Annotated in this window: 90 protein-coding genes and 3 pseudogenes (2 of these 93 cut by a window edge); 47 read left to right on the forward strand and 46 right to left on the reverse strand. The window is 71.1% G+C overall.

All coding sequences use genetic code 11. The features are described 5' to 3' along the window. The 3 genes in view from ACZ58V_RS29170 to ACZ58V_RS29180 are tightly spaced (at most 2 nt apart) and all read left to right on the forward strand, a layout consistent with a single transcriptional unit that may run on beyond the window. Nucleotides 1-1,090 carry the 3' portion of an extracellular solute-binding protein gene (locus ACZ58V_RS29170; RefSeq protein ID WP_471293559.1) on the forward strand. It extends 284 nt beyond the left edge of the window, so 1,090 of the gene's 1,374 nt are visible here — the last part of the coding sequence; the start codon falls outside the window, past its left edge; its stop codon occupies nucleotides 1,088-1,090. Nucleotides 1,091-1,092: 2 nt separating this feature from the next. Next, nucleotides 1,093-2,133, forward strand: coding sequence for a carbohydrate ABC transporter permease (locus ACZ58V_RS29175; protein WP_471293561.1), 1,041 nt, complete (start codon nucleotides 1,093-1,095; stop codon nucleotides 2,131-2,133). Next, nucleotides 2,130-3,008: a carbohydrate ABC transporter permease gene (locus ACZ58V_RS29180; protein WP_468192013.1), complete on the forward strand. Its 879-nt coding sequence runs from the start codon at nucleotides 2,130-2,132 to the stop codon at nucleotides 3,006-3,008. Before ACZ58V_RS29175 ends, ACZ58V_RS29180 begins: the two co-directional genes overlap by 4 nt. Here ACZ58V_RS29180 and ACZ58V_RS29185 read toward each other — a convergent pair. Then, a complete protein-coding gene (locus ACZ58V_RS29185; RefSeq protein WP_471293564.1) occupies nucleotides 2,972-5,278 on the reverse strand; it encodes a glycoside hydrolase family 3 N-terminal domain-containing protein in 2,307 nt (768 codons plus the stop codon). The genes ACZ58V_RS29180 and ACZ58V_RS29185 overlap by 37 nt on opposite strands. Then, a complete protein-coding gene (locus ACZ58V_RS29190) occupies nucleotides 5,275-6,486 on the reverse strand; it encodes an N-acetylglucosamine kinase (RefSeq protein WP_471293567.1) in 1,212 nt (403 codons plus the stop codon). The genes ACZ58V_RS29185 and ACZ58V_RS29190 overlap by 4 nt, the downstream gene beginning before the upstream one ends. A gap of 18 nt (nucleotides 6,487-6,504) precedes the next feature. Here ACZ58V_RS29190 and ACZ58V_RS29195 point away from each other — a divergent pair, with 18 nt between their 5' ends. Further along, entirely contained in the window at nucleotides 6,505-7,773 is a 1,269-nt protein-coding gene (locus ACZ58V_RS29195; RefSeq protein ID WP_471293569.1) for a glycoside hydrolase 5 family protein, read from the forward strand. A gap of 4 nt (nucleotides 7,774-7,777) precedes the next feature. On the opposite strand, the gene nagZ is transcribed toward ACZ58V_RS29195, so the two are convergent. Next, nucleotides 7,778-9,271: a beta-N-acetylhexosaminidase gene (gene nagZ / locus ACZ58V_RS29200; protein ID WP_468192019.1), complete on the reverse strand. Its 1,494-nt coding sequence runs from the start codon at nucleotides 9,269-9,271 to the stop codon at nucleotides 7,778-7,780. A 218-nt stretch (nucleotides 9,272-9,489) separates the two neighbouring features. Between nagZ and ACZ58V_RS29205 the strand changes: the two genes are divergently transcribed. Beyond that, entirely contained in the window at nucleotides 9,490-12,351 is a 2,862-nt protein-coding gene (locus ACZ58V_RS29205) for an ABC transporter substrate-binding protein (RefSeq protein ID WP_468192020.1), read from the forward strand. Nucleotides 12,352-12,359: 8 nt separating this feature from the next. Here the strand turns inward: ACZ58V_RS29205 and msrB are convergent, their stop codons facing one another. The 4 genes from msrB to ACZ58V_RS29225 all read right to left on the reverse strand — a co-directional run bounded on the left by msrB (nucleotide 12,360) and on the right by ACZ58V_RS29225 (nucleotide 15,719). Further along, nucleotides 12,360-12,767 (reverse strand): peptide-methionine (R)-S-oxide reductase MsrB, encoded by a 408-nt coding sequence (msrB, locus tag ACZ58V_RS29210; protein ID WP_189721606.1) that lies wholly within the window; start codon nucleotides 12,765-12,767, stop codon nucleotides 12,360-12,362. A 14-nt stretch (nucleotides 12,768-12,781) separates the two neighbouring features. Further along, entirely contained in the window at nucleotides 12,782-14,173 is a 1,392-nt protein-coding gene (murC, locus tag ACZ58V_RS29215) for a UDP-N-acetylmuramate--L-alanine ligase (protein WP_468192022.1), read from the reverse strand. Between the two features lie 81 nt (nucleotides 14,174-14,254). Beyond that, nucleotides 14,255-14,728 carry an indole-3-glycerol phosphate synthase gene (locus tag ACZ58V_RS29220; protein ID WP_189721608.1) on the reverse strand — a complete coding sequence of 158 codons (474 nt, stop codon included), beginning with the start codon at nucleotides 14,726-14,728 and terminating at the stop codon, nucleotides 14,255-14,257. Nucleotides 14,729-14,912: 184 nt separating this feature from the next. After that, nucleotides 14,913-15,719: a pyrimidine reductase family protein gene (locus tag ACZ58V_RS29225; protein ID WP_471293573.1), complete on the reverse strand. Its 807-nt coding sequence runs from the start codon at nucleotides 15,717-15,719 to the stop codon at nucleotides 14,913-14,915. Nucleotides 15,720-15,756: 37 nt separating this feature from the next. Here ACZ58V_RS29225 and zapE point away from each other — a divergent pair, with 37 nt between their 5' ends. The 7 genes from zapE to ACZ58V_RS29260 all read left to right on the forward strand — a co-directional run bounded on the left by zapE (nucleotide 15,757) and on the right by ACZ58V_RS29260 (nucleotide 23,227). Then, the gene (gene zapE / locus ACZ58V_RS29230; protein ID WP_468192025.1) at nucleotides 15,757-16,857 is read left to right on the forward strand and encodes a cell division protein ZapE; all 1,101 of its coding nucleotides are present in this window, start codon (nucleotides 15,757-15,759) and stop codon (nucleotides 16,855-16,857) included. A 199-nt stretch (nucleotides 16,858-17,056) separates the two neighbouring features. Continuing rightward, a complete protein-coding gene (locus ACZ58V_RS29235) occupies nucleotides 17,057-17,485 on the forward strand; it encodes a hypothetical protein (RefSeq protein ID WP_471293575.1) in 429 nt (142 codons plus the stop codon). Nucleotides 17,486-17,567: 82 nt separating this feature from the next. Beyond that, nucleotides 17,568-18,149, forward strand: coding sequence for a carbonic anhydrase (locus ACZ58V_RS29240; protein WP_471293577.1), 582 nt, complete (start codon nucleotides 17,568-17,570; stop codon nucleotides 18,147-18,149). Nucleotides 18,150-18,157: 8 nt separating this feature from the next. Further along, nucleotides 18,158-19,657, forward strand: coding sequence for a SulP family inorganic anion transporter (locus ACZ58V_RS29245; RefSeq protein WP_471293579.1), 1,500 nt, complete (start codon nucleotides 18,158-18,160; stop codon nucleotides 19,655-19,657). A gap of 196 nt (nucleotides 19,658-19,853) precedes the next feature. Further along, nucleotides 19,854-20,774, forward strand: a complete 921-nt coding sequence (locus tag ACZ58V_RS29250; protein ID WP_468192033.1) for a slipin family protein — start codon at nucleotides 19,854-19,856, stop codon at nucleotides 20,772-20,774. Between the two features lie 90 nt (nucleotides 20,775-20,864). Further along, the gene (locus ACZ58V_RS29255) at nucleotides 20,865-22,247 is read left to right on the forward strand and encodes a PhoX family protein (RefSeq protein WP_468192035.1); all 1,383 of its coding nucleotides are present in this window, start codon (nucleotides 20,865-20,867) and stop codon (nucleotides 22,245-22,247) included. Between the two features lie 92 nt (nucleotides 22,248-22,339). Then, nucleotides 22,340-23,227, forward strand: coding sequence for a PPK2 family polyphosphate kinase (locus ACZ58V_RS29260; protein WP_471293583.1), 888 nt, complete (start codon nucleotides 22,340-22,342; stop codon nucleotides 23,225-23,227). A gap of 12 nt (nucleotides 23,228-23,239) precedes the next feature. Here the strand turns inward: ACZ58V_RS29260 and ACZ58V_RS29265 are convergent, their stop codons facing one another. Beyond that, on the reverse strand, nucleotides 23,240-23,725 hold the full coding sequence (locus ACZ58V_RS29265; protein WP_468192039.1) for an SRPBCC family protein: 486 nt from the start codon (nucleotides 23,723-23,725) through the stop codon (nucleotides 23,240-23,242). Then, nucleotides 23,725-24,105 carry an ArsR/SmtB family transcription factor gene (locus tag ACZ58V_RS29270; RefSeq protein ID WP_471293586.1) on the reverse strand — a complete coding sequence of 127 codons (381 nt, stop codon included), beginning with the start codon at nucleotides 24,103-24,105 and terminating at the stop codon, nucleotides 23,725-23,727. Before ACZ58V_RS29270 ends, ACZ58V_RS29265 begins: the two co-directional genes overlap by 1 nt. Nucleotides 24,106-24,191: 86 nt before the next feature. Between ACZ58V_RS29270 and ACZ58V_RS29275 the strand changes: the two genes are divergently transcribed. Both ACZ58V_RS29275 and ACZ58V_RS29280 read left to right on the forward strand, forming a co-directional pair. Continuing rightward, nucleotides 24,192-25,709: an FAD-dependent oxidoreductase gene (locus ACZ58V_RS29275; RefSeq protein WP_471293588.1), complete on the forward strand. Its 1,518-nt coding sequence runs from the start codon at nucleotides 24,192-24,194 to the stop codon at nucleotides 25,707-25,709. Between the two features lie 98 nt (nucleotides 25,710-25,807). After that, complete coding sequence (locus ACZ58V_RS29280) at nucleotides 25,808-25,987, forward strand: hypothetical protein (protein ID WP_468192045.1); 180 nt, start codon at nucleotides 25,808-25,810, stop codon at nucleotides 25,985-25,987. On the opposite strand, the gene ACZ58V_RS29285 is transcribed toward ACZ58V_RS29280, so the two are convergent. Beyond that, nucleotides 25,979-26,650 carry an ABC transporter gene (locus tag ACZ58V_RS29285; protein WP_471293591.1) on the reverse strand — a complete coding sequence of 224 codons (672 nt, stop codon included), beginning with the start codon at nucleotides 26,648-26,650 and terminating at the stop codon, nucleotides 25,979-25,981. The genes ACZ58V_RS29280 and ACZ58V_RS29285 overlap by 9 nt on opposite strands. Then, nucleotides 26,647-27,513 carry an ABC transporter ATP-binding protein gene (locus ACZ58V_RS29290; protein ID WP_471293594.1) on the reverse strand — a complete coding sequence of 289 codons (867 nt, stop codon included), beginning with the start codon at nucleotides 27,511-27,513 and terminating at the stop codon, nucleotides 26,647-26,649. The genes ACZ58V_RS29285 and ACZ58V_RS29290 overlap by 4 nt, the downstream gene beginning before the upstream one ends. A 43-nt stretch (nucleotides 27,514-27,556) precedes the next feature. Here ACZ58V_RS29290 and ACZ58V_RS29295 point away from each other — a divergent pair, with 43 nt between their 5' ends. Continuing rightward, nucleotides 27,557-28,297 (forward strand): aminoacyl-tRNA hydrolase, encoded by a 741-nt coding sequence (locus ACZ58V_RS29295; protein ID WP_468192051.1) that lies wholly within the window; start codon nucleotides 27,557-27,559, stop codon nucleotides 28,295-28,297. A 134-nt stretch (nucleotides 28,298-28,431) separates the two neighbouring features. Beyond that, nucleotides 28,432-28,884, forward strand: a complete 453-nt coding sequence (locus ACZ58V_RS29300) for a DUF7144 family membrane protein (protein WP_382825524.1) — start codon at nucleotides 28,432-28,434, stop codon at nucleotides 28,882-28,884. 13 nt (nucleotides 28,885-28,897) lie between these two features. Here the strand turns inward: ACZ58V_RS29300 and ACZ58V_RS29305 are convergent, their stop codons facing one another. Further along, entirely contained in the window at nucleotides 28,898-29,473 is a 576-nt protein-coding gene (locus ACZ58V_RS29305) for a potassium channel family protein (RefSeq protein WP_468192053.1), read from the reverse strand. Nucleotides 29,474-29,635: 162 nt separating this feature from the next. On the opposite strand from ACZ58V_RS29305, the gene ACZ58V_RS29310 reads away from it, so the two are divergent. Beyond that, complete coding sequence (locus tag ACZ58V_RS29310; protein WP_471293598.1) at nucleotides 29,636-31,234, forward strand: MbnB/TglH/ChrH family RiPP precursor modification enzyme; 1,599 nt, start codon at nucleotides 29,636-29,638, stop codon at nucleotides 31,232-31,234. 17 nt (nucleotides 31,235-31,251) lie between these two features. On the opposite strand, the gene ACZ58V_RS29315 is transcribed toward ACZ58V_RS29310, so the two are convergent. From ACZ58V_RS29315 to ACZ58V_RS29325, 3 genes are all read right to left on the reverse strand, one after another. Next, a complete protein-coding gene (locus tag ACZ58V_RS29315) occupies nucleotides 31,252-32,721 on the reverse strand; it encodes an APC family permease (protein ID WP_468192056.1) in 1,470 nt (489 codons plus the stop codon). After that, nucleotides 32,718-34,289, reverse strand: a complete 1,572-nt coding sequence (locus tag ACZ58V_RS29320) for a GMC family oxidoreductase (RefSeq protein ID WP_468192058.1) — start codon at nucleotides 34,287-34,289, stop codon at nucleotides 32,718-32,720. The genes ACZ58V_RS29315 and ACZ58V_RS29320 overlap by 4 nt, the downstream gene beginning before the upstream one ends. 97 nt (nucleotides 34,290-34,386) lie before the next feature. Further along, nucleotides 34,387-35,853: an aldehyde dehydrogenase family protein gene (locus ACZ58V_RS29325; protein ID WP_468192060.1), complete on the reverse strand. Its 1,467-nt coding sequence runs from the start codon at nucleotides 35,851-35,853 to the stop codon at nucleotides 34,387-34,389. A gap of 384 nt (nucleotides 35,854-36,237) precedes the next feature. Here ACZ58V_RS29325 and ACZ58V_RS29330 point away from each other — a divergent pair, with 384 nt between their 5' ends. From ACZ58V_RS29330 to ACZ58V_RS29340, 3 genes are all read left to right on the forward strand, one after another. Beyond that, the gene (locus ACZ58V_RS29330; RefSeq protein WP_468192061.1) at nucleotides 36,238-36,960 is read left to right on the forward strand and encodes a DUF4142 domain-containing protein; all 723 of its coding nucleotides are present in this window, start codon (nucleotides 36,238-36,240) and stop codon (nucleotides 36,958-36,960) included. Between the two features lie 86 nt (nucleotides 36,961-37,046). Continuing rightward, nucleotides 37,047-37,817 (forward strand): TIGR04222 domain-containing membrane protein, encoded by a 771-nt coding sequence (locus ACZ58V_RS29335; RefSeq protein ID WP_471293602.1) that lies wholly within the window; start codon nucleotides 37,047-37,049, stop codon nucleotides 37,815-37,817. A gap of 114 nt (nucleotides 37,818-37,931) precedes the next feature. Further along, nucleotides 37,932-39,542 carry an alpha/beta hydrolase gene (locus ACZ58V_RS29340; protein WP_471293605.1) on the forward strand — a complete coding sequence of 537 codons (1,611 nt, stop codon included), beginning with the start codon at nucleotides 37,932-37,934 and terminating at the stop codon, nucleotides 39,540-39,542. On the opposite strand, the gene hemQ is transcribed toward ACZ58V_RS29340, so the two are convergent. Both hemQ and hemG read right to left on the reverse strand, forming a co-directional pair. Beyond that, nucleotides 39,543-40,274 (reverse strand): hydrogen peroxide-dependent heme synthase, encoded by a 732-nt coding sequence (gene hemQ / locus ACZ58V_RS29345; protein ID WP_471293608.1) that lies wholly within the window; start codon nucleotides 40,272-40,274, stop codon nucleotides 39,543-39,545. It abuts the gene before it with no gap. A 4-nt stretch (nucleotides 40,275-40,278) separates the two neighbouring features. After that, nucleotides 40,279-41,742, reverse strand: a complete 1,464-nt coding sequence (hemG, locus tag ACZ58V_RS29350) for a protoporphyrinogen oxidase (protein ID WP_471293611.1) — start codon at nucleotides 41,740-41,742, stop codon at nucleotides 40,279-40,281. A 161-nt stretch (nucleotides 41,743-41,903) separates the two neighbouring features. Here hemG and ACZ58V_RS29355 point away from each other — a divergent pair, with 161 nt between their 5' ends. Then, nucleotides 41,904-42,905 (forward strand): DUF4349 domain-containing protein, encoded by a 1,002-nt coding sequence (locus tag ACZ58V_RS29355; protein ID WP_471293613.1) that lies wholly within the window; start codon nucleotides 41,904-41,906, stop codon nucleotides 42,903-42,905. Between the two features lie 75 nt (nucleotides 42,906-42,980). Here the strand turns inward: ACZ58V_RS29355 and ACZ58V_RS29360 are convergent. Further along, a pseudogene (locus ACZ58V_RS29360) lies at nucleotides 42,981-43,899 on the reverse strand (zinc ribbon domain-containing protein). Between the two features lie 302 nt (nucleotides 43,900-44,201). Between ACZ58V_RS29360 and ACZ58V_RS29365 the strand changes: the two are divergent. Beyond that, nucleotides 44,202-45,599 (forward strand): FAD-dependent oxidoreductase, encoded by a 1,398-nt coding sequence (locus tag ACZ58V_RS29365; RefSeq protein ID WP_468192072.1) that lies wholly within the window; start codon nucleotides 44,202-44,204, stop codon nucleotides 45,597-45,599. 102 nt (nucleotides 45,600-45,701) lie between these two features. Here the strand turns inward: ACZ58V_RS29365 and ACZ58V_RS29370 are convergent, their stop codons facing one another. After that, entirely contained in the window at nucleotides 45,702-46,031 is a 330-nt protein-coding gene (locus ACZ58V_RS29370) for a hypothetical protein (RefSeq protein ID WP_184589326.1), read from the reverse strand. A gap of 109 nt (nucleotides 46,032-46,140) precedes the next feature. Then, nucleotides 46,141-47,208 (reverse strand): uroporphyrinogen decarboxylase, encoded by a 1,068-nt coding sequence (gene hemE / locus ACZ58V_RS29375; protein ID WP_468192074.1) that lies wholly within the window; start codon nucleotides 47,206-47,208, stop codon nucleotides 46,141-46,143. 102 nt (nucleotides 47,209-47,310) lie between these two features. Here hemE and ACZ58V_RS29380 point away from each other — a divergent pair, with 102 nt between their 5' ends. From ACZ58V_RS29380 to ACZ58V_RS29390, 3 genes are all read left to right on the forward strand, one after another. After that, the gene (locus ACZ58V_RS29380) at nucleotides 47,311-47,985 is read left to right on the forward strand and encodes a DUF3000 domain-containing protein (RefSeq protein ID WP_468192076.1); all 675 of its coding nucleotides are present in this window, start codon (nucleotides 47,311-47,313) and stop codon (nucleotides 47,983-47,985) included. Between the two features lie 381 nt (nucleotides 47,986-48,366). Further along, on the forward strand, nucleotides 48,367-49,029 hold the full coding sequence (locus tag ACZ58V_RS29385) for a response regulator transcription factor (protein ID WP_184589340.1): 663 nt from the start codon (nucleotides 48,367-48,369) through the stop codon (nucleotides 49,027-49,029). Between the two features lie 187 nt (nucleotides 49,030-49,216). After that, entirely contained in the window at nucleotides 49,217-50,506 is a 1,290-nt protein-coding gene (locus ACZ58V_RS29390; protein ID WP_468192078.1) for a ribonuclease D, read from the forward strand. A gap of 300 nt (nucleotides 50,507-50,806) precedes the next feature. On the opposite strand, the gene ACZ58V_RS29395 is transcribed toward ACZ58V_RS29390, so the two are convergent. The 3 genes from ACZ58V_RS29395 to ACZ58V_RS29405 are packed head-to-tail and all read right to left on the reverse strand — an operon-like array spanning nucleotide 50,807 to nucleotide 53,825. Further along, the gene (locus ACZ58V_RS29395) at nucleotides 50,807-51,637 is read right to left on the reverse strand and encodes a carbohydrate ABC transporter permease (protein WP_382825481.1); all 831 of its coding nucleotides are present in this window, start codon (nucleotides 51,635-51,637) and stop codon (nucleotides 50,807-50,809) included. After that, nucleotides 51,634-52,512: a carbohydrate ABC transporter permease gene (locus tag ACZ58V_RS29400; protein WP_189721646.1), complete on the reverse strand. Its 879-nt coding sequence runs from the start codon at nucleotides 52,510-52,512 to the stop codon at nucleotides 51,634-51,636. The genes ACZ58V_RS29395 and ACZ58V_RS29400 overlap by 4 nt, the downstream gene beginning before the upstream one ends. Further along, nucleotides 52,512-53,825, reverse strand: a complete 1,314-nt coding sequence (locus ACZ58V_RS29405) for an ABC transporter substrate-binding protein (RefSeq protein ID WP_471293618.1) — start codon at nucleotides 53,823-53,825, stop codon at nucleotides 52,512-52,514. The genes ACZ58V_RS29400 and ACZ58V_RS29405 overlap by 1 nt, the downstream gene beginning before the upstream one ends. A 164-nt stretch (nucleotides 53,826-53,989) precedes the next feature. On the opposite strand from ACZ58V_RS29405, the gene ACZ58V_RS29410 reads away from it, so the two are divergent. From ACZ58V_RS29410 to ACZ58V_RS29425, 4 genes are all read left to right on the forward strand, one after another. Then, entirely contained in the window at nucleotides 53,990-56,371 is a 2,382-nt protein-coding gene (locus ACZ58V_RS29410; RefSeq protein ID WP_471293621.1) for a glycoside hydrolase family 2 protein, read from the forward strand. Beyond that, the gene (locus ACZ58V_RS29415; RefSeq protein ID WP_471293624.1) at nucleotides 56,368-57,402 is read left to right on the forward strand and encodes a LacI family DNA-binding transcriptional regulator; all 1,035 of its coding nucleotides are present in this window, start codon (nucleotides 56,368-56,370) and stop codon (nucleotides 57,400-57,402) included. The genes ACZ58V_RS29410 and ACZ58V_RS29415 overlap by 4 nt, the downstream gene beginning before the upstream one ends. Before the next feature lie 122 nt (nucleotides 57,403-57,524). Next, on the forward strand, nucleotides 57,525-58,742 hold the full coding sequence (locus ACZ58V_RS29420; protein WP_468192082.1) for a thiolase family protein: 1,218 nt from the start codon (nucleotides 57,525-57,527) through the stop codon (nucleotides 58,740-58,742). Then, nucleotides 58,739-60,868 (forward strand): 3-hydroxyacyl-CoA dehydrogenase NAD-binding domain-containing protein, encoded by a 2,130-nt coding sequence (locus tag ACZ58V_RS29425; RefSeq protein ID WP_468192083.1) that lies wholly within the window; start codon nucleotides 58,739-58,741, stop codon nucleotides 60,866-60,868. Before ACZ58V_RS29420 ends, ACZ58V_RS29425 begins: the two co-directional genes overlap by 4 nt. A gap of 54 nt (nucleotides 60,869-60,922) precedes the next feature. Here ACZ58V_RS29425 and ACZ58V_RS29430 read toward each other — a convergent pair whose 3' ends face one another. The 3 genes from ACZ58V_RS29430 to ACZ58V_RS29440 all read right to left on the reverse strand — a co-directional run bounded on the left by ACZ58V_RS29430 (nucleotide 60,923) and on the right by ACZ58V_RS29440 (nucleotide 63,214). Next, complete coding sequence (locus tag ACZ58V_RS29430; RefSeq protein ID WP_468192084.1) at nucleotides 60,923-61,069, reverse strand: hypothetical protein; 147 nt, start codon at nucleotides 61,067-61,069, stop codon at nucleotides 60,923-60,925. A 12-nt stretch (nucleotides 61,070-61,081) separates the two neighbouring features. Then, nucleotides 61,082-61,774: a hyaluronoglucosaminidase gene (locus ACZ58V_RS29435; protein ID WP_471293628.1), complete on the reverse strand. Its 693-nt coding sequence runs from the start codon at nucleotides 61,772-61,774 to the stop codon at nucleotides 61,082-61,084. Nucleotides 61,775-62,197: 423 nt separating this feature from the next. Further along, nucleotides 62,198-63,214 (reverse strand): PLL family lectin, encoded by a 1,017-nt coding sequence (locus ACZ58V_RS29440; protein WP_471293631.1) that lies wholly within the window; start codon nucleotides 63,212-63,214, stop codon nucleotides 62,198-62,200. Nucleotides 63,215-63,296: 82 nt separating this feature from the next. On the opposite strand from ACZ58V_RS29440, the gene ACZ58V_RS29445 reads away from it, so the two are divergent. Then, entirely contained in the window at nucleotides 63,297-63,668 is a 372-nt protein-coding gene (locus ACZ58V_RS29445; protein WP_468192089.1) for a PIN domain-containing protein, read from the forward strand. A 239-nt stretch (nucleotides 63,669-63,907) separates the two neighbouring features. Here the strand turns inward: ACZ58V_RS29445 and ACZ58V_RS29450 are convergent, their stop codons facing one another. The 9 genes from ACZ58V_RS29450 to ngcE all read right to left on the reverse strand — a co-directional run bounded on the left by ACZ58V_RS29450 (nucleotide 63,908) and on the right by ngcE (nucleotide 75,850). Further along, nucleotides 63,908-65,407: an amino acid permease gene (locus ACZ58V_RS29450; RefSeq protein WP_468192091.1), complete on the reverse strand. Its 1,500-nt coding sequence runs from the start codon at nucleotides 65,405-65,407 to the stop codon at nucleotides 63,908-63,910. 145 nt (nucleotides 65,408-65,552) lie between these two features. Next, complete coding sequence (gene dxs, locus ACZ58V_RS29455; RefSeq protein ID WP_468192092.1) at nucleotides 65,553-67,475, reverse strand: 1-deoxy-D-xylulose-5-phosphate synthase; 1,923 nt, start codon at nucleotides 67,473-67,475, stop codon at nucleotides 65,553-65,555. 188 nt (nucleotides 67,476-67,663) lie between these two features. Then, nucleotides 67,664-68,965 carry a sugar ABC transporter permease gene (locus tag ACZ58V_RS29460; protein ID WP_471293636.1) on the reverse strand — a complete coding sequence of 434 codons (1,302 nt, stop codon included), beginning with the start codon at nucleotides 68,963-68,965 and terminating at the stop codon, nucleotides 67,664-67,666. Then, on the reverse strand, nucleotides 68,962-69,753 hold the full coding sequence (locus tag ACZ58V_RS29465; RefSeq protein WP_193476560.1) for an ATP-binding cassette domain-containing protein: 792 nt from the start codon (nucleotides 69,751-69,753) through the stop codon (nucleotides 68,962-68,964). Before ACZ58V_RS29465 ends, ACZ58V_RS29460 begins: the two co-directional genes overlap by 4 nt. A 116-nt stretch (nucleotides 69,754-69,869) precedes the next feature. After that, a complete protein-coding gene (locus ACZ58V_RS29470; protein ID WP_468192448.1) occupies nucleotides 69,870-70,976 on the reverse strand; it encodes an ABC transporter substrate-binding protein in 1,107 nt (368 codons plus the stop codon). A gap of 133 nt (nucleotides 70,977-71,109) precedes the next feature. Next, nucleotides 71,110-72,321 carry an ROK family transcriptional regulator gene (locus tag ACZ58V_RS29475; protein ID WP_468192097.1) on the reverse strand — a complete coding sequence of 404 codons (1,212 nt, stop codon included), beginning with the start codon at nucleotides 72,319-72,321 and terminating at the stop codon, nucleotides 71,110-71,112. 183 nt (nucleotides 72,322-72,504) lie between these two features. Next, the gene (locus tag ACZ58V_RS29480) at nucleotides 72,505-73,428 is read right to left on the reverse strand and encodes a carbohydrate ABC transporter permease (RefSeq protein ID WP_468192099.1); all 924 of its coding nucleotides are present in this window, start codon (nucleotides 73,426-73,428) and stop codon (nucleotides 72,505-72,507) included. Further along, entirely contained in the window at nucleotides 73,428-74,354 is a 927-nt protein-coding gene (locus ACZ58V_RS29485) for a carbohydrate ABC transporter permease (protein WP_382495966.1), read from the reverse strand. Before ACZ58V_RS29485 ends, ACZ58V_RS29480 begins: the two co-directional genes overlap by 1 nt. Nucleotides 74,355-74,395: 41 nt before the next feature. Beyond that, entirely contained in the window at nucleotides 74,396-75,850 is a 1,455-nt protein-coding gene (gene ngcE, locus ACZ58V_RS29490; protein WP_471293642.1) for an N-acetylglucosamine/diacetylchitobiose ABC transporter substrate-binding protein, read from the reverse strand. A gap of 368 nt (nucleotides 75,851-76,218) precedes the next feature. On the opposite strand from ngcE, the gene ACZ58V_RS29495 reads away from it, so the two are divergent. Both ACZ58V_RS29495 and ACZ58V_RS29500 read left to right on the forward strand, forming a co-directional pair. After that, nucleotides 76,219-80,022 carry a GH92 family glycosyl hydrolase gene (locus ACZ58V_RS29495; RefSeq protein ID WP_471293817.1) on the forward strand — a complete coding sequence of 1,268 codons (3,804 nt, stop codon included), beginning with the start codon at nucleotides 76,219-76,221 and terminating at the stop codon, nucleotides 80,020-80,022. Nucleotides 80,023-80,042: 20 nt separating this feature from the next. Next, a complete protein-coding gene (locus ACZ58V_RS29500) occupies nucleotides 80,043-82,019 on the forward strand; it encodes an alpha-glucuronidase (protein WP_471293645.1) in 1,977 nt (658 codons plus the stop codon). Here ACZ58V_RS29500 and ACZ58V_RS29505 read toward each other — a convergent pair. Genes ACZ58V_RS29505 through ACZ58V_RS29530 form a run of 6 tightly spaced genes read right to left on the reverse strand, consistent with a single transcriptional unit; the run spans nucleotide 82,013 to nucleotide 89,778 of the window. Further along, the gene (locus ACZ58V_RS29505) at nucleotides 82,013-84,019 is read right to left on the reverse strand and encodes a beta-galactosidase (RefSeq protein WP_471293648.1); all 2,007 of its coding nucleotides are present in this window, start codon (nucleotides 84,017-84,019) and stop codon (nucleotides 82,013-82,015) included. The genes ACZ58V_RS29500 and ACZ58V_RS29505 overlap by 7 nt on opposite strands. Then, the gene (locus ACZ58V_RS29510) at nucleotides 84,016-84,699 is read right to left on the reverse strand and encodes a hypothetical protein (RefSeq protein WP_468192104.1); all 684 of its coding nucleotides are present in this window, start codon (nucleotides 84,697-84,699) and stop codon (nucleotides 84,016-84,018) included. Before ACZ58V_RS29510 ends, ACZ58V_RS29505 begins: the two co-directional genes overlap by 4 nt. Beyond that, nucleotides 84,696-86,207, reverse strand: a complete 1,512-nt coding sequence (locus ACZ58V_RS29515; RefSeq protein ID WP_471293820.1) for a GH39 family glycosyl hydrolase — start codon at nucleotides 86,205-86,207, stop codon at nucleotides 84,696-84,698. The genes ACZ58V_RS29510 and ACZ58V_RS29515 overlap by 4 nt, the downstream gene beginning before the upstream one ends. Further along, a complete protein-coding gene (locus tag ACZ58V_RS29520) occupies nucleotides 86,207-87,862 on the reverse strand; it encodes an ABC transporter substrate-binding protein (RefSeq protein ID WP_471293651.1) in 1,656 nt (551 codons plus the stop codon). The genes ACZ58V_RS29515 and ACZ58V_RS29520 overlap by 1 nt, the downstream gene beginning before the upstream one ends. A gap of 57 nt (nucleotides 87,863-87,919) precedes the next feature. Then, entirely contained in the window at nucleotides 87,920-88,792 is an 873-nt protein-coding gene (locus tag ACZ58V_RS29525) for a carbohydrate ABC transporter permease (RefSeq protein ID WP_468192107.1), read from the reverse strand. Continuing rightward, nucleotides 88,786-89,778 (reverse strand): ABC transporter permease, encoded by a 993-nt coding sequence (locus ACZ58V_RS29530; protein WP_468192109.1) that lies wholly within the window; start codon nucleotides 89,776-89,778, stop codon nucleotides 88,786-88,788. Before ACZ58V_RS29530 ends, ACZ58V_RS29525 begins: the two co-directional genes overlap by 7 nt. Before the next feature lie 231 nt (nucleotides 89,779-90,009). On the opposite strand from ACZ58V_RS29530, the gene ACZ58V_RS29535 reads away from it, so the two are divergent. Further along, entirely contained in the window at nucleotides 90,010-91,029 is a 1,020-nt protein-coding gene (locus ACZ58V_RS29535; protein ID WP_471293654.1) for an acetylxylan esterase, read from the forward strand. A 411-nt stretch (nucleotides 91,030-91,440) separates the two neighbouring features. On the opposite strand, the gene ACZ58V_RS29540 is transcribed toward ACZ58V_RS29535, so the two are convergent. Further along, nucleotides 91,441-91,809 carry a hypothetical protein gene (locus ACZ58V_RS29540; RefSeq protein WP_468192112.1) on the reverse strand — a complete coding sequence of 123 codons (369 nt, stop codon included), beginning with the start codon at nucleotides 91,807-91,809 and terminating at the stop codon, nucleotides 91,441-91,443. Between the two features lie 341 nt (nucleotides 91,810-92,150). Here ACZ58V_RS29540 and ACZ58V_RS29545 point away from each other — a divergent pair. The 3 genes and pseudogenes from ACZ58V_RS29545 to ACZ58V_RS29555 all read left to right on the forward strand — a co-directional run. Next, nucleotides 92,151-92,342, forward strand: a pseudogene (locus ACZ58V_RS29545) (DUF6415 family natural product biosynthesis protein); the annotation flags it as partial. A 418-nt stretch (nucleotides 92,343-92,760) separates the two neighbouring features. Then, a complete protein-coding gene (locus ACZ58V_RS29550; protein WP_471293657.1) occupies nucleotides 92,761-93,681 on the forward strand; it encodes a LysR family transcriptional regulator in 921 nt (306 codons plus the stop codon). A gap of 224 nt (nucleotides 93,682-93,905) precedes the next feature. Further along, complete coding sequence (locus ACZ58V_RS29555) at nucleotides 93,906-94,964, forward strand: lytic polysaccharide monooxygenase auxiliary activity family 9 protein (RefSeq protein WP_471293660.1); 1,059 nt, start codon at nucleotides 93,906-93,908, stop codon at nucleotides 94,962-94,964. A 120-nt stretch (nucleotides 94,965-95,084) separates the two neighbouring features. Here the strand turns inward: ACZ58V_RS29555 and ACZ58V_RS29560 are convergent, their stop codons facing one another. Next, on the reverse strand, nucleotides 95,085-96,005 hold the full coding sequence (locus tag ACZ58V_RS29560; protein WP_468192117.1) for an aminoglycoside phosphotransferase family protein: 921 nt from the start codon (nucleotides 96,003-96,005) through the stop codon (nucleotides 95,085-95,087). 237 nt (nucleotides 96,006-96,242) lie between these two features. Here ACZ58V_RS29560 and ACZ58V_RS29565 point away from each other — a divergent pair. The 5 genes and pseudogenes from ACZ58V_RS29565 to ACZ58V_RS29585 form a co-directional block, all read left to right on the forward strand. Further along, a pseudogene (locus ACZ58V_RS29565) lies at nucleotides 96,243-98,948 on the forward strand (SpoIIE family protein phosphatase); the annotation flags it as partial. Between the two features lie 758 nt (nucleotides 98,949-99,706). Continuing rightward, the gene (locus ACZ58V_RS29570; protein WP_468192118.1) at nucleotides 99,707-100,789 is read left to right on the forward strand and encodes a substrate-binding domain-containing protein; all 1,083 of its coding nucleotides are present in this window, start codon (nucleotides 99,707-99,709) and stop codon (nucleotides 100,787-100,789) included. A 15-nt stretch (nucleotides 100,790-100,804) separates the two neighbouring features. After that, complete coding sequence (locus tag ACZ58V_RS29575; RefSeq protein ID WP_468192120.1) at nucleotides 100,805-101,584, forward strand: ATP-binding cassette domain-containing protein; 780 nt, start codon at nucleotides 100,805-100,807, stop codon at nucleotides 101,582-101,584. Then, nucleotides 101,575-102,867, forward strand: a complete 1,293-nt coding sequence (locus ACZ58V_RS29580; RefSeq protein WP_471293663.1) for a sugar ABC transporter permease — start codon at nucleotides 101,575-101,577, stop codon at nucleotides 102,865-102,867. Before ACZ58V_RS29575 ends, ACZ58V_RS29580 begins: the two co-directional genes overlap by 10 nt. Nucleotides 102,868-102,925: 58 nt before the next feature. Next, nucleotides 102,926-104,278, forward strand: coding sequence for an ABC transporter substrate-binding protein (locus tag ACZ58V_RS29585; RefSeq protein ID WP_471293666.1), 1,353 nt, complete (start codon nucleotides 102,926-102,928; stop codon nucleotides 104,276-104,278). Between the two features lie 8 nt (nucleotides 104,279-104,286). On the opposite strand, the gene ACZ58V_RS29590 is transcribed toward ACZ58V_RS29585, so the two are convergent. Then, a complete protein-coding gene (locus ACZ58V_RS29590; RefSeq protein WP_471293668.1) occupies nucleotides 104,287-105,783 on the reverse strand; it encodes a sensor histidine kinase in 1,497 nt (498 codons plus the stop codon). Nucleotides 105,784-105,927: 144 nt separating this feature from the next. After that, on the reverse strand, nucleotides 105,928-108,642 hold the full coding sequence (gene acnA, locus ACZ58V_RS29595; RefSeq protein ID WP_468192128.1) for an aconitate hydratase AcnA: 2,715 nt from the start codon (nucleotides 108,640-108,642) through the stop codon (nucleotides 105,928-105,930). 276 nt (nucleotides 108,643-108,918) lie between these two features. Between acnA and ACZ58V_RS29600 the strand changes: the two genes are divergently transcribed. After that, the gene (locus ACZ58V_RS29600; protein WP_033308449.1) at nucleotides 108,919-109,119 is read left to right on the forward strand and encodes a DUF4236 domain-containing protein; all 201 of its coding nucleotides are present in this window, start codon (nucleotides 108,919-108,921) and stop codon (nucleotides 109,117-109,119) included. Nucleotides 109,120-109,203: 84 nt separating this feature from the next. Continuing rightward, nucleotides 109,204-110,733, forward strand: coding sequence for a helix-turn-helix domain-containing protein (locus tag ACZ58V_RS29605; RefSeq protein ID WP_471293672.1), 1,530 nt, complete (start codon nucleotides 109,204-109,206; stop codon nucleotides 110,731-110,733). Between the two features lie 14 nt (nucleotides 110,734-110,747). On the opposite strand, the gene ACZ58V_RS29610 is transcribed toward ACZ58V_RS29605, so the two are convergent. Beyond that, complete coding sequence (locus ACZ58V_RS29610; protein WP_471293675.1) at nucleotides 110,748-111,380, reverse strand: hypothetical protein; 633 nt, start codon at nucleotides 111,378-111,380, stop codon at nucleotides 110,748-110,750. 110 nt (nucleotides 111,381-111,490) lie between these two features. Between ACZ58V_RS29610 and ACZ58V_RS29615 the strand changes: the two genes are divergently transcribed. The 4 genes from ACZ58V_RS29615 to ACZ58V_RS29630 form a co-directional block, all read left to right on the forward strand. Beyond that, nucleotides 111,491-111,619, forward strand: coding sequence for a hypothetical protein (locus tag ACZ58V_RS29615; RefSeq protein WP_471293678.1), 129 nt, complete (start codon nucleotides 111,491-111,493; stop codon nucleotides 111,617-111,619). A 186-nt stretch (nucleotides 111,620-111,805) separates the two neighbouring features. Further along, entirely contained in the window at nucleotides 111,806-113,272 is a 1,467-nt protein-coding gene (locus ACZ58V_RS29620; RefSeq protein ID WP_471293680.1) for a Y4yA family PLP-dependent enzyme, read from the forward strand. Continuing rightward, nucleotides 113,269-114,588 (forward strand): pyridoxal-phosphate dependent enzyme, encoded by a 1,320-nt coding sequence (locus tag ACZ58V_RS29625; RefSeq protein WP_468192134.1) that lies wholly within the window; start codon nucleotides 113,269-113,271, stop codon nucleotides 114,586-114,588. The genes ACZ58V_RS29620 and ACZ58V_RS29625 overlap by 4 nt, the downstream gene beginning before the upstream one ends. Nucleotides 114,589-114,593: 5 nt before the next feature. After that, nucleotides 114,594-115,343, forward strand: the 5' portion of a protein-coding gene (locus tag ACZ58V_RS29630; RefSeq protein ID WP_468192136.1) for an aminotransferase class V-fold PLP-dependent enzyme. Its footprint extends 447 nt past the window's final position; 750 of the gene's 1,197 nt are visible here — the first part of the coding sequence; it begins with the start codon at nucleotides 114,594-114,596; the stop codon falls past the right edge of the window.

Genomic DNA, 115,343 nt, shown 5'->3' on the forward strand with positions numbered 1-115,343 from the left:
CGACCCGGGCGACGCCACCTTCACCCAGCGCCTGGTCGCCGACGCACAGGGCTGCACGCTCCCGGACGTGGTGAACATCAACGTCAACACGGCGGTGGCGCTGACGAAGAACGGCTATCTGCTCAACCTGGACAACAAGGCGCCGGACGCGGGCAAGCCGTTCGCCCCCGCGCTGTGGAAGTCCAGCATGTACGCCGACGCGGACGGCACGAAGGTGCACAGCGTGCTGCCCTGGTACTCCGGCGGCATCGTGCAGACCTTCAACACCGACCTGATGAAGAAGGCGGGCCTGGACCCGGCCAAACCTCCGACGACCGTGCTCGGCCTGTTCGACGACGCCGAGAAGGTGGCCAAGGCCTCCGGCGGCAAGTACTACGCGTTCCTCGCCAACCCGCAGCTGCGCATCCCGGCCGACTGGCAGCAGATGGGCATCGAGGTCCTCTCGGCCGACGGCAAGAAGTTCACCTTCGCCGACGACCCGAAGACGGCGCAGTGGGTCGAGGCCATGGCCAAGCTCTACAAGGCCGGTGGCATGCCCCGGGACTCCCTGTCCTCCACGCAGGACCCGGCGAACGTCTACGGCCAGGGCAAGCTCGTCTACGGCCCCACCAACCCCAACTTCCTGCGGTTCATCCAGCAGAACAACCCGAGCGTCTACAAGAAGACCGGCGTCGCCCCCTTCATGCTCGACGCCCTCGGCCACACCGTCGGCGCCCCGCAGTACGTCGGCGTCGCGTCCACGAGCAAGAACGCCTCCACCGCGCTGGCCTTCGCACAGTTCCTGACGAACGCCGAGAACCAGCTCGCCTGGGCCAAGGACCCGAACGTCGTCATCTTCCCCTCCACCACGGCCTCGCTGAACGACCCGTTCTTCCAGTCGGTCAAGGGCGACGACCCCTTCGCCGAGGCCCGCAAGATCGTCGCCAGTGACCGCAAGACCGCCACGGCCGACGAGATCGCCCTGACGCCCGGTGAGCTGAACGCCATCTCGGCCCAGATCCAGCTGGCCATGCAGGGCAAGAAGAGCGCCGAGGACGCTCTGAAGGAGGCACAGTCCAAGGCGAACCAGCTGATCGAGCAGGGCAGCTGAGGATGACGCAACCGACCGTCCACCAGGCGCCCGTCCCCGCTCCCCCGGGTGCGGGCGCCCGACGCCCCGGCGGCGCTTCCCCCTCCTCCCGGCCGCCGGGGCCCCTGCGCCGCGCCCTCCGCTTCGTGACGCCCGGCCCGAGCGCCGACGCGGGGGGCGCGGCGCTCCACCGCCGCTGGTGGCTGCCCTGGCTGTGGATGACCCCGGCGATCATCGGCGCGACCGTGTTCGGGGTGTTCCCGTTCCTCAACACGGTCGTCGTCTCCTTCACCGACGCCAAGCCGCTCGGCGGGGCGTACAACCTCGTCGGCCTGGACAACTACCGCCGGATGCTGGGCGATCCGGACTTCTGGCTGGCCACCCGCAACAGCATGCTGTACGCGCTGTTCGTCGTCCCGCTGATGGTGCTGCTGCCGCTGCTGCTCGCGATCCTCGTGGAGAAGAACCTGCCGGGCATCGGCTTCTTCCGCTCCGCCTTCTACACGCCGGTGCTCGCCTCCAGCGTGGTCGTGGGCCTGAGCTGGCAGTGGCTGCTGAGCGACCAGGGGCTGGTCAACACCTGGCTGCAGAAGGCGCACATCATCCGGGAGGCCATCCCGTTCCTTTCGGACTCGTGGCTGATCCTGCTGTCGGCGATGGGCCTGACACTGTGGAAGGGCCTCGGCTGGTACATGATCTTCTACCTGGCCGCCCTCGGGAACGTCCCCAAGGAACTGCACGAGGCGGCGGCCGTGGACGGCGCGGGCGCCGTGCGCCGCTTCTGGCACGTCACCGTGCCCGGCGTACGCCAGTCGATGATGCTGGTCGGCACCCTGACCGGCATCGGCTCGCTGCGGGTCTTCACCGAGATCTACATGCTGGGCGGCTCCACCGGCGGCCCCGGCGGCGCCGACCGCACCCTGCCCTTCTACATCCGCGACGTCGGTCTCGACCCGCTCACCGGCAACGCCGGCTACGGCGCCGCCGTCAGCGTCGCCCTGTTCGCCCTGACCCTGGGCCTCACGCTGCTCGCCCAGCGTCTGACGAAGGAGGACGAGGCATGACGACCGCCGTCGACAAGCGCCGCCGCCTGATGCCCCGCTGGCGGGACTACGGCCGGCCGCGCGAACTGGTCGTCCGCTACCTGCTGCTGGTGTTCGTCCTCTTCATCACCGTCGGCCCGCTGCTGTGGCAGCTGCTGTCGTCCCTCAAGGGCGCGGGCGAGGACGTCTTCGGCGCCGGTGCCTCGCTGATCCCCCACCACCCGACCCTGCGGGCCTACCGCGAGATCTTCGACCAGGTCCCGGTGTGGACGTACATCGGGAACAGCATGGTGATCGTCGCGCTGTCCGTCACGAGCCAGCTCGTCTTCTCCACCCTTGCGGGCTACATGCTCTCCAAGCCGGGCTGGAAGGGCCGCAAGCTGGTCTGGGTGGTGCTGATGGCGTCCATGATGTTCCCGTTCGAGTCGATCATGGTGTCGCTGTTCCTCAGTATCCGGGACATGGGCCTGGTCGACCATCTGGCCGGTGTGTGGCTGCCCGGCTTCGTCGCCGCGATCAACGTCCTCATCATGCGGGCCGCGTTCCTCGCCGTACCGCGCGAGATCGAGGACGCGGCGATGCTGGACGGGGCGGGCGAGTGGAAACGCTTCCGGCACCTGTATCTGCCCTCCGCCTACGGCGCGATCCTCGTCGTCACCATCAACACCTTCATCAGCGCCTGGGACGACTTCCTGTGGCCGCTGATCGTGCTGCGCTCGGAGGAGCAGTTCACGCTGACGCTCGGTCTCGCCCGGCTCCAGAGCTCCTCGTTCGGCTACGACCAGCGGATGGTGATGGCCGGCTCGGTGATCTCCGTGATCCCGGTGCTGGTGCTGTTCGTCATCACCCAGCGGTGGTTCTACAAGGGCGTCTCGTCCGGTGCCGTGAAGCTCTGATCGACCCGGAGCTCTACCGGTACGGCGGTCAGGGCCCGGTGCGCCGACTCCGCGACGCGGATCTCGACCGTGCCGGGCAGGACCGTCGTCTCCAGGTCGGCGCCTACTTGGGCGAGTCGGTCCGACCCGAGACCGAACGCGACCGTACGGCACTCCCCGGGCTCCAGGTCGACGGCCTGGAAGCCGCGGAGTTCCAGGGCGCGCGGCCAGACGGGCGTGACGAGCCGGCGCAGATACAACTGCGCGACGGTACGCCCGTGCCGTACCCCGGTGTTGGTGACGTCGACCTCGACGGTCCGCCCCGACAGCCGTGGCGGCCCGTAGGCGAAGCTCGTGTACGCCAGCCCGTGCCCGAAGGAGTGGAGCGGCTCGGCGCTGTCATCGACGTAGCCGCCGTACTCGGTGTCCTTGTGGTTGTAATAGACGGGAAGGTGGCCTGCCGAGCGCGGCACGGAGACGGGCAGCCGGCCCACGGGCTCGGCCCGCCCGAGCAGCACGTCCGCGATCGCCTCGCCGCCCCAAGGGCCCGGGTACCAGACGGTGAGCAGCGCGGCGGCCCGCTCGGCGGCCTCGGGGACGGCGTGCGGGCGGCCCTGGATCAGGACGACGACGGTGGGTGTGCCGGTCGCCGTGACGGCGTCGAGCAGGGCGTGCTGGGCCGCGCCGAGCCGGAGCCCGGCCAGGTCGACGCCTTCTCCGCAGGTCATCTCGGACACGACGGTGCGCGCTGCGCCGTTGGCGTCGAACTCCGTGCCGGGCGTACGGGCGCTGCTGCCGCCCAGCACGAGCACGGCGAGGTCGGACGCGGCGGCCTCGGCGATCGCCTCGGGGATGCCGGAGAGGTCGTCGCCGGTGAGGGCGCAGCCCTTGGCGTGGCGTACGTCGACGCCGGTGCGCCGGAGTGCGGCCAGGACGCTGGTGCCGGTGCCGGGGCGTTGTGGGGCGGTGTAGTCGCCCAGTTGGTGGGCGACGGTGTCGGCGTGCGGCCCCAGGAGGGCGATACGGGAGCCGGTCGATACGGGCAGCACGCCCTGGTCGTTGTGGAGCAGGGTGACGGCGGCCCGGGCGAGGGCGGTGCTCAGCTCACGTCCGACGGCGGGGTCCGGGAACGGGCCCGCGCTGTAGGGCTGTTCGAACAGCCCGAGCCGGAACTTGAGCCGCAGCACCCGCGCGACGGCCGTGTCCAGGGCCTCCTCGCTCACCAGCCCCCGCTCGACCGCCTCCGCCAGATGTGTGAAGCCCTCGTCCCACAGGCTCAGGTCGACTCCGGCGTGGAGCGCGAGAGCCCCGGCCGACACCTTGTCGCCGGTGACACGGGCCAGCCGGTCCACGGCCAGTCCGTCCGCCATGACGAGTCCGTCGAAACCCCAGCGGCGGCGCAGCAGTCCGGTGAGCAGGGCGCGGTTGCCGCAGCAGGGCATCCCGTCGACCTCGTTGTACGCGGCCATGACGGCGGCGGCTCCGGCCCGGACACCGGCGTGGGCTGCGGGGAGGTGGATCTCGTGCAGCTCCCGGAGACCGAGTTCGGACTCGGCGGAGTTGCGGCCGCCGACGGTGGCGCCCTGCCCGGCGAAGTGCTTGAGGACGACGGGGGCCTTGTCCGGGGCGAAGGGTCCGTCCGGCTCACCGAGAGGCTCCCCCTGCATGCCGCGGACGAGCGCCTCGGTGAGCCGGGCGGCCAGGTACGGGTCCTCGCCGAAGCACTCCTCGGTCCGGCCCCAGCGCGGATCCCGGGCGATGTCCAGGGCCGAGACCAGGGCGACATGGCCGCCGCGGGCGCGCAGTTCGGCGGCGGCGTGGGCGGCGGCCCGCTCGTAGAGCCCGGGGTCCCAGCCGGCGCCGACGGCCAGATTGACGGGCAGGACCGTGCCGTCGAGGGCCATGTGCCCGTGCGGCACCTCCTCGACGAACAGGGCCGGGATGCCGAGCCGGCTGTGCTCGACGACGTGCCGCTGGACGAGGTGGGCCAGTTCGGCACCGGCCTCGGCGCCGGACCCGGTGGTGTGGCCGACACCCGACCAGGCGTCGGCGCGCAACAGCCCGTACAGGGCCCCGAGTCCGGCGAAGCGCTCGGTCTCGGCGTACAGGGCGTCGGTGAGTTCGAAGCCGCCGTCGGAGGTGCGGCGGTAGGCGTCCCACCCGTACATCCGCTGGTTGAGCTGGCCGGCCTTCTCACGCGGGGTCATGCGCGCGAGCAGATCTCGGACGCGGTCGTCGACCGGGGCGGTGGGGTCGCGGTACACGGGCGTGCCCTGCCGGGTGGCGGTCATGTACGGCCCTGGTGAGCGAGCCGGGCCAGGGCCACGGCGCCCCGGCGGCCGTCGGGCACCCAGTCGAGGGTCAGGCCGAGGGTCCGGAGGCGGGCTTCCAGGCGCGAGGTGAGCGGCCCGTCGGGGCCGAGCAGGCCTCCGGTAGCCACGACCCGCTCTCCCGGACTGGGGTCCAACGCTCTTACGGTCTCGGTGAGTTGGTCGGCCGCTTCGTCCAGGATGGCCAGGGCGACGGTGTCCCCGGCCGCCTCGACGACCAGCGGTGCGAGCCGGGCCAGGCGGACGGGCGGCTCGGCCATGACGGCCGGGAGCAGGTGCCTGCGGTAGGCCTCGCGGTGGAGGCGGGACCAGGGCGGGTCGTCGTGGGGCGGAAGGGGGCGCCGGTCGGCCGGGGAACCGGCACCGGCCGCTCCGGTCTGTGCCGGGCCGGCAGGGCCTCCGCCCGAGGCGGCCGGTCCGCTCGCGGGCGGCACCGCCTCGTGCCGCGCCTCATGCGAGGCGCCCTCCGCGACGCCCTGGACCACGTCGGGGGACAGCCTGCGCACCGCACCGCCGGACGCTCCGCCGGGCAGCGCGTCGCCCGGCACCCCGAGTTCCCGCCCCACCAGCTCCGCCAACACGGTCGGCGCACCCCTCCCGTCGGCCATCCGCAGCGCGGCCCGGACCGCGGCGCGGCCGATCCAGAAGCCGCTGCCGTCGTCGCCGAGGAGCCAGCCGTCGCCGTCCACGGTGGCGGTGCCGCGGCGGTCGCTGATGCGCATGGCGACCGCGCCCGTGCCGGCCACCAGGGCGAGGCCGTCGGCCGGGGCGCCGGGGGCGGAGGCGAAGGCCGCCTCGATGTCGCTGCCGATGACGGGCGGGCCGGCGTCGATGCCCAGCCGGCGCAGGGCGGCGGTGAGGGCGGCCAGGGCGTTGCGCCGCCCCGGTTCGTCGGCGGCGGCGTCCGTCGCGCCCGCGAAACCGCCGGCCACGGCCACGACCCGGTCCCGGACGGACTCGGGCACGGCCTGTGCGACGGCCTCGGCGAGATGCTCGGTGAGCCGCGGCACCGGGACGGTCAGGGCGTTGCCCGGCCCGGCGGCGCCCTCGCCCAGCGGACGTCCGTCGGCGGCGGTCGCCAGGACCGCCCGGGTCCGCGTGCCGCCCGCGTCGAGGCCGACCACCAAAGACGAGCCGCCTTGACGCTCCTGGTTCAATTCATTACCCATCGCCGACTATGGTGATTGATGCATTCACCCAGAGCAAGGGATCTGGGTGCTCGACCCGAGGAGGATCCCATCCCCACGCTCCGCTTCGGCGTCAACTACACGCCCCGCCGCGGCTGGTTCCACGCCTGGCACGACTTCGACCCGGCGCACGCCCGCGAGGACCTGGACCAGATCGCCGCGCTCGGCCTCGACCATGTCCGGGTCTTCCACCTGTGGCCGCTCCTCCAGCCCAACCGCACGCTCATCCGCCCCGCGGCCGTGGACCAGCTGGCGCACCTGGTCGACCTGGCCGCCGAGGCCGGTCTCGACGTCCTGGTGGACGGCGTGCAGGGCCATCTGTCCAGCTTCGACTTCTACCCGGAGTGGACGCGCGGCTGGCACCACCGCAACGTCTTCACCGACCCGGAGGCCGTCGCCGCCCAGGCCGAGCTGATGCGGACCCTCGGCAGCGCCCTCGCCGGCCGCCCCAACCTCATCGGCCTCCAGCTGGGCAACGAGCTCAACAACCTGGTCGAGCACAACCCCGTGACCGCCGACGAGGTGGACCACTACCTCGACACCCTGCTGTCCGCCACCCGCGAGCACCTGCCTCCGGGCCGGCTCGCGACCCACTCCGCCTACGACGCGGCCTGGTACGGCGACGACCACCCCTTCACCCCCGAGGCCTCGGCCCGCAAGGGCAATGTCACCACCGTCCACCCCTGGGTGTTCTCCGGCGACTGCGCCCGCCGCTACGGCCCCCGCTCCCCCCAGGTGCTGCACCTCGCCGAGTACGGCACGGAACTCGCCAAGGCCTACGCCGAGGACCCGGCCCGCCCGGTCTGGGTCCAGGAGACGGGCGCCCCGGAACCCCACATCCCGGCGGCCGACGCCCCGGACTTCGCGCGGGCGACCGTGCGGAACGCCGCCGGGTGCGAGGGGCTGTGGGGCGTGACGTGGTGGTGCTCCCACGACGTGGACCGCTCCCTGGCCGACTACCCGGAACTGGAGTACACCCTGGGCCTGTTCGACGCGCGGGGCGGCGCCAAGCCGATCGCGACGGCCCTGGCCGAGACCGTCGCCGAGGTACGCGCGGGGCACCACCCCGCCCGGCCCCGCGACACGGCCCTGGTCCTGGACTGCACCCCGTCCTCCCGCTCCGTCTCCGGCCCGGGAGGCGCGTACTTCGACGCGTGGATGGCCCTGCGCACGGAGGGCGTCCGCCCGGCGGTGGTCCTGGCGGGGCGGGCGGACGACGCCGCGTACCTCGCGGCGCGCGGCATCAAGGAGGTCGTACGGGTGCCGTGAGCACTCAGGCGCCGACCAGCGCCTCGGCGACGGCCCGCAGATTCACCCGGCCCCGCCCGTAGGAGCAGAGCGCGCCGCCCTCCGGCAGCCCGGTGTCGATCCGCACGGCGTCGGGCCGCCGGGACAGCAGGGCGGCGCGCAGCCGTTCCTGCCAGGGGTGGAGCCCGGCATCGCAGGTGGCGACGGCCAGCGGCGCGTCACCGGAGGCGCGCAGGATCTCCTCCACGACGGCGTCCGGATCCGCCGGGTCGCCGGTGACCGCGGTGCCCGTGGCCGTGGGGTCGACGGCGCGCACCGCCGTCAGCAGGTCCTCGCCGCCCCAGTTGAGCGCGGGATGCGGCGGCGGGAACAGGTCGACGACGTGGGCGCCCCGCACGGCCGACGGCACCGGCCGGCCGCGGACAGCCCGACGGGCGGCCTCGAGACCGGCCCCCGCGTCCCAGCCGTCGACCGCCCCGGCCGGAACGGCGTACCGCACGGCGAGGCGCCGCACGCGCCCGGCGGCCTCCCGCACGCGTTCCTCGGGCAGCACACCGGTGCGCAGCGCGCCGAGCACCGTGTCCCGGCAGGCCAGGGTGACCTCCAGGTCCGGCACGGCCACGATGACCTGGTCGGCGCCCGCCGCGAGGGCGATCCGCGCCCCGGCGGCCTCGCCGTAGCGGTCGGCGATGGCCTTCATCTCCAGGGCGTCGCTGACCAGGACCCCGTCGAAGTCCAGCTCGTGGCGGAGCAGATCGCCCAGGATGCGGCGGCTCAGGGTGGCGGGCCGCTCGGGGTCCAGTGCCGGGTAGACGACATGAGCACTCATGATCATCGGCACGCCCGCGTCGACGGCGGCGCGGAACGGCTCGAAGTCGGCCCGCAGTTCGTCGTGCGACCGCGGATCGACGGCGATGCCGTGGTGGCTGTCGGTCTCGGTGCCGCCGTGCCCGGGGAAGTGCTTGGCGCAGGAGGCGACGCCCCGCCGCTCGGTGGCGGTGATCCAGGCCCGCAGATGGCGGGCGGCCAGGGCGGGGTCGGCGCCGAAGGACCGGGTGCGCACGATCGGGTTGCGCGGATGGTGCTGGAGGTCGGCGACCGGGGCGTAGGAGACCGTGATGCCGAGCGAGGCCAGATGCCCGGCCAGGGCGTCGGCGCAGCGGCCGGTCAGCGCGGGATCGTCGGCCACTCCGAGCGCGTACGATCCGGGCACCTCGGGAGCGCCGGCACGCACCAGGTGCCCGATCCCGCCGCCCTCGTTGTCGATCCCCACGAGCAGGTCAGGCCGCAGGGCCCGCAGCTCCGCGGTGAGCCGCCGCACCTGCTCGGCGTCCCGCACGTTGCGGGTGAACAGGATGACTCCGCCGAGCCCTCGGTCGACAAGCCGCTTCAGCTCGTCAGGCACACCTGCCGTCCCGTCGAACCCCGCGACGAGACAGCGGTGGGCGGTCTCGTCGAGGTCGACGGGGAGGCCTGCGGGGCGGGCGGGCGGATGCGCGGAGAAGGTCACTCCGCACATCTTCTGGCTCGGTCATCCATTAGTCAACAGGACGATGGATCGTTCATTCAGCGCCGGGTGCGCCACGGACCAGGCAGAAACGATCCTGAAGTTCTTCCGTCACCCACTCCCACCCCACCCACAGCCGCTAGCCTCGTAGGTCACCGAAGGCGAACGGGGGATTGCCCATGGTGAACGCTGATCGCACGCCGCCGGACTGTCCCGGGGGGCATGACGGCATGCCGGAGCGTGGCGCCGGGCTCCACCTCCAGGATCAGCTCGAAATCCTCATCCAGGACTTCCGCACGAGCACCGAGCCGCCGATGCCGGTGTTCGTCGTGCACGCCCAGGAGGGCGCGGACGACGACGCGGTGACCGGACTGGTCCGGCAGCTGCACGCGGGCCAGGAGGCACACGGCACGCGCTGCGCGGTGGCGCAGGAGGCCTACGAGGGCGCCACGGAGGTGCGCCGGGCCGCGGCCATGGTGCGGGCGATGAGCGACCCGAAGAAGTGGGGCGGCCCGAAGGCGGTCTACCGGCGCTACGCGTTCCCGCGGCTGCGGCTGGTGCACGCCATCGACGACGCGGTCGCGGCCCTCGGCGACACCTGGCCGGCGCCCGAGCCGGGCAGCCCCGAGGCCGGTCAGGACCAGCGGCAACGGCTGCTGAACCAGCTGGCCCAGCAGCGCTGGCGGCCGAGGAACACCGCGCGCTGGCGCTCCGGTCTGCCGCTGTTCGACATGGCGCACATCCTCCCGGCGAGCCTCGTGACCGTGCTCGCCGCCCTCATGGCCCGCAGCGAGTGGTACGTGGCGGTGGGCGCCGGTCTCGTCTTCCTGCTGCTGCTGACCGTCCTCAACTACGTCCTGCCGGGGCGGGCGCCGATCTTCCTGTGGCTGCGCCGGGAGAGCCGCTGGTTCATGACGACGACCTTCCTCAGGGCGGCGGACCACGAGGATCCCACCGAGGTCTCGCTGCTGCGGCCGGTGCGGTCCTGGAAGGCGATCGCGGCCCGGGCGTACGACGTGGCCGAGGCGCTCACGGCGGGCGGCGACTTCCACCTCCAACTGTGCGTGCTCGCGCTGCGGGAGGACCTGCGGGACAACCACCGCCGCTGGAGCTGGGACCTGCGCGGCTTCAAACGGCCGCGCCCGCCGATGCTGTTCCTGCCCCACACGGACGCCCGCAACGGCGGCATCGAACTGATCCGGGCCATCAGCGACGTCCGCAGCCGCCGCAGCGAGCTCGACCCGCTGGTGGTGGTCGCCGCGGTGCACACGCACGACGTGGCACGCCTGGAGCGCGGCGTGGTTCCGGCGACGCCCGACCCGGCCGCCGTACCGCCCAGGTTCGGCGAGCGGCTGCGCACCTGGCACCGGGTGTGGGCGCACAACCTGCGCGCCGAACAGTCACCCAGCCGGGAGCGGTCCGTCCTGCCCTGGGTGATGAAGGTCCCGCTGCCGCACGACCAGCTCGGTCCCGTGGAGGAACGCACCCGCCATCTGCGGGCCTCCACCCGGCCCACGCCCGCCCGGCTGGTGTGGGCCCTGCACACCCTGGTCCTGGTGATCGCCCTGCTGACCGCCGGGACCGTCATGCGGGCCGAGGCCCTGCACGACCGGTACTGCTCGGCCTCCGTGCTGACCGCCAACCGGGACACCCGGCGCGAGCGGGCCCCCGGCGGCGGCACGGAATGCATCGGTATAGCCACGGACGGCGTCCGCTTCGCCGACTGGCTGCCCGCGCCCGACCCCGGCGACGAGCCCAAGGCCCTGACGGCCGGGGACGCGACACCCTGGACGGTGGACGAACTGGAGGACCGCATCGCCGAGAAGAACGCGGACGTCCTCGCCCACCACTCCGGCAAATACGTCACCGTCGTCTACGCCGGGCCGCTGAGCGCCGATTCCTCGGACGGCTCCTCGCTCGTGAAGGGCGCCGAGGAACTCGCGGGCGTGTACCTGGCACAGGCCGTCATCAACAAGAACTCCAGTGTGAAGCTGCGGGTCCTGCTCGCCAACGGCGGTGTGGACCTGGGCCACCAGGAGGAGATGGCCGAGGAGATCGCCGCGTACGCCGCCCAGGACCCGACCGTGGTGGGGGTCGTGGGCACCGGCCGCGACCTGAAGTCGAGCAGGGCGACGACCCGCACGCTGATGGAGGCCGGCCTGCCGATCGTCTCCGGCACGAACTCCGCCACCTATCTGCCGCGCGAGTTCGCCAACTGGTTCAGCCTGGCCGCCACGGACCAGTGGCAGATAGAACAACTCGGCCTGATAGCAGCCCAGTTGCGCACACCGGACCGTCGGCAGTACGCCCTCGTCCTCGCCCGCGACACGGCGAAGACCGACGACCTCTACACCGACGAACAGGCACGCTACGGCCAGGACATGCTGCGCCGGCAGGGCTTCACCCCGCTCGATCAGCGCCGCTACACCCTCAGCGGCGGCAAGCCGGAACTCCGCTCGCACGCCCAGGAGATCTGCCGGGGCGGCCGGGTCCCGTCGGTGATCTACTTCGCCGGGCGGGTGGAGGACATCGATCCCCTGATGACCCAGCTGGGCACCGAGCCGGGCTGCGCCGGAACGCCCCTGGCCATCCTCACCGGCGACGACCTGTCCAAGGCCGACTTCACCACCGGCGGACAGTCCGTCGCGCCGAAGGTCACGCTGTACCACGCGGCCCTGGCCGAGCTGCGGACGGCCGCCACCCGGACGACCTTCTACCTGGACGCGGCCACGCACCTGCCGGGACTGCGGGGCGGGAACCTGCGCTACGACAGCCCCGCCCTGGCCAGCGGCCAGACCGCCCTGGCACACGACGCGACCCGCGCCCTGTACTGGGCGGCCACCCGGGACGACCGGCCCCAGAGCCGCGCCTCGACCTGGGTGAACCTGCGCAACGTCAAGATCGAGGGCATGGCCACCGGCACCATCGACTTCACCCGCGCCCCGCTGTACGGCGACCGCACCGGTCACAGCATCGTCCTCAAAGTGGTCCGCCGCGTCGGCGACGGCACCTCCAAGACCGATGTGGTGTGCAGGCGCACCGCAGGGGACACGAAGCGCCTCACACAGAAGGAGTGCCGGATCCGACGCTGAGGGCTGTCTCAGCCCTCGGCGGCGGTCAGGCGCAGCGCGATGCTGTTGATGCAGTACCGCTGGTCCGTGGGCGTCGGATACCCCTCGCCCTCGAACACGTGCCCGAGGTGCGAGCCGCAGCGCGCACAGCGCACCTCGGTACGCACCATGCCGTGGGTCCGGTCCTCGATCAGTTCCACCGCGTCGGTGTCCCTCGGATCGAAGAAGGACGGCCAGCCGCAGTGGGACTCGAACTTCGTGTCCGAGGTGAACAGGTCCGCACCACAGGCGCGGCAGGAGTAGACCCCCTGGGTCTTGGTGTCGGTGTACTCACCGGTGAAGGCGGGCTCCGTGGCCGCCTGGCGCAGTACCGCGTACTCGCCAGGGCTCAGCTCCGCGCGCCACTGCTCGTCCGGCTTCTCGACGTCGTACGGCATGAGCTTCCAGCCCCTCAGTTCGACAGACGGTCCAGGATGCGCGGGCCGAGGTCGGTGACATCGCCCGCTCCCATGGTGAGAACGAGATCCCCGGGCTTGGCCATTCCCGCGACCACCGAGGGGACGTCCGCCTTGTCGCGCACCGGCGTCACGTCCGCGCCCGCCGCCCGGGCCGCCTCGATGATCAGCTCGCTGGTCACGCCGGGGATCGGGTCCTCGCGGGCCGGGTAGATGTCCAGCACGACCGAGGCGTCCGCGAGGGCCAGGGACTGGCCCATCTCCTTGCCCAGCTCCTGCGTCCGCGAGAAGAGGTGCGGCTGGAAGACGACCAGGATCCGGGAGTCGCCCGCCGCCGCGCGCATGGCCTCCAGGTCGGCGGTCATCTCGGTGGGGTGGTGCGCGTAGGAGTCGATGACCTGTACGCCCGCGGCCTCGCCCTTGAGCTGGAGCCGCCGCTTCACGCCGGTGTAGGCCCCCAGCGCGCGGGCCAGCTCCTCGGCGGGGACGCCGAGCGCCACGCCGGCCGCCAGCGCGGCGACCGCGTTGTGCGCGTAGTGCCGGCCGGGGACGGAGACCGTGAAGGTCAGCTCCTGTCCCTCCAGCACCACGGTGACCTCGCTCTTCAGGCCCTGCGGCACGACCGACAGGATGCGCACTCCGGCGTCCTGCGACTCGCCGTACGTGACCACCCGCACGCCGCGCTCCGCGACCCGGCGGGTCAGCTCCCGGGAGCCCTCGTGGTCGGCCGCGATCACCAGCGTGCCGCCCTCGGTGATCCGGTCCACGAACGTCTCGAACGACTCGTAGATCTCGTCCATCGAGGCGTAGTTGGCGTGGTGGTCGAGCTCGACGTTGAGGACGATCGCGACCTCGGGCGCGTACTTGTGGAAGCTGCGGTCCGACTCGTCCGCCTCGGCGACGAAGATCTCGCCGTCGCCGTGCAGCGCGTTGGAGCCGGGCGCGTCCAGGTCCCCGCCGATCGCGTAGGACGGCGTCAGGCCCAGCTCGCTCAGCGACACCGCGAGCATCGAGGTCGTGGTCGTCTTGCCGTGCGTACCGGCGACCGCGATCGGCCGCAGGCCCTCCATCAGGGCGGCGAGCGCGTCGGAGCGGTGCACGACGGGGATGCCGAGCGCGGCCGCGCGGGCCAGCTCGGGGTTGTCCTGCCGGATCGCCGACGAGACGACCACACAGCTCGCGTCGTCGGCCAGGTGCTCCGTGGCGTGCCCGATGTGCACCGTCACACCCAGCGCCCGCAGCGCCTCGGCCGTCGCCGACTCCTTCGCGTCACTGCCCGCCACGACGGCCCCGCGCTGGGCGAGGATCTTCGCGATACCCGACATCCCGGCCCCACCGATCCCGATGAAGTGCGGTCGGTCCATGGCGGTGGGAAGGCCGGGTGCCATGCGTATCTCCAAGGGCGTTCTGGGACGGTGAGCGCCCACAGCCTATTTCAGAAGCGCCGCCGCATCAGCCCGGCACTACGACTACGCCTTGCTGTGCGAGAACAGCTTCAGCACCGGCACCCCCACCTTGTGCCGGGCCCGCGACGCCCAGTCACGGTGGAAGAACTCCTCCACGTAGTGGGGGTCGGTCAGCACGATGACCTCGTCCGCGCCGACCTCCTCCACCAAGGACTTCAGCGCGTCCAGCGGATGGTCCTCGATCAACCGTCCCCGCGCCTCGCTCCCGGACGTCCGCAGCGCCGCGAGGGACACCTCCAGCGCCCGCTGCCCGACGCTCAGCGCCTCCTCGCCCTCCGGGGTCTCCCCCTCGCGGACGGCATCGTCGAGTTCGCCGAGCGCGACGTCGTCGATGGCCCGCAGCAGACGGTCCGCCTGCTCGCCGCGCGGCTGGAGCAGCACCTCGAAGGAGACCCGCTCCTCGCCGTGCAAGGTGGTGACGAACTCCACGTCGGCGGACGTCAGGGCCTTCTCGATCATCAATACGCTTGTGAACACCAGGCGCCCCTTCTGATCCTCGCGGAAACCATCCTGCCCCGTCTTCGCACGGGAACTGCCGGATCCAGTGTGCCCTCCAAAATCCAAACAGAACGGCATATTCCGAACGTACCGACCGGTCCGGCTTCCTGAGCGCCGGCACCAGTACCCCGTGCCGCTACCCCGTGCCGCGCGGTTCAGTACGTCAGGACCGTCCGTACCTCGTGAACAGGAAGCCGTCCTCCTCCAGCATCGACAGCAGCGAGAAGCGCTGCGGGACCGTGACGGCGGGCCCTCCGGCGATGCGCTGGGCGTCGCCCGCTGTGAGCATCGGGGAGACGGTCAGACAGAGCTCGTCGAGCACGCCGGCCGCCACCATCTGCCCCAGCAGCCGCGGACCGCCCTCGGTCAGCAGCCGGGTGTGACCGAGACCGGCGAGGGCCTGGACGGCACGGGCGGGGTCCACGCCGATGCCGTCCCCGGCGGTCACCACCCGCGCGCCCGCCTTCTCGGCGGTGGCGACGCGGTCCGCGGCGGCCGCGGCTCCCGTGAGGACCAGGGTGGGCACCAGGGGCGAGGTGAACAGCGGGAGCGAGAAGTCCAGGTCGAGGCTGGCGGTGACGACCGCGATCGCGGGTGCGGGGGCCTGCCCGGCCGCCTCCCGCATCGCCGCGAACTCGGCACGCGCGCGTGCCGGCCGGTACCCCTCCTGGCGCACCGTTTCCGCGCCGACGACCACCACGTCCGCCAGCGCCCGCAGCGTGCCGAAGATCCGCATGTCGGTCGCGCTGGAGATGGGCTGCGAACGGCCGTCGTGCTGGGCGGCCCCGTCCAGCGTGGACACCATGTTGGCGCGCAGCCACGGCAGCGGCCCCCCGGCCCCCGGCTCGGGATAGGCGTACGCGGCGGCCAGCTCGGCCAGGCCCCACTCCCGCCCGAGTCCCTCCTCACCGGCCGCGCCACCCGGGGCCGGAGCTGCTGTTTCATCGGTCACAGGGAACAGACGTCGCATGCCGTGCAGTGTTCCACGCGCCGTAGCATGGTGAACCGTGTCCTCCTCCCCCGCTCCCTCCGGTACCGGCCCGATAGCCGACGCGGCCCCGCTGTCCCTGTGCGCCCGTGAGCCGCACGTCCCCGCGGATCGGCTGGTCGCCGAGATGGTGCCGCCGCCGCGGTTCGACTCGGTGCGCTTCAGCACGTACATCCCGGACCCGAACCAGCCGAGCCAGACCGAGGCCGTCCAGGTCCTGGAGAGCTTCGCGGCGGGCCTCGACCGAGGAGCGGGCGGTTCCGGCAAGCGGCGGCTGTTCGGTTTCGGCAAGGCGCCGAAGAAGGCACCGGCCGGCCCGCGCGGCGTCTACCTCGACGGTGGCTACGGCGTCGGCAAGACCCACCTGCTGGCCTCCCTGTGGCACGCCACCCCGGCCGAGCCCGAGCTCAAGGCGTTCGGCACGTTCGTGGAGCTGACCAACCTGGTCGGCGCCCTCGGGTTCCAGAAGACCGTCCAGACCCTGTCCGGCCACCGCCTGCTGTGCATCGACGAGTTCGAGCTCGACGACCCGGGCGACACCGTCCTGGTCTCCACCCTCCTCGGCAAGCTCGTCGACGCGGGCGTGGCGCTCGCCGCCACCTCCAACACGCTGCCCGGCAAGCTCGGTGAGGGCCGGTTCGCCTCGGCCGACTTCCTGCGGGAGATCCAGGGCCTGTCGGCCCACTTCCGGGCCCTGCGCATCGACGGCGAGGACTACCGCCACCGCGGTCTGCCCCAGGCGCCGCCGCCGTACTCCGACGAAGAGGTGACCAAGACGGCGCACGCCACCGAGGGCGCTTCCCTCGACGCGTTCTCGCCCCTCCTGGAGCACCTCGCCCGGGTCCACCCCAGCCGGTACGGCGCGCTGACCGACGGAATCAGGGCAGTGTGCCTCACCGGCGTGCGGCCGGTTCCCGACCAGTCGACGGCCCTCAGGCTCGTCGTCCTCGCGGACCGGCTCTACGACCGCGAGGTGCCCGTGATGGCCTCGGGCCTGCCCTTCGACCAGCTCTTCAGCGAGGAGATGCTGAACGGCGGCTACCGCAAGAAGTACTTCCGGGCCATCTCCCGGCTCACCGCCCTGGCCCGCGACGCGGGCAAGCTGGCGAACTCCCGGTAACCACAACCCCAATACCGCACCAACTGCCGTGAGGCCAAGGGGTGGTTCAAGCCAACCCACCCACGGTTTTCAGGCTCTCTTCAGCTTGAAACGTTAAGTTAACCCTGCAAATGACTTTGCAGGGTTAACGTGTTTCTTGACCAGCCATTGACCAAGTGTTGGTCAGCGCTAGACGTGTGAATTACCTGAAGGGGGGCGCATGTACCGAGGTACGACGGCACGGACCGTGGTTTCGATCCTCGCAGCCGTCCTGCTCGCCCTCCAGCTCTTCGCACCGACGGCGTCCTTCGCATCCGCGCACACGCCCCGTAAAGCCGAGGCCAAGGCTCAGCCCGGAACTGAACCCTCCGGCCTGTCCTCGCGGCCCGGAATCAAGCTCTCCGGGAAGGCACTGCGCGACGAGATCGCCACCTGCCGCGCCGGACACCACGGGGACCCGACCGGTCCCCTGCGGACCCGCGACCGGTTCCACCACGCCGACTCCGCGCCCTGCGCGTCGGAGCGGCCCCTGCTGCGGCACATCCCGCCGGCAGCACCGGACCAGGTCAGAGCCGGCGCCGCGCACCACCGCACGTCGAGATCCTCGACGTCGCACACACCGGCAGCGCTTCAGGTCTTCCGCTGCTGAGGAACAGAGTCGTTCCGTCCCCCACCTCTGTCATGCCCGTCCGACGCGCCCCCACTGCGCGCCAGGAGGAGTCACCACACACATGCAACCCCTCATCGACAACGCCCGCACGCACGGACAGCGCCCTGAGGAGTTCGCCCGCCTCGCCGAGGGCCAGTCCCCCGACGTCCTGTTCATCACCTGCTCCGACTCCAGGGTCGTACCGGCCCTGATCACGGGCGCCCGGCCCGGCGAGCTCTTCGAGCTGCGCACCGCGGGCAACGTAGTTCCCCCCTACGCCTTCGAGCACCCCACCTCGGAGGCGGCCACGATCGAGTACGCCGTGGAAGTACTGGGCGTCAAGGAGATCGTGGTCTGCGGCCACTCGCACTGCGGCGCCGTCGGCGCGGTGGTGCGGGGCGACGACCTCACCGGCGTACCCGCCGTGCGGGACTGGCTCGCGCACGCCTGCGACGAGCCCAAGTGCGCGGACCCGACCGACAAGACGGTCACCGAAGCCGTGCAGAACCACGTCCTGACCCAGGTGGAGCGGCTGCGCTCGTACCCGTGCGTGGAGAGCCGTCTGACGGACGGCCGGCTCCGGCTGCACGCCTGGTTCTACGAAGTGCACACCGGAACCGTGCGGGACCACCGCGCGGACACCGACTCCTTCGAGAAGCTGTGAGGGACGCCATGACCAAGTTCCCTTACCTGAGGCAGGACTTCACCGCCTCGCTCGTCGTGTTCCTGGTCGCGCTCCCGCTGTGCGTGGGCGTGGCCGTCGCCTCCGGTGTCCCGGCCGAACTCGGCCTGATCACCGGCATCGTGGGCGGCCTCGTCACCGGGTTCCTGCCGGGCAGCAGCCTCCAGGTGTCCGGGCCGGCCGCCGGTCTGACCGTGCTGGTCTACGAGGCGGTCGACACCTACGGGCTGCCCGCCCTCGGTGTGATCGTGCTGGCCGCCGGTCTGCTGCAGCTCGTCATGGGCGCGCTGAAGCTCGGCCGCTGGTTCCGCGCGATATCCGTCTCGGTCGTCGAGGGCATGCTGGCCGGAATCGGTCTGGTGCTCATCGCCGGCCAGCTGTACGCGACAGCCGGACTGCAGGCCCCCGCCTCCGGCATCGACAAGATCCTGGGCCTGCCCGGAGCCGCCGCCGACGCGCTCGGCAGCACCAAGGCGCTCACCTCCCTCGCACTCGGCGCGGCCACCATCGCGGTGATGGTGCTGTGGAAGAAGCTGCCGAAGCAGGCGCAGGCCGTTCCGGGCGCGCTCGCAGCGGTGATCCTGGCGATCGCGGCCACCGCCGCGTTCAACCTGCCGGTCGACACCGTCAAGGTGCAGGGTCTGCTGGACTCCATCCAGCCGCCCGGCCTCGACGCCTTCGGCAGCGTGGGGGTCGGCGTCATCGGCACGATCATCGCCTTCACCCTGATCGCCTCCGCCGAGAGCCTCTTCAGCGCCGCCGCGGTGGACCGGCTGCACGACGGACCGCGCACCCAGTACGACAAGGAGCTCATGGCGCAGGGCGCGGGCAACACGCTCTGCGGCGTGCTCGGCGCGCTGCCGATGACCGCGGTCATCGTCCGCAGCTCGGCCAACGTCAGCGCGGGTGCCAAGACCAAGGCGTCCCGGGTGCTGCACGGCGTGTGGCTGCTCCTGTTCGCGGCGCTCCTGCCGGCCACGCTGGCCCTGATCCCGCTGCCCGCCCTCGGCGGCATCCTGGTCCACGCGGGCTTCAAGCTCATCCCGTTCCGCAAGATCGTGCCGCTGTGGCGCGAGCACCGGGGCGAGGCGGTCATCCTGGTCGTCACCGCCGTGTCGATCGTCGCGGTGAACATGTTCGAGGGTGTCCTGATCGGTCTGGCCCTCTCGGTCGTCAAGACCGCCTGGGAGGCCTCGCACATCAAGCTCGAGGTCATCGACAAGGGCGCCGGCCCCATCCAGGCGTACCTGTCGGGCAACGCGACGTTCCTGCGGCTGCCGAAGATCCTGGACAACCTGGAGAGCCTGCCGCAGGACCGCCCGGTCGAGCTGGACCTCTCGGGCCTGCACCACCTCGACCACGCCTGCCGCACGGCCCTGGAGAACTGGGCCGAGCGCCACAGCGCGACGGGCACGGAGCCGGTGAAGGTCACGGAGCCCGAGCTGGAGTCCGAGCAGTCGAAAGAGGGAGAGAAGGTGACGGTGGCCTAGCGGCCCGCCGCGACACCGATTCCCCCTGGCCCGGGACGCGCCCCCAAGCGCGCCCCGGGCCCTTCGCATGTCCGGCGCGGACCGGTGAGAGCGTGTCGCGCGGTTCCCCGCATCGCTGAGGCATGGCCTCCGACCCCAATCCCGGCATATCGTTGCAGAAGCAGACGAAACAGGACCTCTGGACGAGGAGGTCGGGATGGTCCAAGAGCTGATCGGGGTGGTGGCGGCGGTCTGCGCCGGTGGCCTGGTGTATCTGGCCGCGGCGGCGCGGGTCGTCAAGCAGTACGAGCGCGGGCTCGTCTTCCGGCTCGGGCGCGTGCACGGAGACGTGCGGCGTCCCGGGTTCAACATGATCATTCCCGCGGTGGACCGGATGCGAAAGGTCAACCTGCAGATCGTGACCATGCCGATCCCCGCCCAGGAGGGCATCAGCCGTGACAACGTGACCGTGCGGGTCGACGCGGTGGTGTACTTCAAGGTCGTGGACCCGGCGGCCGCGATCGTCAACGTCGAGGACTACCGCTTCGCCGTCTCCCAGATGGCACAGACCTCCCTGCGCTCGATCATCGGCAAGAGCGAGCTGGACGATCTGCTGTCCAACCGGGAGAAGCTCAACCAGGGCCTGGAGCTGATGATCGACAGCCCGGCGGTGGAGTGGGGCGTGACCATCGACCGGGTGGAGATCAAGGACGTGTCCCTGCCGGACACGATGAAGCGCTCCATGGCCCGCCAGGCCGAGGCCGATCGCGAGCGGCGGGCCCGGCTGATCAACGCGGACGCCGAGTACCAGGCCTCGAAGAAACTGGCCCAGGCCGCGCGCCAGATGGCCGACACGCCGTCCGCGCTCCAGCTCCGGCTGCTCCAGACCGTGATGGCCGTGGCGGCGGAGAAGAACTCCACGCTGGTGCTGCCCATCCCGGTGGAGTTGCTGCGGTTCCTGGAACGAGGCCGCGAAGAGGGCCGGCAGACACAGACGCAGGCACCGCCGCAGGAACAGACGCAGGAGCCGGCAGAGATTCAGGCACAGCCACCGGCACAGACACAGGAGCCTGCGGAGCACCCCTTCGACCAGACGGAACAGGCCATCGAGGAGCTGCGACGGGCGGTGGAACAGTGACCCGCGCTACGCGCGTGGTTCACGTTGTCCGCACCAGGTGATAGACACAGCGGGATCACAGTTCCTGTCCGCCAGCAGGAAGGTTCCGCCATGACCACTACCGGTCGTTCCGCCACTCGACGTCAGATGCTCGCCGGGACAGGTGCCCTGGGCGTCGGGATCGCGTTCTCCGGCGCCCTGTCCGAACTCTTCGCCGGCACCGCCGCAGCACAGGGCCTCGGCCACACCGGCTACGGCCCGCTCGTCCCCGACCCGAAGGGCCTGCTCGACCTCCCGGAAGGCTTCCGCTACCGGGTCCTCTCCCGCGAGGGAGACCCACTCCGTTCTGGTGAGGGCAAGGTCCCCTCCAACCACGACGGCATGTCGGCCTTCGCGGGCAAGGGCGACCGGGTCCATCTGGTCCGCAATCACGAGAACCGCGCCGACGGCAGGGGCCCGGTCCCCACGATCGAGGGCCTCACGTACGACCCGGCCGGCAAGGGCGGCTGTACGGCCCTGACGCTGGACTCCCGCAACCACGTCCTGTCGGAACGCGTCGCGATCGCCGGCACCGCCGTGAACTGCGCGGGCGGCCCCACCCCGTGGGGCACCTGGCTGACCTGCGAGGAGACCGAGGACAAGGCCGGCACCAACGGCTACACCAAGGACCACGGCTTCATCTTCGAGGTCGACCCGGTCGACCCGCGCCGCACCGGAGCGGTACCGCTGACCGCGATGGGCCGCTTCCAGCACGAGGCGATCGCCGTCGACCCCCGGCGGGGTGTGGTGTACGAGACGGAGGACGCCTTCGAGAAGCCCTTCGGCCTCTTCTACCGCTTCCTGCCGAAGAAGCCGCTGGGCGGCCGGGGTTCGCTGCGCGCGGGCGGCCGGCTGCAGGCCATGCGAGTGCCCGGCGTGCCCGACCTGTCCACGATCCAGGACATCGGCGCCGAGTTCGACGGCATCGAGTGGGTGGACGTACCCGACCCGCAGGCCGGGCAGACGCCGATCCGGTTCCAGGACTTCGGCCGCGGGGGCATCACGCACGCGCAGAAGCTGGAGGGCTGCTACTGGGGCGGCCGGTCGGTGTACTTCGTGTCGTCCTTCGCCCGCCGCTCGGACGGTTCGGCGGCCGACCACTACGGGCAGATCTGGCGCTACGACCCCGAGCGCCGCAGCCTGACCCTGGTGATCGTCTTCGGCCCCGACACCGACATCCAGAAGCCGGGAGAGTCGCCGGACAACATCTGCCTGGCGCCCAGCGGCGGCCTGATGGTCTGCGAGGACGGCAACGGCGCCCAGCACGTCTACGGCGTGACCAGGCGCGGCGAGGTGTACGCGATGGCCCGCGGCCGGCAGAACATCGGCACCCCCGAGGAACCCGAGTGGGGCGAGTTCGCCGGCGTGACCTTCTCCCCCGACGGCGACACGATGTACGTCAACTGCTACACCCCCGGCACCACGTTCGCGGTGACGGGCCCCTGGCGCCGGTAGCCCCGGCCGCGCTCCCGACCGGGGCGCCGGGTGCGGAACCCGGCGCCCCGGCGGACGATCGGGAGACAGGACCGAAAGACGAAGGGGGCCCGGTGACGAAGAAGGACAGGGAGAAGGAACAGGGCAAGAAGTCGGGCGGCGCCTCGCTGCGGGAGCGGCTGCGCCTCCCCGACGGAGAGCCGCTCGACCTGTCCCGCCACGACGCCGCCGCCACCCCCGGCGGACCGGACGGCAAGACGGCGGGCCGGGCCGCCACGGCCCGGATCGGCGAGCGCCTCGCCACCCTCCAGGAGCGGCTCTGGGCGGCGAGCACCGCGGGCGACCGGCGCCGCGTCCTGCTGGTCCTCCAGGGCATGGACACCAGCGGCAAGGGCGGCACGGTCAAGCATGTGATCGGCCTGCTCAACCCGTCCGGCTGCCGCATCACACCGTTCAAGGCACCCACGGCCGAGGAACGCGCGCACCCCTTCCTGTGGCGCGTGGAGAAGGCGCTCCCGCTCCCCGGCGAACTGGGCATCTTCGACCGCTCGCACTACGAGGACGTCCTGATCGCCCGCGTCCGCGCCCTGGCCTCCGCCCCCGAGATCAACCGGCGCTACGAGCAGATCAACCGCTTCGAGAAGTCCCTCGCCGACACCGGCACGACCCTGATCAAGTGCTTCCTGCACATCTCCTACGAGGAGCAGCGCCGCCGGCTGCTCAAACGCCTCGACGAGCCGGAGAAGCACTGGAAGTTCGCCGCCTCCGACATCGACGACCGCGCCCTGTGGCCCGCGTACCAGGAGGCGTACGAGATCGCCATGGAGCGCTGCGGCACCTCGTACGCGCCCTGGTACCTGGTCCCGGCCGACCGCAAGTGGTACCGCAACTGGGCGGTCAGCACCCTGCTCCTGGAGCATCTGGAGGAGCTGGATCCGCGGTATCCGGAGGCGGACTTCGACGTGGCGGAGATCCGGAAACTGCTGCTGCGGCAGTCCTGATCCGGCTGCCGGTCAGGCTGCCAGCAGGGCGTCGATCTGGCCGACGGCCTCCTTCAGGCCCTCCTCCATGCCCATGGTGACCAGCTGCTCCATCTGCTCACGGGAGTCGAAGAGGGAGTGCATCTCCATCCGGGTGCCGCCGTCGTGCTCGGTGAGCCGCACCCGCACGGAGGTGGTCGGCATGTCGTCCTTGGGCTTTCCGTCGTCGTCGGCGAATCCGTCGGTGAACTCCAGGGCCGTCGGCGGGGTGACCGAGGAGATCCGCCACCAGCCGCGATGCCGGTCGCCCTCCGGGCCGGTCATGAAGTACGTGACCTCCCCTCCCGGGGTCAGGTCGTGCTGCTCCACGGTCGCCGGGTAGGTCGGCGGGCCCCACCAGCGCTCCAGCTGCCGGGGGTCGGCCCACAGCCGCCACACCCGCTCGACGGGGGCGGCGAAGTCGGCGATCAGGGTGAGGGTGAGGTGGTCGAGGTCCTTGTCGACACTGGTGACAGTCATCACTCGGGTCCTTCCGTGGCGTCGTTCTCTTCGGTCTCTTCGGTTCCGGGGTCCTCCGCGAGCAGCCGGGCCATCCGGTCCACGCGCCCGCGCCATGCCGACTCGAGCTCGTCGAGGGCCTGGCGTGCGCGGCCCACCGCTTCGGGGTCCGTGCACACGAGCTGCTCCCGTCCGCTGCGCTGCTTGATGACGAGACCCGCCCGCTCCAGCACGGCGACGTGTTTCTGCACCGCCGCGAAGCTCATCGGATAGGCCTCGGCCAGCCGCGACACCGACAGCTCCCCGCGCACGCAGCGGCGCAGTATGTCCCGGCGCGTGGTGTCGGCCAGGGCGTGGAACAGCCGGTCCACCGTCTCGTCGCCCAACTCATCTACAACCATTTGGTTGTACGTTAGCTCCGCCGGTCCCTTCTGTAAAGCGACACGCCCGCCCACTGAAGCGGACCGTCGGGGGTACTCGGTGGCGCATGAGCGAGAAGCAGCAGGTCAGCAGCTCGTACTGGCTCGATACCGCACCGGACGGCCGCCACCCGGCCCTGACGGAGGACCTGGACGTCGACGTGGCGGTGATCGGCGCCGGGATCGCCGGACTGTGCGCGGCGTGGGAGCTGACCCGGGCCGGGCGGAGTGTGGCGGTGCTGGAGGCCGGGCGGGTCGCGGCCGGGGTCACCGGGCACACCACCGCCAAGGTCACCGCCCTGCACACGCTCGTCTACGACAAGCTGCGGCGCACCCGCGGCCCCGAGGGCGCGCGGCTGTACGCCCGCTCCCAGTCCGAGGCGATCGAGCGCGCGGCCGGGATCGTCGGGGAACTGGGCATCGACTGCGAGTGGGAGACCCGGAGCGCCTACACGTACGCGTGCGACGCGGGCCGGGTGGACGAACTGCGCGCCGAGGCGCGGGCGGCGGCCGAGGCCGGGCTGCCCGCCTCGTTCGTGACGGAGACCGGGCTGCCCTTCCCGGTGGCGGGCGCGGTCCGGGTCACCGGGCAGGCCCAGTTCCATCCGCGCAAGTACCTGCTGGCCCTCGCCGCCGACCTCGTCGGACGCGGCGGGCGGATCTACGAGGACACCGCCGTCCTGGGCCTGGACGAGGGCGAGCCGTGCCGGCTGTCGACCACGACCGGGGCGCCGGTCAGGGCCCGGGACGTCGTCGTCGCGACGCACTACCCGATCTTCGACCGGGCCCTGCTGTTCGCCCGGCTGTCGCCGCGCCGCGAGCTGGTCGTCGCCGGGACCATCCCGGCCGACCGGGACCCGGACGGCATGTTCATCACGCCCGCCGAGGGCATCCGCTCGGTGCGCACCGCCCCGTACGAGGGGGATCGGCGGCTGCTCGTGGTCACCGGCGAGCACTTCACACCCGGCACGGGCGACCCGCGGGCCCGCTTCGAACACCTCACCGCCTGGGCCACCGGCCACTTCCCGGACCTGGAGGTCACCCACCGCTGGGCCACGCAGGACATCGACCCCACCGACACCGTGCCGATGGTCGGCCCGCTGCACCCGGGCGCGCGGCACACGTACGTGGCCACCGGCTTCGGTGGCTGGGGCATGAGCGGCGGCATGATGGCGGGCCGCCTGCTCACCGCGCAGATCACGGGCGAGGAGTGCGCGTGGAGCGGGCTGTACGACCCGCGCCGGCTGCGTCCGGCCGTGCGTGAGGCTCCGTCGTTCCTCAAGACGCAGGCCAAGGTCGCCGGACACTTCGTGGGAGACCGGCTGCGGCCCGTGCCCCCGGTGGAGTCCCTGCCGCCCGGCGAGGGCGCCGTGGTCCGCGTCGCCGGCCACCGTCTCGCCGTCTACCGGGACGACGACGGCTCCCTGCACGCCGTCTCGGCCCGCTGCACCCACCTGGGCTGCCTGGTCGCGTTCAACGGCGCCGAGCGCGCCTGGGAGTGCCCCTGCCACGGCTCCCGCTTCGACACGGACGGCAAGGTGGTCCAGGGCCCGGCGACCAAGCCGCTGGAGCGGCGGGACATCTGACGGCCGGGTGACACCCCAAGCCGCGACGCATGACACAACGTGTCTCCGAGCTGATCGGAGCCGTGGGCAGCCGTCCCTGACCGGCCTACGCTGGACGTATGAGCGAGGACGACTACTGCCTGATCGCCCCGGCCAGGCCACCCCGGGCCGAGGGGCCGCCGTACGCCGAGTGTGTCCTGTGCCGGAAGCCCACGGAGTACCCGGAGTCGTACAAGGGTGTCACGCTCTGCCCGGTCTGCGAGTGGCAGGAGGCGCAGCGCACGGCCTGCTCAGGGTGATCGACGGGAGGCGAGCGCACCGGCCAGGGCCAGCGCCGCGGCGGTGACCAGGGTCGCCGCGGCCAGGGGCAGCAGCGGGAGCGGGACGGTACCCGACCGGGAGCCGGTCACCAGGCCCTGCACCGCCGCCTGAGCCGGGGAGCCGGTGGCCACCAGGGACAGCAGTGCCGCGAGCAGCAGGGCCAGGACGGCACGGCCCCGCGACCGCAGCAGCGGCCGGCTCGTGAGCGCGCCGACGGCCGTGCCGAGCAGGGCGCAGGCCAGGGCGGCGAGCAGCCCGGCACCGCAGGCGGGGGCGAGCGGCACCCGGGTGCGGTGGTCCGAGGCGACCGGGTCGCTGAGCAGGGTCACGAGAAGGGTCGTGACCGTGCCGAGCGCCGCCGCGCCGGCCAGCGCCACCAGCAGACAGGCCACATGGGCCCGGGCGGGCCCGACGGCCGCCGCCACACAGCCGCGCGCGGCCTCCGGCTCGCCCGTGACGCAGATCCGCGCCAGCCAGGCCGCGACGGGCAGCAGTGCGGCGGCGGAGTAACCCAGCGAGTCGAGCACCGGCTGGCCGGCCTGGACGCTGACGGCGAGGAAGGCGGCGTACAGCAGGAACGGCGGCAGCCAGCGCTGCGAGCGCAGCAGCAGGGCGGCGTGGTAGCGCAGAAGGGCGGTCATCGGCTGTTCCCGGGGGTGTCCGCCGGCGGTGCCACGCGCACCACGTGCCAGGGCGGGCGGGCCGTGAGCAGGGCGCGGAGCAGGACGTCGGAGTGCGGAGCGGGGACGGTCAGGCGGTAGCTGCCCGCCTCTGTCTCCTCGGCGGAGGCGGCGCTCCGCAGCACCTCGTCGGGAAGCCGCGCGTCCGGCGGGCCCTGTGCCTCGACCGTGACGTGCGGTCCGGACGGAAGCGGTCCCGCCACCTCGCACGGGACGAGACTCCCGTCGCGCACGACGTACGTCGCGTCGGGCAGGCCCGCGAGGCGGCGCGGGTCGTGGTCGACGAACACCACGGATCCACCGGCCGCCGTGCGCTCGGCGACCGCCCGCTCCAACTCGGCGCGGGCATCGGTGTCCAGGCCGGTCCACGCCTCGTCCAGCACCAGCAGCTCCGGCTCCGCCAGCAGGGCCTGCGCGACCGCGACCTTCTGGCTGCTGCCCTTGGACAGCCGGGCCATCGGTGTACCGGCGTACGCGGCGGCCCCCAGGCGCTCCAGCCACTCGCCGGCGGCTCGGGCGGCCGCCGTGCGGGACAGGCCGTGCACGGTGCCGAGGTGGGTGAGGTAGCCGACGGCCGTGAAGGGCAGGGCCGGCGGGAACCGTTCGGGGACGTAGGCCGTGCGCGGCCGGCCGGTGATCCGGCCTTCGCTGGGGGCGTCGATGCCCGCGAGCAGCCGTAGGAGGGTGGACTTGCCGGTGCCGTTGGTGCCCTCGACGCGGACGAGCCGGCCCGGGGCCACCGTCAGGTCGACGCCACGCAACACCCAGGGGCCGCGCAGGCCGTAGCGGCGGCCCGCGTTCTCCAGGCACAGGTCGGGTCGCATGGGGCCCATCCTGCACGATCTTGCGGCTGGCACACTGGGCTTCGTGAGCGAAGACCCGACGCCCGTGAGCGACAGCCCCTTCCGATCCGAGCCCTCGGTGCGCGACACGGCACCGCAGTTCGTGCTGCCGCTGGTCGTGCGGATCGAGCGGGCGGACCCGCCGGTGCGTACGGACGCGCTGGAGACGGCCGCGCGGGCGGTGCTGACGATTCTGTCCGACGAGCGGTCGGCCGGGGACGGCGAGTGGGCGCAGGCCATGCGGGACTGGCAGGACGCCCGGATCCGCAAGGTGGTGCGGCGGGCGCGCGGCGCCGAGTGGCGGCGGGCCGAGGCGCTGCCCGGCATCACCGTCACCGGCAAGTCCGCCGAGGTGCGGGTCTTCCCGCCCGTCCCGCTGGACGGCTGGCCCAAGGACCTGGCCCGGCTCCAGGTCTCCGGCACCGACCTGGACGACCCGGAACCGCCGGTGGACGCGGACCCGGCCGCCCCCGTCCTGTGGGTGAACCCGGACCTCGGCATGACGGCCGGCAAGGCGATGGCCCAGGCGGGCCACGCCGCCCAACTGGCCTGGTGGGAGCTGACCGACGAGGAGCGGGCCGCCTGGCACGACGCGGGCTTCCCGCTCGCCGTACGGACGGCCGCCCCGGCCCGCTGGCCGGAACTGACGCACAGCGGGCTGCCGGTGGTCCGGGACGCGGGGTTCACGGAGATCGCCCCCGGCGAGACCTTCGCGGTGGAGGGGGTCGGCCGTATCCGTGCCCTCGCGCGCGAGGAACAGCCGTAGGAAGGCGCCTCAGGGAGGCTCCTTCTCCGACGGAGCCGCGGCTTCGCGTCCACCCGTTCGGCGCAGCCGCGGGCGCGCCGGTAGCGGGCGGGTGCTCCAGTGGGGTTACCAGACATCCGACCCAGGAGGCAGCCATGACCAGTGCCGCGCCCCCTCCCCCCGCTCCGCCCGCCCCCGACAGCGCGCCCGGCGACCGGGGCGGTGCCGACGACCCGTTGGCGGCCGGCGGCCTCACTCTCGGCGGCACCCTGATGGTCGTCTACGGCCTCTTCGCGGTGCTCCAGGGCATCGCCGCGATCGCGAACGACGAGGTGTACACCAGTTTCGGCGAGTACGTCTTCGCCTTCGACCTGACCGCGTGGGGCTGGATCCACCTGGTCGTCGGGGTGCTCGTGGTGGTGGCCGGGTTCGGTCTGTTCACCGGCGCCCTGTGGGCGCGGGTCGCCGGCGCGTGCGTGGTCGGGCTGGCGCTGATCGCGAACTTCATCTGGCTGCCGTACCAGCCGTTCTGGTCGATCATCATGATCGTGACCGGCCTGTTCGTCCTGTGGTCGGTGTTCAACTACCGCTCCTCCCGCCCGGCGTAGCCGCCGCCCCGGGTCAGGACAGCGGCGGACGCCGGTCGCGTGCGGCGACCACGGTGTGCAGATGGCGCGTCAGCGCGGTGGCCGCCGCCGTGAGGAAGACGAACGTGTACACGATCTGGACGACCGCCACCATGCGGGCCTCCTGCCCGCTCGGGGTGATGTCGCCGTAGCCGACGGTCGCGAGCGTGACGACGGTGAAGTACAGCGCGTCGGCCCGGGTGCGCAGGCCGGTGAACTGGCCCGGCTGCTGGGCGAGCGCGTAGTAGCCGGACGAGAAGACCAGCACGGCCAGGCACATCAGCAGCGAGATCACGAGGCCCGACCGGGTGTGCGGCTTCTCCAGCACGATGTCGCGCACCTGGCGCAGCAGCAGCGCGGCCACCAGCCCCAGGCACAGGACGAACAGCGGCCAGCCCAGCCAGGGGCGGTCGGCGGCGAGGCCCTCCAGCGGGAGCAGGAAGTAGGCCGTGCCCCCGGCCAGGACCAGGGCCCCGGCACCGGCCCACAGCCACCGGACCACGGCCGGATGCCCCGGGTCCCGTCCGCGCTTCCGCGCGGGGTGGTGCGCCTGCTCGCTGCCGTCGCGCATACGTCCGGTCTACGACGCGTCAGGGGGTGGCGCGAGCCCGGTGCCTCCGTCGGTGAACCTCAAATATTCCTCTGAAGGCGTCGGTGGCAGGGTTCGGGGCCGGGCGGCTGGGCCATACCCCCCTCACGTTCGAGGATCGGGCCGTGCGGAGGAGGGGGACGAATGGAGCGACTGGGGACGGGCATCGGGTGGCGACCGGAGATCGCGGACGCCGTGGAGCGCATGCCGGGGATCGACTGGGTCGAGGCCGTGGCCGAGAACGTCTGCCCCGGGCACCTGCCCGAGTCGCTGGAGCGGCTGCGCGAGCGCGGCGTCACCGTGGTGCCGCACGGCGTCTCGCTGGGCCTCGGGGGCGCGGACCGGCCCGGCGAAGACCGGCTGGCCGCGCTGGCCGAGCGGGTGGAGGCGCTCGGCTCGCCGCTGGTCACCGAGCACATCGCGTTCGTACGGGCGGGCGGTGCGCTGACGGCGTCCCCGCGTCTGGAGGCGGGCCATCTGCTGCCCGTTCCCCGGACCCGGGACGCCCTCGACGTCCTCTGCGAGAACGTCCGCATCGCCCAGGAGTCACTTCCGGTGCCGCTGGCCGTCGAGAACATCGCCGCGCTGATCTCCTGGCCGGGCGAGGAGATGACGGAGGGCCAGTTCCTGTACGAGCTGGCCGACCGTACGGGGGTCCGTCTCCTCATCGACGTGGCCAACCTGCACACCAACCACGTCAACCGCGGCGAGGACCCGGCCAAGGCCCTCGCCGAGCTGCCCCTCGAGGCCATCGCCTACGTCCATGTCGCGGGCGGCTTCGAACGCGACGGCGTCTGGCACGACAGCCACGCCCACCCCGTCCCCCGGCCGGTCCTCGACATCCTGACCGACCTCGCCTCCCGCGTCTCCCCACCGGGCGTCCTCCTGGAACGCGACGAGAACTTCCCGGAACCGGCGGAGCTGGAGCGCGAGCTGGGCTCGATCCGACGGGCACTGGAGACGGGAGCCGTCGAGCGTGTGAAGACACAGCTCCTGGAGGCGGGCAGCGCGGCCACGCGCAGGGCGGGGGCGGGGGCGGTCGGGCCCGAGAACGGCGACGTGCTCGGGGAAGAGGACATGTCCGGGCGGACCCGGGAGGCCCGGGGCGCGGGGGGCGAGCCGCCTGCGGGGGCGGGCGGCGCCGAGCGGCCCGGCAACGAGCCCCAGGACGCCGAGGGCCGGTCGCGCGCCGACGCCGGGCGACCCGGCGAAAAGACCCGGGCCGCCGAAGGCCGGCTGCTCGCCGGTGCCGGGCCGCGGGGCCAAGAGACCGGGGCGGTCGGGGCGACACGGGGCGCCTTCGACCTGCCCCACCCAAGTGAGGGGCGGGCCGCTCGTCAGCGGCTGGGGCTCGCGCAGGCCGCGTTGCTGTCCGCGCTGGTCGCCGGGACGCCCGTGCCCGAGGGGTTCGACCGGGTACGGGTCGGCGTACAGGCGCGGGCGCTCGCCGCGAAGCGGGCGGACGTCGTGGCGAAGGTCGCGCCCGAGCTGCCGGTGATCCTCGGAGAGGACTACCGCACCGCCTTCCTCGGCTACGCCCAGACCCACCCGATGACCGACGGCTACCGACGCGACGCCCTCACCTTCGCCGAGCACCTGCTGTCCGCCGGGCGGCCCGGGGACGCGCAGGCGCGGCGGGAACTACGGGAGTGGTGGCTGGAGCGGTCGGGCCCCTCGCCGCGCTCCCGGCGCCCGGTCCACCGACTCGCTCGCGCCACGCGCAGGGTCCTGCTGCGGCGTTGAGTGGATCCCCCTGCCTCTTAGAGCTGCTTCTCCGGTACCGCGTCGCCCGCCGGAGCCTCGCCCCGGCCGTAGTGGTGCGTCGTGAACATGTAGAGCAGGCCCGTCCCCAGCACCACACCGCCGCACAGCAGGACGATCCAGTTCTCCCACCAGGACTTCTCCGGGGTGCGGGCCCAGCAGATGTTGATGATGGCGAGGATGCCGTAGGCCAGCGCGGCGATGTTCACCGTGAGGCCCCAGCGGCCCAGGGTGAACTCCCCCGCCGGTTTCCAGCCCTTGAGCCGGGCGCGCAGCGCGGCCAGGACCACCATCTGGAACGAGCCGTAGATGCCGAGGATCGCGAACGAGACGATGTTGGTGAGGGCGTCCTCGGAGAGCAGCGACGCGAAGGCGATGGCCAGCGGCACCGCCGCGGACACGAACAGCGCCCAGCTCGGCACCGCACGGGCGTGGACGAACCGCCTCAGCAGCCGGTACCCGACGATCATCTCGTCCCGGGCGTAGGAGTAGATGAGCCGCCCGGCCGCGGCCTGGAGGCTGATCGTGCAGGACAGGAAGGAGATCAGCACCACGGCCATCACCAGCCTGGCCCCGGTCTCGCCCATGGCGTCGTACAGCACGTCCACCACCGGGTCGGCCTGCTCGCCCGAGATGATCGCGTTGAAGTCCGTGACCGACAGCAGCAGCGACATACAGGTGAACGTGGCCGCCGCGCCGCCGATGTAGATGGTGCGGCGCATCGCGCGGGGGATGACCCGGCCCGGGTGGGCGACCTCCTCGGCGGTGTCGCCGCACGCCTCGAAGCCGTAGTACTGGTAGAGGCCGATGATGGCGGCTGCCAGGAACGCCGGCAGGTAGGAGCCGTCTCCCCCGGTGCCGTAGCTGTCGAAGATGACGTCGAGGCTCTGGTGACGGTGGGTGGCCAGCAGGTAGACGCCGACGACGAGGGCGCCGATGAGCTCGCCGGCGAAACCGATGAGCGCCGCCGTCGACAGTGCCTTGGTGCCCATGTAGTTGATGAGGATGGCGACGACGATGAGCACGGCGGTGCACAGCACGGTGGTGTGCACGGTGGCTCTGAAGCCGAAGAGGATGGCGATGTAGGGGCCGGCTCCGTAGGCGACGGAGGTGATGGTCACCAGCAGTGCCCACATGTACACCCAGCCGGTCATCCACGCCCAGCGCTTGCCCCACAGCCGCCGCGCCCAGGGGTAGACACCGCCCGCGATCGGGTACTGGGCGACGATCTCGCCGAAGATCAGCGCGACGAGGAACTGGCCGCAGCCGGCGACCAGGAACGCCCAGATCATCGGCGGTCCGCCGTCGGCGATCGCGATGCCGAAGAGGGTGTAGGTGCCCACCACCGGGGAGAGGTAGGTGAAGCCGAGGGCGAAGTTGGCCCAGGGGCTCATGTCCTTGCGGAACTCCGAGCCGGGCTCCCCTCCCGGGGTGCCGGCGGCCGGTGCGGGAGGCTGTGCGGCGGTCACTGTCCGGCCCTCCGTTCCGCGGCCGGCGTGCGGCCGCCGATCAGGTCTGCGGCGCGTTCGGCGGTGAGCAGGACGGTCACCATGGGGTTGATCGTGGGCATGGTCGGGAAGATCGACGCGTCGACGATCCGCACGCCCTCGAAGCCGCGCAGTCTCAACTCGGGGTCGCAGACGGCCAGCGGATCGTCCGGGGCGCCCATGCGGCAGGTGCCCGCGGGGTGGTAGACGGTGTGTGCCACGCGGCGGCCGTACTCCGACAGGTCGGCGTCGGAGACGACGTCCGGGCCGGGCGCGACCTCCCGGACGAGCCAGTCGCGCAGCGGGGCGGTGGCGGCGACCTCGCGGGCGATCCTCAGACCGTCCACGATGGTGCGCTCGTCGTGGCCCTCCGGGTCGGTGAAGTACCGGAAGTCCAGGGCGGGGTGCTCGGCGGGGTCGGCGCTGCGCAGCCACATGCGGCCGGTGGACCGGGCACGCGGCACGTTCGGCGTCATGCACACCCCGTGCTGCGGCACGGGGTAGCCCAGGCGTTCGGTGTTGACGGTGAACGGCACCTGGTAGAAGTGGAACATCAGGTCGGGGCGCGGCCCGCTCTTGTCGCGACGCAGGAACAGTCCGGCGTCGGAGTCCATCGCGGAGTTGGGCGGCAGCGGGCCGTCGGTCTCCCAGACGATCACGGACTCGGGGTGGTCCAGCAGGTTCTCGCCGACGCCGGGCAGGTCGGCCCGTACGTCGATGCCCAGCTTGCGCAGGTCGTCGGCCGGGCCGATGCCGGAGAGCATCAGCAGGCGCGGGGTGTCGATGGCACCGGCGCACAGCAGGAGTTCGCGTTCGGCGCGCACGGTGGCGGGTTGCCCGTCGGCGCCGCGGACGGCGACCCGGGTCAGCCGCCCCGCGTCGTCGGTGAGCAGCCGGTGCGCCCAGGTCTCCAGGAGGAGCGTGAGGTTGGGCCGGTCCATGACCGGGTGGAGGTAGGCGACGGACGCGGAGGAGCGCAGATTGCCCTCCGGCTCGTAGGCCAGCGAGAAGAAGCCGGCGCCGTCCGCGAAGGGTTCGGCGTTGAAGTCGTCGACGACGGGGACGCCGAGGGCGCGGGTGGCCGCGGTGACGAAGTCCTTGGCGATGGGATTGCGGTCGGCCTCGGCCACCGGGACGATCTGTGTGCGCAGCCGGTCCCGGTAGGGGAGGATCGTGGCCGGGTCCCAGCCGGGGCAGCCCCGGGCCACCCAGTCGTCGAGGTCCTGCGGCAGCGGCAGGAAGCTGATCAGCGTGTTGTGGGAGGAGCAGCCGCCGAGCACGCGGGCCCGTGAGTGCAGGATGTGGGAGTTGCCGCGCGGCTGTTCGACCGTGGTGTAGCCGTAGTCGTACTCCGAGCCGAGCAGGTTGATCCAGTTGCGCAGGCGCAGGATGCGCTCGTCGCCGACATCGCTGGGGCCGCCCTCGATGACGCAGACGCGGCAGTCGGGGTCCTCGCTCAGACGGGCGGCGAGCACGCAGCCGGCGGTGCCGCCGCCGACGATGACGTAGTCGTAGGCGGACTCGGCGCCGTGCGCGGTGGTGGGGGCCATGCGGTGCCTTTCTTCGGTGGCCTTCGCGCCACGGGCGGGCGTGCGGCCGGTCTTCGGTGGTCGTCGCGCCACGGTCGGGCGCTGTGCTGCCGGAAGGTCAGCCCTTGAACCAGCCGGAGGGGGCGGGGGCGAGGTTCTGGTAGATGTGCTTGGCCTCCTGGTACTCGCGCAGCCCGGTGGGGCCGAGTTCGCGCCCGACGCCGGAGCGGCCGAAGCCGCCCCACTCGGCCTGCGGCACATAGGGGTGGAAGTCGTTGATCCACACGGTGCCGTGCCGCAGCCGCTGCGCGACGCGCTGGGCGCGGCTCGCGTCGGAGGTCCACACGCCGCCGGCCAGGCCGTAGCGGGTGTCGTTGGCGAGTTCCACGGCCTCGTCCTCGGTGCGGAAGCGCTCGACCGTGACCACCGGGCCGAAGACCTCCTCCTGGACGATGCGCATGGACCGGTCGCAGTCGGCGAAGATCGTCGGCAGCAGGAAGAAGCCGCGGCTCAGGGCGGGGTCGTCGGGGCGGGTGCCGCCGGTGACGAGCCGGGCGCCCTCCTCCCGGCCGATGGCGATGTAGCCCTCGACCTTCTCGCGGTGCTCGGCGGAGCTGAGCGGGCCGCTCTCGGTGCCCTCCTCCAGGCCGCTGCCGAGCCGGATCGCCCGCGCGCGGTCGGCGTAGGCCTCGACGAACCGGTCGTGCAGCGAGTCCTCGACCAGCAGGCGCGAACCGGCCGAGCAGACCTGCCCGGAGTGCAGGAAGGCGGCGTCGAGCGCGTAGTCCACGGCGGCGTCGAAGTCGGCGTCCGCGAAGACGATGTTGGGGTTCTTGCCGCCCAGTTCCAGGGCGATGTTCCTCGGCCCCTCGGCGGCGCTGGCCATGATGGACCGTCCGGTGTTGAGGCCGCCGGTGAAGGACACCATGTCGACGTCGGGGTGGCTGGTCAGGGCCGCGCCGACCCTCGCCCCGGAGCCCAGCACCAGGTTGGCGACGCCGGGCGGGGCGCCGGCCTCCTCGATGAGCCGGATCATGGCGATCGTGGTGAGCGGTGTGATCTCGCTGGGCTTGAGGACGAAGGTGTTGCCCGCGGCCAGCGCCGGGGCCACCTTCCAGGAGGCCTGGAGCAGCGGGTAGTTCCAGGGGGCGATGAGCGCGCACACGCCGATCGGCTGGTAGACGACACGGCTGAGGACGTCCGGGCCGACGTCCACGACCCGGCCGCCGTCCTTGCCCGCGAGTTCGGCGAAGTAGCGGAAGGCGTTGGCCACGTCCTCCACGTCGATACGGGCCTCGGTCAGCGTCTTCCCGGTGTCGAGCGTCTCGGTGCGGGCGATGTCCTCCCGGTCGCGCAGCAGCAGGTCGTGGACGCGCATCAGCAGGTCGGCGCGGCGGCGGGAGGGGGCGTTCGCCCAGTCCTCCTCGGCGAAGGCGCGCCGGGCGGCACGTACGGCGCGGTCCACGTCGCCGGCGTCGGCCTCGTCGACGGTGGTGACGACCGAGGCGTCGTAGGGGTTGACCACCTCCCGCCGTCCACCGGCCGTGGCCTGTGTCCACTCGCCGTCGATGTACAGCTCACCCACCGCGGGGCCTCCTTCGCATCCGGCCGGTGCCGATCGGCTCGACGGTCAGCAACATGGCCCATCGGGAGGTCGGCGGCCACGGGGCACACCGCCGCGACGGCGTCCGGGCGGCCCAGAGGACCCGGGTGGGCTAGTCGCCCGGGTCCGCGCGTGCGCGCCCGAGTGTGCCGGGACTAACACCCGGGTCGCCTCCGCCGGGACCCACGGGTCGGTATGGACCCGTTTACACAGATTGGCCCCTCGACGCACCTCCCCCCATCGCCCCGCCCTGCCCCCGATGCAACCATTCGCCCGTGTACGGCGGTTGGCGTAGACCCCGCCGCACCATGGCGATTCCGCACCCGAAGCGCACTAGCGTGCGGTGCCGTACCAGGAGGCACCACCATGCGACCCCGACCCCCCGTCAAGGACCGAGGCATCGTCAGCGGCACGGGGCTCATCGTCACGTGCCTCACGGCGACGCTCGCCGCGCTTGTCTTCTCGCTCTGGCCGTACACCGGCCGGCCGGGGACGGCGCCGGACGTGCCGCGCGTGCAGACGCTGCGGACGAGCTACGGCCCGCTCTCCGCCCTCGACCAGGACTTCCTCGTCAAGATCCGGCTGGCCGGGCTGTGGGAGCCGGCCGCGGGGCGGCAGGCGCGGACGAAGGGGACCACCCCGGCCGTGCGGACGGCCGGCCGGCGTCTCGTCGAGGGGCACCGGTTCCTGGACGAGCGGGTCCGCGGTGCCGCCGCCCAGCTGAACCTCACCCTGCCGGACGCGCCCGGCGACCAGCAGAAGCAGTGGCTGGCCACCCTGGACGAGGAGCGGGGCGCGGAGTACGACCGGCAGTTCGCCACCGTCCTGCGGCTGTCCCAGGGCCAGGTGTTCCCGGTCGTCGCCCAGGTCCGCGCGAGCACCCGCAACTCCCTGGTGCGCGCCCTCGCCGACGACGCCACCACGACGGTCCTCGACCACATCAAGGCCCTGGAGGCGACGGGCGACGTCGACTACGACACCGTGGCCCGCGACATGGCAACCGGCAGCACTCCCTCACTCCCCGCTCCGACCTCGGCTCCGCCCCAGACACTCCCGCCGCCCGCCTTCCGCCCGCCACCGGGGCAGTGAAACGGAACGTCACATACCGACAACACTCCATCCGAATTGCGAACGAGGCATGGTGTTTTCGGGACCGTGTCACATACAAACAACATATGCTCTGGGCTTTTTTCCTGCTGGCGGCCTGGGTCGTTGCGGGCACGGCGTGCACCCGGCTGTGCCTGGCCGCCGTGCGCGCCGCGGCCGGCGACACGGACACCGGCCAGGTCCATGAACTCACCCTGTACGAGGCCGCGTTCCTCTCCGGCGGCCCCCGGCGGGTCGCCGACGTGACCCTCGTCGCCATGGCGCGTCAGCGGCGCCTGCTGCTGGCCCACACCGGCTGGGCGACCGTCGTCGATCCGCGCGGGCGGGACGCGATGGAGCGGTCGGTGATAGGGGCCATCGGCCTCGAGGGTCAGTCCCGGATCGCACCGGTGCGGGCCACCGCCGCCACGGCGGAGGCGGTGCGCGGGATCGCCGACGGGCTGGTGCGCGCGGGCCTCGCGGTACCCGACAGCGCCCGTACGACGGTCGCGTCGGGGGTCCGGCAGGTGCGCGCCGCGGCGGTCGCCGTGCTCGGGCTCGGCGTCGCCGCGCTGCTGACGCCCGCCCCGCCGGACATGCCGCGTCACCTGGTCGCCCTGTGGTTCGCGCTGCCGCTCACCCTGACCCTGAGCTGCCTCGCCGTCGCGCGGGTCGAGATCCACCCGTACTCGCGCTGGGCCTCCCCGGCGGGTCAGCGGCTGCTCGGCGCACTGGCCCGGAACGCGGACGGCGCCGCCGACGACCGTACGTACCTCACCTCCGTGGCCGTACGCGGGGTCCGCGCGATCGGAGAACCGGACCTGCGCGCCGCCTTCGCGCACCGCGAGGCACACGACTGACGGGCCGGGGGCGCACGGGAGCATTGACGCCGACACCGGCGTACGGTGCTTGCCTTCCTCAATCACCGCACCAAACATCCCTTTTGTCGCCACCGTGCACCGAAGGGAAACGCGATGAGAGCCGCCCTCCTCTACTCGGCAGCGGGGTCCTTGCTGTTGAGCACCCTGACCGCGGCCCCGGGCATCGAGGGCCGGTCCGCTGCGCCCGAGCCGCACGGCACCGCGGTGGCCGCCGCGCGCGCGAAGGCGGCCGGTGTCCGGTTCGGCCCGTGCGACGACGCGCAGGACCTGCCGGGCGGCATGCGGTGCGGCACGGTGACCGTCCCGCTGGACTACGCCCGGCCGAACGGACGGCAGATCCGACTGGCCGTCAGCCGGACCCCGGCCACGCGGAAGGACCCGCACAACAGCAAGCGCAAGGTCCGCCGGCAGGGCGCCCTGGTCTACAACCCCGGCGGGCCCGGCGCCACCGGCCTGTACTTCCCGATCGTCGGACTGCTCCCCGAGTGGAAGCGGCTCGCGGCCGCCTACGACCTCATCGGCTACGCCCCGCGCGGCGTCGGCCGTTCCGCGCCGCTGTCCTGCCAGGACCCCGCGCAGTTCTTCAAGGCGCCCACACAGGCGCAGACGCACCCCTCGGCGGCGTTCAAGAAGGAACGCATCGCGCAGGCGAAGGCGTACGCGCGCGGCTGCGCCGAGCGGGCCGGCGGCACGCTGCGGCACTACCACTCGCTGAACAACGCCCGCGACCTGGACGTACTGCGCGCCGCGCTCGGCGAGCCGCGGCTGACGTTCCTGGGCTCGTCGTATGGCACCTACCTCGGGGCCCTGTACGCGACGCTGTTCCCCGCGCACGTACGGCGGATGGTGTTCGACTCGGTGGTCGACCCCGACCCGGCGGAGATCTGGTACCGCAACAACCTCGCCCAGTCGGCGGCGTTCGAGGGCCGCTGGCGGGACTTCCGGAGGTGGATCGCCCGGCACGACGGCGTGTACGGGCTGGGCAGGACCGCACGGGAGGTACAGCGTCGCTACGAGCGTGCGAACGCGCGGCTGACCGCCGAGCCGGCCGGCGGGAAGGTCGGGCCGGGGCAGTTGCAGGAGGCGTTCCTGCAGGCCGGGTACTACGACGACCAGTGGCCGCTCCTCGCGCACGCGCTCTCGGCGTATCTCAAGGGCGATCCCAAGCCGCTGGTCGAGCAGGCGAGCCGGTATCCGGAAGCGGCCGCCGAGGCGGAGAACACCCACGCGGTGTACCTGGCCGTCGAGTGCAACGACGCCCCTTGGCCGACGGACTGGAGGGTGTGGGACCGGGACAACACCCGGCTCGCGCGGACGGCGCCGTTCGAGACCTGGGACAACGTGTGGACGAACCTGCCCTGCGCCTACTGGCGGGGGCCGCGGCAACGGCCGCTCGACGTCGGCACCTCGCCGGGCGAACTCCCGCCGACGCTGATCCTGGCCGCCGAGCGGGACGCCGCCACGCCGTACGACGGCGCCCTGGAACTCCGTCGCCGTCTCGCGGGCTCGGTCCTGGTGACGGAGCGGAACGCGGGCGCGCACGGCCTGGCCGGCGGTCCGAACGCCTGCGTCAACGGCCACCTGGAGGCGTATCTGCTGGAGGGCCGGCTGCCGGGGCGGCACGCGCAGTGCGCACCGCACGCCGAACCCGAGCCGCAGTCGAGGGCCCCGGAGAAGCCCGGGGCCGAGCGACGGCTCCGCTGATCAGGCCAGACCGGCGACCAGTTCGGCGACGTCCTTGCGGCGGCCCGTGAAGAACGGGACCTCCTCGCGGACGTGCATACGGGCCTCGGAGGCGCGCAGGTGACGCATGAGGTCGACGATGCGGTACAGCTCGTCGGCCTCGAAGGCGAGGAGCCACTCGTAGTCGCCGAGGGAGAACGAGGCGACGGTGTTGGCGCGCACGTCCGGGTAGCCGCGGGCCATCTTGCCGTGGTCGGCGAGCATGCGGCGGCGGTCCTCGTCGGGCAGCAGGTACCAGTCGTAGGAGCGCACGAAGGGGTAGACGCTCACGTAGTCGCGGGGCGTCTCGTCGGCGAGGAACGCCGGGATGTGCGAGCGGTTGAACTCGGCGGGGCGGTGCAGCGCCATGTTCGACCACACCGGCGTGAGCGCCCGGCCCAGCTTCGTACGGCGGAAGAGGTTGTACGCCTCCTGCAGCGCGTCGCTAGTCTCCGCGTGCCACCAGATCATGAGGTCGGCGTCGGCTCGCAGGCCCGAGACGTCGTACGTGCCGCGGATCGTCACGTCCTTCGCGGCGAGCTGGTCGAACAGCTCCTGGACCTCGTCGGCGTACCCGGCGCGGTCCTCGGGGAGCACGTCCTTCAGCTTGAAGACGGACCAGAGCGTGTAGCGGATGACCTCGTTGAGGTCCTTGGCCAGCTTGCCCTTGTTCGGGATCCTGCCGGTCTCGGGGGTGGAGGCGTCGTTGCTCATGTCCTCATTCTCCTGCTCCGCCGTGCAGGCTCTGCACCGGGTGGGCGGTGAGCTCCTCCACACCCCGCAGGTCACCCTGGATCTGGTCGACGGCGGCGTAGGCGCTCGCGATGCACGCCGGGATGCCGACGCCGTCGTACGGGGCGCCGCACACGGCGAGCCCGGGCAGTCCGGCGATGTGCTCGCGGACGCGGGCCACGCGCGCGTGGTGGCCGACCGGGTACTGGGGCAGGCCGTCGTCCCAGCGGGTGACGCGGGTTTCGACGGGTGTCGCGTCCAGGCCCGTCGCCGCCTTCAGGTCGTGCCGGGAGACGTCCACGAGCTCGGTGTCGTCGCGGTCGAGGATCTCCGTCTCGCCGTACCGTCCGACGGAGGTGCGCAGGAGGAGCAGGTCGGGGTTCTCGTCGGCGATCCAGCCCCACTTCCGCGAGGCGAAGGTGGAGGCCTTGATGGTGCGTCCGTCGACGGGCGGCACCAGGAAGCCGCTGCCGTCGGGCAGGACCGCCTCGGCGCGGCGGTAGGCGAGGGTGACCAGGGCCATGGAGGCGTACTCGACGCCGCCGAGCTCGGCGGCGGCCCCGGGGCTCTCGGTGCGCAGGAGGCCTGCGGCGGCCGGGGCGGGGACGGCGACGACCACCGCGTCCGCGTGCCACACGCGCACACCGGAGACGACCCGCCACCCGCCGTCCGCCGGGGTGCGGCGCAGCTCCGTCACCGGCGTCCCTGTCAGGATCTCGCCGCCGTGGGCCCGGACCGACTCGGCGACCGCGAGGGGCAGGGTGCCCACTCCGCCCTGGAGGCCCATGAACACCGGGCCGGTCTGCTGGGCCGCGGCGGCCTTCGCCTGGATCTCGCGGACCCCCTCGGTCAGGGAGGTGTGGCTACGGGCGGCCTGGAAGAGCTGGGGGACGGCCGAGCGCATCGAGATGCGGTACGCGTCGCCCGCGTACACGCCGCCCAGCAGGGGTTCCACCAGGCGGTCGACGACCTCGCGGCCCAGGCGCTCCGCCACGTACTCCCCGACGGCCACGTCGTCCCCGACCTCGGTGCGGGGCAGCTCGGCGTCGCGCTCGATGCGGGCGAGGCCCTCGTCGGACAGCAGGCCGGACAGGGCGGCGGCGGTGCCGGGGACGCCCATCACATGCCCCTTGGGCATCGGGCGCAGCGCGCCCCGGGTCCAGATCGAGGCCGTGGCGGTGGCCGGGGGCTGGAGGCGGTCGGTGAGGCCCACCTCGCGCGCGAGCGCCACCGCCTCGGGGCGGCGGGCCAGCATCGACTCGGCGCCGAGGTCCACGCGCGCGCCCGCGATCTCGCCGGGCAGCAGCTTGCCTCCGACCCGGTCGGAGGCCTCCAGCACGGTCACCCGCGCCCCGCGCTCCAGCAGCCGGTGTGCCGCGGCCAGGCCCGCGATGCCGGCCCCGATGACGATGACGTGTCCCGTGCCCGCACGGGCTTGACCTTCGCGCATGTATCCAGCCTCTCAGACCCCGCTGACAGTGCCGCCGTGCCCCGGTGTCCCGGACGAGTCCCGACCGTGACCGCATCGGAACCGTCCCGGACCAAACGTCCGGCGCCGCCCGGGCGTCGAAGAAGCGTCAGCGGAATCGAACCCCCCGGGGGGAAGCCCACATGCGCACACGACGACCCGCACGCCACCCCGCCCCGACTCTGGCCGCCGTCCTGCTGGCCGCGGCACTCGCACTCACCGGATGCAGCGGCGCTGGCGACGACTCCGGCGGGAGCACGGCCGCCGACAACGGCGCCGCCTCCCGGGCGGACGACAAGGCCGGCGCGCAGGAGGCCGCCCCCGGCGGCGCCGGAAACGGAGCCCGGGCGACCGCGCCGCCGAAGGTCACCGCGAGCCACATCATCCGCACGGCCTCGCTGACCGTGCGGGTCAAGGACGTCCCGAAGGCCCTGGACGAGGCCCGCACCGGCACCGAGAACGCGGGCGGCTATGTCGGCAACGAGACCACCACCCGGGACGAGGGGGGCCACGAGCGGACCCGGGTCGTGCTGCGGGTGCCCGTCGAGAAGTACGACGAGGTCCTCGCCGAGCTGGAGGGCGCCGGAAAACTCCTCGACCGCAGCGCCAAGGCGGAGGACGTCACCGATCAGGTCGTGGACGTGGAGAGCCGGATCAAGTCGCAGCGCGCCAGCGTGGCCCGGATCCGCGAGCTGATGGACCAGGCCACCAAGCTCAGCGACGTGGTGACCCTGGAGGGCGAGCTGAGCACCCGCCAGGCCGATCTGGAGGCGCTGCTCGCCCGGCAGACGTCCCTGAAGGACCGCACGAGCCTGGCCACCATCACCCTCTCGCTGTCCGAGACCCCGGTGAAGAAGAAGGAGGCGAAGGACGACGACCCGGGCTTCGTGGACGCGCTCGCGGGCGGCTGGAACGCGTTCGTGACGATGCTGCGCTGGCTCGCGGTGGCCCTCGGCGCGGTCCTGCCGTTCGCCGCGGTGGCGGCCCTGATCACGCTGCTGTGGCTGCGTGTCGTCCGCCCCCGCCTCTCGCGCCGCCCGCGGCCCGCGCCGCCCGCGATGAGCGCGCTGGGCCCGCTGCCGACGGCCCGCCCGGCCCCGGAGTCGGCCCAGCCGCGCACGCCCGGCGAGCAGGAGTCAACTTGACCCGGCCCTGAAGGACGGGGCTTGGAGGTAGTGCCCAGCTGGCTGCCGGGTGGACTCCTCCGTTCAGACACCCCTTTACGGGGTGGCAGGGACGCGTGACTCACGCCCCGCACTCCACACCACGGCGCCGCGTTGGGCGATGTTGTGGGAAGCGTTCCGGTCCGCGTGGGCAACGACCCCGCAGTTCCGGCAGATAAAGAGAGCCTGGTCGACCCGGTTCTTCTGGTCGACGTGCCCGCACTCCCAGCACGTGACCCGTTGGGGCTTGCGGAGCCGTACCCTCTGCCGGATGCCGCCCAGGTCTTCCAGGGCGATTCCGGCCGAGGTGCGTTCAGCCTCGGTCACGATTCGTTTCGCGATCACATGGTTGGTGTTCTTCACATGCCGCTGCTCTGTGCGGGCACGTGCCTTGAGCCGCCTTTTTGCGGACTTGGTGTTCTTCTTCTGGAGCTTGGCGCGCAGGTCACGTCCGCGTGTGCGGCGCCGGTTCAGGCCACGCCCGGCAGCCCGGTAGCCGGTGGACGTGGTGGCGATGTTGACGATGCCCAGATCAACGCCAATGAAGAGGCTGGGCTCGTACTCTTCAGCCTCGGGCACCTCGCACGTGGCGATCAGACGCGTCCAACTGCCAGGACAAACACCGGTCGTCATACGGCTGCGCCGCCTCGGGCCGAAAGGCGACAGGCTTGGACTCGGCCTTCTGGCGCCGCTTCGAGCCCGGCCTGCCGAGGTTCCCGGCCTTGATGTTGGCCTTGAGTGTCGTGTAGGCGTCACGGACCTTCTTGATGGTGTGCTGGGCGGCCTGCGCCCCCAAGCCCCGCGACTTCAACTCCGCGTAGGTGTGCCTGCGCAGCTCGTACTCGCGCGGCACACCCTGCTCGAACGCCACCGCCGACACCCAGTTCGCGGCCTCGTTGACCGTGCGCAGGGTCGCGAGAAGCGCGGCGGCCTGCTGGGCCTGCGGCATCAGCTTCACCTGCACCACCAGCTTCATGCCTCGGACGCTACCCGGCTCGCGCCCACCCGAGGGATGTTCGGCTATCGAGCACCCGATCCACCGGCAGTCCGAACGGCCATTCCCATCGGATGTTCGATTTGCAATGCCGGTTCATCGGCCAGCTCCTTTGGGCCCGCTGCCGTACGGCGCTCCGCGCCGGAATCAGCGCCCCGGCTCCGCCGAGGACACCACCGCGACGCTCCGCGTCGCAGCTACAGGATGCGATTCCTCCCAGGGCTGAAGCCCTGGGATTCCTCGCAAGATCACGCTGAAATGCCCTGCTCCCGTAGCGTGCTCGCATGAGCATGAGCCGTACGCGGGGTACACGGGAGCGACTGGTCGTGATCGGCGGTGACGCCGCGGGGATGTCCGCGGCGTCACAGGCACGCCGGCTGAACAAGCCCGACGAGCTGGAGATCGTGGCGTTCGAGCGCGGCACCTTCACGTCGTACTCGGCGTGCGGCATCCCCTACTGGGTGGGCGGCGACGTCCCCGACCGTGACCGGCTCATCGCCCGCACTCCCGAGGAGCACCGCGCGCGGGACATCGATCTGCGGCTGCGCACCGAGGTCACCGAGATCGACCCCGACGGGCAGCGGGTACGCGCGCGTGACGTCGACTCCGGCGCCGAGTCCTGGACGTCGTACGACAAGCTCGTGATCGCGACCGGCGCCCGGCCGATCCGGCCCGACCTTCCCGGGGTGGACGCGCCCGGGGTGCACGGGGTGCAGACGCTGGACGACGGCCAGGCGCTGCTCGACACGCTGGCACGCACGCGTGGCCGTCGTGCGGTGGTCGTGGGGGCGGGGTACATCGGCGTGGAGATGGCCGAGGCGCTCATCAACCGCGGCTACGAGGTGACGGTCGTCAACCGCGGCAGCGAGCCCATGTCGACCCTCGACCCCGACATGGGCCGCCTGGTGCACGAGGCCATGGAGGGCCTGGGCATCACGATGGTGAACGACGCCGAGGTCACCGGGATCCTGACGGGTGACGACGGCCGGGTACACGCGGTGGCCACGAAGGACCGCGACTTCCCGGCGGACGTCGTCGTGCTCGGCATCGGCGTACGCCCCGAGACGACGCTCGCGCATGCGGCCGGCCTCCCGCTCGGCACGCACCGGGGTCTTCTCACGGACCGCTCGATGCGGGTGCGCGGCTACGAGAACATCTGGGCCGGCGGCGACTGCGTCGAGGTCCTCGACCTGGTCTCCGGCCAGGAACGGCACATCCCGCTCGGCACCCACGCCAACAAGCACGGCCAGGTCATCGGCACCAACGCGGGCGGCGGCTACGCCACTTTCCCCGGCGTGGTCGGCACGGCCGTCAGCAAGGTCTGCGACCTGGAGATCGCGCGCACGGGACTGCGCGAGAAGGACGCCCACCGCGTGGGCCTGCGCTTCGAGACGGTCACCATCGAGTCGACCAGCCGCGCCGGCTACTACCCGGACTCCTCCCCCATGACGGTCAAGATGCTCGCCGAACACCGCACGGGCCGCCTCCTCGGCGTCCAGATCGTGGGCAGGGAGGGCGCGGGCAAACGCGTCGACATCGCGGCGGTCGCCCTCACCGCGGGCATGACGGCGGAACAGATGACGACCCTGGACCTCGGCTACGCCCCGCCCTTCTCCCCCGTCTGGGACCCGATCCTGGTAGCGGCCCGCAAGGCGGCGGCAAAGGTCCGCGAGACTTCATAGGGGCGGCGGGGCAATGCCCTTCTTTCAAGGGGCGCGGGGAACTGCGCGAGCAACCACAGCGCGCCCGCCCCGGCGACGCACCCGCACCCCTACGGCGAAGCCCTACGCGGTCCCGGCAGTCCCGTTGATCCGATCGATCGCCTGCCGCGCCTGCTCCGCCGGCGGCCGGGACGGCAACGACGACACCGACGCCGAAGCCGTCACCGCCGGCGGCTGCTCCCCCGCCGGCTTCGCATGCGCGGCGGCCCGCGACGAACGCAACCGATGGCTCACCGCCTCCTCCAGCGTCACGGGCCGCCGCATCTGGGACGCCAGCCGCCCGGCCTCCTGGCCGAGGCGGGCCACGTCCTCCCAGGGCAGCCGCACCACCAGCGTGAGCTCCGCCTCGCCGTCGGGCAGGGCGTGCATCGCGGGAGTAACTCGGTCGTTCATCGCCTGTTCCTCACGTCGGCCCCGCGACCCGCCTTCCCCGCGCCGCGGGCGGTTGCCGACACATACGCACGCCCCGACGACAGCGTTCACCGCCGCACCGAATACCCCGTCAGCGTGCCGTGTGCGTGTGCACGTACTCCACGAGCCGCGTCAGCGCGTCCGGGTCGGTGGACGGCATGACGCCGTGGCCCAGGTTGAAGATGTGGCCCTCCAGGTCCGCCGCGCTGTCCAGGACCTCCCGGGTCTTCGCCTCGACGGCCTCCGTCGGGGCGAACAGCACGGTCGGGTCCAGGTTGCCCTGGAGCGCCTTGCCGGGGCCGACGCGGCGGACGGCCTCGTCCAGCGGGACGCGCCAGTCGACGCCGACGACGTCCGCGCCGGCCTCGCCCATGAGGCCCAGCAGCTCGCCGGTGCCGACGCCGAAGTGGATGCGCGGGACGCCGTAGCCGGCCACGGCGTCGAAGACCTTCGCCGAGGCGGGCAGCACCGAACGCCGGTAGTCGACGGGGGCCAGGGCGCCGGCCCAGGAGTCGAACAGCTGGACCGCGGAGGCGCCCGCCTCGATCTGCACCTTCAGGAAGGCGGTCGTGATGTCCGCGAGGCGGTCGAGCAGGTCGGCCCACAGCTCGGGGTCGCCGTACATCATCGCCTTGGCGTTCTCGTACGTGCGGGACGGGCCGCCCTCGACGAGGTAGCTGGCGAGGGTGAACGGGGCGCCGGCGAAGCCGATGAGGGGCGTGGCGCCGAGCTCGCGCGTCAGCAGGCCGATGGCCTCGGTGACGTAGGAGACGTCCTCGGGGGTCAGGTCGCGCAGCTGCGCGAGGTCCGCGCGGGTGCGGATCGGGCGCTCGACGACCGGGCCGACGCCGGGCTTGATGTCGAGGTCGATACCGATGGCCTTGAGCGGCACCACGATGTCGCTGAAGTAGATCGCCGCGTCCACGTCGTGCCGGCGCACCGGCTGGAGCGTGATCTCGGTGACCAGCTCGGGCCGCATGCAGGACTCGAGCATCGGAATGCCCTCGCGCACCTTGCGGTACTCCGGCAGTGAGCGCCCGGCCTGCCGCATGAACCACACCGGAGTGTGCGGCACGGGCTCGCGCCGGCAGGCCTTGAGGAAGGCTGAGTCGTACGTGACGGACGGCTGCTGGGCCCGGGGGGCGTCGTTGGCACTCACGGGGCCAAGTTTCGCACGCCGTCAAGGAGCGCGATTCAGCCCCTGGAGAGGCGCGGGGTGTCTAGCCCGGCACCCGGGGCCCGGTCCCCGTAATCTTCCCGCATGGCTGCGGCTCAGGGACGACTGTCGGACGGCGCTGGCGGAATGGACGAAGCGAAGGACACCGAGAACGACCGGAGGGAGGCGGACACCACGCCGCCGCCCTTCCGGTCCGCTGTCGACGCGCTCAGGACGGCGCGGCTGCGGCCCCAGATCGAGATCGAGCCGACGCGCCCGCCGCAGCGGCTCGCCCCCTACACCTACGCGCTGGAGGCGGCGGTCGTCGACGGCGACCAGGACCTGGCCGACGGCCGGCTGGTGCTGCTGCACGACCCGGCGGGGCACGAGGCCTGGCGGGGCACGTTCCGGCTGGTGACGCTGGTGCGCGCGGAGCTGGAGCCGGAGATGGCGGCGGACCCGCTGCTGCCGGAGGTGTGCTGGTCCTGGCTGACCGGCGCGCTCCAGGCGCGCGGGCTGGCATGCGGGGAGCCGAGCGGCACCGTCACGCGCGCGAGTTCGCACCACTTCGGCGGTCTGTCCGCGCGCCCGGCCGCCTCGCAGATCGAGATCCGCGCGTCCTGGACGCCGCGCGAGGGCCTGGGCGGGGTTCCGGACACGGCCGGGCACCTGGCGGCCTGGTGCGATCTGCTCGCCCAGGTCGCCGGACTGCCGCCGGCCGGGCCGGGCGACGCGTCGGTGGTGACCCTGCCGCAGCGGCGGGGGCCCCAGTCCCGCTGACGCAGGCCCGCTGACCCCAGGCCCGCCGGCCTCCGGCCCGCCGGCCTCCGGCCCGCTGAACGACCCCTGACCGCCCCGCACTGATCGACCTTGTGCGGGGCGGTCAGCCATGTCCGGTCGACGATCACACCCGCGTCCCCCTCTTGGCCGAATCACTTTGTCGATACGGCCACTTTCGACCGCGTACCGACGCAGAGCGAAACCGTTCGACCTTCGAATGATCGACCGCGTGTCCGAATTGCACGGATTGTTATCACCGAATCGTGATCATTCTCTAAAGGCGGAGGGGTTCGGTGCCGAAGACGACTGTGACCTTGAAAGCACGGTTCGTCCCGGCTTCATCCCCACGAGCCGGCCCCGTCCCGCACCCCAGGAGGCCTGGTGTCCGTTCTCCTCGAGCAGCCCGCAAGCCTGGTCGCCTACCGCCCGAACAAGCCGACCGCCATGGTGGTCGTGGCCGACCCGCGCGTCCGCTCCACCGTCACCCGCCATCTGTGGGCGCTCGGTGTGCGCGACGTCATCGAGGCCTCGTCCATCGCGGAGGCTCGTCCCCGCATCGGCAACCCCCGCGACATCTGCGTCGCCGACGTCCACCTGCCCGACGGCTCCGGCCTCACCCTGCTGTCGGAGACCCGCGCCGCGGGCTGGCCCAACGGCCTCGCCCTCTCCGCCGCCGACGACATCGCCGCCGTGCGCAACGCGCTCGCCGGCGGGGTGAAGGGGTACGTCGTCACCGGCACCCGTACCAACGTCGGGCTCCCCACCCGGCCGGGCGCCGCCCCCATCGGCGCCGCCGCCGCGCGTCTGCACCGCCGCCCCCCGGGTGCCCCGAGTCACCCGGGCGGCTACCGCGAACTGTCCGGCCGTGAGGTCGAGGTGCTGCGCCTGGTCGCGGAGGGCCAGTCGAACAAGGCGATCGGCGTCTCGATGGGCCTGTCCGCACTGACCGTCAAGAGCCATCTCGCCCGCATCGCCCGCAAGCTCGGCACGGGCGACCGCGCCGGCATGGTGGCGGTGGCACTGCGGACCGGGATCATCCACTGATCCGCTCCGTCATGACCCTTGGTGATCATTCACTCACCTGAACGGGATCGGCCGCCGGTCCCCTGTCACCCCACGCGCGGCTCGCGAACCCCGTACTTCCCCGACGTGACTGGTTTGCGACCCTCGAGCGCCCGCCGACGGAACGTTCCGTCGGCGGGCGCTGTCCATACATGGATACCCTTGACATGTGACCGACGCCCACGACACCGCAGCAGACAGCTCACTGCGAACCACCGGAGGCGCCCCTCCGGACGACGGCGGATCTTCTGCTACGGAGGCGCCGACCCCCTTGCTGGAGCCGCGCGAGGGCATTCCGCCCGTGATCGCGGACGAGACCGCCCTGGCCCGGGTGATCGCCGCCTTCGAGGCGGGTACCGGCCCCGTCGCCGTCGACGCCGAGCGGGCGTCCGGCTACCGCTACGGCCAGCGCGCCTACCTGGTGCAGCTGCGCCGCGAGGGCGCCGGCTCGGCTCTGATCGACCCCGTGGCCTGCCCCGACCTGTCCGCCCTGGGCGAGGCCCTCTCCGGCGTCGAGTGGGTGCTGCACGCCGCCACCCAGGACCTGCCCTGCCTGCGCGAGATAGGCATGGTGCCGACGCGGCTGTTCGACACCGAGCTGGCCGGGCGGCTCGCCGGGTTCCCCCGGGTCGGCCTCGGCGCGATGGTCGAGGGCGTGCTCGGTTTCGTCCTGGAGAAGGGACACTCCGCGGTCGACTGGTCCACCCGGCCGCTGCCCGAGCCCTGGCTGCGGTACGCGGCGCTGGACGTCGAGCTGCTCGTCGACCTGCGCGACGCGCTGGAGAAGGAGCTGGACCGGCAGGGCAAGCTGGAGTGGGCCCGCCAGGAGTTCGACGCGATCGCCTCGGCCCCGCCGCCCGAGCCCCGCAAGGATCCCTGGCGGCGTACGTCCGGCATGCACAAGGTGCGCCGGCGGCGGCAGCTGGCCGTCGTACGGGAGCTGTGGCAGACCCGCGACCGGATCGCGCAGCGGCGGGACGTCTCGCCCGGCAAGGTGCTCGGGGACGCGGCCATCGTGGAGGCCGCGCTGGCCCTTCCGGCCAACGTGCACGCGCTCGCCGCTCTGAACGGATTCGGACACCGGACGGGCAAGCGGCAGCTGGAGCAGTGGCAGGCGGCCGTGGACCGGGCGAAGGCGCTGACCGAGGCGCAGTTGCCGCAGCCGGGGCAGCCGGTCGCGGGGCCGCCGCCGCCGCGGGCCTGGGCCGACAAGGATCCTGTCGCCGCGGCGCGGCTGTCCGCGGCCCGGGCAGGGGTTTCGGCACTGGCCGAGCAGATCAATATGCCGCAGGAGAATGTGATCACGCCGGATACGGTGCGGCGGGTTTGCTGGGAGCCGCCGGGTGTGGTGGACGCGGAGTCCGTGAGCGCGGCCCTTGAGGGGTATGGGGCTCGGGCTTGGCAGGTGGAGCTGGTGACGCCTGTGCTGGTGGAGGCGCTGGCCGTGAAGGAGGCCTAGGGCCTGTCGTTTGGATCACGCCGCAGACGCGGGGCCTGGCACGCGCATCTGCCGCGTTGTCGTCACTCGCCGATGCTCCGCATCGACTCCCTCCTCCGCCTTGCAACTGCACGCACCAGGCCCCGCTCACCGGCGCTGACAAGGTGCCGCCGATTCCCTGCGACCTGATCCAAACGACAGGCCCTAGCCGCCGTAGTCCTTTCCGTCGTACGGCGGCTGCGGGCCTGTTGTGGTTGTTCGCGCCCACGCGGCGGAGCCGCACATCGACACAGCCCCGCGCCCCTGGAACAAAGGGCATCGTCACTTGGTCGCTCCCCTGGTGAAGCCGTTGTAGATGAACCTCTGCAGGAGCAGGAAGACGATCAACGTGGGGGCGATGACCAGGATCGCGCCTGCCGAGATGGTCTCCCAGTGGGCGCCGAACGGGCCCTTGAAGCGGAACAGGGACGTCGAGATCACGCCAAGATCTTCGGATGGCATGTAGAGGAAGGGGATGTAGAAGTCGTTGTAGACGTTGATCCCCTTCACGATCACGACCGTCGCGATCGCCGGCTTCAGGAGCGGGAAGATGATCTTCCGGTAGATCGTGAAGGCGTTGGCGCCGTCGAGGCGGGCCGACTCGTCGAGTGAGACCGGGATCGACCGTACGAACTGCAGGAAGATGTAGATCGAGACGATGTCCGTGCCCATGTAGAGCGCGATCGGCGCCCAGAGGCTGTCGAACATGCCGACGCTGTTGACGATCTGGAAGGTGGCCACCTGGGTGGTCACGCCGGGGACCAGCGCGGCGACCAGGAACAGGGCCAGGACCAGCTTGCGGAAGCGGAACCGGAAGCGGTCGATGGCGTACGCCGTCATCGAGCCGATCAGGATCGTGCCCCCGATGGCGACGACCAGGATGATCGCCGTGTTGGCGAACGCCGAGAGCATCCGGCCGTCCTGGAACGCCGTCACGTAGTTGGAGAAGTTGAGCGGGTCGTCGGGCAGCGTGAGGGCGCCGCTGTCGTCCGCCATCTCCCCGGAGGTCTTCAGCGAGGTCAGGAAGACCACGGCCAGCGGCAGGAACACGACCAGTGTCGCGAGGACCAGGGACAGATACACGAGGGCCCGGGCCACCGTACGGCGCGTCATACGAGGTCCACCTTGTCGTCCGGGACGAGGCGCCGCTGCACCCAGGTCACCGCCAGGATGATCAGCAGCAGTACGACGGCCGCCGCCGAGGCGAGGCCCGTCTTGTTGAACTGGAAGGCCAGCTTCACGGTCTGGATCACGAAGGTCTCGGTGCCGGTCGCGCCGCCGGTCATGATGTACGGGATCTCGAAGACCGACAGCGACCCGGAGACGGACAGGATCACCGAGAGGCTCAGCACGGGCCGGATACCGGGCGCGATGATGTGGCGGAACTGCTGCCAGCGGTTCGCCCCGTCGATCTCGGCCGCCTCGTACAGCTCCCCCGGGATGGACTGGATCGCCCCGAGGAAGAGGACGAAGTTCAGACCCATGTAGCGCCAGACGGAGACGCCGGCGAGGGAGACGTTGGCCGAGGTGGGCGTACCGAGCCAGGCGCGGTCGCCGTCGTATCCGACGAGGCCCAGGATCGCGTCCAGGGTGCCGCCGTCCTGGAAGAAGTACAGGAAGACGAAGCCGATGGCGACGCCGTTGATCAGGTACGGGAAGAAGAGCACGCCCTTGAAGAAGTTGCGGAAGCGGACGTTGAAGCTCAGGACGGTGGCGAAGTAGAGCGCGGCGGCGATCTGCACCACGGACGCGGCGAGGTAGTACCCGCTGACGAAGAACACCTCGAACAGCTCGGAGCGGGTGAAGAGTTCGGCGTAGTTCTCGGCGCCCGTGTAGTGCAGCTCGGGGCTGACGCCGTCCCAGTCGGTGAAGCTGTACGCGACCATGTTGACGATCGGCGCGTAGGTGAACGTGATCAGCAGGACGAGCGGGGCGAGGAGGAACAGCCAGGGCGTCACGCCCCGCCACCGCCGGGTGGGGTGGGCCATCAGGACCCCAGGTTGCGCTGTGCCTCGGTCCACTTGTCGCCGAGTCCGGCGAGGAAGTCGTCCAGGCCGCCCTTGCGAGCGCCACGGGCGAGATCGACGAGGTCCTGGCGGTAGTCGGGCTTGTAGATGCCGACCTCTGACTGGTTGTCGAGGGACTTGACCTCGGCGCCCTTGGTGTCGTCGATGTCGAGGAGCTTGACGCCCGCCTCCTCGTAGGGCTTCAGGATGTCGGGCAGCGGGGCGTCCTTGAGCGGGGAGAGGGCGAGGTTGGCGTCCGCGTAGCCGGACTTGTCGGTGAACCAGTCGATCCAGGCGCGGGCGGCGGTCTTGTGGTCGGAGTTGACGTTGACGGCCTGCTGGTAGTCGGGGGACGTCACCGCGCAGAACGTGCCGTCCTTCTGGGCGGGGAAGGGCATGAAGCCGATGTCGGCGGGGTCAGTGCCGGCCTGCTTCGCCGCGTCCCGCATCTGCACGACGGCCCAGGAGCCGAGCCACATCGTGGCGATCTCGCCCTTGGCCAGCTTGGGCTTGGAGGCTTCCCAGTTGGTGGTCGTCGGGTCCTTCTCGACGAGGCCCGACTTCACGATGTCGTGGAGCAGCGTGTCACCGACGCGCAGATCGGCGCCGTCGGCCCACGGGTCGCCCTCGGCGAGACGTGCGGTGGCCCCGGTGTCGCAGCCGACCGAGCCGTTGACGTTCGTCCACTGGGTCAGCGGCCACATGTCCTTGAAGTTGGTGTAGTACGGGACCGCCTCGGACTTGGCCTTGATCGCCTTGAGGCCGTCGAGGAACTCGGCCGGGGTGGTGGGCCAGTCGGTGATGCCGGCCGCGCTCCACACCTTCTTGTTGTAGATGAAGCCGGGGACCACGCCGATCGGGCTCTGCCCGTAGACCTTGCCCTGGACGGTGGAGTAGTCGGTGAAGCGGTATTTCTTGCTCCGCTCGGCCTGGGTGCCCAGCGAGGCGAAGAACTTCGGGTAGTCCTTCTTCTCGATCACGGCCGGGATCATCAGGACGTCGCCGTAGTTCTCCGTGTTCATCCGGATCTTGACCTCGCCCTCGTAGTCGGTGAGGCCCTCGAACTCGACCTTCACCTTGGGATAGGTCTTGTTGAACGCGGCGGCGTACCTCTTCATCGTGCCGTCCTGCACGAGGTCGGTCCGGTGGGTGAGGACGGTGATGGTCCCGGTCACCTTGGCGGGATCGTCGGGTGCTTCGGCATCCGCACCCTTGGAGGTGCCTCCGGTACCGGTGCAGCCCGAGGCGAGCAGGGCGGCGCCCACGGCGAGGGCGAGGACGGTACGGCGGTTCATGTGCATCAGCTCCGTTCGCGGAGAGGAACTCGGGACGGAAGAGCACGTGCGGTATGGCTGGTTCGGCACTCTGACAGCGCTTTCCTCAACCGGTAAAGTCCCATTCCCGCCAACGATGCGAAGCCTGGACACGACTCTTCACTGGACCGGTTAAGGGAGTGCGCATGCTGGAGGCCACAGCGCTCGGCGAGGGATGGATCCTGCGGCACGAGTCGGACACGCTGCCGGCCTCCGTGCCGGGCTGCGTGCACACCGACCTGATGGCGGCCGGGGTGATCCCGGATCCGTTCCTGGGCCAGGGCGAGTCCGAGGTGGCGTGGGTGGGGCGCCGGGACTGGACGTACGAGCGGGAGCTCGGGGCCCCCAGCGCACAGGAGCAGGCCGACCTGGTCTTCGACGGGCTCGACACCGTCGCCGAGATCTCCCTGGACGGGCGGCCGCTGGGCACGGTGCGGAACATGCACCGCTCGTACCGCTTCGATGTGACGGGGCTGTCCGGGCTGCTGTCCGTGCGGTTCGTCTCCGCCTACGCCGAGGCCGAGGCGGTGCGGGGGCGGCTGGGCGAGCGGCCCGCCGCCTACGCCGAGCCCTACCAGTACGTCCGCAAGATGGCCTGCTCCTTCGGCTGGGACTGGGGACCGACCCTGGTGACGGCCGGGATCTGGCGGCCGGTGCGCCTGGAGCACTGGTCGACGGCCCGGATCTCCCGGGTGCGTCCGCTGGTCACCGTCGAGGAGGGCGTGGGGGTCGTCGAGCTGGCCGTCGACGTCGAGCGGACCCGGGTGGAGGTGCCGCTGGCCGTGGAGGCGACGGTGGGCGGGGTGCGGGCCCGCGCGGAGTTGGACGGGGCGCACGGGGTGGTACGGCTGCGGGTGCCGGACGCGGAGCTGTGGTGGCCGCGCGGGTACGGCGAACAGCCGTTGTACGACGTCGAGTTGAGGTTGCTGAGCGAGGGTGGCGGCCTGGACGTGTGGCGACGGCGGATCGGCTTCCGGACCGTGGAACTCGACCGGCGGCCCGACGCGCACGGCACCGGGTTCACCCTCGTCGTCAACGGCGAGCGGCTCTTCGCACGCGGCGTCAACTGGATCCCCGACGACGTCTTCCCCTCCCGCGTCACCCGCGAGCGCTACCGGGAGCGGCTGGAGCAGGCCGCCAGGGCGGGCGTGGACCTCGTACGCATCTGGGGCGGCGGGCTCTACGAGAGCGAGGACTTCTACGACGCCTGCGACGAACTCGGGCTGCTGGTCTGGCAGGACTTCCCGTTCGCGTGCGCGGCCTACCCGGAGGAGCAGCCGCTGCGCGGCGAGGTGGAGGCCGAGGCGCGGGAGAACGTCGTACGGCTGATGCCGCATCCGTCGCTGGTGCTGTGGAACGGCAACAACGAGAACCTGTGGGGCTTCCGGGACTGGGAGTGGGAGCCGAGGCTGGCCGGGGACTCCTGGGGCGAGGGCTACTACCTCGGCGTGCTGCCGCGTGTGGTGGCCGAACTGGATCCGACCCGGCCGTACACGGCGGGCAGTCCCTGGTCGGGGTCCTGGCGGCACCACCCGAACGACCCGGCGCACGGCACGCACCACTCGTGGGAGGTGTGGAACCGGGAGGACTACGCCGACTACCGGCTGAGCGTGCCGCGGTTCGTCGCCGAGTTCGGCTGGCAGGCGCCGCCCGCGTACGCCACCCTGCGCCGGGCGCTGCCCGGGGAGACGCTCGTGCCGGACTCCCCCGGCATGCTGCAGCACCAGAAGGCCGACGACGGCAACGGCAAACTGGAACGGGGGCTGGCCCGGCATTTCGCCGTGCCGGACGGGGACTTCGACCGCTGGCACTACCTGACGCAGGTCAACCAGGCGCGTGCGGTCGCCGCCGGGATCGAGCACTGGCGCTCGCACTGGCCGGTGTGCGCGGGCACGGTCGTCTGGCAGCTCAACGACTGCTGGCCGGTGACGTCGTGGGCGGCGGTCGACGGGGACGGCCGGGAGAAGCCGCTGTACCACGAGCTGAAGCGGCTGTACGCGGACCGGTTGCTGACGCTCCAGGGGGAGAACGGCGGGCTGGTGCTGGCCGCCGTGAACCAGGGCGCGGAGGACTGGACCGGGACCCTGACCCTGCGCCGGATGTCCGTCGAGGGCGAGGTACTGGGGCAGGCGGATGTGGAACTGGCGGCCGGGGGGCGGGCCGTGGCCCGGGTCGGTGTCCCGCAGGAGCTGACGCCCGCCGGGCCCAAGGAGTTCCTGGTCGCGGACGCGGATCCCGACGCGGACGGGCCGCGGGCGCTGTACTTCCCGGTGCCGGACCGCGAAGTCCTCTACCCCGCGCCGCGGTTCGAGGTCGCGCTCACCCCGGGCGGCATCACCGTGACCGCCCGCACCCTGGTCCGGGACCTGCTCCTCCAGGCCGACCGGCTGGATCCGGAGGCCCGGGCCGACCGGGGGCTGGTCACGCTGCTGCCGGGCGAAGAGGTGACCATCGGGGTGCGCGGCTGGAAGACTCCGGACGCCCGGAGTGCCCGTTCGGCCCTGTACTGCGTGGAGCCCACCCGATGACGGCAACGCCTGCCCCCCGCGTCACCATCAAGGACGTCGCCGCGCGCGCCGGTGTGTCCAAGGGTGCCGTGTCGCTCGCCTTCAACCACAAGCCGGGCCTGTCGGAGGCGACCCGGGACCGGATCTTCCGGGCGGCGCGGGAACTGGGCTGGGCTCCGAACCTCACGGCGCGGACGCTGGCCGGTTCGCGCGTGGACGTGGTGGGTCTCGCGGTGTGCAGGCCGGCGCGGATGCTGGGGCTGGAGCCCTGGTACATGGACTTCGTCTCGGGTGTCGAGAGCGTGCTGGCCGAGCACTCCTGCTCGCTGCTGCTGAGGCTCGTACGGAATCTGGACGAGGAGATCGGGGTCCAGGGGGCGTGGTGGCGTGGGCGGCAGATCGGCGGGTCGATCCTCGTCGACTTCCGCGCCGACGATCCCCGGGTGGGTCTGGTGGAGCGGCTCGGGCTGCCGGTGGTCGCGGTCGGGCATCCCTCGCTGACCGGGGGGCTCACCTCGGTGTGGACGGACGACGCCACGGCCGTGACGGAGGCGGTGCGATATCTGGCCGCGCTCGGGCACCGGCGGATCGCCCGGGTCGGCGGGGCGGCGGCCCTCGGGCACACGGCCATCCGGACGGCGGCGTTCGACGAGGCGGCGGGGGCGCTTGCCGGGGCGTGGCAGGTCGCGACGGACTTCTCCGGCGACGCGGGGGCGCGGGCGACACGGTCGCTGTTGACCGCGTCGGCGCCGGACCGGCCGACCGCGATCGTGTACGACAACGACATCATGGCGGTGGCGGGGTTGTCGGTCGCGGCGGAGATGGGGCTGCGGGTGCCGGACGATGTGTCGCTGCTGGCGTGGGACGACTCGCAGCTGTGCCGGCTGACGCATCCGACGCTGTCCGCGATGAGTCATGACGTCCACGGGTTCGGGGCGGAGGTGGCCCGGACGCTGTTCGGGGTGATCACCGGAGAGGGCACGGCCGGATCGCATCCCGTGCCCACGCCCGTACTGACGCCCCGGGGCTCCACGGCACCCCCGAAGGTGTGACCTTCACCGCTCCGCCTGTCAGGACTGTGCAGCTACGTTACCCATAAGTAGCATGGGCCTGAGCGCGCGCTCAGCGCATCTCGCAGCAGCAATGCAGTTCCGGACCCTGGAGGAGAGCCATCGTGCCTCGTACCGTCAGGGACGTCGTCTTCGTCGACGGCGTCCGCACCCCGTTCGGCAAGGCGGGACCGAAGGGCATCTACCACGAGACCCGTGCCGACGACCTCGTCGTGAAGGCGATCCGGGAGCTGCTGCGCCGCAACCCCGGTCTCGACCCGAAGAAGATCGACGAGGTCGCCATCGCCGCGACCACGCAGATCGGCGACCAGGGCCTGACCATCGGCCGTACGGCCGGGATCCTCGCCGGTCTCCCGCAGTCCGTCCCGGGCTACTCGATCGACCGCATGTGCGCCGGCGCCCTGACGGCCGTGACCGCGGTCGCCGGTTCCGTCGCCTTCGGCGCGTACGACGTCGCCATCGCCGGCGGTGTCGAGCACATGGGCCGCCACCCCATGGGCGAGGGCGTCGACCCGAACCCGCGGTTCGTGAGCGAGAAGCTGGTCGACGAGTCGGCCCTGTTCATGGGTATGACCGCGGAGAACCTGCACGACCGTTACCCGCAGATCACCAAGCAGCGCGCCGACGAGTACGCCGTGCGCTCCCAGGAGAAGGCCGCCAAGGCGTACGCCAACGGCAAGATCCAGGCCGACCTGGTGCCGATCTCCGTACGCCGTACCTCCCCCGAGGCCGGCGAGACGGGCTGGGGTCTGGTCACCGCCGACGAGCCGATGCGCCCGGGCACGACTCTGGAGAACCTCTCCGGCCTGAAGACCCCGTTCCGTGTGCACGGCCGGGTCACCGCCGGTAACGCGGCCGGTCTGAACGACGGCGCCACCGCCTCCGTCATCGCCTCCGAGGACTTCGCGCGGGAGCACGACCTCCCCGTGAAGATGCGCCTGGTGTCCTACTCCTTCGTGGGTGTCGAGCCGGAGGTCATGGGTTACGGCCCGATCCCGGCCACGGAGAAGGCGCTGGCCCAGGCGGGCCTGTCGATCTCCGACATCGGCCTGTTCGAGGTCAACGAGGCCTTCGCCGTCCAGGTCCTGGCCTTCCTCGACCACTACGGCATCGCCGACGACGACCCGCGCGTCAACCAGTACGGCGGCGCCATCGCCTTCGGCCACCCGCTGGCCTCCTCCGGCGTCCGTCTGATGACGCAGCTGGCCCGCCAGTTCGAGGAGCAGCCGCACGTCCGCTACGGCCTGACCACCATGTGCGTCGGTTTCGGCATGGGCGCGACGGTCATCTGGGAGAACCCGCACTTCGAGGGGGACAAGTGAGCACCACCGCCGAGCTTCTGAAGCAGGCTTCCGAGCTGTTCCCGGACGAGGTCGTCACGCAGGCGCACGTCCGCCACTTCGACCTCCCCCTGGGTGCCGGGCGCTTCGCCCTGATCACCCTGGACAACGGCCACGACCACACCAAGCCGACCACCTTCGGCCCGGCCTCGCTGGCGAACCTGAACGCCGCGATCGACCAGGTCGAGAAGGAGGCGGCGGACGGCGAGATCATCGGCGTCGGTATCACCGGCAAGCCGTTCATCTTCGCGGTCGGCGCCGACCTCAAGGGCGTGGAGATCCTCAAGGAGTACGAGCACGCGCTCGCCATCGGCAAGGGCGGCCACGAGGTCTTCAAGCGGCTGTCCAAGCTGGCCGTGCCGACCTTCGCGTACTACAACGGCGCCGCGATGGGCGGAGGTGTCGAGGTCGGTCTGCACTGCACCTACCGCACCGTCTCCGCGGCCCTCCCGGCGTTCTCGCTCCCCGAGGTCTTCCTCGGTCTGGTCCCGGGCTGGGGCGGCTGCGCCCTGCTGCCGAACCTGATCGGCCCGGAGAAGGCCGTCTCGGTGATCATCGAGAACAGCCTCAACCAGAACAAGCAGCTCAAGGGCAAGCAGGTCTACGAGCTCGGGATCGCCGACGCCATCTTCGAGGGCGCGGACTTCCTGGAGCAGTCGCTGATCTGGACCGCGACGGTCCTCAAGGGCGAGATCCAGATCGAGCGCCCGGCGATCGACCGCGGCGAGGCCTGGGACCAGGCCGTCGCCAAGGGCCGTTTCATCGCGGACTCCAAGGTGCACGGCGCCGCCCCGGCCGCCTACCGCGCCCTGGACATCATCGCCGCCGCCAAGAACGGCGACCTCCAGCAGGGCTACGACGCCGAGGACAAGGCGCTCGCCGACCTGATCATGGGCGGTGAACTGCGCTCCGGCATCTACGCCTTCAACCTGGTGCAGAAGCGTGGCAAGCGCCCGGCCGGTGCCCCGGACAAGAACCTGGCCCGCCCGGTCACCAAGGTCGGTGTCGTCGGCGCCGGCCTGATGGCCAGCCAGCTGGCGCTGCTGTTCCTGCGCCGCCTCGAGGTGCCGGTCGTGCTGACCGACATCGACCAGGAGCGCGTCGACAAGGGTGTGGGCTACGTCCACGCCGAGATCGACAAGCTGCTCGGCAAGGGCCGTATCAACCAGGACAAGGCCAACCGCCTCAAGGCGCTGGTGTCCGGTGTGCTGGACAAGGCCGAGGGCTTCGCGGACGCGGACTTCATCATCGAGGCCGTGTTCGAGGAGATCGGCGTCAAGCAGCAGGTGTTCGCCGAGGTCGAGGCGGTCGCCCCGGCGCACGCGATCTTCGCCACCAACACCTCCTCGCTGTCGGTCTCCGAGATGGCGTCGAAGCTCAAGAACCCCGAGCGGGTCGTGGGCTTCCACTTCTTCAACCCGGTCGCGGTCCTCCCGCTCCTGGAGATCGTGCGCGGCGAGAAGACCGACGACGCCTCCCTGGCCACGGCGTTCGCCGTCGCCAAGAAGCTGAAGAAGACCGCGGTCCTCACCAAGGACGCCCCGGCGTTCGTCGTGAACCGCATCCTGACGCGCTTCATGGGCGAGATCCAGAACGTCATCGACGAGGGCACCCCGGTCGAGGTCGCCGAGAAGGCCGTCGAGCCGCTCGGTCTGCCGATGTCGCCGCTGGTCCTGCTGGAGCTGGTCGGCCCGGCGATCGGTCTGCACGTCTCGGAGACGCTCAACAGGGCGTTCCCGGACCGCTTCACGGTCTCCCCGAACCTCGCGGCCGTCGTCAAGGCGGGCAAGCGCGGCTTCTACGTCTACGACTCCGGGAAGCCGGAGCTGGACCCCGAGGTCGCGGCGCTGCTGAAGCAGGGCGACTCCGTCCTGACCGAGGAGCAGGTCCGCGACCGCGTCCTGGACGCGGTGGCGCAGGAGATCGGGATCATGCTCGACGAGGGCGTCGTCGCCGAGGCCCAGGACATCGACCTGTGCCTCATCACGGGCGCCGGCTGGCCGTTCCACCTGGGCGGCATCACGCCGTACCTGGACCGTGAGGGTGTCTCCGAGCGGGTCAACGGCAAGCGGTTCCTCGCGCAGGGCGTGGCGTCGGTTCCGGCGTGACCCGCCTGATGGGGTGAGTGAGGAGGGCCTCCGCGGTGTGCGGAGGCCCTCCTCTCATGTGTCGCGCTCCTCAGCGGCCGCGAGCCGGGCTCGCAGTTCGGCGTTGTCCGCCTCCAGGACGGCGATGCGCTTGCGGGCGAAGTACAGCTCCATCACCGCGTCCTGGAACTCGGCGACGAGCTGCTCGGTGGTCAGTTCCATCGAATCCCGCCCCTATGCCTGGGCCAGCAGGGTGACCTTGCCGTTGCCGCCCTTCCAGTACAAGGCGCCGCCCCGTGCGAAGAGGGAGCCGCCGCCCGGCTCCTTGGCCGGCTCGGCAGCGTCGTCCAGGCGCGCCGCGCCGTCGAGCCGTGTCGTGCCCTCGACAAACAGGGCAGGGGCCTCGGACCGCTGGACGACATGGAGCTGGCCGCCGGGGGTGGCCCCGATGCCGATACCGATGCCGGTGCGGCCGCTGCCCTTGACGACGAAGTCCTCCAGTCCATCGTTGTTGCGCAGCACGATCAACGCACCTTTGGTCGGCGCGTCGGTCGCGGTGACGAAGATTCCCTGGGCAGCGGTCCCTTCCGCCCTGAGGTTGATGGAAAGCCCGGAGGCGCCGTGGTCCGAACCGTCGGCGTAGCCGTTGTGGGTGATCTTCAGCGTGCCGCGCTGCGCCTTCTCGGCGCCGCTGATGTACATGGCCGACGACTCGGGGTTGAGCGACGTCACGTTCAGCGCGGCCTTGTCACCGGACGTGGCCGCGTAGTTGATTTTGACGACGTATTCGGTCGGGGACGCCCCGTAGAAGGCGGCCGGGGCGGCGTACTGGGTGTACTCGTCGGCCGCCGCGGCCTGCGGACCCGTGGTGACGGTCACCGCGCCTGCGGTGAAGGCGCCGAGGAACAGCCTTCGTCCCATGGTCATGTGAACTCCGTTTCTCTTGACATGCGTTCAGGAGGCCACGGCCCGAGCGGACCGCCGGCCACCCAGGCCCACCAGGGACCGCCGACCGCTGGAACCCTTGGCACCGGGGCGAGCCGAGAGGCCGGCTCGCGCTCACCGCCGCCGCCCGAAGCGGGCTCCTGGCTCCCCCGCCGGTCGAGGAAGTGCACAGGGGTGGCGGCACCCTGAGCCACCGACAGACCGGTCAGGCCTGCCACGGGTGAAGTCACGCCGACGGCTCTTCCGTGGGCAGCGCCGCGCCCGGGTCTGGTCCGAGTGACGTGCCCTTCTCCCCCACCGACGCGATCGAGCCGCCTTCCCCGAACTCAAGTTCGGGGAACCGGATCGGGTCATCATAAGATGACCATTCCGTGAAAATCACGGAGTTGCGGTGTGCGGGTCCGCTCAGAGCTCCTGCCACGCGGTGAGCGCCAGCCCCGGTTCGTCCTTGCGGCGCGCGAGCAGGAGCTTGCCGGCGGACGGGGCGAGGCTGGCGGCGACGACCTCGTCGTGCTCGTCGAGCGCCAACGCCACCATGGCGTCGGAGGGCAACTGAGGGCCGGACTCGGTCCACCAGGCGCCGGCCGACTCCTGTTCGGTCGGGTAGGCGGCGAAGGCGACCCGGCCGCTCGCCGACCGCTGGGCGAGCACGGTGCAGTCGTGCCCCTCGATGTCACAGCGCACGGCGGACACCGGCCCGGGTCCGGCGGAGGCGATGAGCGTCACCGGCTTCTCGCCCCGCCGCCAGGCGCACACATCGCCCGAGGCATCGGTGAAGAAGAGGGTGGTGTGCTCGGCCGACGTGGCGAGCGCCCGGAGCGTCCCAGGCCGGACGGGCACATCGACGCCCTCCGTCCGCACCGGCGTCTTGCCCGGCTCCTCCTGCCGCCAGTGCAGCACCCCGCCGGGCACGGACGCGTACACCTCCACCAGCCCCGACTCCCCCGTCACGGCGGCCGGCTCACCCCGCACGTCATGCCCTTCGAGGTTCTGCCAGGGGCCCCAGCCGCCCTTCTCCTTCTGGTTGCGCAGGCTCACCCCACCTCCCTGGTTACGGACGAAGACATAGCCACGCCCCGCCGAGTCGACGGCGACGGCCGGCGGGCCCGTCCGGTCACCCTTCTTGTCCGGGTGCCCGATCGAGACCCAGTCCAGGGGCGCGAGCCGGGGCCGGAAGTGCGTCGAATGCACGAGCCCCGACTCGCCGGGCACGGTGGGCCGCCAGGCGGCCAGATGGGTGTAGCCGTCGGCGCCCTGGCCGATCGCCGGGCCCGGGTGCAGCTTCTGGCCGCCGCCGACGGTGCGGGGAGCGTCCCAGGAGCCGGCGGGGCCGCGTTCCGCACGGCACAGGACGGCGTCGCCGGAGGGGAGATAGACGGTGAGGCGGCCGTCGCGGCCGCGGATGAGCCAGTCGCCGTTCACCAGTTCACTTTATGCGTGCGGGACGGCTCCGTGCGCGGCCCGCCCCCTGCCTGGCCGACAACCGCCGTGCGACCCTGGCCGCATGAACGACAACGCGCCCCTCCTCGTCGTCGTCGACGCCGCGAACGTCGTCGGGTCGGTACCGGACGGCTGGTGGCGGGACCGAAGGGGTGCCGCGGAGCGGCTGCGGGACCGGTTGGCGTCGGACGGAGTGCCGGGGGTTTCCGGGCCGGTGGAGATCCTGCTCGTGGTGGAGGGGGCCGCTCGGGGGGTGGAGTCGGTGCCGGGGGTGCGGGTGGAGTCGGCGTCGGGCAGCGGTGACGATCACATCGTCGAGGTGGTCGCGGGGGCGGGCGAGCGGTCCGTACTGGTCGTCACGGCGGACCGGGAGCTGCGGCGGCGGGTCGGCGAGTTGGGGGCGGAGGTGGCGGGGCCGCGTACGGTGCGGCCGTAGGAGCCCGGCGTCGGGGCCGGGCGTCGGGCGACTCGGCGCGACGGGGTGCTCGGCGTCGGTGCCGGTGCCGGGTGGGTGCGCAGCCCGGCGGAGCGGGGTGCCTCCCCCGCTCTCGGCTTCGGTCGAGCGGGGGGACCCCACCGCCCACCCGTGCCGCCCTGGGGGCACCTCCCAGGCCCTTGAGGCACTGGGGAGGCACGCATGCCCGCGGCTGGCCAGACCCGCACCCCGGGGCGCGGCTACGGCGTGTTCTCGGCCTTCGGTTCCTCTCCCGTCGCGAGGCGGCTGTGCGTACGGCCGTAGAGGAAGTACACGATGAACCCGGCGGCCATCCAGAATCCGAACCGCACCCACGTCTCGGCGGGCAGGTTGATCATCAGCCACAGCGAGGCGCACACCGACAGGATCGGGATGACCGGCACCCACGGGGTGCGGAAGGCCCGCGGCAGGTCCGGGCGCTGCTTGCGGAGGATGATCACGCCGATGGCGACGACCACGAAGGCGAACAGCGTGCCGATGTTCACCAGCGCGGCGAGTTCGGTCAGCGGCGTGAAGCCCGCCAGCACCGCGATGATCACGCCGAGCAGGATCGTCGGCCGGTGCGGGGTCTTGAACCGCGGGTGGACGTGCGAGAAGAACCGCGGCAGCAGCCCGTCGCGGCTCATCGCGAAGAACACCCGGGTCTGGCCGAGGAGCAGGATCATGCACACCGTCGTCAGGCCGACCGCGGCCCCGAAGCTGATGAAGCCCGCGAACCACGGATGCCCGGTCGCCTTGAACGCGTCGGCGAGCGGCGCGTCGACCGACAGCTCGCTGTAGTGCTGCATGCCGGTGACGACGATCGACACGAGGACGTACAGCGTCGTGCAGATCACGAGGGAGCCGAGGATGCCGCGCGGCATGTCGCGCTGCGGGTTCTTGGTCTCCTCCGCGGCCGTGGCCACGACGTCGAAGCCGATGAAGGCGAAGAACACCACCGAGGCGGCGGTGAAGATGCCCATCACGCCGAAGTTGGAGGGCGCCCAGCCGAACATGAGCTGGATCAGTGGGGAGTCGAGACTGGAGCCGGCCGGTACCGGCTTCTCCTTCGGGATGAAGGGGTCGTAATTGTCGGTGTTGATGAGGAACGCGCCCGCGATGATCACGACGAGGACGACCGTCACCTTGATGGCGACGACGACCGACGTGATCCGCGCGGACAGCTTCATGCCGACGACGAGGATGCCGGTGAGGACGAGGACGAGCGCGGCGGCGAGGATGTCGAAGCCGAAGGCGTCGGCGCCCTCCCGGCTGCCCAGTACCGCGGGCATCGTCCAGCCCGCGTTCTCCATCAGCGACTGGATGTAGCCCGACCAGCCGACGGCCACCACCGCCGTACCGAGCGCGAACTCCAGAACGAGGTCCCAGCCGATGATCCAGGCGGGCAGTTCACCGAGGGAGGCGTACGAGAACGTGTAGGCGGACCCGGCGACCGGGACCGTGGACGCGAACTCGGCGTAACAGAGTGCGGCCAGGGCGCAGGCGACGCCGGCCGCGACGAACGCCAGGGCCGTCGCGGGCCCCGCGTTGTCCTTGGCGACAGTGCCGGTGAGTACGAAGATGCCGGTGCCGATGATCACGCCGACGCCGAAAACGGTCAGATCCAGCGCGGACAAGGACTTCTTGAGCGCGTGCTCTGGCTCCTCGGTGTCGAGGATGGACTGCTCGACCTTCTTCGTCCGGAAGAGGGTGCTGCTCACGGGATACCTCCCACGCTTGTCGTCCTCGACATGATCGAGAGGTGGCACCATCCGTATGCCCCGGCACGGACGCATTCACGCCAATGGGCCGGTTACACCACCCTCATGGTGGGGAAACCGGCCCATCCGAACCCGTTCGGCCGTGTCAGTCGCGCACGGATTCCACGGACTCCACGGCACCGCCCTCGTACCGCCCGTCCAGCTTGGCGACCAGCCCGGTCACCTGCCGGGCGATGTCCGGCGCGGTGAGGCCGATCTCGGCGAGGATCTCGGCACGCGTGGCGTGGTCGAGGAAGCGCGGCGGGATGCCGAAGTCACGCAGCGGCACATCCACACCCGCGTCGCGCAGGGCCTGCGCGATCGCCGATCCCACACCCCCGACCCGGCTGTTGTCCTCGACGGTGACGACCACGCGGTGCCGCTCGGCGAGCGGGGCCATGGCCTCGTCGACGGGCTTGACCCAGCGCGGGTCGACGACGGTGGCGGAGATGCCCTGCTTGTCGAGCAGCCCGGCGATCTCCAGGCACATCGGGGCGAGGGCTCCGACGGAGACCAGCAGCACGTCCGGCCGGTCGGTGCCGGGCTCACGCAGCACGTCCATGCCGCCGACGCGGCCGACGGCGGGTACGGCGGGACCGACGGCGCCCTTGGAGAAGCGGACCACGGTCGGCGCGTCGTCGACCGCGACGGCCTCGCGCAGCTGGGCGCGGACCTGGTCGGCGTCACGCGGCGCGGCGAGCCGCAGCCCCGGCACGACCTGGAGGATCGACATGTCCCACATGCCGTTGTGGGAGGCCCCGTCGGTGCCGGTGACACCGGCCCGGTCCAGCACGAAGGTGACACCGCACTTGTGCAGGGCCACGTCCATCAGCACCTGGTCGAAGGCGCGGTTGAGGAAGGTGGCGTACACGGCGAACACCGGGTGCACTCCGCCCGTCGCCAGGCCGGCCGCCGACACGGCGCCGTGCTGCTCGGCGATGCCGACGTCGTAGACCCGGTCGGGGAAGCGCTTGGCGAACTTCTCCAGGCCCACCGGCTGGAGCATCGCGGCCGTGATGGCGACGATGTCCTCGCGCTCCTTGCCGAGTTCGACCATCTCGTCGCCGAAGACGGAGGTCCAGTCGGCGCCGGAGGTCTTGATCGGCAGGCCCGTGTCGGGGTGGATCTTGCCGACGGCGTGGAAGCGGTCGGCCTCGTCCTGGAGGGCGGGCTGGTAGCCGCGGCCCTTCTCGGTGAGGCAGTGCACGATGACCGGGCCGCCGAACCGCTTGGCCTTGGCGAGCGCGGACTCCAGGGCCTCGAGGTCGTGCCCGTCGATCGGGCCGACGTATTTCAGGCCGAGGTCCTCGAACATGCCCTGCGGGGCGATGAAGTCCTTCAGGCCCTTCTTGGCGCCGTGCAGGGTGCCGTAGAGCGCCTGGCCGACGACAGGGGTGCGCTCCAGGACCTCCTTGGTGCGGGCGAGGAAGCGCTCGTAGCCGTCCGTCGTCCGCAGCGTCGCGAGGTGGTTGGCGAGACCGCCGATGGTCGGCGCGTAGGACCGCTCGTTGTCGTTGACGACGATGACGAGCGGGCGGTCCTTGGCGTCGGCGATGTTGTTCAGCGCCTCCCAGGCCATGCCGCCGGTCAGGGCGCCGTCACCGATCACGGCGACCACGTGGTCGTCGCGGTCCATGATCTGGTTGGCCTTGGCGATGCCGTCGGCCCAGCCGAGGACGGTCGAGGCGTGCGAGTTCTCGATGACGTCGTGCTCGGACTCGGCCTGCGAGGGGTAGCCGGAGAGGCCGCCCTTCATCTTGAGCTTGGAGAAGTCCTGACGGCCGGTGAGCAGCTTGTGGACGTAGGACTGGTGGCCGGTGTCCCAGAGCACCTTGTCCCTGGGCGAGTCGAAGACCCGGTGCAGGGCGATGGTGAGCTCCACCACGCCGAGATTGGGGCCGAGGTGACCGCCGGTCTTGGAGACCGCTTCGACGAGGAAGCTCCTGATCTCCTCCGCCAGCTGGTTCAGCTCCTCCAGGTTGAGCCGGTCCAGATCGCGCGGTCCCCTGATACGGGTCAGCAGCGGCACCCGTGCCTCCTTGCAGTAGAGCTGATCGAGCTGTTGCCGGGCGTGTCGAGTCTAATGTTCCGCTCCTGAGGGCTGCGCCGAGGCCTTGGGGCATACATCACGCTTTCGGCTGTACCCAAGTTGTGCCACACCTACGACACAACTGTGCCCGGCACCTCTCGATGCCGGGCACAGGGGGTCGGTCGGCGTTACGCGCGGCCCGCGGTCTTCTGCGTCTTGCGCGTCACCGCGTCGATCACGACCGTGGCCAACAGCACACCACCGGTGATCATGTACTGCACCGGAGAGGCGATGCCCTCCAGGGCGAGCCCGTACTGGATCGACACGATCACCAGCACACCGAGCAGCGCGTTCCACGTCCGCCCGCGACCGCCGAACAGCGACGTACCGCCGATCACCGCGGCGGCGATCGCGTTCATCAGCAGGTCACCGCCGCCCGCGCCCTGGTTCGCCGCGGCGATCTTCGACGCGATGAACAGACCGCCCACCGCGGCGAACGTCCCGGAGATGGCGAACACCGAGATCCGGACCAGCTCCACGTTGATACCGGCCCGCCGCGACGCTTCGACGCTGCCGCCGAGCGCGAACACCTTCCGCCCGTACGCCGTACGCCGCAGCACGAAGTCCGTGACCAGGAGCACCACGATGAAGATCACCACGGCCAGCGGCAGGCCCTTGTACTGGTTGAAGACGATCGCGACGGCGAAGGTCAGAACCGCGAGCAGTACCGTCCGCACCACCGTCTCGCTCAGCGGCCGCGACGGCACGCCCGCGGCCTCACGCCGCCGGTTGCCGAGGAAGGAGCTGAGGAAGTACCCGACGGTCACCACCGCGGCCAGACCGTAGGCGGCGGCCACGTCGGAGAAGTAGTAGCTGGTCAGCTGGGCCACGACCCCGTCAGGGTCGAGGTTGATCGTGCCGTTGTCGCCCAGGATCTGGAGCATGAAGCCGTTCCAGAACAGCAGGCCGGCCAGCGTGACGGCGAACGCGGGGACGCCGATCTTCGCGAAGAAGAAGCCGTGCAGCGCGCCGGCGACCGCGCCGGTGACGATGGCCAGCGCGAAGGCGAGCCACTCGTTCATGCCGTTGGTGACGTTGAGCACGGCGAAGCTCGCGCCCGCCACACCGCTGACCGAGCCGACCGACAGGTCGATCTCACCGAGCAGCAGCACGAACACGATGCCGACGGCGATCATGCCGGTGCCGACCATGGCGACGGACATGTCGGACAGGTTGCCCGCGGTGAGGAAGTTGGAGTTCAGGCTCTGGAAGATGATCCAGATGATGGCCAGGCCGACGACCACCGGGATGGAGCCCAGGTCACCGGACTTCATCTTCCGCTTGAACTCGGTGACGTACCCCGCGAGACCCTGCTCGCGCACCAGCAGCCGGGGGTCGACCACCGTGGTGGCGGCCTTGGCCGCCTCGGGGTTCTCCACCACGTGGTCCTCGGGGGCTCCCGGAGTCGCGGAGGTCTTGTCGATACTCACTTGGAAACCTCCCCGTTCGTGCGCGCCGCACGGCGGGTCACGGCGTTTTCGGTGGCGCCCGTAATGGCGGAGATGATCTCTTCCTGCGAGGTCGACTTGACCTCGAAGATGCCGTTGTTGCGACCGAGGCGCAGCACGGCGACCTTGTCCGCGACGGCCTTGACGTCGGCCATGTTGTGGCTGATGAGGATGACGGCGTGGCCGCGCTCGCGCAGCCGCTCGACGAGGTCGAGGACCTGCGCGGTCTGCTCGACGCCGAGGGCGGCGGTGGGCTCGTCGAGGATGACCAGCTTCGGCTCGCCGAGCATGGACCGCGCGATGGCCACCGTCTGGCGCTGGCCGCCGGAGAGCGAGGCGATCGGGATGCGGACGCTGGGGATGCGGATCGACAGCGTGTCGAGCAGCTCGCGGGAGCGGCGCTCCATCTCCACCTCGTCCAGGACGCCGCGCTTGCGGATCTCCCGGCCCAGGTAGAGGTTGCCGACGACGTCGATGTTGTCGCACAGCGCGAGGTCCTGGTAGACGGTCGCGATGCCCAGGTTCTGGGCGTCGTGCGGCTTGTTGATCTGGACGGACCTGCCGTCCCATTCGATGACGCCCTCATCGATGGGGTGCACGCCGGCGATCGTCTTGACCAGCGTGGACTTTCCGGCGCCGTTGTCGCCGACCAGGGCGACCACCTCACCGGCATGGACCTCAAGCTCTACGTCGGTGAGCGCCTGTACGGCACCGAATCGCTTGGAGACCCCGCGCAACGCCAGCACGGGCGTAGCGGACACGTGAACCATCTCCTTCGCCGCCTGACCAGCGGGAGGTTGTGCAGAAGTGTGGGAGGAGCGATCACTCCGGCGCCCCGCGTAGCTTGCGGGGCTGGTGTGCGGGGCGCCGGAGGAACTCGGGGTGACTACTTGAGGCCGATCTTGTCGCACGCGGCCTTGTACTTGCCGGTGCAGATCTCGCTCACCGTGTAGATGCCGTCCTTGATGACGGTGTCCTTGATGTTGTCCTTGGTCAGGGAGACGACCGGGACGAGGACGGAGGGGACGGCCTTGGTGGTCGGGCTGTCGACCTTGTCCTTGGCGATGGAGTCGAGCGACTTGCCCTGGGCGAGCGCGACGGCCATCTCGGCGGCGACGTCGGCCTCCTGCGGGTAGGGCTTGTAGACGCTCATGTACTGCTCGCCGGTCACGATGCGCTGCACGCCGGAGAGTTCGGCGTCCTGGCCGGTGACCGGGACGTCGGCGATGCCGGCGGCCTTCAGGGCCGTGATGATGCCGCCCGCCATGCCGTCGTTGGCGGAGTAGACGCCGACGATCTTGTCCTTGCCGAGGGCGGAGATGGCGCCCTCCATGTTGGCGTTGGCGTTCTCCGGCTTCCACTCCTTGGTGTCGTACTCGCGGCCGACCTTCACCTTGCCGTCGAGGACGGAGTGGGCGCCCTTCTTGAACAGGGCGGCGTTGGGGTCGGTGGACGACCCGTTCATCATGACGATCTGGCCGTCCTTGGCCTTGTCGCCCAGGGCCTTCAGCAGGGCCTCGCCCTGGGTCTTGCCGACGGTGACGTTGTCGAACGAGGTGTAGGCGTCGATCGGGCCCTCGGCCAGGCGGTCGTAGGCGACGACGGGGATGCCGGCGTCCTTGGCCTTCTTCACCGAGCCGGCGATGGCCTTGGAGTCCACCGCGTCCACGATCAGCACGTCGACCTTGTTGGTCACCATGGTGTCGACCTGCTGGTTCTGCGTGGCGGCGTCCTGCTTGGCGTTGGCGTAGACGACCTCGCCCTTGCCGCTCGTGAGTTCCTTGACCTTCTTCTCGATGAGCACCCGGTCGAACTTCTCGTAGCGGGCGGTCGCGTTCTCCGGAAGGAGCAGACCGACCTTGATGTCGTCGCCCTTCTTGGCGGACCCGGACCCACTGGAATCGGCGTTGTCGCCGGACTCCTTGGCGCTGCCACAGGCAGCAAGCGAAACGGCCATCGCACCGGCGGCAATCGCAACAGCGGCGCGACGCATACGCGTGTTCACTTCAGAAACCTCCCTGACGAGGCCGCGACATTGCGGCCGAGGTGGCTGGAAGTCAACTCGGCCACACGTGCGACGTCAAGAAGTAAATCCTTAACGAGATGGCAACGGTGCCATCCGTTCTCTAAGTGAAGGCGGGCGCGGCTGCCTGCAGCACTCCAGGGGCAGTTCCGTCCAGAAGCGTCGAATCGCCCATCTCGCTGAGGGCGAGAGCGAGCGCTCCGAGGACCTCCGCACGGCCGCCGAGGGCGCCCGGGAGCACGGACAACTGCCGGGCGGCACTGGGGATCGCGTAGCGCCCGACGGACTCCCGGATCGGCCCGAGCACCAGCTCACCGGCCTCGGCGAGATCACCGCCGAGGACCACGCGGCTCGGGTTCAGCAGATTGCAGAGGTTGGCCACTCCGCTGCCGATGTGGCGGCCGACGTCGGCGACCACCCGACGGCAGCCCGGGTCCCCGTCCCGTGCGAGGCGCACGACGCCTTCCATCGTCAGGTCGGTGCCGTGACTGGACTGCAGGAGCGGGAGCACATAGCGCGCGGCCGCGAAGGTCTCCAGGCAGCCGCGGTTTCCGCAACGGCAGACGGGGCCGGACTCGTCGAGAGTGATATGTCCGATTTCCCCGGCTGTACCGCCGGGCCCCCGGTAGATCTTCCCGTTGATCACCAGACCGGCGCCGACACCGCTGGCGACCTTGATGTACGCCAGGTCGCGCACCCCGCGGCCGCTGCCCCAGACCATCTCGCCGAGGGCGCCGAGGTTGGCGTCGTTGTCCACGTGCACCGGCACACCGAGCCGCCCCCGCAGCTCCTCGGCGGGCTTGGTGCCGGTCCAGCCGGGCAGGATGGCGGTCGAGCCGAGGGTCCCCGACTCGACGTCGATGGGGCCGGGCACGCCTAGACCGACCCCGGCGATCTTGGACCGGTCGACCCCGGTGGCCTCGATCAGCCGGCTGACCAGTTGTTCCGCCCGGTCGAAGCCCTGCGTCGAGGAGGCGTCCACGTCCAGCGGCTCGGACTCCTCGGCGAGCACCTGGTGGGCGAGGTTCCCGATCGCGACGCGCAGGTGGGTGTGCCCGAAGTCGACTCCTATGACGATCCCGGCGTCCCCGCTGAGCGACACGCTGCGGGCCCGGCGCCCCCCTGCCGATGTCGGCGTGACCTCGACGGTGCCGCCGTCCTTCAACTCCCGGACGATGTTGGAGACCGTCGCCGCGGACAGGCCCGTCGTCCGCGCGATCTCTGCCTGGGTGAGGGAGCCCGCCAGACGCACGGCACGTACGACCCGCTCCAGGTTGGCTCGGTGCAGCGACGACTGCGACCCCGGAGTCTCCACGACGACCTCCTGCGCGCGGGGCCGCTTCGATGAGACCCCGTCCATGTCCAACTAGTGAACTCTAAGCTGAGCCGTTCGGGTCGCCTCCCGTCAAGAGGTTGAACCGTTTCCGGGTCCATGGACACACGCCCGCACGCCGCCCCCGGGACCGGGAGCGGCGTGTACGCGAGCGAACGCGCAGGGTTATTTGAGCGCGCCGGCCGTCAGCCCCTGCACCACCTGCCGCTGGAAGACGATGTACGCGGCGAGCACCGGCAGCATCGCCATCACCAGGCCCGCGAAGAGACCCGACCAGTCGCCCTTGTAGCCCTGGCTGACCGCGAGCTGCACGAGGCCCTGGGTGAGGACGCGCTTGTCCGGGTCCGTGTTGAGGACCGTGGGAAGCATGTACTGGTTCCACTGGCCCAGGAAGTTGAAGATGCCGACGCTGACCAGGCCCGGCTTGGCCATGGGCAGCATGATCTGGAAGAACGTGCGGCTGTGGGAGGCGCCGTCGACGAAGGCCGCCTCCGCGATGGACGTCGGCAGGGTCCGGAAGAACGCCGTCAGGAAGAACACCGTGAACGGCAGCGAGTAGGCGATGTAGACCAGGATCAGCCCGTGGATGGTGTTCAGCAGGCCCATGTTGTTCACGACGTAGAAGAGCGGGACCAGCGCGAGCATGATCGGGAAGCTCATGCCGCCGATGAACAGGAAGTAGATGAAGCGGTTGCCCGGGAAGTCGAAGCGGGCCAGGACGTAGGCCGCCATCGAGCCGAGCACCAGGGTTCCGGTGAGCGAACCACCCACCACCAGGACGGTGTTGAGGAAGTAGTCGCTCATGTTGGCCTCGGTCCACGCCCGCGACCAGTTGTCGAAGTGCAGCGTGTCCGGCAGCGACCAGGGCGAGGAGAAGATGGACCGGTCGTCCTTGAAGGACGTCATCACCGCCCACAGCAGCGGCATCACCACCATGAACGCCCAGATGACCAGGACGCCGTGGGAGAAGACGTTGAGGACCGTGCCTTCCTTCTTCGCCTTCGGCGGCGGGCCCGGCGGGATGTCCTCCTTGGTGACGGGCGCGCCGGACTCGGCCGGCACGGGCGCGGGGGTCTGCGTCGTCTTCATCAGTACTCCAGCCGCTCGCGACGGCCCAGCCGCATCACCACGGCGGCGAAGGCCAGCGTGACGACGAGCAGGGCGACACCGATGGTGGTGGCGTAGGCGGCCTGCCCGTCACGGAACGCCTTCTGGTACACGTACAGGACCATGACGGTGGTCGAGTAGTCGGGGCCGCCCGGCCCGGTCGTCATGATCTGCACGACCGCGAAGGACTCGGCGCCCAGGGCGAGGATGCCCATGTAGACCCAGCCGGACTGCACGGTGTCCCACAGCAGCGGCAGGGTGACGCGGAAGAAGGTCGTGGCACGGCCCGCCCCGTCCAGCAGGGCCGCCTCGTACATCTCCGCCGGGATGGAGGCCATGCCGGCGGAGAAGAGCACCACGAAGAAGCCGACCGTGGACCAGACGAGCACCGCCATCACGGCCCACAGCGCGAGGTCGGGATCGCCCAGCCACAGCGGCTGGACGTCGTCGAGACCGATCCCGCGCAGGATCGAGTTGATCGCGCCGCTGTCCGGGTTGTACGCGAACGCGAACAGCAGCGCGACGATGGCGATGGACAGCACCTGCGGAAAGAAATAGACGATCTTGTAGAACGAGGAGCCCCGGACGCCGGTGACCACCGGTCCGTTCCTCCTCTTCCGGCCGCCGACATTGATCATGAAGGCGAAGAACAGCGCCAGGCTGATCGTCACGACCGGCAGCAGAAGCGCGAACAGCAGACTGTGCTGCAACGACTTCCAGAAGATCTCGTCGTCGAGCAGCCGGCTGTAGTTGTCGAAGCCGACCATCTTGAATTCGGGACTCAGGCCGGTCCAGTCCGTGAACGAGTAATAGATGGACTGGATGAACGGCCAGACCACGAAGAGCGCGTACAGGCCGAGGGGCAACGCGAGGAAGCCCACGATGAACCGGTACTTGCCGTGCTGCATCGCCACTCCGGTGCCGTTGCGGAAATGAGTTTCCGGTGCCGTTACTGGTGCTTGTAGTGCTTGATCGAACTGTCCTTGGCGGTCTCGTCCGCGTAGGCCTGGATCTTCTTGATGGCTTCGGCCGGAGTGAGCCGGCCGGCCATCATCTCGCCGAGGCCGGAGACCCCGATCTTCTCCTTCTGGAGCTGCACGTACCAGTCCTGCATCCGCGGATTCAGCACGTTGTCGCCGGCCTTCTCCAGCGCCGCGACCCCCGACTTGAGGCCCGGGGTGAGGGTGATGCCGTCAGTGCCGCCGTTGAACGCGGTGAGCGACTTGACCTTGCTGGTGAAGTTCTTCGAGGACGCCTCGCTGAGCATGATGCGCAGCTGCTCCATGCCGCCCTCGGCGTTCTTCGCCTTGGCCGGGACGATGAAGGGCTCGCCGCCGGAGGCCCAGATGGTGCCGAAGGGCATCTTGTCGGAGGAGTCGATACCGGTGGGCGCGGAGACCGCCAGGTTGAAGTCCTTCGGGATGACGTTCGCCGACTCGTTCTCCACCCAGGAGCCGTTCGGGATGAACAGCGCCTTGCCCTGGGCCCAGGCGGTCTGCGACTGGATGTGGTCCAGACCGGGGGTGCCCTTGAGGACGTAGCCCTTCTTGAAGAGCTCGTAGTAGGCCTCGAAGCAGGCCTTGACGGCCGGGTGCTTCCAGGCGTTCGGCTCCAGGTTGTCGATGGCGTCGAGGACCTCGGCGCCGCCGACCTTGCCGATCATCGGGTAGAGCGAGAAGGGGAGGTAGTACGGGTACTTGCCCGCGTACGTCCAGCCCGCCATGCCCTTCTTCTTGGCCTTCTCGCACACCGCGAGCATCTGGTCCCAGGTCTCGGGATAGGTGGCGTCGAGCGAGTCCAATGCCTTCTGCGAGTACCAGACGCCGTACACCGTGTAGGCGTAGTACATGATCCAGACCGGGTCGCCGTCGAGCTGGCCCATCTCCACGATGCCGGGGCGCAGCGTGTCGCGGACCTTCTTGGCCGGGTCGTCGTAGGAGGGCGCGTCCAGCAGCGGGGTGAGGTCGGTGAGCTGCTTCTTTCCGGCCAGGACGCCCATGTCCATCTGCTCGGCGCCGGAGTTGTCGATGAGGTCCGGCGGGGTGCCCTGGTTGAAGCGGGGCTGGAGCGTGGACTGGATCTTCTGGGTGGCGGAGAACTTCACCTTCACCTTGGGGAAGTTCTTCTCGTAGATCTTCACCGCGTCCTCGGCGTACTCCTTGCCGAAGCCGCCGTCGAACAGGACGAATTCCATGCCCGCCGTGTCGTTGACACCGAGCGGGTTCTTCGCGGTCTTCTTGCCGGCCTTGGCCTTGTCGCCGCTGTCGTCGCCGCCGCCGCTGGCGCAGGCGGACAGGAAGCTCATCGTCGGTACGGAGATCAGCCCGAGCGCGGCGGACCTCTTGATCAGATCACGGCGGCCGACACCCTCGGTGCCGTGGTTCTCGGCGGAAGTGGATCCCATGCTCAAGTCCTCGCCTTCTCCAGGACTCAGGCGGTGAACCGGATCCTCCCCGGCACCGCGATCGGGTCACGCTGGGTCGTGCAGGAAAGTGCGGGTGGTGATGTGCGGATGGTGTGAATCGTCCGACAGGTATAGTCCACTTCCTGTCAGCGGATCAAGATCGAACACAGGGTTGGCCGTGGGTCTTATCCGAGTTGAGACCTCGCGGAAAGTCGAGCGGTCCGTGTGCTCCTCGGCGGAAATATCCCGGCCGTCGCCCCCGAATGCCACAACCAACACCCTTGACACTCCCCACCACTTGGGCAACTACTGGTCCTTGCGCATCGAAGCTGACAACGTTGTCCACTGCGCAGGGAGGGTACCCGTTGATACAGCGGAAAGCTCGGCACAGATGGGGTTCGGCGGTCGTGTCGGCGACCGCCTTCACTTTGGCCCTGAGCTCACAGGGCGTTGCGGTCGCTCTGCCCCAAGCCCCCGAGACCCCCGACCGGAGGTTCGCTTCCTCCTTCGAGTCGGACGACCCGGTTCCGGACTGGTTGAACACCGTCGACACCGCACCCGACGGCGGCAAGCGGGCCTCGGGTGTCGACGGCGGCTACAGCAGCGGCATACCGGGCAATGTGACCGACCATGTCACCGACGTCCGGGCCGGTGACGAGAACACGGGCGGGGGTGAGGTGAAGGAGAACCTCGTCGACGGCGAGCCGAGCACCAAGTGGCTCACCTTCGAGCCCACCGGCTGGGCCGAGTTCGACCTGGACAAACCAGTCAAACTGGTGCGTTATGCACTGACGTCGGCCAACGACCACGACGAGCGCGACCCGAAGGACTGGACTCTGAAGGGCTCCGCCGACGGCAAGGACTGGAAGACCCTCGACACCCGCTCCGGCGAGTCCTTCTCCGAGCGCTTCCAGACGAAGACGTACGACCTGGCGGAATCCGCCCCGGCCGAGTACCGGCACTTCCGGCTCGACATCACCGGCAACAACGGCGGCGACATCCTCCAGCTCGCCGACCTCCAGCTGTCCACGGGCGGCGGCGAAGGTCCCGTCCCGCAGGACATGCTCTCCCTCGTCGACCGCGGCCCGAGCGGCTCCCCCACCGCCAAGGCGGGCGCCGGGTTCACCGGGAAACGGGCCCTGCGCTACGCCGGCCGGCACACCGCCGAGGGGCGGGCCTACTCGTACAACAAGGTCTTCGACGTGAACGTGGCCGTCGGCCGGAACACGGAGCTGGCCTACCGGATCTTCCCGTCGATGGCGGACGGCGACCTCGACTACGACGCGACGAACGTGGCCGTCGACCTCGCCTTCACCGACGGCACCCATCTGAGCGAGCTGCGCGCCACCGACCAGCACGGCTTCCCGCTGACCCCGCGGGGGCAGGGCGAGGCGAAGGTCCTCTACGTCAACCAGTGGAACGACGTGGCCTCGCGGATCGGGTCGGTGGCGGCCGGGAAGACCGTGGACCGGATCCTGGTGGCGTACGGCTCCCCCGAGGGGCCGGCGAGGTTCCGGGGCTGGCTGGACGACGTGACCCTCGACTCCGTCGCCCCCGAGCGACCGAAGGCGCATCTGTCGGACTACGCGGTGACGACCCGCGGCACCAACTCCAGCGGCGGCTTCTCGCGGGGCAACAACTTCCCGGCGACGGCGGTGCCGCACGGCTTCAACTTCTGGACGCCGGTGACCAACGCGGGCTCGCTGAGCTGGCTGTACGACTACGCACGAGCGAACAACGCGGACAACCTGCCGACGATCCAGGCGTTCAGCGCGAGTCACGAGCCGAGCCCCTGGATGGGCGACCGGCAGACCTTCCAGGTGATGCCGTCCCTCGCCACCGGCACCCCTGACCTCGGCCGGGAGGCCCGCGAGCTGGCCTTCCGGCACGAGAACGAGACCGCGCGGCCCTACTACTACGGGGTGCGGTTCGAGAACGGCCTGAAGGCCGAGATGGCGCCGACCGACCACGCTGCGGCCCTGCGCTTCACCTACCCCGGCGACGACGCGAGCGTCCTCTTCGACAACGTCACCGACCAGGCGGGCCTGACCCTCGACAAGGAGAACGGGATCGTCACTGGCTACTCGGACGTGAAGTCCGGGCTGTCGACGGGAGCGACCCGGCTGTTCGTCTACGGCACGTTCGACAAGCCGGTGACCGAGGGCTCGTCGTCCGGCGTGAAGGGCCACCTGCGCTTCAAGGCCGACGACCGGACCGTCACCCTGCGCCTGGCGACCTCGCTGATCAGCGTCGACCAGGCGAAGGACAACCTCCGCCAGGAGATCCCGGACGGCACGTCCTTCGAGGCCGTGAAGAGGAGTGCCCAGCGGCAGTGGGACCGGCTGCTCGGCAAGGTGGAGGTCGAGGGCGCGACACCGGACCAGCTGACGACCCTGTACTCCAGCCTGTACCGGCTGTACCTGTACCCGAACTCCGGTTTCGAGAAGGTCGGCGGCAGGCACCAGTACGCCTCGCCCTTCTCCCCCATGCCGAACCCGGACACCCCGACCCACACCGGCGCGAAGATCGTCGACGGCAAGGTGTACGTCAACAACGGCTTCTGGGACACCTACCGGACGACCTGGCCGGCCTACTCCTTCCTCACGCCGAGCAGGGCGGGCCAGCTGGTCGACGGGTTCGCGCAGCAGTACAAGGACGGCGGCTGGACCTCGCGCTGGTCCTCCCCCGGCTACGCGGACCTCATGACGGGCACGTCCTCGGACGTGGCGTTCGCGGACGCCTACGTCAAGGGCGTCGACTTCGACGCCAAGGCGGCGTACGACGCGGCCGTGAAGAACGCGACGGTCGTCCCCCCGAACCCGGGCGTCGGCCGCAAGGGCATGACCACCTCCCCCTTCCTCGGCTACACCAGCACCGAGACACACGAGGGCCTGTCCTGGGCACTGGAGGGCTACCTCAACGACTACGGCATCTCCCGCATGGGCCGAAAGCTCTACGAGGAGACCGGCGAGCGGCGCTACAAGGAGGAGTCGGAGTACTTTCTGAACCGCGCCCAGGACTATGTGAATCTCTTCGACACGAAGGCCGGCTTCTTCCAGGGCCGGGACGCCAAGGGCGACTGGCGGGTCGAGTCCTCGAAGTACGACCCGCGGGTCTGGGGCCACGACTACACCGAGACAAACGGGTACGGATACGCATTTACCGCCCCACAGGACAGCCGGGGTCTGGCGAACCTGTACGGCGGCCGGAAGGGTCTCGCCGACAAGCTCGACGCCTACTTCTCCACGCCCGAGACGGCGTCCCCCGAGTTCGTCGGCTCCTACGGCGGTGTCATCCACGAGATGACGGAGGCGCGGGACGTGCGGATGGGCATGTACGGGCACTCCAACCAGGTCGCCCACCACGCGATCTACATGTACGACGCGGCCGGGCAGCCCTGGAAGGCGCAGAAGAACGTCCGCGAGGTGCTGTCGCGCCTGTACACGGGCAGTGAGATCGGCCAGGGCTACCACGGCGACGAGGACAACGGCGAGCAGTCGGCCTGGTACCTCTTCTCCGCGCTCGGCTTCTACCCGCTGGTGATGGGCAGCGGCGAGTACGCGATCGGCTCACCGCTGTTCAAGAAGGCCACCGTGCACCTGGAGAACGGGCGCGAGCTGGTGGTGAAGGCGCCGCGGAACAGCGCGAGGAACGTGTACGTGCAGGGGCTGAAGGTCAACGGCCGGACCTGGTCCAAGACCTCCCTGCCGCACTCGGTGGTCGCCAAGGGCGGTGTCCTGGAGTTCGACATGGGCCCGCGGCCGTCGTCCTGGGGCACGGGCAAGCACGCCGCGCCCGTGTCGATCACCCGGGACGACAACGTGCCGGCGCCCCGCGCGGACCTGCTGAAGGGCGAGGGTGCCCTGTTCGACGACACGTCGGCGACGGACGCGGCGGTGACGTCAGTGGACCTGCCGGTCCCGGAGGGCGCCGAGGCCGTCCAGTACACGCTGACCTCGTCGACGGACCGGTCGAAGGCACCGGCCGGCTGGACACTCCAGGGCTCCTCCGACGGCACGACCTGGCGGACGCTGGACCGGCGCTCCGACGAGTCCTTCGCCTGGGACAGGCAGACCCGCGCGTTCACGGTGAGGTCACCGGGTACGTACGAGAAATACCGCCTGGTCCTCGACGGCGAGGGCACGCTGGCGGAGGTCGAACTGCTCTCCTGAGCAATCGAGTTGGGGGTCTCATGCCGCTTCCCGTGCCCGTCCTGCCCGAGGGTGTCGACCCGGCCTGGCTGCCGCCCGCGGCATTCCGGGCGATCGGCGGCCGGCGGACGCTGATCCGAGGATCGGGCCAGCTGGTGGAGACGGTGCACGGGGAGGTGGCTCAGGCCTGCCGGCTGTTCGGGGGCCGGGTCGTGCGCGACGCCGAGCCAAAGGGCGACGCGTACGACCTGGTCCTCGACCTCGGCGTCCATGACCTCGGTGACGAGGACTTCACGGTCACCCGGGAGGCCGGCACGACGACCGTCACCGCCTGCGGCGGCCGCGGGCTGCTGTACGGCCTGTTCCATGTCGTGCGGCTCGGGGAAGCGGCGTTCTCCGGCGAGCGGGCGCGGGAGACCCATCACCCCGCGCTCGCCCTGCGCATGCTCGACCACTGGGACAACGTCGCCGTGCACCCGGTCATGGGCCAGGTGGAGCGCGGGTACGCGGGCGGCTCGCTGTTCTGGGAGGACGGGCGGTTGCGCGGGGACCTGGAGCGGGTGCGGGCGTACGGCAGGCTGCTGGCGGCCTGCGGGATCAACGCGGTCGCCGTCAACAACGTCAACGTGCACGAGACCGAGGCGCGTCTGCTGACCGACCGGATCGGCGAGGTCGCCGCGATCGCCGATGCGCTGCGGCCCTACGGGATCCGCACCCACCTGTCCGTGTCCTTCGCCGCGCCCGTGGTGCTGGGCGGGCTGCCCACGGCCGATCCGCTGGACGGGACCGTGCGCGGCTGGTGGGCCGAGGCCACGGGAGCGGTGTACGCGGCGATACCCGACTTCGGCGGGTACGTGGTGAAGGCCGACTCGGAGGGCCAGCCGGGGCCGTTCGCCTACGGCCGCAGCCACGCCGACGGGGCGAACCTGCTGGCCGCCGCCCTGGAACCGTACGGCGGCACCGTGCACTGGAGGGCGTTCGTCTACGACCACTGCCAGGACTGGCGGGACCGGAGGACGGACCGGGCCCGGGCCGCGTACGACCACTTCGTGCCGCTGGACGGGGCGTTCGCGGCCAACGCCGTGCTCCAGGTGAAGCACGGGCCGATCGACTTCCAGGTGCGCGAGCCGGTCTCGCCGCTGATCGGGGCGATGCCCGGCACCCGGCTGGCGGTGGAACTGCAGGTCACCCAGGAGTACACCGGGCAGCAGCGGCACGTCTGCTGGCTGGGGCCGATGTGGAGCGAGGTGCTGCGGTTCCCGGCTGAACAGGGGTCCTTTGTAGGCGAGTTGGCGCGGGGCGGGCTGATCGCCGTGTCCAACGCCGGCGACGACCCGTTCTGGGCCGGGCATCCCCTCGCCCAGGCGAACCTCTACACCTTCGGACGGCTGGCCTGGCGGCCGGACGCCGAGCCGGGCGAGGTGCTCGACGAGTGGATCGGGCTCACCTTCGGGCCGGGGCCGGCGGAAGGGCTGCACGCCGTGCTCGACGGCTCGTGGCGGACGTACGAGAAGTACACCGCTCCCCTCGGCGTGGGCTTCATGGTGCAGCCCGGGCACCACTACGGGCCGAACGTGGACGGGTACGAGTACAGCCCGTGGGGGACCTACCACTTCGCCGACCGGGACGGCATCGGCGTCGACCGCAGCGTGGCGACCGGCACCGGGTACGCCGGGCAGTACGCCAAGCCGTGGGCCGAGCTGTACGAGTCGCCGGACACCTGCCCCGACGAGCTGCTGCTGTTCTTCCACCACGTGTCGTACGGGCACACCCTGCACAGCGGCAAGACGGTGATACAGCACATCTACGACACGCACTTCGAGGGCGTGGAGGAGGTCGAGGAGGCCCAGGCGGTGTGGGCCTCGCTGGCCGGGCTGGTGGATCCCGCGCGCCACGCGCGGGTGGCGGAGCGGTACGAGGAGCAGCTCCGCGGCGCCCGCGAGTGGCGCGACCAGATCAACAGCTACTTCCTGCGCAAGTCCGGGGTGCCGGACGAGCGAGGGCGGCGGGTCTACTGAAGGATCGCCACACCCAGGGGGTCGAGGACCAGGGGTTCGCCCTGGTCCACGCGCTTGCCGGTGAGCAGGTCGTTGGCGGTGGCGTGGGCGGTGAGGTGGGCCGGTTCGGGGGCGTGGTTGAGGAGGAAGAGCAGGCGGGTGCCGTCGGGGGCGACACGGGTGGCCGTCTCGACCGCCGGGTGGCCGGCGTAGGGGCCGAGCAGGTCGTGGCGGTTCAGGATCCGGCGGACGACGGCGTCGACGCCCGGCTGGTCGAGGGCGGTGGCGACGTACCAGCCCTCGCCCCCGCCGAAGCGGTTGCGGGTCACGGCCGGGGTGCCCGCGTAGAAGTCGGTGCCGTAGGTGGCGACCGGCTCGGCGCCGCGCGGGAGCACGATCTCGAAGACGAGTCGTGCCTCTGTCGCCAGCTCGGGGACGGTCTGGGTGAACTCCGGCGGCCGGGCGTCCCATTCGTCGACCCGGACGCCCATGAGGGGCGCGAGCGGGCCGGGGACGTCGGTGAGGAAGGCGCGGTCGTGTTCGTCGACGCGGCCGGAGAGGAAGGTGGTCAGGACCGTGCCGCCGCGTGCGGCCACGGCTTCGAGGCGGGCCGCCAGGTCCCCCTTGATCATGTACAGCGCGGGGGCGAGCACCACGTCGTAGGGCGTGAGGTCGGCCGTCTGCGGGATCACGTCCACATCGGCGCCGGCCTCGCGGGCGGCCCGGTAGTAGGCGTGGACCATGTCCTGGTACTTGACCAGCCGGGACGGGCCGTCGGAGATCTCCAGGGCCCACCAGCTGTCCCAGTCGAAGAGCAGGGCGGTGCGGGCCGGGGTGCGGGCTCCCAGTGTCCGGTCGCCCAGGACCTCCAGCTCCCGTCCCAGTTCGGCGACTTCGCGGAAGACGCGGGTGTCGTCGCGGCCCGCGTGGCCGATGACCGCCCCGTGGTACTTCTCGCAGGCGCCGCGTGAGGCGCGCATCTGGAAGTAGAGAGCGGCGTCGGCGCCGTGGGCGAGGGCTTGGAAGGTGGCGAGGCGGAGTTCGCCGGGGCGTCGGAGCGGGTTGACGTCACGGCAGGCGGTGGTCGACGGCGTGTGTTCCATCAGCCAGAAGGGGGCGCCGTCCTTCAGGCCGCGCATCAGGTCGTGGGCGAGGGCGGGCCGGGTCGGCGGGGCGTCGAGGGGCGGGTAGCTGTCCCAGGAGGCGAAGTCGAGGTGGGGCGCCCAGCGGTGGTAGTCGAGGGGGCGAAAGGCGCCCATGAAGTTGGTGGTGACGGGCGTGTCGGGGTCGTGGGCGCGGATCACCTCCTTCTCGGCCAGGAAGCAGCCGAGGAGGGCGTCGGTGGTGAAGCGGAAGTAGTCGAGGGTGATGCCCTGGAACGCGGTGTGGTCGGGGCCCCGCCAGTGCTCGGTGAGGGCGTTGGGCGGCTCGATCTGGTCCCAGTCGGTGTAGCGGTGCGACCAGAAGGTGGTCCACCAGGCGTCGTTGAGGGACTCGAGGGTGCCGTGCCGTTCGCGCAGCCACTCCCGGAACGCCTCGGCGCACAGCTCGCAGTAACAGACGCCGCCGTACTCGTTGTTGATGTGCCAGGCGAGCAGGGCCGGGTGGTGCGCGTACCGTTCGGCGAGGCGCGAGGCCATCGCGGTGGCGTGCTCGCGGTACGCCGGTGAGCTGGGGCAGAAGTTGTGGCGCTGGCCGTAGCGGTGGCGGCGGCCCTCGAAGTCGGTGCGGTTGACCTCGGGGTGCCGCTTGGCGAGCCAGGGCGGAAGGGCGGCCGTGCCGGTGGCCAGGCAGATCTGGCGGCCCTCGGCGGCGGCCCGGTCCAGGATCCGGTCCAGGACCGTGAAGTCGTAGCTGTCCGGGGCCGGTTGGGTCAGGGACCAGGTGAAGACGCCGACGGTGAGCGTGTCGATGCCGGCCCGGGTGAACAGGCGGTGGTCGTCGTCCCGGACGTCCTCGGGCCACTGCTCGGGGTTGTAGTCGCCGCCGTACGGGATCTTCGGGGTGCGGGGCGCGGTCATGCCGTGAACTCCTCCTGGGTCTCGGTGATCACCGTGCGGCTGCCGTGCAGCAGGGACAGCAGCAGCGGGGCGGCCAGCAGGGCGGGCAGGGCCTCGGTCAGCAGGGCGGTCAGCGCGGCCGTCAGGATCATCAGGGAGGCCGCGGCGAGGGTGGCGCGGCCGTGCCGGAACAGGAAGTACCCGGCGAGGCGGGCGGTGTCCCGGGCGCGGAAGACGAAGAGCGAGGTGAGGACGAGGGCGTGCGCGCCCCAGAGGAGGGCGCCCGCTCCGATCGCCGCGAGCAGCAGCGCCCACCAGCCGGGCAGGCCGGTGGCGGAGAAGTGGGTGAGGGTGAAGGTGATGACCGTCAGCCAGGCCAGCAGGGGCGTCCACAGCTTCAGGGCCGGTACGGCGTTGAGCCGCCAGCCGCGCAGGAAGGCGCGGGCCGGGTGCAGTGCGGTGAGGTCGCGGCTGCGGTGGTGGAGGGCGTAGAGCGCGGCGGACAGGGCCGGGCCGAGGGGCAGCAGGCACAGGGCCGCGAGCGGGAGGTTGGCCGGGTCGGGGCCGAGCAGGAGCAGGCCTGCCAGGCCCGGGGAGGCGGTGAGGAGCAGCAGCGCCTCGACGGTCAGGACGGTGTGGATCAGGGCGGAGGCACGGGAGAGGGCGCCCGTGCCGAAGTCGGAGGTGCGGACGGTGCTCATGCCGTCACCTCCCGGCCGAGCAGGCGCCGGTCGTCCCACCAGGGCGGGGTCTCGTCGACGACGGGCGTGAGCTCGACGAGGGTGACCTCGTGGCGGCTCAGGGTGAGCGGGAGGTCGACGCGGCCGTCCTCGCTGGTCAGGCGCTGGTGGGTGCGCGCGGGCTCGGCGGCCTCGTGCAGGACGTCGAGCTGTCCGGGTTTCGGTGAGAGCGGGCTGCCCAGGTGCCGCCAGGCCGTGTACGCGTTGCCCCGCTCCTCGTCCACGGAGGAACGGCGGACGAACACCTCGCCTCCGGGCACCGGCGGGGACAGGCGCAGGGTGTGCCGGTCGGAGCCGGGTGTCTCGCCGGTCGGGTCGACGGGCGCCCAGGCCAGCACGGTGACCCGGCCGTCGGCATGCCGGGTGACCAGGTGGTCGTCGCCGCGCGCGAGCACGTCGGGTCCCATCCGGGCCATGAACGCGTAGAGGTGGTACGTCGGCTTGCGCACCTGCCGGTGGGTGAGCAGTCCGAACCCGCCGTGGAACAGGGCGGTCGGCACCCCGGCCTCCTCGAAGACGTCGCTGAACGTCCAGTACGAGAAGGAGTCGGCGTGCTCACCGCCGTTCGCCACGACCGGGGCGAGGTAGGCGGCGTGGAAGGCGGTGTCGTGCACCGGGTTGTCGGGCCGGTAGGACGAGTTGAACTCGGTGATGTGCACAGGGAGTTCAGCGTACCGGGTCCCCGCCAGCCGCCGCCTCGGCGTGGCGAACTGGTCGAGCAGCCCGGACGCGGGTGCCAGGGTCTGGTGGACGCCGAACGGCACGTGCTGGGCGGGGCCCGAGCTGTAGGCGTGCCGGGAGACGAAGTCCAGCGGCACGTCGTGGCGGTCGGTGAACTCGGCGAACCGCTCCAGCCACTCGTCCGCGCCGGGCGAGATCGCCGGCCCGCCGACCTGGATCCCGGCGTCCACCTCCTTCACGGCGCGCGCGGTCACCTCGTACAGCCGGTGGTAGGCCTTCTCGTCCGCGTCCTGCCAGAAGTCGCGCAGGTTGGGCTCGTTCCACACCTCGACGGGCCAGGTGCGGACCTCGTCGAGACCGTAGCGGTCGACGAGGTGGGTGAGCAGGGCGCGGACCAGGTCGGCCCACTCCTGGTGGGAGCGGGGCGGCGTGACGTTGCCGCGCCACCAGAACACGGTCTGCTCGCCCGAGGCCAGCTCGCCCGGCATGAAGCCGAGTTCGAGGAAGGGACGGATGCCGAGGGCGAGGTAGGCGTCGAGGACCTGGTCGACGTGGGTGAAGGAGTGCCGGACGTGCCGGCGGCCCCGCCACTCGTAGGGCCGGTGCACCGCCATGCCGTCGCTGAGCAGCCCGTGGCCCCGGATGTACCGGAAGCCGATGTCGCGCTGCAGGACCTTCAGCGACTCCTGGTAGTCGCCGCGCAGGGCGAGGTCGAGACGGCCGGTGCCGACGCACTGCCGCCAGGCGTCGGTCAGTCGGCCGCTCGGCGCATCGGGGACGCGGAGGATCACCCGTTCTCCTTCTTGAACCGCTCGTACGCCTTGTTGTGCAGGTCGACGAGCTGCTGCATGTTCTTCGACTTCAGCTCGGAGAGGTAGGCGTTCCACTGGGACAGCGGGCGCTTGCCGAGGACGAACTGGAGGGTGTTCTGGATGACGGTGTCCTTGAGCGGGGTGTCCCAGAGGGTCGCCTGTTCCTGCTCGAAGGACTGGAGCGGGTGGGCCGGGTCGATGGGCAGTTGCTCGCGCTGGGCCATGGCGTCCTGGAACTTCTTCTCGTCCGGGCTGAACGACGAGGAGACGAGGGCCCAGCTACCGCCGTAGGTGAAGACGCCGTTGAAGAAGCCGTAGTCCTTCTGGAGGTCCTTCGGGGCCTCCGGGTCGGAGCCCATGAGGGAGATGCCGGGCTTCAGCTCGTAGCCGCCGCCGGAGCCGGTGTAGGTGACGCCCTCGACGCCCCACTTGCAGAACTTCTGGCCCTCGTCCGAGTACCAGAGCCAGTCGAGGAACTGCATCATCGCGACGAAGCTGTCGCTCTTGAGGGCCTTGCTGGAGACCATGACGCCGTTCTCCAGGCGGCTGCCGCCCAGCACCACGGGACCGGCGGGCCCGACGGGCACCGGGATCATCTCGATCTTCGCGCCCTTGACCTGCTTCTCCAGGTTGTAGCGGTAGTTCTGCACCAGTTCCTGGGGGTTGGCGCTCATCACGTAGGTCTTCTCGGCAAGGAGCTTCTGCACGGCCTGGTCGTCGGTCTGGCTGAAGCTCTCGGGGTCCATGAGCTTCTCGGCGACGAGCTTGCGCAGGTACTCGACCATCTGGCGGTAGGCGTCCTGGGCGCCGGTGAAGACGTACTTCTGCGCCTTGTGGTCGAAGCTGATGTTGTCGTACGTCCAGCCGGCTTTGACACCGAAGGCCTGGCCCAGGTAGCTGAACAGCGCTCCGCAGGGGAACGGGGTGTTGGTGCTCCAGCGGTCGGAGAACGGGTACTTGCCGGGGTACTCCTCCTTGAGCGCCTTGAGGACGTCGTACACCTCGTCCCAGGTGGTGGGCAGGCTCAGCCCGTGCTTGTCGAGGACGTCCGTGCGCAAGGACAGCGAGTAGCCGGACTTGGCCTTCTCGTGCAGGCCGGGCAGCAGGTAGTACTTGCCGTCGGACTGGCGGATCGAGTCGAGCTCGGGCTCCAGCTTCCACTTGCGCACCTTGTCGCGGAAGTTGGGCATCAGATCGACGTACTCGCTGACCGCGAGGATCGCGCCCGACGAGACGAAGGCGACCTCCGAGGGGTGGTACGTCTTCGGGATCAGGAACGGGGCGTCCCCGGCCCCGATGAGGACACTGCGCTTCTTCTCGTAGTCGGCCAGCGGGACGTCGACCGGCTTGAGGGTGACCCCGGTGCGCTTGGTGAGCTCCTTCCAGAACAGCCAGCCGTCCTTCGTCGGGTAGACCGGGTTGTTGTTGTGCAGCATCGAGAAGGACAGCGGCTTGGCCGCCTTGAACTGCTGCCCGGCCCGGTAGTTCTTCATCGCGCCGTTCTGCTTCTTGGACAGGTCCTTGGAGTCGCCTCCGTCCTCGCCGCTGCCGCAGCCGGTGACCGTGGCGAGCCCGATGAAGCCGGCGGCGGCGAGGATCTGGCGCCGCGAGAGCTGTCCTGCGTTCTGCACGGAGACTCCTTTGTTCCGTAAGCGAGTTGAGGAGGCGGCGGTGTCGCGGAGGCGGCGTCAGCCCTTGACCGCGCCGAGCATCACGCCCGAGACGAAGTAGCGCTGGACGAAGGGGTACACGCAGAGGATCGGCAGGGCGGTGAGGACGATGGTCACCGACTGGATGTTCGCGGCGACCTGGCTGAGCTGCTCGGTGCCCGCGCCCGCGTTGCCGCCGCCCGTGGCGCCCTGGATGAGGTTGCGGAGGTAGACGGTGACCGGCATCAGATCGGTCCGGTCCATATAGAGGAAGGCGCTGAACCAGGAGTTCCAGAAGGACACCGAGTAGAAGAGCACCATCGTCGCCACGACCGCCTTGGACAGCGGCAGGACGATCCTGAGCAGAATGCCGTACGTGCTCAGGCCGTCGATCTGCGCGGCCTCCTCCAGCTCGGTCGGCAGGTTCTCGAAGAAGGCCTTCATCACCAGCAGGTTGAAGACGCTGATCGCGTTCGGCAGGGCGATCGCCCAGACACTGTTCTTCAGGCCGAGGCTGGTGACCAGGATGTAGTTCGGGATCAGGCCGCCGGTGAAGAACATGGTGAACACGGCGACACCGACGAGCACGCCCCGGCCCTTGAGGTTCCTCTTCGACAGCACATAGGCGTAACACGTCGTCAGCACCATGGCCACGGCCGTCGCGACGACCGTGTACAGCACGGTGTTGCCGTAGTTCCGCCAGAACATCTCGTCCTGGAACACGATCTTGTACGTGGTGAGGTTGAACCCCTTGGGCAGCAGGGTCACCTCACCGGCCCGGATCTGCCGCTCCCCGCTGAAGGACCGCGCCAGGATGTTGGTGAAGGGATACAGCGTCACCAGGACGACCAGGGTGAGGACCACTCCGTTGACGCCCTGGAAGACCCGGTAGGAACGACTCGGCTTCACCACAGGCTCGTCCCCACTGTGCGACGCGAGAGCTGGTTGGCGGACGTGATGAGGACCAGGCCGATGATCGCCTCGAACAGTCCGATGGCGGCGGCGTAACTGAAGCTGTTGGACTCCACACCGGCCCGGTAGACATACGTCGAGATCACGTCGGCGGTCGGATACGTCAGCGGGTTGTACAGCAGCAGCACCTTCTCGAAGCCGACCACCATGAACGTGCCGATGTTGAGGATCAGCAGCGTGACCATGGTGGGCCGGATGCCGGGCAGGGTGACGTGCCAGATCTGCTGCCAGCGGTTGGCACCGTCGATGCGCGCCGCCTCGTACAGGTCCTCGTCGATCGTGGTGAGCGCGGCGAGGTAGAGGATCGTGCCCCAGCCGGCGGTCTGCCAGATCTCCGAGCCGACGTAGATGGTGCGGAACCACTCGGGTTCCTGGATGAAGCGGATCGGTTCGTGGCCCAGCCAGCCGAGGACGTGGTTGACGGGGCCGTCACTGGCCAGCATCTGCATGGTGATGCCCGCGACGATCACGATCGACAGGAAGTGCGGAAGGTACGACACCGACTGCACGAACCGCTTCAGGGAGCGCCGGCGCACCTCGTTGAGCAGCAGCGCCAGCACGATCGGGACCGGGAAGCAGAACAGCAGCGTGAGCCCGCCCATCCACAGCGTGTTCCGGAACACCTGCCAGAAGGTGGGGTCGCTGAGGAACATCTCCACATAGCGCAGCCCCACCCACTCCTCGCCGAAGATCGACCCTCCGGGCTCGAAGCGACGGAAGGCGATCACGTTGCCGATCATCGGCAGATAGCGGAAGACCAGGAAGAACAGCAGCGGCAGGATCGCCAGCGAGTACAACTGCCAGTCGCGGCGCAGCGCCCGCCGCCAGCCGGTCCGGGCGGAAACCCGTGTGCCGCGTCGGGGCGCGGCCCGTGCCGGAGGCGGGTCCTGGGTGCCCGGCGGGGCCGACGTGGTGGACGTGCTCATTGCTCGGGCCTCCCGTGGGCAAGGGACGCGGAACCGAAACTTTCGAGCTCTTACCGGTAACTTCGCGGCAACTTAAGGGCACCAGAAAGCGCTGTCAATGGGTGCTGCGGCAGTCAGGTGGGGCGTCTGTGCCGCGTTGGAACGCTGTCGAACCTGGGTAGACCCCAGGGGCTACCGCCCGTTGTCCGTCGCAAGTTTCTGGATGACCACCGACTCCTGCGAGGTGCCGCCGTGCCCGCGTTCGACCTGCCGCTGACGGAACTGGAGCGCCATCGCCCGGACGTGGAGGAGCCCGCCGACTTCGACGCGTTCTGGCTGAGCACACTGAAGGAGGCCGGGCAGGCGGATCCGCTGGTGTCGGCGCGGCCGGTGGAGACGGGCCTCCGGCTGACACGGACCTGGGACGTGACGTTCCGGGGCTTCGCGGGCGACCCCGTGCGGGCGTGGTTCAGCCGTCCCGCCGGCGTCGACGAACCCCTGCCCGCCGTGGTCGAGTTCGCCGGGTACGGGCGCGGGCGCGGCCTTCCGCATGAGCGTCTGACATGGGTGAACGCCGGGTACGCGCATCTGCTCATGGACAACCGCGGCCAGGGCGACCAGTACGGGTGCGGTGGCGACACCCCGGATCCGCACGCCGCGGCGCCGGGCGGGCCCGGGCCGGCCGTGCGCGGGCTGCTCACGCCCGAGGACTATCACTACCGGCGCCTGATCACCGACGCGGTGCGGGCGGTCTCGGCGGTCCGGGCGTTGCCCGGAGTGGACGCCGGGCGGATCATCGCGGCCGGCAACAGTCAGGGCGGCGGGGTGGCGTTGGCCGTCGCGGGGCTCGTTCCCGACCTGGCGGCGTTGCTGGTCACGGCTCCCCTGCTGTGCGGGATCCGGCGGGCGCTGGACCTCACGGATGCGGGGCCCTACGGGGAGATCGCCGCGTATCTGTCCGTCCATCGGGGCGCCGAGCGCGAGGCGTATCGCACGCTGTCGTACGTGGAGGGGACCTCCTTCGCCCGCCGGGCCTCGGCTGCCGCCCACTTCGGGGTGGGGTTGCGGGACACGGTGTGTCCGCCGAGTGGGGTGTACGGGGCGTTCAATCTGTATGGGGAGTTGGCGGGGGCGGAGGCAGAGGCGGGGGTGGAGACGGAGGCACGCAAGGAGATCCACGCGTATCCGTTCAATGGGCATGAGGGTGGGGATGCGGTGCATGTGCGGCGTCAGCTGGGGTGGGTGGCGGGGGTGGTCGGGGATGCGGCGTAGGGGGCGGTGTCGGTTCGGGGGCGCCTTGAGACCTGGGTGACGTGGTCGGCTGGGCGTACGCCGCGTCGAGCTGGTCGGTGACGTTCCTCGTCCGCTCGCACAGGAGGAACGCACGCAGCCGTAGCGGCTGACGCGCGTTCATCGACCTTCACCAGTGGCCCGGCGGGCAGAGCCTGGGGTCTGTTGCGGAAGTGGATCTTGGTGGCGGATGATCACGCCCCGATGCCGTCGCCGAGGTGGCCGGCCTGCTCGCGCCGGCTGACGCCCGCCGGTGACGGCGGCGCGCGGGCTCCCGCCACAGGCCGAGTCGGCCAGGTATCACGCCCGGCAAGGCCACGGCCACCATGCCCGATGCCCGGTCCGGCCTGCTGGGCCGGACCGGGCATCGGGAGTTCCAGGGGGCTGCCTGGGTCACGCCTCGGCCACTTGGAGCAGCCAGCTGACCGGGATGTCGTCCTCGGTGTCGCTCGCGCTCTTCCTGACGCGGCCGATGGCGATCTTCTGCGTACTCGTCGGGAGCTTCGCGCCGTTGTGGACCCGGCCGCCTGCCTGCGTGACGTTCAGGTCCACGGCGGCGCTCCAGTTGGAGCCGTCGTGCCAGTTCACCTTGATCTTTGCATCCCCCCAGGCGGAGCCGAAGCTGATCCATATGTCGCCCGACCAGCCGGCCTGGTTGGCCGCCGGGACCGCCAGGACGATGCCGTACTTGTAGTGGATGAGCCCGCCGCTCTCAGTGAACGCGAAGCCGGGGGGAATCTCACCAGTCTGGAAGTTCGCCATTCAGTTCCCCTTGCCTGTCACTGCTGCGGTGCCGCGGGAAGCGACGCCGCACCGCAGCCCGCAGACCACGGCACGAACCACGCTAGGGACGCATTCAGTTCCCTGCTCAACTTCCCAGGCCAAACCACCAGTTGAGGGGTAGTGCAAGCATGCCCAGCTCATCCGCTCCGCTCCTGCGCTCCCGGATGCCCCCCTGCCGCACCCCAGGGAGCGGCTGACTCCTTCGGCCGTCGGCCGGGGCCTGGGGTCTGCCACGGAAGCGGATCTTGGTCGTGGATGATCACGCCTCGTGGGGCATGGTGATCTGACGAGCGGCCAGTGGGCCCGGCCGCCGCTTCCACGCCCTGGTGTGGGAAGCGATGCCCGCTGCCGAGCAGGCGGCCGGGCGGCTGCCGAGGAACAGCGTGACCCGCTGCGGCGCCCTGGTCCGCGTCCGCGAGGCTCGCGCCGAGCTCCGAGCCCTCGAGCTGAGCTTTGCCCTGCTGAGCGGAAGCGTGATGTACGCCCGGAGGCTCGCCCGCGTCCTGGGCGCCCTGTGCGAACTACGAGATCGTAAGCACGAGAATGGCCGAGACCCCCGAGCAGACCGCGTTCGTGCGTTTCGTGAACCACTGCGTCAGCTGCGAGACCTGCTGAGCCATGGATGGCGAGAACGCGAACGCCGACCTCCCCCGCGAGACACACGACCAGTTGCACGACGCGTACCGACAGGCTCGGGCTCGCGCATCCACGGCCCGCCTCGGCCACCAGCGACGCCCCACGGAGGCAACGGCATGAGCACCACCGAGGGTTCGAGCCTGCGCGCACGGCTCTGGTGGCCGTGTGCGCGATCGTTATGGCTGGTCGCGCCCACGCGGCGCAGCCACACACCGAAGCAGCCCCGCGCCCTCGAGAGGTCGGTCGCGCTCAAGTCGTTGATAGCCTCAAAGACATGGCCGCACCAGGAGCGACGTGAGGTATCCGAGCATCCAGCAGTTGCAGCTGTTCCTGCTCCTCGCCGAGGAGTTGCACTTCGGGCGGGCGGCGCGGCGGGCGTTCATGGCGCAGCCGACGTTTTCGCGGCACATCACCGCTCTGGAGGAGCGGTTGGGTGTCGCCGTGGTGGACCGGACGACGCGCAGGGTCGCGTTGAGCGCGGCGGGTGAGGCACTCGTGGGGCGGGCCCGGAGCGTGGTGGAGGCGGCCGAGGAGCTGCGCCGTACGGCGGAGACCCAGGCCAACGCGGCCGCGGGCCGGATCGTGATCGGCTCCTTTGAGGCGATCACCTCGATGGACCCGATCCCGGCCGTCTTGAAGGAACTGCGGGAGAACTTCCCGCAGGTGGAGGTCGACGTCGTACGCATGGGCTTCGACGCCGGCCCGGCGATACTGCGGGGCGAGGTCGACGCGGCGTTCCTGTTTCTGCCCGTGCCCGACGGCGTCCAGACCCTGGCACTGGCCGGCGGGCCGCGTTGCGTCGCGATGGCCGGTTGTCACCCTCTTGCCGCCCGGGACGCGCTGACCCTCGCGGACCTCGCCGACCAGCCCCGCATCGGCTGGTCGGAGCAGGTCCCGAAGGTGTTCCGGGACTTCTGGTCCGCCGACCCTCGCCCGGACGGCACCCCGGTGCGGTTCAGCCCGCACGCCATCGTCGACTACGAGAGCGCCCTGCCGCTGATCGCCATGGGGCAGGGCATCCAGCTGCCGCCGGACACGACCCGCTGGCTCTACCCGCGCCGCGGTGTGTCGTACGTCGACGTCACCGACCTCGAACCCTGGACGGCAGCGCTGGGCTGGCTGCCGAGCCGCCGGGACGAGCCGCTCGTCGCGGCCCTGCGGCAGGCGGCCCAGCGTGTTCTGCGCCGGGGCCGGCGGCCACCAGAAGGCCCCTGACCGGCAGTCCGGGTGCGACAACCGTTTACATCCGCGCCTCTCGGCGCTAACTTCCGCAACAGGCGGGGTGGGAGCGCTCCCATAACGGTGGACCGGAACCCGCCCTGAAGTCGCTCCCACCCCGCGCATCGCACACGCATCCCCACACACGCATCCGCAGGCCCGTACCCCAAGGAACGGATGATGCTGTCATGATCCTGACAAAAGAGCCGGGAAGGCTCCCGATGCGCCGATCAACGCTCCCCACCCGGGCCAGGTCCCTCTTCCTCGTTCTGCTCTCCCTGCTCGTCACGGTCCCGGCCCTCGGTCTGGTCATGACGGCCGGTGGTGAGGCGGAGGCCCACGGCACGCCCATGAAGCCCGGCAGCCGTACCTTCCTGTGCTGGCAGGACGGTCTGACCGACACCGGTGAGATCAAGCCGGTCAACCCGGCCTGCCGGTCCGCCCAGCAGACCAGCGGCACCACGCCGTTCTACAACTGGTTCTCGGTGCTCCGCTCGGACGGCGCCGGCCGCACCCGGGGCTTCGTGCCGGACGGCGAGCTGTGCAGCGGCGGCAACACCAACTTCACCGGGTTCAACACGCCCAGCAAGGACTGGCCGCTCACGCACCTCACCTCGGGCGCGACGGTCGACTTCTCGTACAACGCCTGGGCGGCGCACCCGGGTTGGTTCTACGTCTACATCACCAAGGACGGCTTCGACCCGGCCAAGACGCTCACCTGGAACGACATGGAGGAACGGCCGTTCCTGAGCGTCGACCACCCGCCGCTGAACGGCTCCCCCGGCACGGTCGAGGCCAACTACTCCTGGACCGGCAAGCTCCCCGCCAACAAGTCGGGCCGCCACATCATCTACATGGTCTGGCAGCGCTCCGACAGCCAGGAGACCTTCTACTCCTGCTCCGACATCGTCTTCGACGGCGGCAACGGCGAGGTGACCGGCATCAAGGAGCCGGGCAACCCGTCCGAGCCGGTGCCCGGCACGTGCACGGCCACCCGCAAGACGACCGGCAGCTGGAACGGCGGCTACCAGTCCGAGGTGACCGTCACCAACACCGGCACCGTCCCGATGCTCGGCTGGATGGTCGACTGGAACCTCCCCGCCGGCCACAAGATCGAGAGCTTGTGGAGCGGCAACGCGACCTACAACGGCCAGTCGGTGATGGTCCACAACGCCGGCTGGAACGGCTCCCTCGCGCCGGGCAGGAGCACCACCTTCGGCTACACCGCCACCGCTCCGGGCGCTGACAGTACGACGAGCCTGCCCTGCCGGGTGGGCTGAACCGTCACTCCGGGCGAGCCCGGTGACCGGTGAGCCTCGGTCGCCGGGCCCGTCACCTGGTGACGGCATCCGGTGACGGGCATCCGGTGACGGGCATCCGGTGACGGGCATCCGCCCGGGTCACAGGTGGTCGGCCGTGGCCAGGATGCGCTGCAGAGCGGCCTCGGCCGGTGGCCCCCACGTCGGCTTGCCGCCGGGGCGGCCGTGGACTCCGGCATCTCCGATGATCATGCAGACCAGAGCGCGCGCGACGGCCCAGCCCCGGGCGCGGCGCCAGGTCGCGAGGTCGGCGGCCGGGCGGTAGAGGTCGAAGAAGCGGTCGGCCGCGCCGTCCGGCAGCAGGTTCCAGGCGGCGGCGAGATCGCAGGCCGGGTCGCCTGCGCAGAGGTCGCCGAAGTCGATCACACCGCAGAAGGTGCCGTCGGCGGTGAGGACGTTGGCCGCGTGCAGGTCGGCGTGGAGCCAGACCGCGGGGCCCGTCCAGTCGGGCGCGGCGAGGGCGTCGTCCAGGATCGCGCGGACCGGCTCCGGGTCCTCGACCAGGCCCAGCTCCGTGGCCGTGGCGAGTTGGTGGGCGAACCCCTCGGCGTGCTCGGACAACGGCCCGCCGCGGCTCCGGCCCACAGGTGCGTCCTCGGGGGCGGGGCGGTGCAGAGCCGTCAGGAAGGCGGCCAGGGCCTCGGCCGATTCCGCGGCGCGGGTGGCGGGGGCGCGGTCGGCGGGAGCGCCCTGCACCCAGGTAGTGACGATCCAGGCGTGCGGAAAGCGGTCGGAGGGCTCACCGAGACGCTGTGGGACCGGAACCTCCAGGGGCAGGGTCGGGGCGAGTACGGGGAGCCAGGTGTGCTCTTTGCGCAGCAGCGCGTCCACGGAACCCGTCGCCCAGGGCAGCCGCACGGCCAGGTCGTCACCGAGGCGCCAGAGCTGGTTGTCCCAGCCGCGCGCGCCGAGCCGCAGGGGGCGATCGGCCAGGTCGGGGTGCTGGTCGCACAGCAGCTCCCGAATCAGTTCCGGCGTGATCTCGATCTCGGTGTGGGTCATGCGCCGCAACGGTAGCCGGGCGGCGGTACGGAAGGGTACGAGTGGCCGGAAATCGCGGGGTGCGTCGAACGGGCCGGGCCGCCTGCCCTATATGTCGCAGTTATCCAGGTGTGCGATTCTGTTGTGTGGGTGTCCTGCCGCTCATGCGCGGCGTGGATCCGCCGTGTCGTCGTCGCCTGAGTTCCGGGGACTCCCACCTGCCGGTGGCCGCGGCACGGACGGGAGGTGGATGCGGACATGCCCCATTACGGCGATGCCCGGGCCACGGTCCCCGGTCTTCGGGCGCCGGGGAACGGGGGCACCGGCCCGCCTCGTCCCGAGCCGGAGCTCGCCGCGCGGGAGCGGATCCTGGCGTTCGCCGGGGTGGCACTGGCGGCGGTGTACGTACGGAGCGAGGACGGTACGGAACTCCGCTCCGTGGAATCGGCCGGCGACGAGCCGGAGCGGTTCGGGCTGCCGGGGCGGGTGCCGGTTTCGGAGGGGGGCGGAGGTTCGCCGGTGGCGGGGGGTGGCGTGACCGGGGTCGGAGGTGGCGTGACCGGGGTCGGGGGCGGCGTGACCGGGGTCGGAGGTGGCGTGACCGGGGTCGGGGGTGCGGGTCCGGGGCCTGACCCGACTGAGCCGGGGCCGAGCGGCCCGACTGCCCCGCCCCACGCCCCCGCGCCGAGTACGCCACCCGAGTCCTCCCCCGGTGGCCCCGCAGGGGCGGAGCACGGAGGGGTGGCCATCGCCAAGGCCTTTCGGAGTGGGCGGGCGTTGTGGCTCGGGGATGTGGTGTTCGCCGGCCGGGAGGAAGGCGGAGCCTCCGCCGCGCCGCTCGGGGCGTTGCCGCTGGGGGCCGCGGGTGGGTGGCTGGGATGTCTTGTCGTGGTGGGAGAGGCCGGGGAGGGCTTCGGGGCCGAGCAGCGGGAGTTTCTGGAGCGGTATGCCGAGGCGGTCGCCGGGCGGCTCCGGGGCGAGGCCGACCGGTGCGCCCCCTCGCCCCTGCTGGATTCGGCGCTGCGCGCCATGGGCGTAGGTTCCTTCGCCCTGGCTCCGGGCACCGGCCTGGTCGAGACGGACCAGGCCCTGCTCGAACTCGTCGGCATCCCCGACAACGGCTTCGACGGCAAGACCGACACCCTGCTCTCGTGCAGCGTCCCGGAGGACGTCCCCGCCCTGATGTCGGTGATCGAACCGTCCGCGCAGACTCCTGGACGCCGGGAACTGGAGTTCCGGATCCGCCGGCCCACCGGCGAACTGTGCTGGCTGCGCCTGAACTCCCGCGTGCGGAAGGGCCCCGACGGCGCTCCGGAACGCGTGCTCGGCGTGGTGACCGCCGCCCCCGTGCTGCGCCGGAGCGCCAGCGACGTCGCCCGGATCCAGTGGCTGACGGCCGCGCTCGACGACGCCGTGACGGTCCGGGACGTCAGCCGCGTGGTGGTCGCCGCGCTGCGCGAGCCGCTGGACGCCGACCGGGTGGCGCTCGCCGAGCTGCTGGAGGACCGGCTGGCGGTCACCGTGCTCGATCCGCCGAGTGCCGGCGCCTGGCCGGACCTGTGGCGTGCCGAGTGGCGCTCGGAGTGGCCCGACGCGCCGGTCGCCGCCCTGCCCACGCTCCAGGCGGCGCTGCGGGACGGGCGGATGAGCCTGTGGCCGGCGGGTGCCGTACTGGAACCCGGGCTTCAGGGGATCGGCCCCGGCGGGCTCGCGGTCCTGCCGCTGCCGGCCAAGAGCAGGGTGACCGGGGTGTGCCTGGTCGGCTGGGACACCCCGCACGAGTTCGCCCCCGAGGAGCGGGCCCTGCTGACGGCGACCGCGGGGCTGGTGGGGCAGGCCCTGAAACGCGCGCACGCCTACGACGCCGAGCAGGAGCTCGCGACGATGCTGCAGCGCAGCCTGCTGCCGCGCCGGCTCCCCCGGCTGCCCGGCGGCACCGCCGTGGCCCGCTATCTGCCCGCCCGGCGCGGGCTCCAGGTGGGCGGCGACTGGTACGACGTGATCGCGCTGTCGGAGAGCAAGGTGGCCCTGGTCATCGGTGACGTACAGGGGCACAGCGCCGGGGCCGCGACGATCATGGGCCAGATGCGTACCGCGGTCCGGGCCTACGCCGTGGAGGGCCACCCTCCGGACGTGGTCGTCGGACACGCCAACCGGCTGCTCGTCGGCATGGAGACCGACCTGTTCGCCACCTGCTGCTATGTCGAACTGGACATGGAGGAGGGCAACGCGCTGTTCGTGCGGGCTGGGCATCTGTCCCCGCTGGTGCGTCTTCCCGACGGCGGCACCGAGGAGATCGCGGTGGAGGGCGGGCTCCCGCTGGGCGTCCTCGCGGACGCGGAGTTCCCCCTGACGGCACTCGCCCTGGCCCCGGGCTCGGTGCTCGCGCTGGTGACGGACGGCCTGGTGGAGTCGGCCGATCTGCAGGTGGACGAGGGCATGCGGCTCGTGCGCGAGGCACTCGCCGCGGCCGACCCCTCCGACCCGGGGCGGATGGCCGACGAACTGCTGGGCGACGCCGGCCGCCGTGAGGACGACGTGGCGTTGCTGCTGCTGCGCTACGACGGGATGCGGGTCCGGCCGGTGCGGGCGGGCTGGGTGGTGTGGCGGCTGCCGGACGCGGTCATGCACGCCCGCCGGTTCAGCGCGCGCACGCTGCGCTCGTGGGACGTCGTGGCCGAGGCCGACACGGTGCTGCTGGTGGTGTCGGAGCTGGTCACCAACGCGCTGGTGCACACCCAGGGCGCGGTCCGGGTGGACCTGACCCTGGCCGCGGACCGGCTGCGGGTGACCGTGAACGACTCCTCGCCGCGCGCGCCCGCCAAGCCTGTGGTGGTGGACTGGGAGGCGACGGGCGGACGCGGGCTCTTCCTGGTCGAGGCGATGTCGACGGCCTGGGGTTCGGTGCCGGTCGGCGGCGGCAAGCAGGTGTGGAGCGAGATCGTCGTGTCCCGGCCGGATCCGGAAGAGGAACCAGAACCGGAGCCCGAGCAGGGGACGCAACCGCCGCGGGTCGAGCCGGAGCGCGTGCCGGAGCCGGGCCGGACCTGGGAGCGCGGCTGGGGCCTGGTCCGCGACCGGAGCTGGGGCATGGGCCGAAACCGCGACCGGAACAAGGGCCGAAACCGCACTCCGGACCCGCCCTCGACCCGCCGAATCCTTGGCCGGAACAGGGACCGGACCCAAGCCCCGGACCTGGACCCGGGCCGCCGAGGCCATGGCCGGAGCGAGGACCGGGACCAAGCCCCGGACCCGACCCCAGGCCTCCGAGACCACGGCCGGAGCCAGGACCGGGACCAGACCCAGGACCCAGACCGCCGAGACCACGGCCGCAGCAAAGGCCGGGACCAGACCCAGGACCCGAACCCACAGCCCCGAGACCACGGCCAGAACAGGGACCGGGACCAGAGCCAGGGCCCAAACCCGAGCCACCGAGACCACGGCCGCAGCAAGAACCGGGACCAGACCCAGGACCCGAACCCGGACCCGGACCCGGACCCGGACCGCCGAGACCGTAGCCGGAACAGGGACCAGGATCAGGCCCCGGACCTGCCCCCGAGCCGACCTGGTGGCCGCGACCCCGCCCCCGAGCCCGACCCGAACAAACACAACGTCCACACCCCGGAGCCGACCCCGACCCCGAGCCGGAACCCGGACCGGAACCCCAACCCCGGCCGACCCCCCGGCCAGGGCCCAACACGGCCCGACGAAGGAGGTCCGCCGTGAGAGGGCGCAGATGGCGTGTGCTCGTCGCCCTGATGGCCGGTGTCCTGGCCACGTCCCTGGCCGGCTGCACCGAGAACGGCGAACAGGGCGACGACGGTCTGACCCTCGGCCTGCTGCTGCCGAGCCGCGCGGTGCCCCGTTGGGAGCAGTCGGACAAGCCCCTGATCGAGAAGCGGGTGAAGGAGCTGTGCCCCGAGTGCACGGTGATGTACGCCAACGCCGAGAACGACGCGGCGAGCCAGCGGCAGCAGATGAACTCCATGATCACCAGGGGGGTCTCGGCCCTGATCCTGGACGTCGTGGATCCCAAGGCCCTGCGCTCATCGGTCCGGGCGGCGGACCGCGCGGGCATCCCCGTGGTCGCCTACGACCGGCTCGCCGAGGGCCCGATCTCGGGTTTCGTCAGTTTCAACGGCGGTCAGGTCGGCCGGCTCCAGGGCGAGGCCCTGCTGAGGGGCATGGGAGCCAGGGCCGACGGCGGCGGCATCGTCATGATGAACGGCGATCCCTCCAGCCCCAACGCCGCCTGGTACGAGGGCGGGTCCCGGTCCGTCCTCCGGGACAAGGTGCGGATCCTCAAGTCGTACAACACCCTGGGGTGGCGCACGGAGAACGCGCACGACCACATGGCCGCCGCGATCAGCGACCTCGGCCCGAACCAGATCGACGGGGTGCTGGCGGCCAACGACTCGATCGCCGCCGGTGTCATCGCGGCGCTCAAGAGCGCCCGTATCGCGCCGCTGCCCCCGGTCACCGGCCAGGACGCCGATCTCGACGCCGTGCGGCGCATCGTCGAGGGCGAGCAGTACATGACCGTCTACAAGCCCTTCCGGCTGGAGACCGAGGCGGCGGCGGCGATGGCCGTGGCCCTGGCGCGCGACAACGACCTCGACGCCCTCGTCACACAGAGCGTGGACAGCCCGACCACGAAGAACATCCCGGCGGTGCTGCTCACCCCGACCGCCGTGACGGCCGAGACGATCGGGCGGACGCTCGTCCGGGACGGCGTCTACACGATCGACCAGATCTGCACCCCGAAGCTCCGGCCGGCCTGCGACCGGATCGGGCTCACCCGGTGAGGGACGTGATTCGCCGTGGCCCATCCCCCTGTTCTGGCGTTGCGCGGCATAACCAAGCGGTTCGGCGGCGTGCAGGCGCTCGTGGACGTCGACCTTCAGGTCCGGGCCGGTGAGGTCGTGGCCCTGGCGGGCGACAACGGCGCCGGCAAGTCCACGCTGATCAAGGTGATCTCCGGGGTCAACCCCGCCGACCGGGGCGTCATCGAGTGGGAGGGGCGGGTCGTGCAGATCAAACGCCCGCACGACGCCCACGCCCTGGGCATCGCGACCGTCTACCAGGACCTCGCCATGTGCGACAACCTGGACGTCGTAGGCAATCTCTTCCTCGGCCGTGAGATCGACCGGGTCGGAGTCCTCGACGAGGTGGAGATGGAGCGCCGCTCCCGTGACCTGATGCGCGCCCTGTCGATCCGGATCCCCGATGTGCGGGTGCCGGTCGCGGCGCTGTCCGCCGGTCAGCGGCAGGCCGTCGCGATCTCCCGCTCGCTCATGGGAGCGCCCAAGGTCCTGCTGCTCGACGAGCCCACCGCCGCTCTGGGCGTGGAGCAGACCAGCCATCTGCTCGACCTCATCGAGGAGGTGCGCGACCACGGTATGGCGATCATCCTCATCAGCCACAACATGGGCGACATCAAGGCCGTCGCGGACCGGGTCGCGGTGCTGCGGCTCGGGCGCAACAACGGTCTGTTCGACGTGAGCACCGTGACGCAGGAGCAGATCATCTCCTCCGTCACCGGGGCTGCGGACAACGCCGTGGCGCATCGTTCGAAGGGCGACGAGGAGGCGTGGCCGTGAGCCGGGGCGAGCAGCACCGGGACGGGGGGCCGGGCAGCGCCGGTCCGGTCGCGCCCGACCGTGCGCAGCGCACCCGGGGCTGGTCCGGCAATCTGCGCGAGTACGCCCTGGAGGTGCGCGGCAGTGTGCGGGGCGGTGAGCGCGGGCCGCTGCTGGTCATCGCCGGGCTGATCGTGATCTGGTGCGTCTTCCAGGGGCTGGACGACAAGTTCCTCTCGCCGCGGAATCTGTCCAACCTCGGCGTGAGCATCGTCGGGACCGGTCTGGTCGCCGTCGGCATCGTGTTCGTGCTGCTGATCCGCGAGATCGATCTGTCGGTCGGCTCCGTCAGCGGCCTGGCGGGGGCCTCGTTCGCCGTGCTGAACGTGAACCACGGGATGCCGGAGTGGCTCGCGGTGATCGTGGCGGTGGCGGTGGGCATGGCCGTGGGCGCCTTCCACGGGTTCTTCTTCGCCTCGCTGGGCGTGCCCGCGTTCGTCGTGACGCTGGCGGGCCTGCTGATCTGGAACGGCCTGACGCTCTACCTGCTGGGCGCGAGCGGCACGATCAACATCGACGAGGAGGGCCTGGTCGCCTCCCTGACCAGCCGCCACTTCGAGGACCCCGCGGCGGCCTACACGGTGGCGGCGCTCGGCACGGCCGGGTACTTCCTGGCCGCCCGGCGCAAGCGCGCCCGCCACCTGGCCGCCGGGATGCCGCACCGGCCGACGGGCGACATCTGGCTGCGCACCGGTCTTCTCGCGGGGATCGCCTTCGCCGCGGCCTACACCCTCAACCGGTTCCAGGGGCTGCCGCTCGCGCTGCTGATCTTCCTGGTGGTCCTGGTCGTCTCGGACTACGTGCTGCGCCGCACCCGCTACGGGCGGCGGGTGTACGCGCTCGGCGGCGGGGTCGAGGCGGCGCGGCGGGCGGGCATCGGGGTGGCGCGGGTGCGGGTCGCGATGTTCATGGTGTCGGGGACGCTGGCCGCGTTCGGCGGGCTGTTCGTGGCATCGGAGCTGACCTCGGCGAGCCCCACGACGGCCCGTGCCGCCGGTTCCGGGATGCTGCTGATCAACGCGATCGCGGCGGCCGTCATCGGCGGTACGAGTCTGTTCGGCGGGCGCGGCTCGCCCTGGTCGGTGCTGCTCGGGGTGCTGGTCATCCAGTCGATCGCCTCGGGCATGGGGCTGCTGGGGGTCGAGGACGCCGTGCAGTTCATGATCACCGGTGCGGTGCTGCTGGCCGCCGTGGCGGCCGACGCGCTGTCCAGACGTGGGGAACCTCGCCGGGAACGTCCATAAATCATTATTTTTTCCCATGTGCCTAACCAAGAGAAAGGTGGGTAAGGGCCGAAATGTCATGAAACGCAGCCGCCTCTTCCGGATGGCCATGGCAGCCACGGCCGTCCTCGGCCTGGTTCTCGCCGGGTGCGGTGACACGGACCCGCCCCGCGGCGAGCAGGCCGACCTCACGGTGCTCGCGATGGACGCGCCCCAGGTGCAGACCCTCAAGAAGCTCACCAAGGAGCACTTCACCGCGGAGACGGGCATCACGGTCGACTACACCCTGCTGCCGGAGAACGAGGCGCGGGAGCGGATGAACCGCGAGTTCGCGACCCAGGCCGGCAACTACGACGTGGCGAGCCTCAGCGCCTACGAGGTGCCGATCTACGCGGACAACGGCTGGCTCGCCCCGCTGGACTCCTATGTGGAGGCGGACGAGGACTTCGACCAGGCGGACGTCTTCCCCAACCTGGTGGCGTCGCTGACCGGGCGGGACGGCAAGGTCTACGCCGAGCCCTTCTACGGCGAGGGCTCCTTCCTGATGTACCGCAAGGACCTCTTCCGCAAGGACGGGCTGCTCATGCCGCCGAACCCGACCTGGAAGCAGGTCGCCGACCTCGCCGCCCGGATCGACGGCACCGACGGCACCAGCGGCATCTGTCTGCGCGGCCTGCCCGGCTGGGGCCAGAACCTCGCCCCGATCAACACGGTCGTCAACACCTTCGGCGGCGCCTGGTACGACATGGACTGGAACGCGCGCCTGACGTCACCCGAGTTCAAGAAGGCCGTCGGCTTCTACGTCGACCTGGTCCGCTCCCACGGCCAGCCCGGCGCCGACCGGATGGGCGTGATGGAGATCCTGGACCGCTTCGTCGAGGGCAAGTGCGCCATGATGTACGACGCCACGTCGCTGGCCTCGTCGATCGAGGCCGACGGATCCTCGGTCAAGGGCAAGGTGGGCTATGTCCCGGCCCCGCACGACAGGACCGACAGGGCCGGCTGGCTGTGGACCTGGGCGTGGGGCGTCCAGAAGGCCTCCGACGACAAGGACGCCGCCTGGGAGTTCATCTCCTGGGCCTCCTCCAAGGAGTACCAGGAGCAGGTCGGCCAGGAAATGGGCTGGACCTCGGCGCCCGCCGGGAACCGCAAGTCGCTCTACTCCAATCCCGAGTACCAGCAGGCGGCCGGCGCCTGGTACCGGCAGGAGTACTCCGCGGCGACGGACTCCGCCGACCCGAAGAGCCCCGGCGTCGGCCCCCGCCCCTACACCGGCATCGGCTTCCTGGGCATCCCCGAGTTCGCCGTGCTCGGTACGGCGGTCTCCCAGCAGATCGCCTCGGCCATCGCCGGCCAGCAGTCGGTGGACACCGCCCTGGACAAGGCGCAGGACCTCGCCCAGGCCGCGGCGGCGAAGTACCGGGGCGAGTGAGCCGTCGGTCAGCGCCGCTCGGAGAGCCCCGACACCTCGGCGGGCAAGGGCGGTTCACCATCCGTCTCCGTGGCGGGAGGCAGCTCGACGGTGAACTCGGTGTGCCCCGGCGCGCTGCGCACGGCGGTGCGCCCGCCGTGCGCCGACGCGATCGCCTCGACGACGGCCAGGCCGAGGCCGGACCCGGCGTCGCCCGGGCCGCGGCGCGAGCGGGAGGCGTCGGCGCGGGTGAAGCGGTCGAAGACCGAGGCGAGGAGGTGCGTCGGGATGCCGGGGCCGTCGTCGCGGACGCGGATGACGCGGCGCTCGGCGGTGGCCTCCACCGCGGCCACGACCGTGGTGCCGGGCGGCGTGTGCGCGCGGGCGTTGGCGAGCAGGTTCGCCACGGCCTTGCCCAGCCCCGTCTCGTCGCCGACGACCAGCGCCGGCGCGTCGAGGTGCAGCGCAAGCCGCCAGGTGCGCTCCGGGTCCGCCGCCCGCGCCTCCCGGACGGCCTCGGCGACCAGGGCCACCAGGTCCACCTCGGCGGACCGCGGGGGGCGGCCCTCGTCCAGCCGGGCCAGCAGCAGGAGGTCCTCGACCAGGCCCGTCATGCGCGCCGACTCGGCGGAGACCCGGCGCCAGGCCAGCATCGGCTCGACCGGGCCGGTGCCACGGTTCATGAGCTCGGCGTATCCGACGATCGACGCGAGCGGGGTACGGAGTTCATGGCCGGCGTCGGCGAGAAAGCGGCGCATCCGTTCCTCGTCGCGGCGGCGGGCGGCGCGGTCGCTCTCGACCTGGTCGATCATGCGGTTGAGCGCGGCGCCGACCTGCCCGGCCTCGCTGCCGGGGTCGGTGTCCGCCCCGGCCACCCGGGGCAGGCCGGTGAGCCGGTCGTGGCCGAGCGGCGCCCGGGCGAGAGCGGCGGCGGTGGCGGCGACCCGGCCGAGGGGGCGCAGCTGACGCCGTACGACCACGGCGCAGACGCAGCCCGCCACGGCGAGCCCGGCGGCCCCGACGACCGCCTCGACCACGGCCAGGCGATTCAGCACGTCCCGCACGTCGTCCATGGGCAGCCCGGCGAGGATCCGGACCCCGCTCGCGTCCAGCCCCGTGACCCGGTAGGTGCCGAGGCCGGGAACGGTCCGGGTGTGGGGTGTGCCGTCGGGGGCGAGGCCGCGCAGGGCGGCGCGCTGACCGGCGGTGAGGGTCAGCGGCTCGCGGTCCTGGCGGGTGACCGCCGCGGCGGTGACCGCGCCGTGCGCGTCGAGCCGGGCCGCGAGCAGCCCGTCGGGGTGGCCGTTCCCGGCGGGGAACGGCAGGTCCCGGTCGTCGCCGGGCCGGAGCGAGGCCGCGGCCAGGCCGTGTTCGGCGGCGTCCATGACCCGGCCGTCGAGATGGTCCAGCAGCAGGGCCCGCTGGGCGAGGACGGCGGCGAGCGCCATCGCGGCGCAGACGGCGACCAGGGCGGCGCCGATGCGGACGAGGAGCCGGGTGCGCAGGGACCCGGGGGTGCCAGACATGTACCGATCCTGTCCCGGTCCGCTGGGGGAACCCTGTGTTCAGGCTGAGCACCGGCGATGTCCCCGCAGGAACGGCGCGGGCCGCGCCCCCGGTCACCCGGGAACGCGGCCCTCGAACTGCCTCGAACTGCCCTACCGGTCCGCTTACTTGCGGATCAGGCTGCGCAGCACGTACTGCAGGATGCCACCGTTGCGGTAGTAGTCCGCCTCACCGGGGGTGTCGATGCGGACGACCGCGTCGAACTCCACACCGGTGTCGGTGGTGACCTTGACCGTACGGGGGGTGGTGCCGTCGTTCAGCTCGGTGATGCCGGCGATGGAGAAGGACTCCTCGCCGGTCAGGCCGAGGGTCTCGGCGGACTGGCCCTCCGGGTACTGCAGCGGGATGACTCCCATGCCGATGAGGTTGGAGCGGTGGATGCGCTCGTAGGACTCGGCGACGACGGCCTTGACGCCGAGGAGCGCGGTGCCCTTGGCGGCCCAGTCGCGGGACGAACCGGAGCCGTACTCCTTGCCGGCCAGGATGACCAGCGGGGTGCCCTGCTCGATGTAGTTGCGCGAGGCGTCGTAGATGAAGGCGACCGGGCCGCCGTCCTGCGTGAAGTCCCGGGTGTAGCCGCCCTCCGTGCCCGGCGCGATCTGGTTGCGCAGGCGGATGTTGGCGAAGGTACCGCGGATCATGACCTCGTGGTTGCCTCGGCGCGAGCCGTAGGAGTTGAAGTCACGCCGCTCGATGCCGTGCTCGGTGAGGTACTTGCCGGCCGGGGTGTCGGCCTTGATGGCACCGGCGGGCGAGATGTGGTCCGTGGTCACCGAGTCGCCCAGCTTGGCGAGCACGCGGGCGCCGGAGATGTCGGAGACCGGGGTGGTCTCCATCGTCATGCCCTCGAAGTACGGGGGCTTGCGGACGTAGGTCGACTCGGCGTCCCACTCGAAGGTGTTGCCGGTCGGGATCGGCAGCGCCTGCCACTGGGCGTCGCCCGCGAAGACGTCCTGGTAGGACTTGTTGAACATGTCCTCGCCGATGGCGTTCGCCACGACGTCGTTGACCTCGGCCTCGGTCGGCCAGATGTCCTCGAGGTAGACCGGCTTGCCGTCCTGGTCGGTGCCCAGCGCGTCCTTGGTGATGTTCACCTTCATGGAGCCCGCGATGGCGTACGCGACGACCAGCGGCGGGGACGCCAGGTAGTTCATCTTGACGTCGGGGTTGATACGGCCCTCGAAGTTCCGGTTGCCGGAGAGGACCGAGGTGACCGCGAGGTCGTGCTCGTTGACGGCCTTGGAGACCTCCTCCGGCAGCGGGCCGGAGTTGCCGATGCAGGTGGTGCAGCCGTAGCCGACGAGGTTGAAGCCGACCTTGTCGAGGTAGGGAGTGAGCCCCGCCTTGTCGAAGTAGTCGGTGACGACCTTCGAGCCCGGGGCGAGGGTGGTCTTGACCCACGGCTTGCGGGTCAGGCCCTTCTCCACGGCCTTCTTCGCGACGAGCGCGGCGGCGACCATCACGTACGGGTTCGAGGTGTTGGTGCAGGAGGTGATGGCCGCGACCGTCACCGCACCGTGGTCGATCTCGTACGTGGAACCGTCGGGGGCGGTGACCGTGGTCGGACGGGTCGGTACGCCGTTGGTGGTGGCCGGGGCGTCGGAGGCCGGGAAGGACTCCTTGCCCGCCTCGTCGTCGTCCTCGACGTAGTTACGTACGTCGAGCGCGAACTGCTGCGCGGCGTTGGCCAGGACGATACGGTCCTGCGGGCGCTTCGGACCGGCGATGGACGGGACGACCGTCGACAGGTCGAGCTCGAGCTTCTCGGAGAAGTCGGGCTCGGCGGCCGGGTCGAGCCAGAGGCCCTGCTCCTTGGCGTACGCCTCGACGAGCGCGACCTGCTGCTCGGAGCGGCCGGTCAGGCGCAGGTAGTTCAGGGTCTCGCCGTCGATCGGGAAGATCGCGGCGGTGGAGCCGAACTCCGGCGACATGTTGCCGATGGTGGCGCGGTTGGCGAGCGACGTGGCGGCCACGCCCTCGCCGTAGAACTCGACGAACTTGCCGACGACGCCGTGCTTGCGCAGCATCTCGGTGATCGTGAGGACCAGGTCGGTGGCGGTGGTGCCCGGCTTCAGCTCGCCGGTCAGCTTGAAGCCGACGACGCGCGGGATGAGCATGGAGACCGGCTGGCCGAGCATGGCGGCCTCGGCCTCGATGCCGCCGACGCCCCAGCCGAGGACGCCCAGGCCGTTGACCATGGTGGTGTGCGAGTCGGTGCCGACGAGGGTGTCGGGGTACGCCTGGCCGTTGCGGACCATGACCGTGCGCGCCAGGTGCTCGATGTTCACCTGGTGGACGATGCCGGTGCCGGGCGGGACGACCTTGAACTCGTCGAACGCGGTCTGGCCCCAGCGCAGGAACTGGTAGCGCTCCTTGTTGCGGCCGTACTCCAGCTCGACGTTCTGCTTGAAGGCGTCGTTCGTGCCGAACTTGTCGGCGATGACGGAGTGGTCGATGACCAGCTCGGCCGGGGCCAGGGGGTTGATCTTCGCCGGGTCGCCGCCCAGCTCCTTGACGGCCTCACGCATGGTCGCGAGGTCCACGACACAGGGAACGCCGGTGAAGTCCTGCATGATCACGCGGGCCGGCGTGAACTGGATCTCCTGGGCCGGCTGGGCCTGCGAGTCCCAGCCACCAAGGGCGCGGATGTGGTCGGCGGTGATGTTCGCGCCGTCCTCGGTGCGGAGGAGGTTCTCCAGCAGCACCTTCAGGCTGTAAGGGAGGCGCGCGGCGCCCTCGACCTTGTCCAGCCGGAAGATCTCGTACGACTCGTCGCCCACCTGCAGCGTGCTGCGGGCGTCGAAGCTGTTCGCCGACACGACAGTCTCCTTCATTGATGTGCGCGTACCACCACGATCCTGCCGCCACGACTACTTGGCCGATCCGCTAAGGTAAGGCTAAGTTAGGTAGCCCTTACCGCCGGACCGGTGGTGCCGCGCGGCTGCGGTGTCACCTCGGCAGATATCTCGATGTCGAGATAACTCTAATACACGAGGGCCGGATGGTCATGCCCCGGCACCCGTCATGCGGTCATGCACCTCCCTTCCCGGGGTATCCGAACCAGGTATCCACGCCACGAACGGAAGGAGACAGGCATGCCGCTCACGTTCCGCAAGAGTTTCCGGATCCTCCCGGGGGTGCGACTGAACATCAACAAGCGCTCCTGGTCCATCACCACCGGCGGCGGGAAGAACGGCCCGCGGTACACCCGCAGCAGTACGGGACGTCGTACGACATCGATGGATTTGCCCGGACCTTTCGGATGGCGGCGCACCACGAAGGCGCGGCGACACTGAGCCCGCCGGGCGGGATTGACGCCCCGTCACCCGAATGGACCCACCTGTCGGGCGCCATCTCATATCTGAGATAACCTCAACCACATGGCAGACGACTACCTCGTACGCATCGGCAAGCTCATCCGTGACGCCCGGCAGCACCGGGGCTGGACGCAGTCGCAGCTTGCCGAGGCGCTCGGTACCAGCCAGAGCGCCGTCAACCGGATCGAGCGCGGCAACCAGAACATCAGCCTTGAGATGATCGCGCGCATCGGGGAGGCCCTCGACAGCGAGATCGTGTCGCTCGGCTACGCCGGTCCGATGCATCTGCGGGTGGTCGGCGGGCGCCGGCTGTCCGGCGCCATCGACGTGAAGACGAGCAAGAACGCGTGCGTGGCGCTGCTGTGCGCCTCACTGCTCAACCAGGGGCGCACAGTGCTGCGCCGCGTCGCCCGCATCGAGGAGGTCTACCGCCTCCTCGAGGTGCTGGGCTCCATCGGCGTCCGCACCCGGTGGATCAACGACGGTGTCGACCTGGAGATCGTGCCGTCGGCCGAGCTGGACCTGGCGGCGATCGACGCGGACGCGGCCCGCCGCACCCGCTCGATCATCATGTTCCTCGGCCCGCTGCTGCACCGCATGGACCACTTCAAGCTGCCGTACGCCGGCGGCTGCGACCTCGGCACGCGCACGGTCGAGCCGCACATGATCGCGCTGCGCCGGTTCGGTCTCGACATCGCCGCGACCGAGGGCCAGTACCACGCCATGGTGGACCGCTCGGTCCGCCCCGACCGCCCGATCGTGCTGACCGAGCGCGGCGACACGGTCACCGAGAACGCGCTGCTCGCCGCCGCCCGGCACGACGGCACCACCGTCATCCGCAACGCCTCCTCCAACTACATGGTCCAGGACCTGTGCTTCTTCCTGGAGGCGCTGGGCGTCAAGGTCGACGGCATCGGCACGACCACGCTCACCGTGCACGGCGTGCCCACCATCGACGTCGACGTGGACTACTCCCCCTCCGAGGACCCGGTCGAGGCGATGAGCCTGGTCGCCGCGGCTGTCGTCACCGAGTCGCATCTGACGGTGCGCCGGGTGCCGATCGAGTTCCTCGAGATCGAGCTGGCCGTGCTCGAGGAGATGGGCCTCGACCACGACCGCACGCCCGAGTACTTCGCCGACAACGGCCGCACCCGGCTGGTGGACCTCACCGTCCGGCCCTCCAAGCTGGAGGCGCCGATCGACAAGATCCACCCCATGCCGTTCCCCGGCCTGAACATCGACAACGTCCCGTTCTTCGCGGCCATCGCGGCGGTCGCCCAGGGCCAGACCCTGATCCACGACTGGGTCTACGACAACCGCGCGATCTACCTGACCGACCTGAACCGCCTCGGCGGCCGGCTCCAGCTCCTCGACCCCCACCGCGTCCTGGTCGAGGGCCCGACCCGCTGGCGCGCCGCCGAGATGATGTGCCCACCCGCCCTGCGCCCCGCCGTGGTCGTCCTCCTGGCGATGATGGCGGCCGAGGGCACGTCGGTGCTGCGCAACGTGTACGTCATCAACCGGGGTTACGAGGACCTGGCGGAGCGGCTGAACTCGATCGGGGCGCAGATCGAGACGTTCCGGGACATCTGAGGCCGCCGGGGCGGTCAGTACAGCTTGTTGACCGCCGTGACGGTCGTCTTCTTGAAGTCCGCCACCTGGGCGTGCTGGAAGTTGCCCATCTGGCCCCAGAGGACGACCGTCACGGTCCTGCCGTCGCGGCCGACCGAGAACAGGCCGATGTCGGAGGAACCCCACGCCGAGGCGGTGTGGAGGCCGTAGACGTGGGCGCCCTCCTCGACGTTCAGGCGGCCGTAGGACTTCTGGGTCGCCGTCAGGTCGGGGTCCTGCTCCATCAGCTTCTTCGCGCAGCCGGCGATGGCCTTGCGCAGGAGCGCCGCGAAGTCCTTGGCTCGCCGTTCGTCGCGCTCCACGACCGTGATCTGCTGGGCGTTGGTGTCGAACTCGGTCCCGTAGGAGCGGTGGGTGGCGATGGACGGCAGGGCCTCGCCGACGCACACCGGCAGCGGGTCCGGCTGACCGGCCGTGACGGGACCGGCGTACCAGGGCGAGGTCGGGTGCGGCGGCAGTTCGGCCGGCTCCAGGAACCGGGGTGTGGCGGAGGCCGGTGCGGTGACGGCAGCGGCCGGTACGGCGACTGCGGCGACACCGGCGACGGCCGCCAGCGCGGCCACGGTGGTACGGATACCTCGGGCGCGAATCTGCATGGTCTCCCCCATGTTTCCCCCTGGTCTTGCCTGTCGAATGCGCGGGCTTCAGCCCTTGCACACGTACGACCCGCCACGGCCCGCCTACGTTGCCCTGCCCACCCGCTACGGATTCGTCCCGGATGTCACCGACGCGCTACAGGGGATCGAGCGGATCGCGGGGCGGCACGGGCACGGTATGGCCGGCCGGTGACGACATGCTGGGCTTCCACGGCCGCGCCCGCCCCTTCCGCGCCGTCGGCCTCGGCTAGGGCCGTGAGGGCGGATCAGGACAAGCTGAAGAAGTCCGTGATCCGCTTCACGCCGGCGACCGGACAGGCCCGGGCCTTTCGGGGCGTAAAGCGACCGAAGAATGGATAGGGGCTATACGGCGAAACGCGGGGAGTGTCCGACGTGCCCGGATGCCGGGCGCAGCGGCTTCAGGGGAGGGAGCGCGCATGGACGGCCGGCCCTTGTTTCTCGAACCGCGGCTGGAACCACGGCTGAGGTCGCTCATGGCGGCGACCGGGACGTTGCACTCGCTCACCGACGCGCTCGGCTCACCGCTGCACGTGGTGGTGCCGGACCAGATCGCCGAGAATCTGGAGCGCTTCCGGTCCGTGTACCGCGCGCATCACCTGTCGGGCCAGGTGTTCTACGCCCACAAGGCCAACCGGTCCAGCGCGCTGCTGCGCCGTCTGGCCGCCACGGACGCGGGTGTGGACGTCGCGTCGCTGGGCGAGTTACAGCACGCGCTCGGTGCCGGTTTCTCCGCCGACCGGATCACGGCCACCGGGCCGAAGAATCCCGAGTTCCTGTGGCTCGCGGCCCGTGCGGGGGTCACGGTCAGCGTCGACGGCGTGGCCGAGCTGGACCAGCTCGGCGCGCTGGTGCGCAAGCACGCGCTCGCCCCGGTGCGGGTGCTGCTGCGGCTGTCGGGGTTCGAGACGTCGGGCGTGAGAGTGCTCAGCCGGCGCAGCCGGTTCGGTACGCCCGTACGGGAGTTGGAGGCGCTGCTGGAGGCGGTCGAGCGGCACGGCGACGCGGTCGACCTCACCGGGGCGGCCTTCCATCTGGACACGACGAGCGTCGCGGAGAAGGCGACCGCCCTCGAAGGGTGTCTGGCGGCCCTGGAGGCGTGCCGGAGCCGGGGGCTGCGGCCCCGGGCCGTGGACGTCGGCGGCGGGTTCGGGATCAGCTACCTCGCCGAGCGGGAGCAGTGGGAGGCGTACACGACGGCGCTGACGTCCGCCGTCCTGGGCCGACGCCCGCCTCTGACCTGGGGCGGGCACGGCTACGGGCTGCGGAACGAGTCCGGCACCCTGCGCGGCACGCTCGGCCTCTACCCGGCCCACCGGTCCGTCGCCGGCGCGGCCTACCTGGACGAGCTGCTGGCCCAGCCCGCCGCCTCCCTGGGCGGCCGTCCGCTGGCCGGACTGCTGCTGGAGCACCTGTACGACCTGCACACCGAGCCCGGCCGGGCCCTGCTGGACCAGTGCGGGCTGACACTGGCGAAGGTGCTGGAGGTCCGCGAGCAGGAGGCCGGCGGGGAACTGCTCGTGCGGCTGGCCGCGAAGGCGGACGACATCGCCCTGGAGGACCACGGAGTGCTGATGGACCCGGTCGTGGTCCCCGGAAGCGGGGCGGGGCCGGGCGAGGGGCCCGTCGCCGTCCACCTCTTCGGCAGCCTGTGCCTGGAGACCGACCTGATCACCCGGCGCACGGTGTTCCTGCCCCGCCGTCCGGCCCCCGGCGACCTGCTGGCGTTCGCCAACACCGCCGGGTACGCCATGGACTTCCACGCCACCCGCGCCCAGCACCAGCCCGCCGCCCGCAAGGTCGCCGCCTGGCAGGACGGCGACGGGTGGCGCTGGTGCCTCGACGACCAGTTCTGGCCCATCACGCCCTCGGGGGGAGCCCAGTGAGGTACGACAGCATCACGGAGGCGATAGGCAACACCCCGCTGGTGCGGCTGGACCCGGCCGTGCACGGACTGCGGAACATCGACCTGTTCGCCAAACTGGAGATGCTCAACCCCTGGGGCTCGGTCAAGGACCGGGCGGCCTGGAGCATGGCCCGCCCGCTGCTCTCCGAGGCCGTCGAACACGGCAGCCAGGTCGTGGAGTTGTCCAGCGGCAACACGGCGAAGGCGCTGGCGGTCGTCGCGGGCATGCACGGACTGGGCTTCAAGAGCGTCACCAACCGGATGCGCGTACCGGAGATCAAGGACCTCCTGCTGCTGCTCGGCGCGGAGATCGAGGAGCTGCCGGGGCAGAGCGAGTGTCTGGACCCGACCGCGACGGACGATCCGCTGACCCTCTTCCACCGGACGCTGTCCGCCTCCGGCAGCGCCTATCTGCACACCGACCAGTACTTCAACCCGCGCAACACCGAGGCCCATCTGACCGGGACCGGCCCGGAGATCGTCAAGGACCTGGACGGCCGGGTGCCGGACTGGTTCGTCGCGTGTGTGGGCACGGCCGGTTCCTCCACGGGCGTGGCCCGCGCGCTGCGGGAGGAGGACCCCTCGGTGCGGGTGGTCGGGCTGGTCGCGGCCAAGTCCGACTTCATCCCAGGCATCCGCACGATCGACGAGGTGCAGGAGGTCGGCCTGTTCGACCCGGAGACCTACGACACGATGGAGTCGGTGAGCGCCGACGAGGCCATCGAGGGGATGCTGACCCTGAACCGCCGCTGCGGCATTCTGGGCGGGCCCACCGGAGGCGCGGCCTACTTCGGCGCTGTGCGTCACCTGCGCGCTCTCGACGAGGAGTTGAGCGAACGCCGGACGGCGGTGTTCATCGTCTGCGACCGCGTCGAGAGCTATCTGAGCTACGTCCGTCAGCGGCGGCCCGATCTGCTGGGCCGGCCGGCCCGGAGGAACTCGGTGGCCGATCTGACCGAGGCCGAGGTGCGCGGAGCGCCGTCGGTCACCGTGGCCGACGCCCGGCGCTGGATCGACACCGACCGGCCGCTCGTGGTCGACCTGCGCAGCCCGTTCGCGTACGCGGCGCTGCACATCGACGGGTCGGTCAACATCGTCGACGAGCTGTTCGCCGAACTCCTGCGGGGCGGACTGCCGTTCAGCCGGAGCCGGCCGGTGCTGCTGGCGTGTCCGGTGGGTGAGCAGTCCGCGCGGTACGCGGCGCTGCTGGCCCGGATGGGGCATGCCGACGTGCGCAGCCTGGCCGGCGGCATCATCGCCTGGCGGGACGCGGGCGCGCCCCTGGTGCGGGACTGACGGCCATGACCGCACCGATCAGCCGCGAGGACCTGTACCAGTGGCAGCAGACGCTGCGCGCCCAGTTCCCCATCGTCACCGGACATCCGGAGCTGGCGTACCTGGACAGCGCGGCCACGGCCCAGAAGCCGCAGGCCGTCCTGGACGCCGTGCAGACGTACCTCACCACCAGCAACGCCAACTCCGCGCGCGGCACCTACACCTGGGCCAACCGGACCACGGAGCTGGTCGAGCGGACCCGCGAGCGCGTCGCCCGGTTCCTCGGGGACGGCCGGCCGGAGCGGTCCGCCGTCCACTTCACGAGCGGCACGACCGAGGGACTGCGGACGATCGCCCGCGACTGGCTGCCGGGGTTCCTGCGCGACGGCGACGAGATCGTCGTACCCGACGCCGACCACCAGGCCAACATCACGCCCTGGCTGGAGGCCCAGCGGCTGCTCGCCCGGGAGGGCGTGCGCGTCCGGGTGCTGCCGATGCCGTACCAGAGCGGTTCCGGGGACTACGACCACACCGCGCTGGCCGAACGGGCCGGGCCGCGCACCCGGTTCGTCGCCACGACCCACGTCCACCACGTGTACGGCGGCGACATGAATGTGCACCGCATCCGCGAGGCGGTCGGCCCGGACGCGGTCATCTGTCTGGACGCGGCCCAGAGCGTCGGGCATCTGCCGGTGTCCGTGGCCGAGTCGGACGTCGACTTCGTGGTCTTCTCCGGGCACAAGGCGCTGGCCCTGCCGGGGTCGGGCGCGGTGTGG

The organism is Streptomyces sp. NPDC040589, from assembly GCF_055594445.1.

What these genes read in the sequence shown, in the direction of transcription:
- ACZ58V_RS29175 (WP_471293561.1), top strand. Translation starts at nt 1,093, where the DNA reads ATGACGCAACCGACCGTCCACCAGGCGCCCGTCCCCGCTCCCCCGGGT.
- ACZ58V_RS29180 (WP_468192013.1), top strand. Translation starts at nt 2,130, where the DNA reads ATGACGACCGCCGTCGACAAGCGCCGCCGCCTGATGCCCCGCTGGCGG.
- ACZ58V_RS29185 (WP_471293564.1), bottom strand. Translation starts at nt 5,278, where the DNA reads ATGACCGCCACCCGGCAGGGCACGCCCGTGTACCGCGACCCCACCGCC.
- ACZ58V_RS29190 (WP_471293567.1), bottom strand. Translation starts at nt 6,486, where the DNA reads ATGGGTAATGAATTGAACCAGGAGCGTCAAGGCGGCTCGTCTTTGGTG.
- ACZ58V_RS29195 (WP_471293569.1), top strand. Translation starts at nt 6,505, where the DNA reads ATGCATTCACCCAGAGCAAGGGATCTGGGTGCTCGACCCGAGGAGGAT.
- nagZ (WP_468192019.1), bottom strand. Translation starts at nt 9,271, where the DNA reads ATGTGCGGAGTGACCTTCTCCGCGCATCCGCCCGCCCGCCCCGCAGGC.
- ACZ58V_RS29205 (WP_468192020.1), top strand. Translation starts at nt 9,490, where the DNA reads ATGCCGGAGCGTGGCGCCGGGCTCCACCTCCAGGATCAGCTCGAAATC.
- msrB (WP_189721606.1), bottom strand. Translation starts at nt 12,767, where the DNA reads ATGCCGTACGACGTCGAGAAGCCGGACGAGCAGTGGCGCGCGGAGCTG.
- murC (WP_468192022.1), bottom strand. Translation starts at nt 14,173, where the DNA reads ATGGCACCCGGCCTTCCCACCGCCATGGACCGACCGCACTTCATCGGG.
- ACZ58V_RS29225 (WP_471293573.1), bottom strand. Translation starts at nt 15,719, where the DNA reads ATGCGACGTCTGTTCCCTGTGACCGATGAAACAGCAGCTCCGGCCCCG.
- ACZ58V_RS29235 (WP_471293575.1), top strand. Translation starts at nt 17,057, where the DNA reads ATGTACCGAGGTACGACGGCACGGACCGTGGTTTCGATCCTCGCAGCC.
- ACZ58V_RS29240 (WP_471293577.1), top strand. Translation starts at nt 17,568, where the DNA reads ATGCAACCCCTCATCGACAACGCCCGCACGCACGGACAGCGCCCTGAG.
- ACZ58V_RS29245 (WP_471293579.1), top strand. Translation starts at nt 18,158, where the DNA reads ATGACCAAGTTCCCTTACCTGAGGCAGGACTTCACCGCCTCGCTCGTC.
- ACZ58V_RS29250 (WP_468192033.1), top strand. Translation starts at nt 19,854, where the DNA reads ATGGTCCAAGAGCTGATCGGGGTGGTGGCGGCGGTCTGCGCCGGTGGC.
- ACZ58V_RS29255 (WP_468192035.1), top strand. Translation starts at nt 20,865, where the DNA reads ATGACCACTACCGGTCGTTCCGCCACTCGACGTCAGATGCTCGCCGGG.
- ACZ58V_RS29265 (WP_468192039.1), bottom strand. Translation starts at nt 23,725, where the DNA reads ATGACTGTCACCAGTGTCGACAAGGACCTCGACCACCTCACCCTCACC.
- ACZ58V_RS29270 (WP_471293586.1), bottom strand. Translation starts at nt 24,105, where the DNA reads ATGGTTGTAGATGAGTTGGGCGACGAGACGGTGGACCGGCTGTTCCAC.
- ACZ58V_RS29275 (WP_471293588.1), top strand. Translation starts at nt 24,192, where the DNA reads ATGAGCGAGAAGCAGCAGGTCAGCAGCTCGTACTGGCTCGATACCGCA.
- ACZ58V_RS29280 (WP_468192045.1), top strand. Translation starts at nt 25,808, where the DNA reads ATGAGCGAGGACGACTACTGCCTGATCGCCCCGGCCAGGCCACCCCGG.
- ACZ58V_RS29285 (WP_471293591.1), bottom strand. Translation starts at nt 26,650, where the DNA reads ATGACCGCCCTTCTGCGCTACCACGCCGCCCTGCTGCTGCGCTCGCAG.
- ACZ58V_RS29290 (WP_471293594.1), bottom strand. Translation starts at nt 27,513, where the DNA reads ATGCGACCCGACCTGTGCCTGGAGAACGCGGGCCGCCGCTACGGCCTG.
- ACZ58V_RS29300 (WP_382825524.1), top strand. Translation starts at nt 28,432, where the DNA reads ATGACCAGTGCCGCGCCCCCTCCCCCCGCTCCGCCCGCCCCCGACAGC.
- ACZ58V_RS29305 (WP_468192053.1), bottom strand. Translation starts at nt 29,473, where the DNA reads ATGCGCGACGGCAGCGAGCAGGCGCACCACCCCGCGCGGAAGCGCGGA.
- ACZ58V_RS29310 (WP_471293598.1), top strand. Translation starts at nt 29,636, where the DNA reads ATGGAGCGACTGGGGACGGGCATCGGGTGGCGACCGGAGATCGCGGAC.
- ACZ58V_RS29320 (WP_468192058.1), bottom strand. Translation starts at nt 34,289, where the DNA reads ATGGCCCCCACCACCGCGCACGGCGCCGAGTCCGCCTACGACTACGTC.
- ACZ58V_RS29330 (WP_468192061.1), top strand. Translation starts at nt 36,238, where the DNA reads ATGCGACCCCGACCCCCCGTCAAGGACCGAGGCATCGTCAGCGGCACG.
- ACZ58V_RS29335 (WP_471293602.1), top strand. Translation starts at nt 37,047, where the DNA reads ATGCTCTGGGCTTTTTTCCTGCTGGCGGCCTGGGTCGTTGCGGGCACG.
- ACZ58V_RS29340 (WP_471293605.1), top strand. Translation starts at nt 37,932, where the DNA reads ATGAGAGCCGCCCTCCTCTACTCGGCAGCGGGGTCCTTGCTGTTGAGC.
- hemQ (WP_471293608.1), bottom strand. Translation starts at nt 40,274, where the DNA reads ATGAGCAACGACGCCTCCACCCCCGAGACCGGCAGGATCCCGAACAAG.
- hemG (WP_471293611.1), bottom strand. Translation starts at nt 41,742, where the DNA reads ATGCGCGAAGGTCAAGCCCGTGCGGGCACGGGACACGTCATCGTCATC.
- ACZ58V_RS29355 (WP_471293613.1), top strand. Translation starts at nt 41,904, where the DNA reads ATGCGCACACGACGACCCGCACGCCACCCCGCCCCGACTCTGGCCGCC.
- ACZ58V_RS29365 (WP_468192072.1), top strand. Translation starts at nt 44,202, where the DNA reads ATGAGCATGAGCCGTACGCGGGGTACACGGGAGCGACTGGTCGTGATC.
- ACZ58V_RS29370 (WP_184589326.1), bottom strand. Translation starts at nt 46,031, where the DNA reads ATGAACGACCGAGTTACTCCCGCGATGCACGCCCTGCCCGACGGCGAG.
- ACZ58V_RS29380 (WP_468192076.1), top strand. Translation starts at nt 47,311, where the DNA reads ATGGCTGCGGCTCAGGGACGACTGTCGGACGGCGCTGGCGGAATGGAC.
- ACZ58V_RS29395 (WP_382825481.1), bottom strand. Translation starts at nt 51,637, where the DNA reads ATGACGCGCCGTACGGTGGCCCGGGCCCTCGTGTATCTGTCCCTGGTC.
- ACZ58V_RS29400 (WP_189721646.1), bottom strand. Translation starts at nt 52,512, where the DNA reads ATGGCCCACCCCACCCGGCGGTGGCGGGGCGTGACGCCCTGGCTGTTC.
- ACZ58V_RS29405 (WP_471293618.1), bottom strand. Translation starts at nt 53,825, where the DNA reads ATGAACCGCCGTACCGTCCTCGCCCTCGCCGTGGGCGCCGCCCTGCTC.
- ACZ58V_RS29410 (WP_471293621.1), top strand. Translation starts at nt 53,990, where the DNA reads ATGCTGGAGGCCACAGCGCTCGGCGAGGGATGGATCCTGCGGCACGAG.
- ACZ58V_RS29415 (WP_471293624.1), top strand. Translation starts at nt 56,368, where the DNA reads ATGACGGCAACGCCTGCCCCCCGCGTCACCATCAAGGACGTCGCCGCG.
- ACZ58V_RS29430 (WP_468192084.1), bottom strand. Translation starts at nt 61,069, where the DNA reads ATGGAACTGACCACCGAGCAGCTCGTCGCCGAGTTCCAGGACGCGGTG.
- ACZ58V_RS29435 (WP_471293628.1), bottom strand. Translation starts at nt 61,774, where the DNA reads ATGACCATGGGACGAAGGCTGTTCCTCGGCGCCTTCACCGCAGGCGCG.
- ACZ58V_RS29445 (WP_468192089.1), top strand. Translation starts at nt 63,297, where the DNA reads ATGAACGACAACGCGCCCCTCCTCGTCGTCGTCGACGCCGCGAACGTC.
- ACZ58V_RS29465 (WP_193476560.1), bottom strand. Translation starts at nt 69,753, where the DNA reads ATGGTTCACGTGTCCGCTACGCCCGTGCTGGCGTTGCGCGGGGTCTCC.
- ACZ58V_RS29470 (WP_468192448.1), bottom strand. Translation starts at nt 70,976, where the DNA reads ATGCGTCGCGCCGCTGTTGCGATTGCCGCCGGTGCGATGGCCGTTTCG.
- ACZ58V_RS29480 (WP_468192099.1), bottom strand. Translation starts at nt 73,428, where the DNA reads ATGAAGACGACGCAGACCCCCGCGCCCGTGCCGGCCGAGTCCGGCGCG.
- ACZ58V_RS29485 (WP_382495966.1), bottom strand. Translation starts at nt 74,354, where the DNA reads ATGCAGCACGGCAAGTACCGGTTCATCGTGGGCTTCCTCGCGTTGCCC.
- ngcE (WP_471293642.1), bottom strand. Translation starts at nt 75,850, where the DNA reads ATGGGATCCACTTCCGCCGAGAACCACGGCACCGAGGGTGTCGGCCGC.
- ACZ58V_RS29500 (WP_471293645.1), top strand. Translation starts at nt 80,043, where the DNA reads ATGCCGCTTCCCGTGCCCGTCCTGCCCGAGGGTGTCGACCCGGCCTGG.
- ACZ58V_RS29505 (WP_471293648.1), bottom strand. Translation starts at nt 84,019, where the DNA reads ATGACCGCGCCCCGCACCCCGAAGATCCCGTACGGCGGCGACTACAAC.
- ACZ58V_RS29510 (WP_468192104.1), bottom strand. Translation starts at nt 84,699, where the DNA reads ATGAGCACCGTCCGCACCTCCGACTTCGGCACGGGCGCCCTCTCCCGT.
- ACZ58V_RS29530 (WP_468192109.1), bottom strand. Translation starts at nt 89,778, where the DNA reads ATGAGCACGTCCACCACGTCGGCCCCGCCGGGCACCCAGGACCCGCCT.
- ACZ58V_RS29540 (WP_468192112.1), bottom strand. Translation starts at nt 91,809, where the DNA reads ATGGCGAACTTCCAGACTGGTGAGATTCCCCCCGGCTTCGCGTTCACT.
- ACZ58V_RS29555 (WP_471293660.1), top strand. Translation starts at nt 93,906, where the DNA reads ATGCGCCGATCAACGCTCCCCACCCGGGCCAGGTCCCTCTTCCTCGTT.
- ACZ58V_RS29560 (WP_468192117.1), bottom strand. Translation starts at nt 96,005, where the DNA reads ATGACCCACACCGAGATCGAGATCACGCCGGAACTGATTCGGGAGCTG.
- ACZ58V_RS29585 (WP_471293666.1), top strand. Translation starts at nt 102,926, where the DNA reads ATGAAACGCAGCCGCCTCTTCCGGATGGCCATGGCAGCCACGGCCGTC.
- ACZ58V_RS29590 (WP_471293668.1), bottom strand. Translation starts at nt 105,783, where the DNA reads ATGTCTGGCACCCCCGGGTCCCTGCGCACCCGGCTCCTCGTCCGCATC.
- ACZ58V_RS29600 (WP_033308449.1), top strand. Translation starts at nt 108,919, where the DNA reads ATGCCGCTCACGTTCCGCAAGAGTTTCCGGATCCTCCCGGGGGTGCGA.
- ACZ58V_RS29605 (WP_471293672.1), top strand. Translation starts at nt 109,204, where the DNA reads ATGGCAGACGACTACCTCGTACGCATCGGCAAGCTCATCCGTGACGCC.
- ACZ58V_RS29610 (WP_471293675.1), bottom strand. Translation starts at nt 111,380, where the DNA reads ATGGGGGAGACCATGCAGATTCGCGCCCGAGGTATCCGTACCACCGTG.
- ACZ58V_RS29615 (WP_471293678.1), top strand. Translation starts at nt 111,491, where the DNA reads ATGTCACCGACGCGCTACAGGGGATCGAGCGGATCGCGGGGCGGCACG.
- ACZ58V_RS29620 (WP_471293680.1), top strand. Translation starts at nt 111,806, where the DNA reads ATGGACGGCCGGCCCTTGTTTCTCGAACCGCGGCTGGAACCACGGCTG.